The sequence below is a fragment of the Streptomyces sp. NPDC021225 genome (genome assembly GCF_044332865.1).
Classification (GTDB): Bacteria; Actinomycetota; Actinomycetes; order Streptomycetales; family Streptomycetaceae; genus Streptomyces.
This window is the reverse complement of sequence record NZ_JBIRPV010000008.1, coordinates 286,074-399,430: the sequence shown is the minus strand read 5'-3', so window position 1 is coordinate 399,430 and position 113,357 is coordinate 286,074. Positions and strand designations below refer to the sequence as shown.

The following is a 113,357-nucleotide window of genomic DNA, read 5'->3' as shown; positions in this document are numbered from 1 at the left end:
GGTAGCCGGCGGAGACGGGCAGCATCTTCCAGCCGTCTCCGCGGTGGATCTCGACGGCGCCGTCGAAGCCGTTCGGGTCGGGCAGGGACAGCGAGGCTTCGGTGCCGTGGACCTCGATGCGCGGCAGCCGCGCTGCGTGGATGTCGAAGCTCATCACGAGCGTGGACAGGGCTCCACCCGCGTGCTCCAGGACGCCGGTGATGTGGGTGTCCACCTCCACCGGGAAGGTGTGTCCGGCGCGCGGGCCGCTGCCGATCGTGCGCTGTGCGCGCGGTCGGGAGGAGGCGCCGGTCACCCTGACCACCGGGCCGAGCAGGTGGACCAGGGCCGACAGGTAGTAGGGCCCCATGTCGAGCAGTGGGCCGCCACCCGGCTGGTAGTAGAACTCCGGGTCCGGATGCCACTTCTCATGGCCCGCGGTGGTCATGAACGCGGTGGCCGCGACCGGCGCGCCGATCAGGCCGTCGTCCACCGCCTTGCGCGCCGTCTGGGTTCCGGTGCCGAGGACCGTGTCGGGCGCGCAGCCGACCCGCAGGCCTGACATGCGCGCCGCCTCCAGCACGGCGTCGGCCTCCTTGCGGTTGGCCGCCAGGGGCTTCTCGCCGTACACATGCTTGCCCGCGCCGAGCGCCGCGAGGGCGACCTCGGCGTGCGCGGCCGGGATCGTCAGGTTGAGCACGGCGTCCACGTCGTCCCGGGCCACCAGGTCGGCCACGGACTCCGCGACGGCCGGTTCTCCCCCGCCCGTGCCCTGCTCCGCAACGGCCCGGGCGCGGCCGCGGTCGAGGTCGGTGACGGCGGTCAGCCGCAGCGAGGTCAGCCGCTCCAGCGTCGCGAGGTAGGCGCCGCTGATCTTTCCCGCGCCCACGATGCCGATGTTCAAAGGCTTCAGCGGCTCGCCCACAGCAGTCCCCTTTCGGTCAGCGTGCGCACCTCGGGCACGTCGAAGTCGTCGGGCTTGTGCCCGATGGTCGAGACGAAGACCCGGCCCGCGCCCCAGGTCCTGGTCCACACGGCGGGCATCACCGCGGGCCGGTCCCGCAGTTCGTCGGCCGCGAAGGTGGTGGTGGCGAGGACGTCGATATGCGGGTCGGTGAGCACCCAGTACTGCTCGGTGTGCACGGTGAAGTCGTCGAGGCCTTCGATGACGGGATGGTCGGCTCGCTCGGGCAGCAGGCGCACGGTGTGGTCGTGGAAGCCCGGCGGGTGCATCACGAACTTGCCGCCGGTCAGCAGGTGGTAGCCGTGGTCGTGGAAGCAGTCGACAATGCCGCCGTGCCAGCCGGCGAGGCCGGTGCCCGCGCGCACCGCCACGGCGAGGTTTTCGCTCTGCTCGCGGGTGATGGTCCCCATCGTCCAGCACTGCACGATCAGGTCGGTCGCGGCCAAGCGCTCCCCGTCCTCGTACACGGCGAGGTCCTCGGAGGTTTCCACAGTGAATCCGCGGTCCTTGAGAAACGGTACGAAGCTGTCGCTGATCGTCACGGGCTGATGCCCGTCCCAGCCGCCACGGACGACGAGCGCCCGCCGGATGTCGCTGGTCAAGGTAATGACACGCTCCCATCGGCGCCGCAGGGTGGAGTGCGGCGGTCGGAGTCGGATGAAGTCGCTCAACGGGTCGTCGCGGCCCAGCGGAAGTTGATGCTGAGCGAGAAGCTACGAACCGCCGTCGCATTTTGTCAATACGTTGGAGGAAGCATGGGAGGGCCCGCGCACCCCGAGTCGACGAAGGTCTTGTTCACGCCTACCGGCTCAGGTGTCAGGCCACTTATTTTCCACTCTCCACTCAATTTACTACCGGCAACAAGAATTCTCCTTGACCAGTTTCCGATTCGCGGGAGAAATGCCCACGCCGGCCATTGACGCCGGGCGACGCCATGGTTTTGCTGGCACGCGGAGAAATACCCCCACTCCCCCAACCCCACTGGAGGAACTCCATGGCCCTCACCAGGCGCAGAATGATCGGCGGCGCGATCGCCGCGACCGCGGGCCTGGGCACCGTGGCCGGACTGACGCGGGCCGACGCGGCCGAGAGCACCGGCGCTCAGCCCGCCGCCAGCGGGCCAGGTGATGTCGTCGGCAAGATATCTGTCGGCTATCAGGGCTGGTTCGCCTGCACAGGCGACGGCTCCCCCATCAACAGCTGGTGGCACTGGAGCAGGGACCGGTTCCAATCTCCGTCACTGTCCAACACAACCATCAAATCATGGCCGGACATGGCCGATTACCAGCGCGGGTTCACCACCGCGTACCCGAACCTCAACAGCGGCGGGCCCGCTCAGCTCTTCTCGTCGTGGGACCAGCAGACCGTCGACACGCACTTTCGCTGGATGCGCGAGAACAACATCGACACGGCCGCTCTTCAGCGCTTCAACCCCTTCGGCGACGAGGGTCCGACGCGTGACGGCATGGCACAGAAGGTGCGTCAGTCGGCCGAGGCGAACGGGCGCAAGTTCTACATCATGTACGACGTCACCAGCTGGACGTCCATGCAGTCCCAGATCAAGCAGGACTGGACGGAAAAGATGAAGGCGCACACCGCGTCCAGCGCTTATGCGCGACAGAACGGCAAGCCGGTGGTGTGTATTTGGGGGTTCGGCTTCAATGACTCGGGGAGACCATTCGAGCCAGGGCCATGCAAGGACGTCGTGGACTGGTTCAAGGCACAGGGCTGTTATGTGATCGGCGGTGTGCCCACACACTGGCGTACCGGTACCGAGGATTCACGGCCCGGATTCTCCGCCGTGTACCACTCGTTCAACATGATCTCCCCATGGATGGTCGGGCGCATCTCCAGCCCTTCCCAGTCCGACGACTTCTTCACCGACATCAATTCGCCGGACAAAGCGGATTGTGATGCGAACGGCATCGACTATCAGCCGTGCGTCATGCCGGGCGATCTCCAGGAACGCCACCGCAGGCACGGTGATTTCATGTGGCGGCAGTTCTACAACATGGTGCGGCTGGGTGTGGGCGGCATCTACATCTCCATGTTCGATGAGTTCAACGAGGGCAATCAGATCGCCAAGACAGCGGCGAGGGCGGCCGATGTGCCGTCGGGTTCGGGGATCTGGGCGCTCGACGAGGACGGTACGGCGTGCTCGTCCGACTACTACCTGCGGCTGACCGGTGACGGCGGCCGGATGCTCAAGGGGCAGATCGCTCTCACCCCCAACCGGCCGACACCGACCACGTGAGGGCGGCCGGGGCCGAGGCGGGGCGCTCCCCCTGCCTCAGCCCCGCTCGCGTCCCTTCAGGCGCGGGGTGAAGGTGGCGTGGAACAGCGTCGACGCGGCGCCCACCGCGGCGGCTTCCGCGCTCAGCACCGAGCGCTCCACGTGGACGCGCCGCAGCCGGCGGGCGGTGGGGAACTCGTTGACGGCGCGGCCGATCTCCTCCAAGTAGCAGTCGGCGACGTCGTCGGTGAAGAACGGGCCGCCCAGGACGATCAGGTCGATGTCGAGAAGGTCGACGAGTCCCAGGGCTCCTCGTCCGACGGCACGTGCCACTTCGCGCAGGGCGGCGGTGGCGGCCGGGTGTCCGGCCGCGGCCGCGCGCCCGACGGCGCGGTATGCCTCGGTGCTGCTGTGCTCCGTGCCGACGGTGCGCAGGCCGAGCCGCTCGGCGAACTGCGGCACGGACACGGGCGGGTTGCACTCGGGCAGGATCTCGGGCCGTCCGTCCGCGGCGACACGGTCGAGGGCGAGCGCGCACAGCTGCCCGAACTCCCCCGCGTTCGCGCTGACTCCACGGTAGAGGTCGCCGTTGAGGTAGAGGCCGGAGCCGACGCCGGTGCCGAGATAGAGGTAGGCGAAGTCCCGGGCCCTGCGGTCGCGCCCGATCCAGCGCTCGCCCGCGGCGGCGGCGAGCGAGTCCTTCTCGATGAGGACCGGGCAGGGGAAGTGCTCCTTCAGCAGGTACAGGAGGGGCAGGTCCTGCCAGGCCCGCATCAGGGGCGGCCCGAGGACGGTGCCGGAGGCGATGTCGACCGGCCCCGGCACGGCCACGCCGACGCCGAGGAAGCCGTTGGGCTGAACGGCGCCACGCGCCTTGCCGAGCGCTTCATGGCCCACCTCGACGGCTTGCGCGACGAACTCCGCGGGGTCGATGTCGGCACTGATGGTGCGTGTGCACGTACACACGAGGGCTCCGTCGAGGTCGATCACGACGGCGGTGAGCACCTCCGGGTCGATGTGCAGGCCGAGCGCGTGCGCGGCGGAGCCGCACAGCCGCACCGGTGTGCGCGGCTTGCCGGAAGTGGCACGGCGCTGGGCGTCCTCCACGAGAAAGCCACGGTCCAGCAGCGACCGGGCGATACGGGACACGGACTGCTGGGTGAGGCCGGTCCGGTGGGCGATCTCGCCGCGGGTGACGGTGCCGACGAGGCGTACGGTCTCGATGACCACGCACTCGTTGAAGGATCCGAGGTCGAGCTGGTTGACTCCGCTGAACGACGGTGCGTCCGGGGCGTGCCAACCGCCATCCGGACGGCTCTGGTGCTCGGCGACGCGCTCGCGCAGCCAGCGGACCGAGCGCCCGGCCGACTGTGCGGGGCGCTCGAGCGCGGCCACCAGGTCGAGGAAGACCCGGCGTGACGACTCCGGGTGGCTCGTGCTGTCCAGGGCGATCAGGGCATTGAGGAAGCCGCGCCAGCTCGCGCGCACCGGCAGGTCGTGGTGGCTGACGAGCGATCCGGCGGGCCACCGCTCATCGGTCGACCACAGCGTGACGGCGTGCAGGGTGATGTCCGCGTGCAGGGCCGCCGCGTCGGCGAGGAAGGCGCTGAACTCCTGGTCCTCCGAGGCGGGTTCGAGGCGCAGCGTGTCCAGGGCCCGGTCGAGTCCGGCCAGCACCTCGGCGTCGATCACGGTGACCGCGGCCGCGGGCCTCGGGGCCTCCGTGCGGGTGCCGACGAGCAGGACGCCGCGGTCGGCGTCGGCGTACAGGCCCATCACCCATGCATCGGCGCCGGGCAGTGGCGGACGGGTCGGGATGCGGGGGACGATCGGCTGGTCCGGCATGATGTTCCAGCGGCGGCGGATCGCCGCGACCGTGGCGTGGGAGACGCCGAGTTCGCGGGCGACGGCACGGCTCGCGCCGCTGCCGCCGGGCGCGAGCAGGGTCCGGGTGACGACGTCCGCCTCGTCGACCGTGACGGGCCGTCCGGTGCGCCTGCGCTGTTCGAGCGCGGCGAGTCCGCCGCTGTACCAGCGGTGCCGCCAGGCGCCCACGGTCTGCCGGGACACGCCGAGGCGCCGTGCGATCTCCGCGTCGCGCCGGCCCTCGGCGGCCAGCAGCACGATCCGAGCGCGCAGCGCGAGGGGCCCGTCGGCCGCGGCCCAGTCGCGCAGCGTGGCCCGGGCCTGGGACGTCAGCGTGTCGGCGTGGAGGGGATCAGGCACCGAGCGGCTCCTCGTCGGCCTCGGCCCGGCTGATCCTCAGGGTGCGGATCTCGAACGGGCGAAGTTGCAGGTGGATGTGGGGTCCGTCGTGGGCGTGCGGGACGGCGTTCTCCTCGAGCAGGTCGGTCGTACACACTTCGGCGACGTTGAAGTCTGCGGTGAGCGTGGTCAGCGCAGCGTTGCCGCCGGCTTCGTACAGACGTATGACGACGTCTCCGCTGCGGTCCTCGGCGAGCTTCACCGTCTCCACGACGACGTCCGGGTGGTCGACGCGCACCAGCGGACGCAACGACGACGCCCCGTCCGACAGGCGCAGAGGCATGTCCAGGCGGTAGCCGTCCACGACAGCGTCGCCGACGGTGGCGCCGGGGCGCACGGTGTGCCGGAAACGGTGCACTCCCCGGTCGGCGTACGGGTCAGGGCTGTGCGGGGCGCGGAGCAGGGTGTGCCGCAGCGTCGTGTCCGTGCCGCCGTCGCACCGTTCGCGACGGACGACGTCGTGGCCGTGGGTGACGTCGCCGGCGAAGCCGACCGTCCACGTGGGGGCGCCGACATGGATCCAGCGCTGCGCCACCCGTTCGTCTCCGTCGCCCGGTGCGTGCACGGTGTGGCCGAAGGCGATGCCGCAACGTACCTGGGATGCTTGCCCGCTGAGCGGCCAGGCCTGTTTGAGGGTGGTGTCGCGCTCGCGCCAGTCGACCTCGGTGTCGACGGTCAGCGAGGGGCCGCCAGCGGTCAGCGTCAGATCCTGTGTGAAGACGGAACGGCCGTTTCCGCGGCGTACCCGCACCGTGGCCACCAGCGGCCCGCTCGCGAGAAGTTCGACGTCCTGCGCGTGGATCAGGTCCCGGCGCGTCCGGTCGCTGCCGAGCGCGAGTGTGCGGGCAGGATCGGCGACCGGCTCGTCACGGTGGAGTTCCAGCAGGTTTCCGCGCCCGCCGGGGGCGATGACATCGTGACCCGTGGCCGGGTCGACGAGGGAACGCACGAGACCGTCGCCGTCGATGGTGACGCGCACCAGGCCGTTGTCGAGGACGCGGTGCCCCTCGCGGGTGCGGCGGGCCATGACCGGTGCCGTACCGTCCAGTGCGATGCCCACCGGGCCGCTGCCGTGGGCGGGCGCTTGGGCGAGCATCGCGCACCGCCCGTCGGGCAGCCCCTGGGCGACGGCGGCGCCCTCGACCACGCCGTCCAGCACGACGACCTCGCGGCGGGCGAACGGTGCCGCGTTGTGCGCGGCGACGTCCCCGCCCGGCCCGAGGGCGCGGTGGACGATCCGGGTGAGCCGGCGCGCGGCCTGGTGGTGCGCATCCTCGGCGTCCTGGCGGGCCCGGGCAACCGCGGCGCCGGCGAGGACGTCGTGGCTCTGCTGGGTGAGCACCGACTGCCAGATGCGGTTCAGTGCGTCGTACGGATAGGGAATGCCGCGCCGCACCGCCGCCGTAGCCGACCACAGCTCCGCCTCATGGAGCAGCACTTCGCACATCCGGTTGCCTCGCTTGGTGCGCGCCTGGCTGGTGTACGCGCCCGCGTGCGGGGCGAGGTCGAGGGCGCCACGCATGGTGGCGCCGACGTCCGTGTCGTGTGCGGGGTGCAGGGTGTGTGACCGCGGACCGTCCAGGTCCGCAAGGCGGCGGGCCCGCTCCAGCGTGGCGCGGTCGGGGTTGCGCAGGGTGTGGCAGGACCGGGCAGAGGCGTCATCGTTCCCGGGGCCGGCCGCACGGCCCGCGAGGCGGGTGAACATGGTGGTGCCGTCGATGCCCTCCCAGGCGACGGTTGGCCCCGACCGCGACTCGTCCAGTCGGGAGACCAGCAGCCAGTGCGCGCCCACGGCCCTGGCGATCTGAGGCAGGGCCGGCGAGACACCGTCCGCGTCGGTCAGCCAGACACCGTCGCTGTCGGCGCCGAATTCGCCACGGAGAAACCGACGCCCGTGTACGAACTGCCGTACCAGCGACTCCGCTCCGGCCAGTTCGGTGTCGGCCTGCGCCCACAGGCCGCCGACCGGCAACCAGGCGCCGTCGGCGACCATCTTGCGCAGCCGCTCGAAGACATGCGGCTCATGCTGTTTCATCCAGGCGTAGTGCTGCACCGCGGGCGTGGCGGAGACGAATCCGGGGTACTCGTCGGCGAGCGCGGCGAGCGTGCTGAAGTCACGGGCGCAGGCACGGATCGCCTCGTGCAGGGGCACCGCGCCGAGCGAGGCGGGTGCGCTCTCTCCCACCACAAGGGCGGGACGGCTCGACGGCGCGACGGCGCGGGCGAGTTCGGGCGCGAGCACGGCGCATGCGGCGGAGGCGGTGCGGCCGACGGCGCGCGGGTCGACGGCGTCCATCGCGCGCTCCAGGGCGTCGCGGATGCGGGCCCCGCGCGGTACGTCGTCGGACAGCGAGCGCTGGAGTCGGTGCAGCGCCCGGATGTCGTGCGACAGCCGCCACACCGCCTCGTCGCGCACGGCGAGGTCGGCACGGCCCACCCGCAGCGGCAGGGCATCGGCTGCGGCCGCGGGGACGGAGGCCTCGACGAAGAGTCGTACGTCGTCGCCTCCATGAGCGCGCCCGGCGACGAGGACCGGGTCCGGATGCCCGGCGCCCAGTCCTTGCAGCGGCGCTCCGTACGCGTCGCGGACGAGCGCCTGCGGCCTGGCGCCTTCCCCACCGCCCAGGTCGAGGACCGCCTCGACGCGGCGGCCCGCCCAGCGCTTCGGTACGGTCGCCCGGAGCGTGAACCAGGAGGTTGACCACGGCCGCCCCCATGTGTCACCCACGGAGAACGGTTCATAGTCGGCGCGCAGGGCGACATGTGCCGGCACGGGCTCGCCCGGCAGATGCCAGGCGCCGACATCGAGAGGGATGCGGAGCGGGTACAGCGCCGGTCGCAGCCTTTGGGCGAGGAATGCGGCTATGCGCTCTTCGAGCATGGGCGGTCCCCTTCGCGTCCAGCCAGTAACCGCTATGTAAAACCATGTGTGTTATCAAGTCAACGCTTCGCACCGGCGCCCTTGAATTGCAGATGAGAGCCGGGGAGATTTCTTTTGTCAGGGGACTTAGATTCCAAATCCGAGATCGCTTGTAAAGAAAAGGATTGACGTTTCGGGTATGCGAGCGCGACGAGAGCACACCCAGCGGGTGTGCTCTCGTCGCGCTCGGTGCCTTAAGTCAAATCGATGGACTTACACGGGGCGCCGTAGAGCTCCCCTGTGTGCGCGACGGACTCAGGGCCGCTGCACACTGCCGTCGGTGTTCCGCAGCAGCGCCCACCGGTCGTGGCCGAGAGGCTCGGGCACGGGGTAGCGCCGGGCCGCGGCCTCGTCGAAGTCAACGCCGTGGCCTGGCGCTCCGGAGGGCACAAGCAGCCCGCCGTGTGCCACCACGGTGCCGGGGAACACCTCGTGCACCGGCTCCTTGAAGACGGCTGCCTCCTGAACGCCGAAGGCCTGGCTGCTGACGTCGAGCGCGAGGGTCGCGGCCTGGGCGACGGGGCTGACGTCCGCCGGTCCGTGCGGGGCGAGGCGAACCCCGTGCAGTTCGCACAGGGCTGCCAGCTTCCGGACAGGGGTCAGGCCACCGAGGGTGGGGATGCGCACGCGCGCGAAATCGATGTCCGGCCCCCTCAGGAGCGCCACGAACTGCTGTGGGTCGCTGAAGAGCTCTCCCACGGCGAGGGGAACCGGCGAGACGGCGTGCAGCCGCGCGAAGTGCGCGGCGTCCTCGGGGGCGAGCAGGTCCTCGACGAAGTACAGGCCGATGTCCTCGACACGGCGCAGAAAGTCCGCGGCCTGACGAGGATCGAGCCGTTCGTGCACATCGTGCAGCAATTCGACGTCCTCGCCCTCGAGTTCGCGCACCCGTGCCAGCACCCGGGGGACGGTTCGCAGATACGCCGCGGAGTCCCATGGCACCCGGCGCTCGCGCACCGCCTGCGGATCGGCACCACCACCTGCCCCGTAGGTGTCCGATCCCGGCACCGCGGCCTGGATTCGCACATGCCGGTAGCCGCGCTGCCGGGCCGCGCCTACCTTGTCGGCGATCTCCTCGGCGTCGACTCCGTCGACATGCGTGTACGCTTCGGCGCCGGTGCGCACGCGGCCGCCGAACAGGGAGTACAGCGGCACGCCCAGGCGCTTCGCCTTGAGGTCCCACAGGGCCACGTCGACGCCACCGAGGGCGTTGCCGGTCACTGAGCCGCCCCGCCAGTAGGCGCTGTTGAGGATCAGCCGGTGCAGGTCTTCGATGTCGTCCGGGTCGCGTCCGGTGAGCAGCGGGGCGAGGTAGTCGTCGAGGACCGAGCGGACGGCAAGGGTGCGCTGCGGATCGCTGGCGCAGCCCAGGCCGTACAGCCCCGGCTCGTTGGTCTCGACGCGGACGATGAGATGGGGGCAGCCGTGCGGGGCGGTCAGGAAGGTGCGGACGGCCGTGATGCGGATCTTGGACCCGCGCTCATCGACCCAGGGGGCCGGAGCGAGCAGGCGGGCGAGGGCGATGACATCAGGCTCCGTCATGCGGACTCCAGCATTCGAGTAGCAGAATGACGTACTGCTATCCGAACGTATGAAGCGGGAATCCTTTTTGTCAACGGCCATGCAGATATGGCGCTTGAGGGCCGGGGGCTCGAGCTCCCGGCCCTCAAGCGCGCATGGCGCCTCGCGTATGCGCTCAGTGCTGACCGAGGCGCTTGAGGAGCATGCTCAGGGAGTGCGCCGCCTCGGTCACCGCCTGGGCCACTTCTTCGATCCGGTCGTCGCCCATCCTGCTGCGCGGCGCCGAGCAGCTCACCGCGTCACCGCCGTCCGGGGACACACCCAGCGGCACGGCGACGGACCGGATGTCCACCGCGTTCTCCCCGTCGTCCATGGCCCAGCCGCGCAGCCGCGCCTCCGCGAGTTCGGCCAGGAAGGCGTCCGGGTCGACGACGGTGTCCGGCGTGAGCTTCTCCAGCGGCCAGGTGAGCCGGCGCTGCACCTCCGCCTGGTCCAGCTGGGAGAGCACGGCCTTGCCCAAAGCCGTGGCGTGCGCCGGCAGCCGATACCCCACCGCGGAGTACGTCCGCAGCGCATGCCGTGACTCGCGCTTGGCGAGGTGGACGACGTGCGTGCCGTCGAGCCTGCCGAGATGCACCGCCTCTCCGGTCTCCTCAGCCAGGGCGTCGAGCACCGGCCCGGCCAGGCTCGCGACGTCGTCACCGGCCAGATACGCGGTGCCGGTGAGCAGGGCCTTCAAGCCCAGGCTGTAGCGCGTGCCGGACGGGTCGACGTCCACCCAACGCCTGGCCTGCATGGTCCGCAGGATCGCGTGCAGGCTGCTCTTGGGCACGGCCATCGCGCTCGCCATTTCCGCGAGCGAGAGGCGGGCACCGTCCCGCCCGAGGAGTTCGAGCACCTCCAGGACCCGAGCCGCGGACTTGACCTCTTCGACCTTGCGGACCCCCGCGGCGTCCGTCACCGATTCCACTGCCCCTCCGCTTCCCGCCCAGATCCCGACTGGACCGTCACCCACGCTCAATCCCGCCCTGCGTCTTGACGCTATATCACGACGAGCCTAAGTTCAGTCACTCCAACGCCATTCGGCCTTCTGAACGGTCGACCCTAGGTAGGGGTTCATGCGTATCTCAACTTCCCGCAAGGCCAAGTACGTCGCCACCGCCGTGGCCACCACGCTGACACTCAGTGCTCTGACGGCTTGCGGCGGCAGCGGCTCCGGTGGCTCGGACGCCAAGAGTCTCAAGATGTGGACCTTCAAGCAGTCCCATGTCAAGGCTCTGCGCAACGCAGCCAAGGAGTTCAAGAAGGAGACCGGCATCTCCGTCGGCATCGAGGTCTTCACCCCTGAAGAGGCCTATATGACCAAGGTGCAGAGCGCCGCCAAGACCGGCGATCTGCCCGACGTCCTCGAGGTGCACTCCGACGGCGAGGACCGCGTCCTCGGCGCGGCCGGCATCGCCGTAGACCTGCGCGACGACTACAAGGGCGACTGGCTCAACGAGATCCAGGACTCCGTGCACGAATCCGGCCTCATCACGCCCGAACGCTTCAAGAAGTCCCAGAACACGAAGTCCTCGGACAACGGCATCAAAGAGGGCGCGCGCTACAGCGTCCCGCTGACCATCGGCACGTTCGGCATCGTCTACGCGAACAAGCAGAAGCTGGTCGACGCCGGGATCAAGCAGCCCCCGGAGACCTGGGAGGACCTGATCTCCGCCCTCAGGGCGACGACGAAGAAGGACCCGAAGAACGGCGGCCTCACCACAGGTCTCAAGGCCAAAGGCCCCGGCCTCAACTGGATACTTCAGCCGCTCGCCTTCGCCCAGTTGGGCAAGAAGGGCTACGAGGACCTGTGGGGCAAGGACAAGAGCGCCGACTTCGGCTCCCCGAACGGCGTCAAGGTGCTCTCCCAGTACAACCAGCTCACCCCGTACTGGACACCCGGCACTCAGTCGCTCGACGTCGACCAGGCGGACCAGACCTTCGCCCAGGGCAAGGCTGCGTTCGACGTCGGCGGCACGTTCACCCTCGCCTTCCTCCAGCAGAACGGCATGAACCCGGACGACGTCTACGCCTTCGGCCTGCCCGCCCCCAAGAGCGGCGCGGTCCCCGACCGGGCGCTGGCCCCGATGGCGCTCACCGGCATCACCCTCAGCTCGGCGAGCAGGCAGCCGGACAACGCCAAGAAGTGGATGCGGTTCCTGGCCGGCAAGAAGGTCGCCGCCCAGTTCGCGCAGGACGCCACCGACCTGCCGGCCACGGACCTCGGCGCCGACGCCGCCAAGGCGCTCGGCCCGACGCTCAACTCCATGGTCCAGAGCTTCAAGGGCACGCCCGAGACGACGTACGACGCCAACCTCAACCAGAACTTCCAGTCCCCCGGCTACGAGCAGAACGACGTCGGCGACATCCTCGCCGACATGTCCCCGCTCAAGCGCGCCTCCGTCGAATCCACCGCGCGCAAGATCAGCAACCTGAACCAGTCGTACTGGAAGGCAGCCGGCCAGTGACGCTCCAGCCCACGCTCCCCGCGAGGGTGGAGAAGGGCCGCACCGCGGTGCCCGGGGGCGGGCCCTCACGACGCAAGGACCGCCGGTACGAGGCGCTCACGGGCTATCTGTTCATCGCGCCGGCCGTCGTGCTGTTCCTGGTGATGGGCCTGTACACGGTCGGCTACGGATTCACTCTGTCCTTCGCCAAGTGGAACGGTTTCGCCCCGAACTGGGAGTGGGTCGGCCTCGACAACTACAAAGACCTGTTGTGGCGCGACCCCGTGTACGCGCCCCGCGTCCGGCATGCCGCCGCCAACACGATCTGGGTGATGGTCGCTGCCCCCGCACTGACCGTTGTCGTCTCGTTTCCGCTCGCGGTGCTCCTCAACCAGGTCAAGCGGTTCCAGGGCGTCCTGCGCTCGGTCTACTTCCTGCCATATGTCACCAGCGGCGTCGCGGTGTTCTTCGCCTGGCAGTACATCCTCCAGCCGGACGGGGCCATCAACTCCCTGCTCAGCGGCCTGGGTCTGGGCTCGCTCCAGCAACCCCAGGGCTGGCTCGGCAATCCCTCCACGGCCATGCCCACCATGATCTTGATCACCGTGTGGGGCCATGTCCCCGTGGCGATGCTGCTGTACCTGACGGGGCTACAGGGCATCGACCGCAGCATCCTCGAAGCCTCCGAACTGGACGGCGCGGGCTGGTGGCGCACCAACATGTCCGTCGTGTGGCCGCTGGTCAGACCGATCACCGCGATCGTCCTGCTGCTGAATCTGCGCGAGGCGCTCCAAGGGTTCCAGACGTTCCTCGTGATGACCAACGGGGGCCCCGGAGACCACACCAATGTCCTCGGCCTGGAGGCCTACCGGCTGGCCTTCCTCAAAAACCTCTCCCCCACCCTCGGCCTGGCAAGTGCCCTGGGCTGGCTCCTGTTCGCGGCCGCCCTCGTCCTCGCCCTGATCAACCTGCGAGCGCTGCGGAGCAAGACATGACAACGATATCAACGGCCCGGCCCCAGCCGGTCCGCCCCGCCCGACGAGCGCCGTCCGGCCGCTCGTCGGCCCGGATCGTCATGGGCGTGCTGCTCACCCTGTACGCGCTGGTCAGCGTCTACCCGTTCCTGTGGATGGTGTCGGCGGCGTTCAAGGACCAGGTCGAGGTGGTGCGCGGCGGTCATCTGATCCCGGACCACCCCACGCTCCAGACCCTGGTCGACACCTGGAACGAGCTGCACTTCTTCGACTTCTTCGTCAACAGCGTCCTGGTGACGCTGTACACGGTCGTACTGACCGTGGTGTTCTACGCGGCGGCCGGCTACGCGTTCGCGGTGCTGCGCTTCCCAGGACGCGGTGCGCTACAGAAGCTGTTCGTCGCGCTGCTGTTCGTGCCGGGTGTGACGGTGATGCTGCCGATCGTGCTCCTGGAGAACAGGATGGGCATCCTCGGCACACACTGGGGGCTGGTGCTCCCGTTCGTGAACGGCGGAGCGCCCCTGTCGATCCTGCTGATGACCGGGGCGTTCTCCGCGGTCCCCACGGAGCTGCGCGACTCCGCGCGGGTCGACGGCGCCGGGGAACTGCGCATCTTCACACAGGTCTATCTGCCACTCGCCCGGCCCGCGTTGATCACCGTCGCCCTGCTCACGGCGATCCCCACCTGGAACGAGTACCTGCTGACCCGTGTGTCGCTCAACGATCCGTCCCAGTACACCCTGCCCCTCGGTCTCCAGGTGCTCTCCTCCGAGAACGTGCCGCACTACAACAACCTGATGGCCGGCGCCCTCATCGTGGTGGTCCCCGTGATCCTCCTCTTCCTGTGCCTCCAGAAGTACTTCGTCAACGGCCTGGTCGGGGCGGTGAAGGGCTGATGCGTGTCCTGATCACCGGCGCCGCGGGACACATCGGCGTCCATGCCACCCGCGCACTGGCCTCCGCAGGACACGAGTTAACGCTCATGGACCGGGTGCCGTTCGACGCCCCTGCCCGTACCCGTGTCCTGATCGGCGATCTGCGGGACGCCGACCTCGTCCGCAAGGCGGTGGACGGTGCGGAGGCCGTCGTCCACCTCGGGGCGATCCCCCACCCGAACGCGGAGGACGGCAGCGCCCTGTTCGCCGCCAACTGCCTCACGGCCCACCGCGTCCTCGACGAGGCCGGACGGGCGGGCGCGCACCGCATCGTCGCGGCGTCCAGCCTGGCAGCCGTCGGTCTCGCCTGGTCACCGATCCCCGTCTCACCCCGCTACGTCCCCCTGGACGAGGACCACCCGACGCTCGTACGCGACCCGTACGGCCTGTCCAAACTCGTCCTGGAGGAGACGGCCCGCAGCACACACCGACGCTGGGGCACGGACATCGTCTGTCTGCGCTTCCCCTTCACCGGGACCGGTCAGCGACTCACGGACCAACTGGCCCACGTCGCGGCCGATCCCGGCGCCCACCGGCACGACCTGTGGGCCTGGCTCGACACCCGGGACGCGGCCGCCGTGATCAGCCGTGCCCTGGCTGCCACCGTGACCGGCTGCCACGTCCTCAACGTCGCGGCAGCCGACACATCATCACCGCTGAACACCGGCGAACTGCTGCACCAACACCACCCGGGCGTACCGGCCTTCGAACCGCTGCCCGACCGCATTTCACTGATCGACACCAAGGCATGCGCGGACCTGCTCGGCTTCACCCCGCGCCATTCCCGTCCATCCGTCCAAGGAGAGTGCCCCGGATGACCGCACACCCCAGATCTCTGTCCCGTCGAGGATTCCTCGCCGCCGGCGCCGCTGCGACCACCGCCGTCGCGGCGGGTACCGGCAGCGCCACAGCAGCCCCGACACACAAGCCATCCGCACGCGCCCACATCTTCTACTACCCCTGGTACGGGAACCCTGAGGTGTACGGCGAGTGGCGGCACTGGCAGCAGGGCGAGCTGACCCCGCCCGAGGCGCTCAGCTCCAACTACTACCCCGTGCTCGGCCCCTACGACTCCGGTGACCGGCGCGGCGCCGTCGACCGGCACATGCGCTGGCTACGGCAGGCCGGCACCGGCGTGCTGGTCAGCAGCTGGTGGGGGCAGGGCAGTTACGAGGACCGGATGGCACCGGTTGTCCTCGACGCCGCGGCCGCCGCCGGCCTCCAGGTGGCCTGGCACATCGAGCCGTACGGGGGCCGCGACGCCACCTCGGTGGTCGCCGACATCCGCTATCTCACCGAACACTACGGCGACCACCCGGCCTTCCACCGCGACGCGGAGCGCGGCGGGCGGTGCGCCTATTACGTCTTCAACAGCCTTCTGACGGTGGACTGGTCGCCGCTTCACGAGGTCGACGACCGGGCGATCGTGATGGCCCAGACCTGGGACCTGTCCCGGATCGGCGACTTCGGCGGCGTGTACACCTACGACGCGATCGCCACAGCCAACAAGCCGGACTGGTCCCAGGTCGCCGCCTTCTGCGCGGAGCGCGGCATGGTGTGGGCGCCGTCGCTCGGCCCCGGTTACATCGACGACCGGGCCGTCCCCGGCAACACGACACCGACCCTGGACCGGTCGCGGGGACGGACGTACGACCTGGAGTGGGAGTACGCCCTGTCCACCGGGAACTCGGGCGGCGTCCCGGACTGGGTGAGCATCACCTCGTTCAACGAATGGCACGAGGGCACCCAGATCGAACCGGCCACCGCCGACACTCCAGGCCCTCTCGACTACCTCTCGTACGAGGGAGCCTACGGCCGTAAGGGCGACCGCGCGCAGACGGCCTACCTGGACCGCACGGCGTATTGGGTCGCCCGCTTCGAAGCCGCCCACGCTCGGCAGCGGGACTGACGCGGCGTTGCCGGTGCCCGGGGCGCCGCGCCCCGGGCACCGGGGGGCTCACCTCTTCTGCTCGACCCGGACCCAGTCGATCTCCGCCTGCACTCCCCCGGCGGCGATCTTGTCGACGCTGGACTGCGGCAGACCCCAGTAGGGGGTGGTGACCTGGTTCCAGCCGGCCGGGTAGGCGCCGCCGAGGGCGAGGTTCAGGATGACGTGCTGATTGCGGTCGAAGACCCACTGGCCCCGCGTGGACTCCAACTTGTTGCGGGTCGTCTCCTGCACCAACTGGTCGTCGACGTAGAACCGCATGGTCGTCGGCGTCCACTCCACGGCATAGGTGTGCCACTGGTCGGCGCGGCCGCCGCTCGGGTAGATCTTGGCGCGCGCCGATGTTGCCGTCGGCGGAGTAGCCGGGTCCGTGCAGTGCGGTGCTGGTCCAGTCGGCGTAGCCGATGTTCTCCATGATGTCGGTCTCACCGGAGGAGGGCCACGACACGGCCGGGTCGTCGACATTGCTGCCGAGCAGCCAGAACGCGGGCCAGAAACCGTCCCCGACGGGCAGTTTCATACGGGCGCTGACCCGGCCGTAGGTGAAGTCGAACTTGCGGAGGAGACCTCGATCTGCTGCGGGATGTCCTGCTCCGTCCGCACCCGGCAGCGGTGCGGACGGATCTGGCCCGTACGGCAGCCGGTATCACCGGGCCGCGGGCGGAAGAACGTGCGGAGTGCGGACGCACCCGCCCCCGCTGGACCGTCGTGGGCCCGGGGCCCGCAGTTGCGCCCGGCTGGGGTGACGGCCCGGTTCGGCCGCGTCAGGGAGCGGTGTCGGGGCCGATGCCCTGCGCACGGGCGAGGCGAACAGATCGGCTGGTCCCCCGGCACGCCGACGGCGTCGAAGGAAATCAGGGGCGACAGCCAGACGGACAACGCACGGCGTCCACTTCGCCAGCCAGGTGACATTCACAGTGGTGTCCTCGGCCGACGGCGCACGGAGCCTACTCGCTTCCGGTGAACATGTTGATCAGGCCGTGGGGTGCGTCGTATCCGTAGAACAACTCGTGGACGTAGGCGCCTTCGGTGGCGGCCGCGGAGATCCCGACCGCCGAGCCGAACTGGGTGCACGTGTACAACAGCCCGCCCTCCAGGCCCTGATCGTCCTTGGCCACGCCGTCGGTCGCTGCGATGGTGAGCGGACCGTAAGCGAGGGCGAAGGCGTGGCCCGCGATGATCAGGCTCAGAACACCGGGGCGAAGAACACGCGCTGCGCCCCCTCCGCAACCCAGGCCGCCCCCTTTATCTGTACCCGGAGGTTCGCGTGAGTGCCCAGCGCAGAGGTTAAAGATCAAGCTAAGCTAAGTTCCCGTTCCACATCCCGAACCCGTTCAGACCAGCAGTGCATGACCGGCCATCATGAATTCCGACCCGTAATGTCGATAGTAGCCACACTGGCGCCATAATGGCACATCGAGCTTGTAATGAATTTAGGTGATTAACATGTCCGAGGTCAGGGTGGCGTTTACCCGGGGCGTTGAGTTTGATGAATTGGTCGAGCATGCTCGCGATCAAGGCTGGAGAGCGGAGACGCCTTCAGGTTATCCGGTTCCCGCTACCGACCCCCTTGAAGCAGATGCCTACGTTTTCCTCTGGCGGTTCGGTGTCGATGGAATCGCTCGATTCGTGGACGACGAGGTGACTGAGGTCCAGTTCATTCAACTAGACGGAGAGGGTGCTCATACTACCGCCACCATCTTGGCGGAAAAGTTTTCAACTGTAAGTTATGCCGACTGCCTCAATCTCCTTAATGGCCAGATTTCCACCGACGAGAGCGTCTTCCGGGGAGCCGAAGGGCAAGCCGCTGGACAGTACGCTGTCCGCATAGCCGCCACTGGCGAGATAGAGGGCGAGGCCCCAGGTGTGCAGGATGCCGGTGAACGGTAGTCGGCACAGCGGAAGCGGATCGCTGTCGGGCAACTCGCCTGCTGCATAGGCAATCCGCTGAGGTAGGTCACACCTGTCAGCTGCGGCCAGTTTTGGCGGGCGTGGTCGTTCAGCCGTTGGCACAGGTGGTGCTGCATGGACTCGGGCGGTGTGCGGCGGTGGCCGTGGTCGTCGACGAACAGACTCGCAGGGCATTGCTGCGGATCGCCTCCGCGGCAAAATAGCAGGTCAGGCAGGTGCTGCGAACCCGGATCGTGCTGGCGGCACCGGACGGGGTGGGCAGACGAATGGACTATGACCGTCTGCTGCAACGCAACGCCACGCGTTGCGCAGGCGTCGTTCGGCGCGCTTGACACCTACCAGTGCGGAGCGGTCCGAATCGCGTCGGCTGCGGCACGCAGAAGGCAACAACTCTCAGGATGACACTCCGTAGCAGGTGGCAATCGCGGCGGCGCGGTCGCGCAAGGAGGAGCGCAACCACTGCGGGGCCAGGGCTTCCGCGTTCGTGGCGAGCTGCCACAGCGCCCATTCGGCGTGTCGTGAATCCTGGAAGGTCACCTCCAGCCGCAACCAGCCGTCAGGGTCGGTTTCTTCGGCGATGACGGCCAGCGCTGTGCCCACCAGGTCCTCGCGCCGCGCCGGGTTCACCCGTACCAGCACCGCGACTTGGTCGCCGCCGGTCCGGAACCGTGTGCTGCGTTCCTGCCAGGCCCGGTCCAGATCGACCCGGTCTGGTCGCTGTGCGGGTTCGTCGAGTTCCTTGGCGGCCAACACCCGGGCCAGCCGGTAGGTGCGGTCCGCGCCAGACCTCGTGGCCAGCAAGTAGCCCTGGCCGCGTACGGTGACCAGGCCGATCGGGTCCACGGTGCGCCACTTCGGGGCCTGGTCCACAGCCGCGTAGTGGATGCGCAGCTTGTGTCCGGCGAACACCGCGCGCCGGACCTCGGCCACTACGGTGTCGGGCACCTCCTCAGCGACCACGCGGCGCGAGAGGAGGTCGGTCTCCGGGTCGATGAGCAATCGCTGCGCCGCGCCGGCCGCGGTGTCCCGATGGCCTTCGGGCAGCGCGTCAACCACCTTGAGCATGGCCGAAGCGAGCGCCGAGCCGAGGCCGAACACCTGCGCGCCACGCCGTGATCCGGCGACCAGCAGGGCGAGCGCCTCGTCGTGGTTCAGTCCGGTGAGCTCTGTCTGGAAACCGGGCAGCAATGCGAAACCGCCGTGCCGACCGCGTTCGGCGTAGACCGGGACGCCGGCTGCGGACAACGCCTCGATGTCACGCAGCACGGTCCGGGTGGACACGTCCAGCTCGCGGGCCAGCGTGGCCGCGGACAGTCGACCGCGCTGGCGCAGCAGCAGCACCAGTGAGACCAATCGGTCGGCGCGCATACGAAAAATTCTACCGGAATACACGACACAGGATGTCGTGGTTCGTTGAGAGGCTTTCAACACGACGTCAGCGATTGGCCGGCTACCGAGCCGATGGACGTACGTACGCCTAATGAATCGAATGGAGCCGATGTGGCATTGGAACGAACGGCAGTCAACCCGGTGACGTGGTCGATGGAGATGGGATTCAACCAGGGTGAGATCGTCTCCGGGCACACCCGCACCCTGTACTGCTCCGGGCAGACCGCGATGAGCAGCGACGGCAAGCCCCAGCACGACGGTGACATGGCGGCCCAATTGGCGCTGAGCCTCGACAACCTGGAGGCCGTGCTCGGCGAGGCCGGCATGTCCCTCACGAACCTCGTCCGGCTCAACGTCTACACCACCGACGTCGATCTGCTTTTCCAGCACTACGGCGTGCTGGCGTCGCGGTTGGGCGCTGCCAGGGTGGCGCCGACCACCACGATGCTCGGGGTGACACGGCTGGCGATCCCCACACTGATGGTCGAGCTCGAGGGGACCGCCGTCGCGTGATGCGACCTCGCCACCTCCGCTGCTCGTGCCGGTTGAACCGGCACGAGCAGCAGGCAGGTGGGTGATTTCCGGTGCTCAGAATGGTGACGATCGGAGACGGAGCGATCGTTGGGGGCTGCGACGCTACCGCGGGTAATCACTGGCCTCGGCTCCCAGGACGTTCAGCAGGGCCAGGGCCTCGGCGTCGGGGGATTCTGGCGGCGCGCTGTAGAGCACGAGGTGCTGGTCGCGGTCCGTGAGTGCGAGTGTGTCGCAGTCGAGGGTGATCTCGCCGACGGCCGGGGGACGGAAGGTCTTCGTGAGCATCGGCGCGGCCTGTACGTCGTGCCGTTCCCAGAGCCGGTGGAAGTCGGGGCCGGCGTTGTGGAGTTCGTCGATGAGGCCGGTCACCGCGGGATCGGTGGGGCAGCGGGCGAGGGTGGCGCGGAGCTGCATCACGACGTTCAGCCGGAACTCGGCGGCGATCCCGTAGAGCGTCACGTCGGCGCGCTGTGGCCCGGGGAAGGCCCGGCGCGCGAGGTTGCGGTCCTCGGGGGCGAGTGGGGCGAAGTCCTCCATGAGGGCGGCCGCGAGGTCGTTCCAGGCGAGGACCTCGAACGCTGCGGACATCACGAAGCCGACCGTCTGCGGCAGCCGCTCGAGGAGTGCGAGGATGCTCGGGCGGACGTCGCGCCGGTGCAGCCGGGCACGGGTCGGCGCGGTGCCCGCGAGGACGTGGAGGTGGTCGGTCTCGGCGTCGGTGAGCCGCAGCGCGCCTGCGATCGCGGCCAGGACATCGCCCGAGGGGCGTGGCGCCCTGCCCTGCTCGAGCCGGATGTAGTACTCCGTGGAGATGTGCGCGAGGACCGCCACTTCCTCGCGGCGAAGACCCGGTGTCCGGCGTCGCGGGCCGGAGGGAAGGCCGGCGTCCTGCGGCCGGAGCCGCTCGCGGCGGCTGCGGAGGAACACCCCGAGTTCCTGCTTGTCCATACGCCCAGTGTGCGCGGCGCGGCGGCGGATCCTGGTACCGCTTGTGCCTGTATCGGGCCGGCAGCGGGCCGGACGCTGTTGCCATGACGAACAACACGAACAACATCGACAGCGCACCCATCGGCCTGCTCACCGGCAAGGTCCTGTTCATCACCGGCGCCAGCCGCGGCATCGGGGCCGCCGCGGCCCGGCTCTTCGCCTCCGAGTGCGCCGGTGTCGTGCTCGCCGCCCGCAGCACCGACGCCCTCGACCGCATCGTGAAGGAGATCCGCGCCGACGGCGGTGTCGCCGACGCCGTCACCCTGGACCTCGGCGACCCCTCAAGCATCCGCGCCGCCATCGACCGCGTCGAGGAACTGCACGGACGGCTCGACGGCGCCCTCAACAACGGCGCGGTGATCCAGCAACCCGGCCCACTCGACACCACCAGCGACCAGGACATCAACACGCAGTTCGCCGTCAACTTCCGCGCGCACTGGACCGCCATGACCGCCGAGGCCGCAATCATGCGCCGCAACGGCGGCGGGGCGATCGTCAACACCTCCAGCATCGGCAGCCGCCGCGCGAACCCCGCCCTGCCCGCGTACGCCGCCATGAAGCGCGCGCTCAACAGCCTCACCGAGACCGCCGCCGTGACCTGGGCCGGTGACAGTATCCGAGTGAACGGCATCACCCCCGGCGGCACCGCCACGGAGATGATCGACGAGTGGGAGGCAGCGACTCCCGGCATCGTCAAGCAGATGACCGCGACGATCCCGCTCGGCCAGATGGCCGAGCCCCGGCAGATCGCCGAGGCGACCGCGTGGCTGCTCAGCGACCGGGCCTCTTACGTGACCGGCGCGATCCTGCCGGTCGACGGCGGCGCCGGCGCCTGAAAGGGAGAGCCTGGGCAAGCCGTGGCGGCACCACGCCGTACCTCATCAGCAGCAGCAGCCCAGGGCCTCGGCCAAAGCCCGGAGCCGGGCTGTAGCCGCCATCAGCCTGCGCAGTGGTGCCCCCTACGATCCAAGGTCAGCCGTACATCGCCACGCGGTACAGAGTCGCAAGCGCGTCGTCGATGGGATGGGGCTGCGGCTTGCCGAAGGAGTCGAGCCTGTTCCACCTCTGCATGTTCACCGCGACTGCCATCTGCCGCGTGCCGTCGGCACGGGTCATGGCCAGGGCTCCACCGCCCCAGACCGTGCCGCCATGGCCCCAGAAGGTGCCCTGACCGGGACCCTCCATTAGGTGCAGGCCGAGGCCATAATCGATCGTCTTCCCCTCTTGGGAGACGACCGGGACAGTGCGCTGCATCTGCGCCAGCGATGACGGACTGACGATCTTCCCGGCCAGCAGCATGCCGTAGAAGCGGTTGAGGTCCGAGACGGTTGATATCAGCGAGGCCGACGGCCCCACCCACGACATGTCGTAAACGCTGTAGTCGCGCGGCGGGTCGATCATGCCGAACCAGGCCTCATAGAGCTGCGAGTGCGGCCCGTTGACGTGCGGTCCGGCGGGGAGTTCGGTGTCCCGGAGTCCGGCGCGCTCGATGACGTTCCGGGTGATGTACCGCTCCGCCGTGATGCCGGTCGCCTGTTCCAGCAGTTGGACGAGAAGCAGGTAGTTGGTGTTGGAGTACACCCCCGGAGTGCCGCCCGGGGCGCCGACGGCAGGTGCGGTGACCCCCATCTCGATCAGTTCAGTGGGGTCGAACCGCGTGAGCCGGTGGTCGTCCAGGCTCTGGGGTCCAGTGTCCGCGAGGACGGGGTACGCCTTGAGTGAGGGGTAGGCGTACGGGAGGTACTCGGCGAGGCCGCTGGTGTGGTTCATCAGCATCCGGACCGTGATCGCGTCACCGCGTTCTCCGGGAACCAGCTTCGGGAGGTATCGGCCGATCGGTGTGTCGAGCCCGATGTGGCCGCTCTCGACCTGCTGTAGGACCGCGGCGGCGGTGAAGGTCTTGGTGATGCTGCCGACGCGGTGCCGCATGTCGGCGGTGACGGGGCGGCCGGTGGCCACATCGGCGACCCCGGCGGCGCCGCGCCAGACCTGGTTGCCGTCTCGCACCTCGGCGAACAGGCCCGGCATCCTGGCGCGGTGGACGATTTCGATGGCCGCGTCCAGCGCCGCGGAATCCAGTGGGTTCTTCACGTCATGCGTCCTTTCGTAATCCCCGGGGTGAGCTACGCATCGGCCGCCTGACCCCCGGATAACAGGGCACGAGTGGCATGCCGGCCCACCTCCTGCCGGACTGTCCGGCATACTCATGCCTTCATGCCCTCATTATGCACGCGGTGCGTGCAACGCCAAGCGCATAGGTCAGGCTGAGAACCGTCGAAAGGAGCGAGATGGCAGGCCGAAGGTGCTGGTCGACCGAGGAGATCCTGGATGCGGCAGCGGAAGCTCGCCGTGATCGGGGGGCGTTACGCGTCAAGCGGCACCGGTTCCCGGCTGGTCAACGAAGAGGTGCTTCAGGCGCTGCGGGCGTCGGGCCTGCCCGACGAGGTCCGCCCCCTCGGGGCGGACCGCCGCGCCGCATTCGCAGAGATCCTCGCGGCCCGCACCTGGCCAGGTGCACGAGAAGGCGTCCCGCCACGGAACTGGTACTGAGAAGCCGCGAAACTCAGATCATGCGGCGTAGCGCGGTCTCCACGGCATCGATCAGCGGATCACCTTCGGATCGTGGGTGCCGTGCGAGACCGAGTTCGATGTCCGGCAGGGTGGGCAGGGCGTCCGCGTCGTGGCAGACCATGGCCGGTTCGAGGTTCGTCGGCAGGAGCGCCGCGACGCCGAGTCCGGCCCGTATCGCGGCGAGCACACCGACCAGGCTGTTGCTTTCGAATGCCACCCGCCAGGGCCGATCGGCACGTTCCAGCGTTTCCAGCACCGACGTACGCCAGGAGCACGTGTTCGAGAACAGCACCACCGGCAGCGGATCGGCAGCCACGTCCACACCCTGGCCGATCGCCCAGACCAGCGGGCGGCGTACCGTCCAGCGCGGCGGTCCGGGAACGGCCGGCACCTCGTTGAGCACCAGTTGGACGCGGCCCTCGTCGTAGGCCTCCCGCATCGCGGCGCTGGACATGCTGAGCACCTCCAGCGTCGCGCTGGGGTGCAGCCGGGCGAGGTCGGCGAGGGCCTGCGGAAGCTGGGACGCGGCGAGGTCTTCGAGCAACCCGACGCCGCAGCGGCCGCTGAGCGTGCGCCCGGTTTCGCTGAGTGCCTGTGCGGAGAGCGAGAGAATGCGTTCGGCGTACGGCAGGAGTTCCTCCCCCGCCCTGGTCAGCGAGACACCGGACGGTGATCGGTGAAGCAGCGGACGGCCGATGGCCCTCTCCAGCTTGCGCACTTGCTGGCTGAGCGCGGGCTGGGTATGTCCAAGCGTGGTCGCGGCGCGGCTGATGCTGCCCGCCTGCACGATGGTGACGAAGGACCGCAGCAATGCGGTTTCAAGATCCCTGGCCATAAACGTTCATTATGTCGGCTCCAGCAAATGAACCACTACCTATGGCATGACGGAGGATCTAGCGTCACGCAGGTGACCGGATACCGACAGATACTCGCCATGCCAGGGATGGCATCGCTGTTGGGCGTTTCCTTCCTCGCCCGTACCGCGATCACGGCTGTCGTGATGGCGCTGACGATGTATGTCGTGCTGGGCCTGAACATGAGCTACGCGGCAGCCGGCGGTGTCGCGGCAGCTCTGACCACCGGGCTGGCGCTGGGCGGGCCGCTGCTTGGCCGCATGATCGATCGGCGGGGCCTGCGCACGGTGCTGCTGGTCACTGTCGCAGTGCAGTTCGTGTGCTGGCTGAGCGTGCCGATCCTGCCGTACAAGGCCCTGCTGGGTGCCGCTTTTGCGGCGGGTCTGCTGATGGTGCCGACCCAGTCGGTGACCAGGCAGGCGATCGCCGCGATGACGACGGCGGGACAGCGCCGGGCGGCGTTCGCGCTGGAATCGGTGCAGGGCGAGCTGTCGTACATGGTGGGCCCGGCAGTCGTGATCCTGTGCGCCGCGACGGTGTCCCCCGGTGTGGTGGTGTGGGGGCTCGGCGCCGCGATCGTGGCCGGCGGAACCGGGGTCGCCTTGCTCAACCCGCCGCTGCGCGCCGAGGACGAGGCGGATGCCGGCACGGCCGGACGGCCCCCGCGACGGGAGTGGCTGGGCATCGACATGATTGCCGTACTGGCGATGGCGTTCGGTACCACGACGCTGCTCAGCGGCGTCGACCTCGCCATCGTCGCCACGCTCGAAGAAGCAGGTCAGGTGTCCTGGGCCGCTGTGGTCGTGGCCGTGCTCGGCGTGACCTCTGTCGTCGGCGGGCTGATCTACGGCGCGCTGTCCCGGTCGCTGCCCATGTGGTTGCTGCTCGGCTTGCTCGGGCTCGTGACGATTCCCGCCGGGCTTGCCCACGACTGGCCCTGGTTGTGTGTGGCCGTTGTCGGCACTGGGCTTTTCACCGCGCCGACCCTTTCCGCGGTGGCCGACGCGGTGAGCCGGCTGACGCCAGCCGGCGTGCGGGGTGAGGCGACAGGTCTGCAATCCTCAGCGCAGAGCGCGGGTTTCGCGCTCGGATCCCCGATCGTCGGGGTGGCGATCGACGCCTCCGTGCCGGCGGGCGGCTTCGCGGCAGCCGGGCTGGCCGGCCTCGCCGCCGCGCTGACTGGATGCCTGCTGTCCCGCCGCCGTCCCTCGCCCCGGCCGCCCACTCCGGCTCGTGGCGAGTCGGTGAGAAGAACAGAGGCGACTCACGTGCAGTGATCGGCCAAACGCCTCCTGCCGGGGCCCGGGGGCCGGATGGTCTTGGCAGCAGCGGCAATGCCGACAGCAGCCGTGAAGCGGGCCGCGAATCGCCACCTGGACGGTACGCGGGGCATTAAGTTCAAGAGTTCGTCTCTCCCCCTCGTGTGGGGCCTTGAGGGGTCGCGGGCGGCGCGTGAGGCCTCCGTGACGTGTACGCGCTGCCCGAACACCGTAGCCCCCACGAGCCCCAAGCACACCTGCCAGCCGCGCCCACTCGACCTCGTTCGCCTCCTCGTCCAGGTCGACGCCGGCATTGTCCGGCATCCAGCCCTTGAAGTCCAGGGAGGCGATCAGCTTCGAGATGAGCTGTCTTCTCCTCCATTCAGGTGCGCCGGTTCATCCGATGTATTGATGATCGGCGCGCTCCGGCCGTGCCCGACGGCGAATCCGGCCGTTCCCGCGCCAAGCTCCCCCTCGGAAGGAGCACGTACATGAGCCCTGAGTGCAGGTCAGCGTCCCGGCTGGGACCGCCGCCCCGTCGCCGCGCGTGGACGACCAGCGGGGCGCGAGCCTCGCTCGCGCTGGTTCTGGCGGCCGGGGTGGTCAGTCCGGCCATGGCGGCGGGGCAGGCCGTGGGCCACCACGCGAGGGCGGTGAGCCGCGTGGGTGACGAGGGCAAGCGGGGCCCGGTCGGCGCCACGGAGGCGACCAGGGCAATCGGGACCTTCGCCAATGTCGGCGCGAGCATCTTCGCCGATACCAGCCAGACGATCCCGACCAACATCCCCACCAAGATCAATTTCACCGGTGCGGACTTCGACACGGACATGATGTTCGATCCGATGAACTCGACCCTGGTGGTCCACACCGCCGGGCGGTATCTCCTCAAGGGAAGGATTCTCTGGGCCAACCTCATCCCGATCCCGACTGAGGGAGCGAATCGGGAACTCCTCATCAACCTCAATGGCAACGCCATCGCCGGAGACGCACAGAACACCGTGGACCCCGGCGGCTTCGAACTGTCGCAGGACGTGTCCACGATCGTTCAGCTGAACGTTGATGACGTGATCTCCCTCAGCGCCTTCCAGACCACCGGACACGACGCCACCTCGTTGCACTCCGGCGGAGGGATGTCGGGGAAAACACTGGCCCCGCAGCTCGTGGCGGAATGGCTCGCCCCATAGTCAGCGTCCCCTGAACCGAAGGCGAGCACCGGCCAAACGGCCAACGCCCCCTTCCATCACGTGCCATCAAGCCGCCTTCAGGGTGCACGGGACACGGCGAGGGCCGCCTTCGCCTCGATGCGCAGGACGCCGTCGCCGTGTGCAACCCGGGTCTGCTCCGCAGCCTTCACGTCGCGGTCCTACGAGGCGTCTTCGGACAGGATCTCGACCGTGGTGTCGGCCCGGTCGGCGGGGATGTCGAGGACAGCCGAGTTAACCCGGTGACATCCACACGACGGATGAAAAGAATACCGACACAGGATGTCGGGTTTCGGGTCGACCATGGCTTCACCGGTCGGCGCCGAGGGTGGACGCGGTCCGGGCCCCACAGACAGACAAGGACCTCCATGCGCGAAACGCCAGAAGATCTCAAAGAGCTCCAGGCCCTCCTTGACGCCTCCCTCTCCCGCTCCACTTCGCACCTCCGCTCGATCATCAACACCGCGAGCACACTGACCGCGGATCAACTCACCCGCGTCCTCACCGGCATGTGCACCCTCGCCCTGTCCACCGTGACAGCGAAGGGTGAACCGCGGATCAGCGGCGTGGACGGACACTTCCTGCATGGAAAGTGGCACTTCGGCACGGCGCGCGGCGCTGCCAAGGCCCGCCACCTCGCCGCGCGGCCCGCCGTCAGCGCCGCGCACATGCGCGGTGAGGACCTGGGCGTGTTCACGCACGGCACGGTGGAGATCCTCAACCCCCAGGGCGGTGAGCCAGCCGCGGACTGGCCGGACCTGCTCGCGTACTTCAAGGACTTCTACGGCGACGACCTCTTCGACTGGGACAACGACGTGGTCTACTACCGGCTGCATCCGCACTGGATGGCCGTCTACGCCCCCGACATCGCCAGGCTCACGCCTGCGTCTTCCTCCTGATCCACGGCACGGCCCGCACCGCGACCGGCCACGTGATGAGAGACCGGTGAAGCGGCCGCTGGGCGCCATTGATGACGAGCGGCCGCGGCACCGAGAGGGCGGACGAAGGTTGGCCGTAATCGTCCGGGGCCGACCGGGCGAGGGCATCCACGCGAAGTCGCTGGCAGGGATGAACTTCATGTTCGCCGAGACCGAGCGGTACGTGCGGGAGAAGCAGACCGCCGAGGAGCCGGGAAACGGGCTGGTCGATGAGCTGCTGGCGGCACACGAGCGCGGCGAGCTCACGTGGCGTGAGGTCCTGGAGACCACGGTGCTGCTGTACATGTCGGGCGGCCCGAATCCCGCCTACCTCATCGGTGCCGGGTTCAAGCTGTTCGCCGAGCGACCGGACCTGATGAAGCAGTTCAGGGAGAGGCCGGAGATCCGGGACGCGTTCACCAACGAACTGGCGCGCCTGAACCCGGTGGAACTCATCATCACGCGGTTCCCGAACCAGGACATCGAGATCCAGGGCGTGCACATCCCCGCAGGATCGTGCATCAAGTACCCGATCGGCGCCGCGAACCGGGACCCCGCGGTGTTCGAGAACCCGGACGCGTTCGACTACAACCGTCCGCCGGACGCGAGCCGCAACCTGACCTTTGGGCTCGGTACCCACGCGTGTGCCGGGCAGCTGCTGGCGCGGGCCGAGACGAACGTGATTCTCGGCCTCGTCGCCGAGCGGTACTCCTCGGTCGAGCTCGCCGGCGAGCCGCTCGAGGTCCGCACCGACCGCCTGGTCGCGTTCGACAAACTGCCGGTCCGGCTCTCCTGAGCCGGGCCGCCGGCCCTCCTTGCGCCGACCACTCCCCCACACGTGGCAGGAGTGCCTGCTTTCGTTAGAATACCGCCATGACCGTCCATCGAGTGGCTGTGCTGGCGCTGGACGGGATGGCCCCGCTCGACCTGGCCATCCCTTTGCAGATCTTCGGCCCGCGCACGGAGACCCCCTACGAGGTCTCCGTGTGCGGACCGAGCAGTCCCGCCTCCACCACCAGCGGCTTCCCGCTGGCCGTCACCAGCGGACTGGACGTCCTGAGCGGAGCCGACACGCTGATCGTGCCGGGGTTCGGTCCGGGGTTCCGGTCACACCCCGGGCCATTGCCGCCGGCGGTGCTCGACGCGCTGGCCACGGCCCGCGACCGGGGCCGGCGGGTGGTGTCCATTTGTACCGGCGCGTTCGCGCTGGCCGCGGCCGGCCTGCTCGACGGGCTGCACGCCACCACACACTGGCAGCACACGGACGAACTCGAACGGGACTACCCCTCCGTGCGCGTGGATCGTGACGTGCTCTACGTGGACGAGGGCAACGTCCTCACTTCGGCCGGGGTGTGCTGCGGCATCGACCTGTGCCTGCACATCGTGCGCCGCGACCTGGGTGCCGTCGTGGCCAACCGGATCGCCCGGGGCATAGTCGCCGCTCCCCACCGCGAGGGCGGCCAGGCCCAGTACGTACCCGCACCCGTCGCGGTCACCGGCGACACCGCGCTGGCCGACACCCGGGCCTGGGCTCTGGAACGCCTCGGGCAGTCGCTCACCGTGACCCAACTCGCCCGCCACGCCGGCATGTCCGAGCGCTCCTTCATGCGCCGTTTCGTCGAGGAGACGGGCACGACGCCGCTGCAATGGCTGGTGGGCGCCCGGCTCGGCCTGGCACGCGAACTCCTGGAGACCACCGACCGCTCCATCGACCTGGTGGCGCGCGACTCCGGCCTGGGCTCGGCCGCCAACCTGCGCCTGTATTTCCGGCGCGCGCTCAACACCACTCCGACCGCTTACCGGCGCGCTTTCACCCGCCACGTCCCGCACCCACCCACATGACGTCCGATCGAGCAGGCGAAGTGAGTCACGTGCCCCGGAACACCACCGTGGCCGGCACTGTCGGTGAGGACGAGCGGACCGGCCCATGCCCTCGTCCCCCGTTTCCCGTACCGTCCTCCCGCCTGCGTCGAGTCGCCGTCCTTGTGCTCGAGGGTGCGAAACCGCTCGACGTCGGCATTCCCGCGCAGGTGTTCACGACCCGGGCGAGTATGCCGTACGAGGTGCGGGTGTGCGGTGCGGCACCGGGGCTCGTGGCCGGCGGCGACGGCCTGGCGCACCACGTCGCCCACGGCCTCGACGCGCTCGCGTGGGCCGACATTGTCTTCGTCCCCGGCTATCGGTTCCCGGACCGCGACGACCCGCCCCAGGCCGTGGTCGATGCGCTGATCGCCGCACACGACCGGGGCGCACGGCTTGCCGCCATCTCGACGGGCGCCTTCGCGCTCGCCGCCACGGGCCTGCTCGACGGCAAGCGCGCCACGACGCACTGGCACTACACGCGGGCGCTCACGGCGAAGCATCCGCTCATCCGGGTCAACGAGAACGTTCTGTTCGTCGACGAGGGCAGCGTGCTGACGTCGGCCGGCGCCGCCTCGGGCATCGACCTGTGCCTGCACATTCTGCGCGGCGACCTCGGGGTGGCCGCGGCGAACCACGCGGCCCGGCGCCTGGTCGCGGCCCCCTACCGCAGCGGCGGCCAGGCGCAGTACGTGCCGCGCAGCGTGCCCGAGCCGCTCGGCGAACGGTTCGCCGCCACCCGCGAATGGGCCCTGCACCGGCTCGACGAACCCCTCAGCCTCGAGGCCCTCGCCCGGCACGCGGCGGTCTCGCCGCGCACGTTCTCGCGGCGCTTCGTCGAGGACACCGGGTATACGCCGATGCAGTGGGTCATGCGCGCCCGCATCGACCTGGCCCGTGAGCTGCTCGAGCGTTCGGAGCGCAGCATCGAGCAGATCGCGAACAACGTCGGCCTCGGCACCGGCGCGAATTTGCGCACGCACTTCCAGCGCATCCTGGGGACCACACCGAGCGAGTACCGGCGGACCTTCACCCGGGGAGAGTAGCCCGCCGCCCGGCCTGGCGCGATCCTTTCGAACCATGGCGCTCACGCCACAGCCGCGGCCGGATCGCGCACGCGAGGCTGGTGCCGAACCGAAGGGACACCACTCATGACTCGCATCGCCATCAACGGATTCGGCCGCATCGGGCGCAACGTGCTGCGCGCCCTGCTCGAGCGCGACAGCGACCTCGAGATCGTCGCCGTCAACGACCTCACCGAGCCGGCCACCCTCGCCCGGCTTCTCGCCTACGACACCACGGCCGGACGGCTCGGGCGTCCGGTGACCGTCGACGGCGACACCCTCGTCGTCGACGGCCGCCGCATCAAGGTGCTCGCCGAGCGCGAGCCGGCGCAGCTGCCGTGGGCCGAGCTCGGCGTCGACATCGTGCTGGAGGCGACAGGCCGCTTCACGTCGGCCAAGGCCGCCCGCGCCCACCTGGACGCGGGCGCGAAGAAGGTGCTGGTCAGTGCGCCGTCGGATGGCGCCGACGTCACGCTCGCGTACGGGGTCAACACGGAGACGTACGACCCGGCCGTGCACACGATCGTCTCGAACGCCTCCTGCACGACCAACGCGCTCGCGCCGCTGGCCGCGGTGCTCGACGAGCTCGCCGGCATCGAGCACGGCTTCATGACCACGGTGCACGCCTACACGCAGGAGCAGAACCTCCAGGACGGCCCGCACCGCGACGCCCGCCGCGCCCGCGCCGCCGCCGTCAACATCGTGCCGACCACGACGGGCGCCGCCAAGGCCATCGGCCTCGTGCTGCCCAACCTCGACGGCAAGCTGTCGGGCGACTCGATCCGCGTGCCGGTGCCGGTCGGCTCGATCGTCGAACTCAACACCACCGTCGCCCGCGACGTGACCCGCGACGACGTGCTGGCCGCGTACCGCGCCGCCGCGCAGGGCCCGCTCGCCGGCGTCCTCGAGTACTCCGACGACCCGCTCGTTTCGTCCGACATCGTCGGCAACCCCGCCTCGTCGATCTTCGACGCGGCCCTCACCCGCGTCGAGGGCCGCCACGTCAAGGTGGTCGCCTGGTACGACAACGAGTGGGGCTTCTCCAACCGCGTCATCGACACGCTGGAACTCCTCGCCGCACGCTGACCGGGCCCCGAGCCTGCCGGGGCGCGCCTACGGCGCAGGCGGTCTTGTGGGCTTCGTAGCCCACAAGACTGCCGTGATCCCGGCCCGGGTTTTCAGCCGCGCGCCGTGGTGGCGGGTTGAGGGAAGGTGACGCCGGTCAGTTCCTCGGAGACGGTCCACAGGCGACGGGCGGTGACGGGGGCGCTGGCAGCGGGCGAGCGGCCGACCAGGGTCGGGGCGCCACGCATTTCGAGCCTGCCGTCGGGGCCGACGTAGCTCCCACCGGGCAGATCCTGGACCGCGGCGTACAGCGTGGGCAGCGCACCGGCCTGGCTGTCCTGGGCGATGAGCCGGTTGCCCAGACGCATGAAGAGGCCGCGCAGGAGGCTGGCGTCGTGGCCCTGGAGGTTGGTGGCGGCCCAGCCGGGGTGCGCGGCCAGGGCGCGTACGGGCGAGCCCGCCTCGGTGAGCCGTCGCTGGAGCTCCAGTGTGAAGAGCAGGTTGGCGAGCTTGGACTGGCTGTAGGCGGCCATCGGGCTGTACTCGCCGGTCAGGTCGAGATTGTCGAAGTGGATGCGAGGGCTTCCCGGGGTTTTGTGCGCTGCGGAGGACAGCGTCACCACGCGGTCGGTGATGCGCGGCAGCAGCAGGTTGGTCAGGGCGAAGTGGCCCAGGTGGTTGGTGCCGAACTGCATCTCGAAGCCGTCCTTGGTGCGGCCCTCCGGGATGTTCATGACGCCGGCGTTGTTGATGAGCAGGTCCAGGTCGCCGTCCCAATCGGCGGCGAACTCGCGCACGGACGAGAGGTCGGCCAGGTCGAGGCGGCGTACCTCCACGCTGCCGTTCATGCTCGCGGCGGCGTCCTCGCCGCGCTTCGGGTCCCGTATGGCGAGCACCACGTGGGCACCAGCGCCGGCCAGTGCCTTGGCGGTGGCGAGGCCGAGCCCGCTGTTGGCGCCGGTCACGACGGCCGTACGGCCACTCTGGTCGGGAATGTCACTGATGGTCCAGGGCTGTGTATTCGCGTTCTTTGCCATGCCCTCAATGTATGCGGTGCCCACAATGTTTGCAACGACTACAATGTGGGCGTTGCTCACACCGGGCTAGGCTGAGGGCATGAAGAACCGCCGTTACCACCATGGAGACCTCCCTGCCGCCCTGCTCGCCCGCGCCGAACAGACCCTGCGCGAGCGGGGAGCGGGCGCGCTGTCCCTGCGGGAACTGGCCCGTGACATCGGGGTGAGCCCCGCCGCGCCCAGCCGCCATTTCAAGGCGAAGCAGGACCTCCTGGACGCCCTGGCGCGGACCGGCTTCGAGCGGCTCGCCGAGGCCATCGCGGACTCCCAGGAGGGTGCCGGCGAGTCGTTCCCCGAGAGGCTGGATGCCGCTGCTCGCGCCTACGTGGGCTTCGCAGTGGACAACGCCGCGCTGCTTGATCTGATGTTCTCCGTCAAGCACTGCCCGGAGGCATCAGAGGCGCTGGGGGCGACAGCCCACCGCTGGTCGGAGCGGCTCCTCGAACTGATCAGCTACGGGCAGCGCAGGGGCGAGGTGCGCGAGGGGCCCCTGGAGCGGGTCGCTCTGCCTCTCTTCGCGGGGCTGCACGGCTACGCCGGCCTGAGCGTGAGCGGCATGCTGCCACCACAGGTGGCCGAGCACGGACTGGACGACGTGATCGCCTCCCTCCTGCGCGGCTGCGAGCCGGATTAGAACCGTGCGGGACGAGCGGGTCGGCCCTGGTCAAGGTCGGCCCTGGTCAAGGTCGGCCTTGGCTGCGAAGGCCACGGCGGCGGAAAAGGGCGGCTGCGCTGATGGTCGCTCCAGGAATCGCCGATGGGGCGGCCGGAATCGCACAGTGGAAGGGGGCGGTTCCAGGCACGTCGGCTCGCGGAGGAGTTGACGGGCAAGCGGGTGCGGCACCGCCGCACCCGGCCCTCACCTCTCCGATACGGAGGACGACCTCATGGGTTCTCTTGATCTGACCGGACGCGTGGCCCTGGTCACCGGAGCGACCAGCGGCATCGGCGCCGCCACTGCGGCGCTGCTGGCCCGGCGGGGCGCGCATGTGCTGGTCGCCGGCCGGGACGCCTCCCGCGGCGAGTCCGTGGTCGCCGCCATACGCGACCGCGGCGGCAGGGCCGACTTCATCGCCGCCGAGCTGGGCCAGGCGCAGTCGGTACGGCAGCTGGCGCGCCGGGCCATGGAGCTCGGCGGCGGCCGGGTGGACATCCTGATCAACAACGCGGGCATCTACCCCTTCGGGCCCACCGAGCAGGCGACCGAGAGTGAGATCGACACCGTCTACGCGCTGAATGTGAAGGCGCCGTTCCACCTGGTGGCGGAACTCGCGCCCGCCATGGCCGAGCGCAACACAGGCGCTATCGTCAACGTGAGCACCCAGGTGGCCGCCTACGGGGCGCCGGGCATGGCCCTGTACGGGTCGAGCAAGGCGGCCGTGGAACTTCTGACCAAGGCGTGGGCCGCGGAGTACGGCCCGCGCGGGGTCCGTGTCAACGCCGTCCGGTCCGGGCCCGCCCGGACGGAAGGCACGGCGGGCATGGGCGAGGACCTCGGCGCGCTGGCCGCCCAAGCCCCGGCGGGCCGCCCGGCCGAGCCGGAGGAGATCGCCGAGGCGATCGCCTACCTGGCCGGCGACGCGGCAAGCTTCGTCCACGGCGCCGTACTGCCCGTCGACGGCGGCCGCACCGCCGTCTGACCTCCCGCCAGGACACCGCACGGCGGTCGGCTGGTCGAACCGGACCGGGCTGCCCGAGCGCGGGAACTGCGGGAACCCGTCTGGTCAGCCGGTTACGTTGGCGAAGGGGCGGCCATCGCCGAACGCGAGCCGCGCGAAGTTCTCGCCGATGCGGCGGTGTCCTGCGGGATCGGGGTGGACCTCGTCGGGCAGCGGGAATTCGGCATAGTCCCCCTCGCCGTACAGGTCGCGGCCGTCGAGGTAGTACAGGTTCGGGTCGTCGGCCGCACGCTGGTGGACGACCCGGGCGAGTTCGTCGCGGATGACGTTGAGCGTCAGGCGCCCGGCGGCGCGTTCGGCCGGATCGCCCGTCGCCCTGAACCGCAGAGTGCCCCCGTCGAAGTCGGGCGCGAGGGGGCCGGGGGTGTCCTCCTGGACCGGGCACAGGATGGCGGACACGAGCAGCAGCGGCGTGGCCGGATGTCCCTCGCGGAGGGTGTCGAGGAAGCCGTGGACCGCGGGGGCGAAGGCGCGCAGGCGCATGACGTCGGAGTTGACGATATTGATGCCGACCTTGACGCTGATCAGGTCCGCGGGGGTGTCCCGCATCGCGCGGGCGGTGAACGGGTCCAGCAACGCGCCGCCGCCGAACCCCATGTTGACCAGCTCCACTCCGCCCAAGGCGGCTGCCAGGGCCGGCCAGGTGGCGGTCGGATGCGTGGCGTTCGAGCCGTGGCTGATGGAACTGCCGTGGTGCAGCCACACCCTGCGCCCGCTGTCCGGCGCCCGCTCGACTGGGGCGTCGGTGCGCAGGGCGATCAGCTCGGTGATCTCCGTGTGCGGGAGCCAGATCTCGACATCCTTGTCACCCGCCGGCAGCCCGGTGAACCGGGCGGTGCGGGCCGGCCCCTCCGACAACTCGGAGGACTGGGTGACCATGTCGGTGATCATGCGCACATTACCGCCGGCCACCGTGGCCTGAGCAGCGAGACGGCCGTCGACCAGCAGGTCGTACACGCCGTCCGCCGGGGCCGGGAAACCTCGGTAGATCCGCTTGGTGGGCAGCGTGTCCAGTTCGATCGTGGTGGCCCGGGTACGGAAAACCAGCCGCACGCCGGAGGGCTGGGCCTCGGCCACGGCCAGTTGGTCGTCAGGGATCTGCCGACGCGCCCGGGCGGGCAGCCGATGCGGGAGCAGACCGTGCGCGGTCGCTTCCACGTCGAGATGACCGCGCAGGATGTCGGCGGTGACGGGTGTGGTGATCGTGTCGTGCTCGGTCTTCATCGCTTCAGCCTGTTGATCAAGATTTCCGGATTGTGCATGTGCGCCGCCGCGCGGCGCGGCGAACCTCCTCCGGCGGCCCTCCGGCCGGCTCCAGGCCGACGTAGCCGTGGAAGACGCTGCCCAAACAGCCGGACGGCGTGTGTCCCGTCAGACGGTCCGGGGTCGGCTCGGCTCTAACCATAACCCTCCCCCTATGCGGCGACAACCATAATGCAATCGCCTAATAGCTTTAGGCAAGGTTTACTCATCGCCGAGTTCACCGCCGCCGGAACGCTGGGAGTGGTGCGGGAGGCGGCGGTGGTGGCCGCGGGAGGCGGCGGTGGTGGCCGCGGGAGGGACGGATGAGGCGCGGTCCGTCCCTCCGGCGGCGAAAATCGTTGTTCACATCGCCTGTTGTCGGCGCTGGGGAGTCGGCGGGCAGTTCGCGTTCCCCGTATCCACGATGTCAGTGATCGTGGGCGGATTTCCGCTTTCCGGCCACCGGGCGCAGCGCGGTCGGGGTCCGGGTGTCCGGGGGCATCTGTACGGCCAGGCCGTCGGCGTTGTCGGCGAGGGCGAGTTGGGAGATGGCGTTGACCAAGGTGAGTGTTCCGTCTGTGGCGGTCAGCTGCCAGCGCTGTGTGCGGGTGTTGTCCGAGCAGGTCTGCTGGGTGATGGTGGCGCCTGCTTCCAGGGGCGCTCCGAGGTAGCGCCGGCCGGTGGCCATGTCCAGGCACTTGCCGGTGGTGGTGCCGCCGCGGACCGCGCGGATGCGGTAGTAGCCGTCGGGGGTCGCCGACAGGGCCCAAGCCGCGTCGGGGTCGGCCGCCAGCCTGGCCGGGGCACCTTCCGTGGTGCCCGCCGTGGTCAGGCGCTTGGCCGTGCCGGGGAGGGTGAGGGCGTAGGTGCCGTCCTTCAGCGGGAGGCGTGTCACGTTGTTCCAGCCGGGGGCGTGGCCGAGCCGGTCGGCGAGTTCGGCGAAACCGGTGTAGGTGGGGGCGGGTTTGGGGCTGCCCCAGGTGGTCTGGGCGACGAAGCGCAGCGGCATGAACGCGTCGGTCTCGACTTCGTTTTCGGTCTGTTCGGATGCGAAGTCGGGCCACATCGTGATCTTGGCGCCGGTGACCCGGGGCTGGGGGCCGGTGAGTGTCTCTCCTTCGAAGCGCAGGGGTGTCCAGTCGCTGTCGTACAGGGCCTGGGTTCTCATTTTCGAGCCGCCGCGGATCAGGTAGAGGGAGTAGGCGGAGTTCATGACCTGGTGGCCCTGGGCGAGAAGCGCGGAGGGCGGCTGCTTTGCCTCGGGGGTCCAGTGCTCGACGTCGATGTTCGAGTCGAGAGGGATGGTGTTGTCGCCGGTCAGTCCGTCGTTCCAGATCCGCAGGGTTCTCCCGCCGGCCCGCACGTGGGTGTTCACGCGGTTGACGAAGTCGATGAACGCGTCCTGAGGAGTGGCCGATGCTCCGTATTTGGCCTTCGCGTAGGCGGCGATCTGGGGGTAGGCGGCGTAGTCGGAGCCGAGCATGTACTCGTCGGCGCCCATGTGCCAGTAGGGGGTGTCCCAGACCGTGAGGGCCTCGTCGAGGAGCCGGGTGTAGAAGGTGTAGGCCTCGGGCCGGGTGATGTCCAGCCGCGAGGGCGAGGGGGTGCCGGAGGAGTCGGTGAGCTGGAGTTCGGGGTGGTTCTGGAGGTAGGGGTCGATGTGTCCCGGGGAGTTGATCTCGGGAATGAGGGTGATGTGGTATTTCTTCGCCATGGCCGAGAGCTGTCGTATCTCGTCCTTGGTGTAGTAGCCCCAGAACTTGGTCTTCGGATAGTCGTCGCTGGCGACTTTCGCCTCGATCCACAGCTGGTTGAGCTTGAGATAGGACATCTCCCGCATCAGCCGCTCGAACCAGGGCATCGAGATGTGGATATAGCAGGCGCACACTCCCACGCCGCGCTCTGCGTACCGGGGGACGTCGACGGTCCGGCCGCGCGGCAGCACGGTCTGGGTCTGGCCGTTGAGCATCTGTAGCACGGTGCGGGTGCCGAGGAAGACTCCGTCGGCGGTGGCTCCGGTGACCCGTACGGTGTCGGAGACGAGAAGTTCGTATCCCTGCGTGCCGAGGTCTCCGGCGCCGGGGTCCAGGCGCAGGACCACGTCGCCGGAGCGGGGCTCCTGTCCGGTGACCACGGGCAGTCTCAGTCCGGTCGCGCCGGCCAGGTCGTCGGCGAACGTGGCCGCATCGGCCTGGGCCTGCCCGGTCGCGGGCGCGAGGATGCGGGAGCCCTGGTGCAGTTGGAGGGTGCCGGTGCCGGCGGTCCACCCGGCAAGGGCCGGTATCACCTGGGGCGTGGCGGGGGTGCGGGCGGCAGCGGACGCGGGGGTGAGTGCCGACGCGGGCAGGGCCGGTGGCACGAACAAGGCCAGGGCCAGGGTGGCCAGGAGGCAGACGGCCCAGCGGGGGCGTCCGCGCGTGGAGCGCAGTCGTTGGATCACTGTGTCCATGGGCATGAGGGTTGTTACCCACTTCCCAGCCGTGGACACGGTTACTAGGCTCGTCGGCCGTGACCGGTGTCCAGGCATCGAGAGGCGAACACATCCGATGAATCTGTTCCCGTACTCGAGAAAAAGTTCCCTGCGCAGCGCTCTGACCGCCGCCGCGATCACGGCGTTGACCGGGTTAGCGGCCCTACCGCCCGCAGCCTCAGCAACCACCACGACCACCGCGACCACCGCGGCCACCGCGGCCACCGCGACCGAAACGGCGGCGGGCGGCGCCGCGGGGTGCCAGGAGCCGGTGACGCCGGCGCCGGTCATGGCCGTGGAGGAGTGCGACAGCCCCGCGCGCATCATTGAGAAGGCCGCGAACATCGTGCCGCGCCCCTCCCAGGTGGCCTGGCAGCAGCGCGGCATCATCGGCTTCACCCACTTCGGGATGAACACCTTCACCGACCGCGAGTGGGGCTCGGGCATGGAGAAGGAATCACGCTTCGCCCCGCCGGACGTCGACGTGGCCCAGTGGATGCGCGCGTACCGGGGGATGGGCGCCAAACAGGTCATCTTCACCGCCAAACACCACGACGGCTTCGTGCTCTACCCCACCCGCTACAGCGGCCATTCCGTGATCGCCAGCCCCTGGTGGGTCAGCACCACGGGCTGCGAACGGGCCGAGGAGGCCACCGCCGCCCGGACCGCGGCCGAACGCGAACGTGACACCGACCCCGCCGCGTACTGGCGGGCGCGGAAAGCGGGCTGCGAGCGGCAGGGCGGGGACATCCTCGGCACATACGTGAGCGCGGCCCGCGCCGCGGGACTGCGGGTCGGCGTCTACCTGTCCCCCTCCGACGGAGCCGAACTGCCTCCCGCATGGCACCGTGACACCTATATCCCGGCCATCGAGGCCAAACCGGCCGGCTCACGCTCGACCGCCGAGAAAGCCACGCTGGAAGACGCGCCCGCAAGCCCGGCCGGCCACGGCCGGTACGGCGACTCCAGCAAACCCACGGCACGCACGATCCCCACCCTGGTCCCCGGGGACGACCGCACCCGCGCCGTGGCACAGGGCACCCTGCCGGTCTTCGACGTCACCGCGGACGACTACAACGCCTACTACCTGAACCAGCTCTACGAACTGTTCACCCAGTACGGGCCGATCGACGAGTTGTGGCTGGACGGCGCCAACCCATGGGCGGGCTCAGGGATCAGCGAAACATACGACTTCACCACCTGGTTCAAGATGATCAAGGCGCTGTCGCCGGACACCGTGGTCTTCGCCGGCCCGCAGGGCACCCGGTGGGTGGGCAACGAGGCGGGGGTGGCGCGGACCAGCGAGTGGAGCGTCACACCGGCCACCGGTGACCCGGACACGGCACACAACGAAGGGCTGATCCCCGGCGGCGCATGGGCCCAGGACATCGGCTCCCGCACGGTCCTCGCCCGGCCCGATGTGCGCTATCTCCAGTGGTTCCCCGCCGAGGCGGACTCCTCGATCAGGCCCGGCTGGTTCTACCACCCCGGCGAACAGCCCCAGTCCGCGGCCGAGCTCGTCGGCAAATACCAGCAATCCGTCGGACGCAACGCCGTGATGCTGCTCAACGCGCCGCCCGGCACGAACGGGCGGATCGCCGACAGCGACCTCGCCCATCTCACTTCCTTCGGCACAGCCATCCGCGACACCTACCGCACCAACCTGCTCGCCCCCCAGCAGGATGCGACAGGCGCCGCGCTGACCGACGAGGACCTGTCCACCGGCTGGTCCCCCGCCGGCCAGGCCACCACCGGCAGCGTCACCCTGAATATCCCCCAGGCGCAGACCTTCGACCAGATCCTCCTCCGCGAGAACATCACCCGCGGCCAGCGCATCGAAGAATTCGCCATCGACACCTGGAACGGCACCACCTGGACCCAGGCAGCCAGCGGCACCACCATCGGGTACAGCCGCATCCTGCGACTGGACGCGTCCGTCCGCACCGACCGCATCCGCGTCCGTGTCCAGGCCGCACGCGCCACGCCACAGCTGGCAACCGTGGGCCTGTATCGCACGGTCACACCCACCACCCCAAAAAAATCGGGCGGCGATGTCGAGAATCCGTAGCCGGCTTCGTCCCCGGGGTGAAGGTGACCACAATGGGTGGCACCAGCACCAAGGAGTAACACGATGGCCAAGTACTTGCTGCTCAAGCACTACCGCGGCGCCCCGGCGCCGGTCAACGATGTGCCGATGGAGCGGTGGACGCCGGAGGAGGTCTCGGCGCATGTGCGGTACATGCGCAACTTCGCGGACCGGCTCGAGGAGACCGGTGAGTTCGTCGACAGCCAGGCGCTCGCCCCTGAGGGGACGTTCGTCCGGTATGACGGTGAAGGGCGCCCGCCGGTCACCGACGGCCCGTTCGCGGAGACGAAGGATCTCATCGCCGGCTGGATGGTGATCGACGTCGCCAGCTACGAACGCGCCGTCGAGCTGGCCGGGGAGCTGTCGGCGGCTCCCGGGGCGGGCGGGGAGCCGATCCACGAATGGCTGGAGGTTCGCCCGTTCCTGGCCGAGCCGCCCACCATCACGGAATGACCTCACCGATGGACGATGCCCTGCTGAGGAGCCTGACGCCGGGCGTGCTCGGAATCCTCGTCCGCCGCGGAGCAGACTTCGCGGCGGCCGAGGACGCCGTGCAGGACGCGCTCATCGAGGCGGTCCGCGTCTGGCCCACCGACCCCCCGCGCGATCCGAAGGGCTGGCTGGTCACCGTGGCCTGGCGCCGGTTCCTCGACACCGCCCGGGCGGACGCCGCCCGCCGCCGACGCGAGGACCGTATCGACGAGGAACCGGCGCCCGGGCCCGCGCCCACGGTGGACGACACACTCCAGCTCTACTTCCTGTGCGCCCACCCGTCGCTGACACCCGCGTCCGCGGTCGCGCTCACCCTGCGCGCCGTCGGCGGGCTGACCACCCGCCAGATCGCCCAGGCCTACCTGGTGCCAGAGGCGACCATGGCGCAGCGCATCAGCCGGGCCAAGCGCACCGTCGCCGGTGTGCGGTTCGACCGGCCCGGAGACGTCGCCACCGTGCTGCGCGTCCTCTACCTGGTCTTCAACGAGGGCTACTCGGGTGACGTCGACCTCGCCGCCGAGGCCATCCGGCTCACCCGTCAGCTCGCGGCCGCGATCGACCACCCCGAAGCCGCGGGGCTGCTCGCCCTCATGCTGCTCCACCACGCCCGGCGCGCCGCCCGGACCGCGCCCGACGGCAGCCTGGTGCCGCTCGCCGGGCAGGACCGCGGCCGGTGGGACACCGCCGCGATCGCCGAGGGGATCGAGATCCTCCAGGCGGCCCTGGCCCGCGACCGGCTGGGCGAGTTCCAGGCCCAGGCCGCCATCGCGGCACTCCACGCGGACGCGCCCACCGCCGAGGAGACCGACTGGGTACAGATCGTCGAGTGGTACGACGAGCTCACACGCCTGACCGACAGCCCGGTCGTCCGGCTCAACCGCGCAGTCGCCGTCGGCGAGGCCGACGGACCGCGCGCCGGCCTGGCGGCCCTCGCCACCCTGGACGCCTCGCTGCCCCGCCACACCGCGGCGGCGGCCTACCTCCACGAGCGCGACGGCGACCCGGCCACGGCGGCACGTCTCTACGCCGAGGCGGCCCACAAGGCACCCAACCTCGCCGAGCGCGACCACCTGACACGCCAAGCCGCCCGACTCAACACCCACCTGCGCCGCTGACTGATCTCCAAGGAGCCCGTCCGGAACCAGGTCCTGGACGGGCTGCGGACCCTGGCCGACGGGGGCGGACAGACCTGGTGAGAAGTCTCGGTCGACTCCACGATCACACGGGCGCACTCGGCATGCCGCCGGCGCCCGACGGGACAGCGCCGGGCAGAAGGAGCCGCCAGGGGTCGAGCCCGCCCTGTATGGGAGCAGGGGCAGAAGCTCATGGGGATGGTCGTCACCGCAGGGCAGCGGGCGCAGGCCGGGAAGCTGGGCGTTTCCCGTTCGGTCGGTTTGACCATCTGTTAGCGTGCGCGGATGGAGGATCTGGGACTCGTGGCTTGGCCGCCTGAGCCGATCAGGACCGAGCGGCTCGTGCTGCGTGAGCCCGAGGCGCGGGACCGTGCGGCGTTCATCGAGCTGCTCGCCTCGCCAGAGGTGAACACCTACGTCGGCGGTCCCCGCCCGCGTGACGAGCTTGAGCGCGAGACGCCTGAGGTGCCCGAGCGGTGGCCCGGGAGTTTCGTCGTTGATCTCGAAGGGGCGATGATCGGCCAGATCCTGCTCAGGAGAGCAACCGGGCACCGTCGCCCGGCTGCCGTGGGGAAGGCCGATCTCGGCTACCTGTTCCTGCCTCGGGCGTGGGGATTCGGGTACGCCGCCGAGGCGTGCGCGGCGGCACTCGGCTGGTTCGACGGCGTCCTTCCCGGCGAGCCGGTGGTGCTCACCACCCAGACCGCCAACGTCGGCTCGATGCGCCTCGCCGCGAAGCTAGGGTTCACCGAGGTAGAGCGGTTCGAGGCATGGGGCGCCGAGCAGTGGCTCGGCATGTGGTCCCCGGTCACGCCGTCCAGTTGAGTTCGTGACGGAACCCCCGGGGAGTACCCGCCCGTACGCGCCCAGGCTGCGGCCCTCTCATGTGCTGGGCGACAAGGGCTACAGCTCCCGCGCGATACGCACCTGGCTGCGGCGGCGCGGCATCGCCCACACCGTTCCCGAGCGGGCCGACCAGAAGCGCAACCGGGCCCGCCGCGGCAGCCGAGGCGGACGCCCGCCCCGCTTCGACAGGCAGCTCTACAGACGGCGCAACGTCGTGGAACCGTGCTCCAACCGCCTCAAGCAGTGGCGTGGTATCGCGACCCGCTACGACAAGACCTCCGAGTCCTACCAAGCGGCCGTCACCTTCGCCTCGCTCCTGAGGTTCGCTTCGGTACGGCCGTGCCCGGTGGGGGCGCCGGGATCAGCGGCGCAATTCGCCGCGCCCGCTTGGCGCCGTAACCCGAAAAAGCAGTGGCCGTACGGGCTCGGTGCCACATACGTTCGCCTCCATGGTTGACGCAATGTTCGGGCATCCGCGCCTCGCCGCCATCTACGACCCACTCGATCCGGACCGCAACGATCTCGACGCGTATCTCGCGATGGCGGAAGAGTTCGGCGCGCGGTCCGTGCTGGACATCGGGTGCGGTACGGGCGTGTTCGCGCTGCTGCTCGCCGAGCGCGGCATTACGGTCACCGGGATCGATCCCGCGCGAGCGTCCGTCGACGTCGCGCGTGGCAAGCCGGGCGCCGAGCGGGTGCGCTGGCTCGACGGCGACGCGGGGGACCTGCCGCCCATGCAAATCGACCTGGTGACGATGACCGGGAACGTCGCCCAGGCGATCGCCGATCCGCAGGCGTGGCGTACGACGCTGCGCGGCGCGTACGAGGCGCTGCGGCCCGGCGGGCGGCTTGTCTTCGAGACGCGCGATCCGGCGCAGCGCGTGTGGGAGGAATGGGCGGAGTGGACGCGCGAGACCACGTACCGCATGACGGACATCCCGGGCGTCGGTCACGTCGAGGCCTGGGCCGAGCTGACGGACGTGAGCCTGCCGCTGGTGAGCTTCCGGGGTACGCACGTGTTCGCTGCGGACGGGGACGTACTGACCTCGGAATCGACACTTCGCTTCCGCGAACGTACGGAGGTCGAGCGGGACTTGCACGAGCACGGCTTCGTCGTCGAAGACGTACGCGACGCACCCGACCGGCCGGGCAGCGAGTTCGTGTTCGTGGCGCGGCGCGGTACCGCGGAGCCCGTCCCTCCCGGAATGCCCTAGGGAGCGTGCGCACCACACAGCGCCGGGCAGACGGGACTTTGAAGACGCTCCCTTGGCCGAACTGCCGCACCCGCCTGGCCTTGCGACGCGCGCGACTCCCCAGTTCTCGAACGCGTGCCGAAACAACAAGTACTTTGCCTCAGTGTTCACGCCCGTGCCCTGGGCCGAGGCTGCGAGCCAGGTGAAAGCAACCTCGATCGCGCACAGGCCGTCTCCTGTAGGCCACAGTCGCGGATCCCAGTAGGCCGTGGCCCCGACCACCCGTCCCGACGCCTGTTCCACCTGCGCGTACGGGCCCAGTTTCCCAGCAGCGGCACGGGCGGTAGACGTGCTCCAGTGCCGCCGGCACGGCGAGTTTCATGGCGCGTCTGAGGGTGCTCCCCGCCGACCCGCAGGCAGGGCGGCGGGGAGCCCTGGTCCATGCCTTGGTTGAGTGAGCATGCGGATGGATTCAAGCTGTTCACACGGCATCGGCCAGCCTCGCGTTCGGCCAGCAGGACCTTGCCGTCTTCGCCCTGTCGCCCGAGGCCACCCCTCTCAGCCTCGCCCAGGACGAGGTGCGCTCCTTGCACCAACGCCTGTTCACCCGACACACAGCTCCGGTCGAGGCGCGCGGATGCACAGTTCCGATATGCGGTGAATACTGGAGGCGAGCGCTTTGGTTCCTCGAGTTCGTCACTCTGCAAGTGGCGTACGCACCAGAACCGGGCCCGGGCCCGGGCCGGGGCCGGGGCAGCACAACGTCCCTCACCACCATTACAGCAGGCCGATAGCGCGATGCTCACGCGACGGTTCAGCTTGTTGTTGTCTTCTTCCTCGCGGTGGTGCTGACGAACCTGACCCGTGGCTCGAGGAACGAGAAAGGACAGCGCCATGGGCTATGACAACTCGTGGTCCTTCAATGTGTGGGGCTGGGGCAATGCCGATCACACCACAGTCTTCAATGTACCTGACCAGCCGAGGCCGATTTTCACCTACGGGAATCTGAGTGGACTGATCGGCAGCGCGAAGGCAGGAATCGCGAATTTCACCAGCGATGGACATGTTCTACGGAACGACGGGAGCGAGGGGCATCCAGTCGGTCAAGTGCTGCGTCGTGTACCACCCGGCGACCGGGGTCATCGTTCATGTGCACCGCGTCGTTGACTCGGCAGGTAACCCGGTGACCCCCGACCACAAAGTCAGGGAGCAGGCACTCGATCTCGCCGCCCGAAACGGCCGCGACATAAGCCAGTTCGAGGCCGTTGTAGTACCCGCAAACGACATTGCGCCGGGCTACATCTACCAGGTAGACCCGAATACCAAGCATCTGCGACGAGGCGAGGCCGCCCCCGGCTTGCGCCCCCCTGCGGGTCCTTATGGCTAGTTCTCTGACCGGGGAGGTTTACCGGGTCGGCGGTTCCAGAGGTTGGGTGTCCGGTGACGTTCAATCGACTGAGTTGGCGAGCTCTATGTCTGCCCGGCATCTCCGGAGCATCCGCACACCGACCTGATCCAGTGAGTTGTCGCTGAGCCTTCTTTCGCGAGGCCGCACACACCGCAACAGCCCTGGGCGGGGCCCGGGTCCGGCCGACCGTGCGGCGGTCGGGGATTCAGACACTTCCCGAGTATCAAACCGGCCGGACTGGCCGCCCGACCACAGTCACTGGCGAAGTCCTTGGCCGTCGTGGAGCGCTGTGGCCAGCCGTTCGGCGTGGGCGTCGCGCAGCGGCTTGAGCGCTTGGTAGGTGGGGTGATCGTCGGGCGTCTTGATCGGTCCCATTCGCCACGTCATCCGGCTCTGCCGATGACAACTATTGAGCTTCGGCTCATCGCTGGAGGTGTGGTGGCTGAGCCTGTCCGTGTGCGCAGGTTGACCGACCAGGAAGGTCAGAAGCTGCAGCAGATCGTGCGCCGGGGAAGCACGAGTTCGGTGCGGTACCGGCGCGCGATGATGCTGCTGGCTTCGGCCGGCGGGAACCGGGTTCCGGTGATCGCCAAGTTGGTCCAGGCCGACGAGGACACCGTCCGGGACGTGATCCACCGGTTCAGCGAGATCGGCCTGGCCTGCCTGGACCCTCGGTGGGCAGGAGGCCGTCCCCGCCTGCTCAGTCCTGACGACGAGGGCTTCGTCGTCCAGACGGCCACCGCCCGACCGACCAAACTCGGCCAGCCCTTCACCTGCTGGTCCATCCGCAAGCTCGCCGCATACCTGCGCCGCCTCCACAGACACGTGATCCGGATCAACCGCGAGGCATTATGGTGCCTGCTCGCCCGCCGCGGCATCACCTTCCAGCGCACCAAGACCTGGAAAGAGTCACCCGACCCGGAGCGCGACACCAAGCTCGACCGCACCGAGGAGTCCCGGACCGCTTCCCGGACCGCGTGTTCGCCTTCGACGAGTTCGGCCCGCTCGGCATCCGCTGGGGCTGCCGGCCGCTGACCAGCGCCGCGTGAGCGGTGAGCCCGACCACGAGCAGTACCGTGCCCGCATGGCAGGCAAGCGGCAACCGCACTGGCCAACCCTTGGGACACCGACGGCCCCCGTCCCGTCCCGACCCACGGACAGATGGCGGTACGCCGTCTACTTCACCGAACCGGACGGCGTCGCCGACGGCGCACTCGGCGATCCCGCATCCACTGGCGGCCGGAAACAGCCCTGGCGTACTGCGGCGCGCCGGTCGACCCACGCAGTCAGCGGACCGGCTACGACTCCTCTTCAAGCTGTGCCCAAGTGTGGGTGTCCAGGCCGTCGTAAGGGCCGATGCGGGAGAGTTCGGAGCCGTCATGCCCGAGAGCCACAATGACGGGACGGGCTCCGCGGTCGGCGTGAGGAGACATCCAGGCGGCGATGAGCTTGCGCTGCTCGGGAGCCTTGATCCGGCGGTTGCCGATGAGGACGTGGCCGACGTCCTGCCCGAGGTGGACTTCGACACAGCTGATCCATGGGGCCGTCGCGATGGAGTGTGGTGGATCGTGGCGGCGAGTGAGGCTGCGCACGCCCCCGCCGCTGTGGATTTCGATGACGTCGACGTCGGCGGTGTCATTCACCGGGCCACTTCCGCCGCCCACGTACTGCCACTGATCGTCGTACCACTCCAGGAGTACGGTGTGCTCACGGGCCCGCGCGGACTTCGGACGCCACACGAACCAGACCGCCCCGACGCCGCCGGCGGCGTCGATATCGGCCGACACCACCGTCAGCGCGCGCCGCGGCACCCATCGCGGCTGCGGCTCTGCGCCCTCCAGCACGCGCCGTACCACCCGCCGCAGAAGAGTCTCCTCCCAGCGCCCCGCCCACAGAGCCTGTCCCCATGCCCGCATACGCTTGCGGTACCCGGTGCGCCAGGACATCAAGCCGCAGAGACGCTCGTTCAATAGCCCCCGGCGCCACCTTCACCGCAGACGGCGGCAGCCTGGTCCGTGCCGCGTTCCGCCCGATCGAAGGGGGCGAGCGGATCGCGCACAACATCGTCGTTGTCGCCGGCAGGACAGCCGACGGCGTGACGATTCCGGAGCATACGGTCAACGGCCGGCCCGGTCTGATGGTCCAGCGAGCCGGCGGCACCCAGGCGGCGTACGCGTTCGACGTCGCAGACGGCCGGATCAAGCACATCTGGGCCGTCCGCAACCCCGCCAAGCTCCGGCCGCGGGCGGCGGGCTGACCGCGACGTCGGGGTGATAGCCCCGGCCCATAAGCGCGTCATCCGCGGTTCTCTCGTGGTTCGGCGGTGCTCCAGTTCCAACCGGTGATCGTGGTGCGCATCAGGCGGGCGGCGGTCGACAGGTGGCTGTCGGCGCCCCAGTACAGGGTGATGGTGCGACGGCAGTCGGGACTGTCGACGGCGATCCAGGCGAGCGGGGCACGGGTGGCCGTACGCCGGGCGAAGGCGGGGACGAGACCGATGCCGAGCCCCGCGCCGATCAGGTCGGCGATGGCGCTGGGCTCGTCGCCTTCGCAGACGATCTTCGGCGTGAGGCCTCGTGCGGCGAAGAGCCGATCGAGCAGGCGCCGTTGCCAGTGCCCCTTGCGGGCGGTGATGAACGGCTGGTCGGCGAGTTCGTCGATGCTCACCGACGCACGGCCCGCCAGCGGGTGATCAAGTGGCGTGGCCACCCCGACGGCATCGTCGAGCAGTTGCACCCGCTCCAGGCCCCCGGCATCGATCGGCTGGGAGGCGACGCACAGATCGACGTCCTGGGCTCGTAGGCGGCGGGCCATGTCCTCAGCCGGCGACCAGTGGAGTTCGATCTCGATGGAGGGATGCGCGCGCTTGTAAGCCGCCAGCGGCCCGGTGAGGGTGAGGAAGGTCTCCGACGCCAGCCTCACGGTGCGCACACCCTCGCTGGTGGCTTCCGCGACGGCTCGCCTGCCCGCCTCGAGCTCTCCGAGGGAGCGTTCGATTGCGTCCGGCGTGGCCGTTCCTCGCCACGCTGGCCCTGGTGGCGGCCGAGACGGTGCAGTACTTCGCCGGGCTGGACGGGGCGCTGTGGCTGCACCTTCCGCTGGGCGTGCTGACCATCGTCGGGCTCGTCGTGCTGTTCATCGCCGTTTGGCGGCAGCCCGTCTCCCGTGAGGAGGCCAACGGTGCGTGAGCCAACCGTGGACAGGCGCCAGGTGCTGGGCCTCGGCGGGGCGCTCGGGCTGATGTCGGCCACCGGGCTGTCGGCCGCGGCCGTGCTGTCGCGCCGACCGCCGGCCACCGGTGCCGAGTTGCGCAGCGCGGTACCGCTGCCGCTCGCGTTCCGGGTGCCGTTGCCGCTTCCGTCCGTGCTGAAGCCGGTGAGCACCTCGGGCGGCGTCGATCGATACGAGATCACCCAGCGCGAGGCGGCCCTGGAGATCCTGCCCGGAGTCAGGACACCGATGTGGACGTACAACGGCACCTTCCCGGGCCCGACGATCGAGGCGCGCCGCGGCCGGCCGATCACCGTGACGCACCGCAACGAGCTGCCCGTACCGACCGTCGTGCACCTGCACGGTGGACGGAACACGCCGAGCTCCGACGGATACCCGACCGACCTCGTCCTGCCCAATGGCTGGCCGGACCCCGCCCACACGATGCACGGCATGCGCGGGATGCACGATCCGCGGGCGGTGGTGACCAGGCTGACGCGGGACTACACGTTTCCGATGGACCAACGGCCGACACTTCTCTGGTACCACGACCACCGGATGGACTTCACCGCCCCCGCGATCTGGCGGGGACTCGCCGGGCTTCAGTTCGTGCGCGACGACGCCGAGGAATCACTCGGCCTGCCCGCGGGGCGGCGCGAGCTGCCGCTCGTGATCGCGGACCGTGCCTTCGACGACCACGGCCACCTCCACTACCCCGCCCTCGACCCCACCCTGCGGAAGCAGCCGGGCGTCCGCGAGGCCAACGTCGCCGGAGTGCTCGGCGACGTGATCCTCGTCAACGGCGCCCCGTGGCCCATGCACGAGGTCGACGCGGCCCGATACCGGCTGCGCATCCTGAACGCCTCCAACGCCCGGCACTACGAACTCGAAGCGGTCACCGACGACGGCCGCCGGCTCGATCTCGTCCAGGTCGGCGCCGACCAGGGACTGCTCGCGGCGCCGGCCACCCACCGGTCCCTGCCGATCGCGCCGGCCGAACGCTACGACGTGGTCATCGACTTCTCCAGCGTCCCTGTCGGCAACCGTGTCAGGATCGTCAACCGGCTCGGCTCCGGCCGTACCCGCGACGTGATGGCCTTCCGGGTCGCGCGCAAGGCCGCCGACGGCAGCCGCATCCCGCGCGTCCTGTCGAACGATGTGCCGGCCTGGCGCCGGTCGGACGCCGCGCGGGTACGCGACTTCTCCTTCCGCGCGGGGCGGATGCACGGCGGTCACGGATGGCTGATCGGCGGGCGGCCGTTCGACCCCGCCCGCACCGATGTCACCGTCCCTCTCGGCGATGTCGAAGTGTGGCGGCTGATCGCCGACGTCCACCACCCCGTCCACCTGCACCTGGTCGGCTTCCGGGTGCTCTCGCGCAGCGGGAAGCAGCCACTCCCCCACGACGCGGGCCTCAAGGACACCGTCTCGCTGCGGCCGGGCGAATCGGCAGAGATCATCACCCGCTTCGACGGCTACCGCGGCCGCTACCTCTTCCACTGCCACAACGCCGAACACGAGGACATGGGAATGATGGCCAACCTCGAGATCATCTGAGGCGCTCCGCTTGCCCACATCATGGACACGAGCAGCACCCCACCCAGCCTGCCCTACGAGCGCCCCTCGCTCTCCAAGGACTACCTCCTGGGCACCACCGAGGCCGATGCGCTCGACGTCTGAAGCCGCGGATCCGTGCCGACCACGACATCACGCTCGCCTCGGCTCCCCCGCCGCCACCCGCGACCTCGACGTGCCCGGCGCCGACCTCACGGCGTCAGGGTCGGTCCGAAAGCAAGCAGGATCGCGCGGCGAGTCGTCGGCTTATGAGGTCGGTCAGGACTACGGCCTGGCGCCGGGGGCGCAGGAGGCAGAATTCGTTGCTTTCCGGGTCGGCGAGGACGTGCCAGCTCACGGTGCCGGTCTGGCCGACGTCGGTGGGCCTGGCGCCGAGAGCGAGCAGCCGCGCCGGCTCGGCGTCCTGGTCGCGGTCGGCCGCGTTGACATCGATGTGCAGTGGGAGCTTCCCGGTCCGTGGGTCGCTGCTGGGGCTGAGTTCGAACCCGGCCTGCCGGTCGAACGCCGCAGCCCCTCGCTCCGTGCACAATCACCCCACCGGCCTGCGGCGATATCCAGTGGCAGGCCCCTGCCCCGGGCAGTGAAGATCGAGGCATGCATACCTTCCTGGAAACCGAACGGCTCGTGCTGCGCCCGTTCACCGACGCCGACGCCGACGCCGACCACCTCTTCGCACTGGACGACGACCCCGAGGTCATGCGCTTCATCAACGGTGGCAAGCCGGCCAGCCGCGAGACGATCCAGCGGCAGACCCTGCCCCGGCTCCTCCACGACTACCCCTGCTGGGGCACCCGCGGCTACTGGGCCACTGAGGAAAAAGCCACCGGAGTGTTCCTCGGCTGGTTCGAGTTCTGCCCCCTGGACGAACACAGCGGCGCCGTGGTCGAACTCGGCTACCGACTGAACAAGACCGCCTGGGGCAAGGGGTATGCCACCGAGGGATCCCGGGCGCTGACCAGCAAGGGATTCACCGACCTGGGGGTCGAGCGGATCACCGCGAACACCATGGCGGTCAACACCCGATCCCGGCGGGTGATGGAGAAGTCGGGCCTGTCGTTCCTGCGGCACTTCACCGGGGACTGGCCCGAGGCGATCGAAGGCTCCGAGCACGGCGAAGTCGAGTACGGCCTCACCCGGACCGACTGGGAGCGGCCCCGGTAGCCGCCCCCTGCCCAGCCGACCGGCCCGTTCCCGCGACTCCGGGACCAACCGCACGTCCTGACCGTTGCTCCCGGAAGTCCCGGCGGGAGGGAGCGGCCCAGCGATGAGTTCCGGGGGGCGTACTGCGTCTACAGAGTGCAAGGACCGCTAAGGACCGCCGTAGAAGGGACCGGCCAAGTCCATCGCAGAGCCCCCGCACAACGCCGACACCACGACGGACCTGACCGCTCACGGCTACAGGGTGGAGGACGTCCGCGACGCGCCTGACCGGCCGGGCGCAGAGTTCGTCTTCCTTGCGCGACGTCCATAGGCCAGCCGTCCAGATGTGTGCCATGCAGCGCTTACATCAGGACATGATCGACAGCACTGCCGCAACCGAACATAGGGTTTGCGGAATGAGTTGTTCCCCGTGCGTCGGCCCTCTGGCGCCTACGGCAAACAGAACGAGGCGTCCGCTCCTCGGCCCCAGTTGGTTCGCGGCCGTGATGGGCACTGGCATCGTCGCCAACGCGGCGGTCACCCTGCCAAGGAGCTTCCACGGGCTGCGGACTGCCGCCATGGTGGTCTGGCTGGGCGCCGCGCTCCTGCTGCTCCTGCTGGCTGTCGCTTACCTCCGGCAGCGGGCGCTGCGGTTGCACTCCGGTGATCCGGTGACAGCCCAGTTCTTCGGCGCGCCGCCGATGGCGCTGCTCACGGTGGGCTCCGGGGCGCTGCTGCTCGGCCACCGGCTGATCGGGCTCGAGGCGGCGCTGGACGTGGGCTGGGTGCTGTGGTCGCTCGGTACCGTGCTCGGTCTTGTCACGGCCTGCACGGTGCCTTATCTGATGGTCACCCGGCACCGCTTCGCGCCGGACGCGGCGTTCGGGGGCTGGCTGATGCCGGTGGTGCCACCGATGGTCTCGGCCGCGACGGGCGCGCTGCTCGTCCCTCATGCGCCGGCTGGACAGGTACGGCTTGCCCTGCTGCTGGGCTGCTACGCGATGCTCGGGCTCGGCCTGGTCTCGGCGCTGCTGGTGCTGGCCATGATTTACGGCCGCCTGGTGCACCATGAGGCCCCCACGGGAACGGTGGTGCCTACGGTGTGGATCGGGGCGGGGGCGTTGGGCCAGTCGGTGACGGCGCTCGGAGCGCTGGCCGCGGTAGCTCCGAGCGCGCTGCCCGCGCCCTACGCGGGGGGCGCCGCGGTGTTCGCGCTGCTGGGCGGGATTGTGGTGTGGGGCTTCGCCATGCTGTGGCTGGTGCTGGCCACGGGGCTGACTGTACGGGCGATCCGGGCCGGGCTCCCTTTCGCGCCCACCTGGTGGTCGTTCATCTTCCCGGTCGGCGCCTGCGTGACGGCCACCGGCGCCCTTGCGGCGCGGACCGGTTCGGAAGTGTTCGTCTGGATGGCCGTGGTGTTCTACGGGCTGCTCGTCATCGCCTGGGTGGTGGTGGCCGGCCACTCCCTGCGCCATGCCGCCCGGCACGTGTGGCGCCGGCCCGTCGGCGGACACGCGCACCGGGGGACCGTCGAGCCGGAGGGACGGTGACGCGACCACTACACCACCGTCGCCGCGGGGTACCCGAGCAGTCGTCGATCGGCTGGGCCAACTGCGGACGGAAGTGGTCGCAGGCGCGCAGCGTCGCCTCGACGATCCCCAGCCCGGGTGAATCGCGGGACGGTTGTTCGCCGGTCCGGCTCCGCCGGGCGGCCTCGCCCAGTACTGAAAGCCGGGCCACTTGCCGGCCCATAGGGTCGCGACCGTCGCCTGCAACCACCATCCGGACAGCAGTGACCTCGGGCCGCGGGGACTCCACGGCGTCGGATCAAGACGCGCGGCGCCATGCCAGCATTCCACGCAAAGACCGCCGCCTTGATGCCATGTCCTCATCTGCCGCCGTTATGGCACATTCACATGTCTCTCTCATCTCCCACACTGTCATACCGTCGATGGCGTGACGGTCGGATGGGTTCGCTTCGTCAGCGGATACCAGGCGGAAGCAGCACCCTGGGCGGATGGGGATAATCAGCCAGACTGGCCGTGTCCGCCATTGGTCGCATGGAATGAGGAAAGAAGGCGATCCACATCGTGGCGTCGCAATCCCGCGCCGGACAGCCGGCGCTGTATGGGCTGGAATTCGGCCTCAATGAATGGCTTGTGTTCGTGGGGCCACACGTGCAGCGGCTGGCGAACCGTCCTGTCGGATGCGTCAGCCGACCCCCGGCGCCGACGCCGGCCGTGGGCTCTGCCCGGCGGCATGCCGGCGAGCAGAAGGATCTCGTGGCATCCGCTTTCCGCTGACCACGCCGCCTGCCGCAGTGCGGAAGGCGGGTTCCCGCGCCACAGCGCGATCCGCTGTTGCGGACCCCTCTCGGCCACACCCGAGGGGGTCCGCTCGTTCGGGACCACCACCACGTCTGTGACCTGGTCCACGGCCATGACCGCGAGGTCTACAGCGAGACGGATTCGGACTCCGAATCCTTCGTGCCCACGCCGGTCATGCGGAAACTGACCCGGTAGGCACCGGGCGTCACACCCAGGTGCTGTACAAATGCTCTGCGCATCGACTCAGGCGAGCCGAAGCCTGTACGCCGCGCCACCACCGGCAGGGAGTCATCACCCGTCTCCAGCAGCACTCGGGCAGCTTCCAACCGGACCTGCTCCACATACCGGGCCGGGGTGGTTCCCACCTCGTCGTAGAAGAGCCGGGTCACGTGACGGACGCTGATGCCTGCCCTGCGTGCCATGGCCGACACGGTGTGGTTGGCCCCGGGGTTCTGAGCGACCTCGTCCAGCATCCGGCGGAGCGTCTCCCGGCGGGAGTGCGGGACCTGGGAGCGGACACTGAATTGGGACTGGCCTCCCGGTCGCTGCATGAAGACGACCATGTCCTTGGCCACCGCTCGCGCAACCTCTGCACCGTAGTGATCTTCGACGAGCGCCAAGGCCAGGTCGATGCCGGCACTCACACCTGCCGAGGTCATCATTCGCCCGTCCCTCACGAAGATGGCGTCTGGTTCGACTCGCACGGACGGGAAACGCAGGGCCAGTTGCCGTGAGTGCCGCCAGTGCGTCGCTGCGCGACGCCCATCCAACAGTCCGGTCGCTGCCAGCAGAAACGCCCCCGTACACACCGATGCCGTGCAGCGGGCGTTGGCATGCAGCCGCCGAACGGCATCCAAGAGCGCGTCATCCTTGATCAGCGTTTCCCATTCCGGACCGCCCGGGATCACCAAAACGTCGGACGGCTCATGTACGTCGTCGACACGCAGGTCAGCGCTGAGGCGGGTCCCGGCGGAGGTGATCACCTCCGCCCCGCCCTCGGACGCAATCTGCACTCGATAGCGCCCGCCGAACTCGTTCGCCGAAGCGAATACCTCGATGGGGCCGGTCACATCGAGCAGCCGAACCCCCGGGAAGACGAACACTGTCACGGTGAGCGGCCCCGTTCCAGGGCGCTTGTGGTTCCCAGGGCGCTTGTGGTTCATCGGATGCCTCCGGGCCGATGCGCGGTGCGGAGACCAGCGACCCGTTGCGTGCTGGTCGGCGAGTGTTCCAAGGCGGATCAGGAAGCCGATCACAGCCGGGCCGGACCCCCGTTCGCCGGATTTCCCTGCGCCCATTCTGCGCCTTCGGCCAGAACCGAGACCATGACCGGCTTGCTCCCTGCTGGGAGGCAAATCCTCCGAGTCCGCTCTTCATACGCGTACATGCCGCGCACGACCTTTTCCTCGGCGCCGGACAAGATCACAGCATTTGGTCACGCCACATGCCCGGAAAGGGTGCCTTGGCAGCGCGGGAATGTGGAGCCACCCTGGGAACCATGGCGGCGGCCGAGGTGATGGGCGCGGCTCAGTGCGCGCCAGGGCGAGGCGGGGCCATGCCGCACCAGTACGTGGAGCAGCGTTCGGACGCGATGGTCTACCGGCGGCTCGCCGAGTTGCTCCGGGACGGGCACCGACGGGGACCGGTGGGCATACCGACAGCCAGCGGTGATGAGCAGGAGGTGGGCCCGTGAATGGGGTAACCGGCAGGGTGGCATTGGTGACGGGGGCCAGCAGCGGAATCGGGGCGACCACCGCGGGCCTGCTGGCCGAGCGGGGGATGCGCGTGGTGGTCGACTACCTGCGCAGCAGCAGCGCAGCCGAGAAGGTCGTGGCCGACATCAAGGCCGCAGGAGGCCGGGCCATGGCCGTGCAGGCCGATGTGCGCGAGGCAGCGGCGGTCGAGAGCATGGTCGAGCAGGTCAAGGCGGCATGGGGCGGCATTGACGTGCTGGTACACAACGCGCTCATCCCGTACGCGATCAAGTCGTTCCAGGACATGACATGGGAAGAACTGGGCGGCAAGCTCAACGACGAGATGCGTGCGGCGTTCACGGTCACCAAAGCCGTCCTGCCCGCCATGACCGAACAGGGCTGGGGGCGCATCGTCTACATCGGTACCGGCCTCAGCCGCCGGCCCCGGGAGTACATGATCGCGCTGGGCACGTCCAAGGCCGCCCTGGAGCAGTTTGCCCGGTACCTCGCCCAGGAACTGGGCCCGCAGGGCATCACGGTCAACATCGTCGCGCCGGGCCCGGTGGAGGACACCCGCATCGCGGATGTGCTCGACGATGCGCACAGGCAGCGCCAGCTGGCCGCCACCCCCCTGGGCCGCCTGGCACACCCTGCCGACGTCGCCCAAGCGGTCGCCTTCTACGTCGGCGAGGACAACACCTTCATGACCGGCACCACGGCCGCGGTCAACGGCGGGATGTCCATGTACTGACGTCCCGCTGTCCCGCGCACGGGGCACGCGCGGCCGCATGGCGGTGACACGACCAAGGGAAGCGATCATGTACACGATCGATCTCGCCTACGTCGGGCGGGGCCTGCACGAGGAACTGGTCGCCTACATCGCCGACCAGGAGGGCTACTACGCCGACGAGGGCGTCCACGTCGCACTGCGCGACGGCTGCTCCTGGGACGAGGAGCAGCTGCGCCACGGCGCCACCATCGGGCTGGGTCGGGCACTGCTGTCCCGACTGACCGATGGCATCCCCTGGGTCGCACTCAACGTGAACACCTACAGCCCGCTGTTCTGGTTCCTCGCTGCCCGCCCCGGCCTGACCTCCCTGGCCGACCTGGCCGGCCGGCGGCTGGCGGTGCACGCCCCGCACACCGCGCCCGGGTGCTTCGCCCGGATCGTGCTGCGCCAGGCCGGCCTCGACCCGGACCGCGACGTCCAGGCCATCGTCCGCCGCCCCGGCGACTACGGCATGGACCTGCGCCGACTACAGGACGGCAGCATCGATGCCGCCCTGGTCGGCAGCACCATGGCACCGGAGGCGGTAGCCGCCGAGCACGGCTGGCAGATGCTGGCCTGGGTCGGCGGCCACTTCAAGATCCCCACCGTAGGCGTGGCCGTCGACCCCACCCGCACCGACCCGGACGACCCCGCGGTCCAGGCCGTCGTACGAGCCCACCGGCGCGCCCTCCAGGTGATCCACAACGACCCCGACACCACGGTGCGGCACATGCAGACGTTCCTCGGCCGACATACCGAGGACGAAGTCCGAGCCCACTACGAGGCGTTCATCGCGCCGTCTTACACCACCGACGGCCGAGTCGACCTCGCGGTCGGCGCCACCGCGATCACCGCGGTCGCCGCCGAACTCGGGGTCCCCGCCACCGTCACCGCGGCCGAGTTCTACCGCACGGCAACCACCACACCGTAGGGGTGTCCGGCGGATCTTTCCCCACCCCTTCCCTCAGTGTTGATGTGCGGCTCCGCCGCGTGGCAGGGACCGCCGGGTGCGACACCGGAACCTTGCTGTCTCACTTGAAGTTGTCGGCAGAGCGGGAGTGGCAGTCTCCCCTTCACGCGAGGTTTGTGTTGGACTGTCGGGACATAATCCGTACACGACAATGGGGTGAATGCGATGCCTCTTGAGGGCGAGTACGAGCCGAGTCCGGCGCAGTGGGTGCGCGAACAGGTCGAGCTGTATGAGAGTTCGGGTGGCACACAGGGCACAACACTCTGGGACACGGGCCTGCCGGTCGTCATTGTCACGATGCGCGGCGCGAAGAGCGGCAGGATCCGCAAGATTCCACTGATGCGCGTGGAGCACGAGGGGCGGTACGCGGCGGTGGCCTCGAAGGGCGGCTTCCCGCGCCACCCGGTCTGGTACTTCAACCTCAAGGCCGACCCGCAGGTGGATCTCCAGGACGGCCCCGAACGCCAGGGCATGATGGCCCGTGAGCTCACCGGGGACGAGAAGGTCCAGTGGTGGCAGCGAGCGGTCGCCGTGTATCCGCCGTACGCCGAATACCAGGAGAAGACCGACCGCGTGATCCCAATCTTCGTACTCGAACCCGAGCACCTGGCCGGGCCGGCGAAGGCCCCGGCGCCGACGAGGAACTGAGCTTCGGACCCCACTCGCTCGGCCCGGCAAGGCGCCGCGCGGCTGGGGATAGGAGCCCGGCGCCGGCCTGGACGGACTCACCTACCTTGTTCCCGGAATGCGAACTGAACAAGGTTCGGTGAGACAGAGGCGAGGCCTCGTGAGACGGGACAACACCCCTGCCTCCGCCGTCTGCCGACGTCCGCCAGGGCGGGCGCGCCTCCTCCCCTACCGTGCCGGTGGGGCGGCGGGGCGCGGCATCAGTCGCCGGTGTGCAGGGACTCGGCTGCCGCGGCGGCAATCGTCTCCGCCACGAGTGCGAGTGCCGGCACATCCAGCTTCCACTGCTGCCAGTAGAGCGGCACATCGACCCGCCGCCCCGGCGCCAGTTCCGTAAGAGCGCCCGACCGCAGCAGCGGTTCCGTTTGCGGCTCCGGGACCAGGCCCCAGCCGAGACCGGCGGCCACCGCGTCGCAGAAGCCTTCCGACGTGGGTACGTAGTGCCGGATCCGACTGGCGCCCGACCCGTCAGGTGTGAGGGACCGAACGAACCGGTCCTGGAGTTCGTCACGCCGATCGAAAACAATCACCGGGGCGTCGGGCAGACAGCGCTCCAGCGGCCCGGTCGACAGATGGCGCTCCGCAAACCGCGGGCTCGCCACCGCCAGGTACCGCGCCCGGCCCAGCGGGCGCACCATGCAGCCCGCCACCGGCTCCGCCGACGATGTCACGGCCGCCATCACCTGCCCCTCGCGCAGCAGCGCCGCGGTGTGTGCCTCGTCCTCGCGGTGCAGGTCGAAGCAGACCGGCGGGCTCTGCGGCACCCGCGTCAGGGCTGGCAGGAACCAGGTGGCCAGGGTGTCCGCGTTCACCGCGATGGGCAACCGGGCCGGACCGGCTCCGGCCGCGATCCCCAGCTCCGTCTGCGCCTCCCGTTCCAGGGCGGCCAGCTGGCGCGCAAACCGCACCACCACCTGCCCGGACTCCGTCGGCCGGACCGGTTTCGTACGCATCAGCAGCACCCGCCCGGTGCGCTGCTCCAGCGTCTTGATCCGCTGGCTGACCGCGGAAGGTGTCACGTGCAAAGCGGCGGCCGCGGCGTCGAAGGTGCCCTCGTCGACGACGGCCAGCAGCGTACGCACCTGATCGATGGGCAGCTCAGTCATCATAGCAACTAATGGTAGTTAAGAAACTTTAGCTGTACTAATGCCGTGGTGATCCATAACGTCGGAGGCCATGAACAGCGGCATTCTCTCGGCGGGCATCGCCGGATTCGGTACAGGCCTGTCCCTCATCGTCGCCATCGGCGCACAGAACGCGTTCGTCCTGCGCCAGGGCGCGCGCGGGCAGGCTGTACTCGCGGTGGTCGGCATCTGCGCCGCGTCCGACGCAGTCCTCATCGCCCTCGGCGTGGCCGGGCTCGGCGCCGTGGTCACCGCGTGGCCCGCCGCACTGACCGCGGTCGGCCTGGCCGGTGGCGCCTTCTTGATCTGTTACGGCATTCTGGCCGCCCGTCGCGCGCTGCGGCCCGCCACCGGGCAAGCGCTCACGACGCAGGGCGCCTCGGCGGGCTCCGTGCGCACCGCAGTGCTCACCTGCCTGGCCATGACCTGGCTCAACCCGCACGTGTACCTGGACACCGTGCTGCTGCTCGGCTCGGTCGCCGCCGACCGCGGCTCGCTGCGCTGGGTCTTCGGCCTCGGGGCGATGCTGGCAAGCCTGGTCTGGTTCGCCGGCCTCGGCTACGGCGCCCGACTCCTCAGCGGCGTCCTGTCCCGCCCCACCGCCTGGCGGGCGCTGGACACCCTCGTCGCGGCCACCATGCTCGTGATGGGCGCCATGCTCCTGGTCCGCACCCTCTGACCGCGCTTCCAGCGGATCTGCCGTGTTCTACGGGGTGCCGTGGCCGTCGAGGAAACGAAGCAGGGCGCTCACCGCGGTCTTGTCGCGGGCGCGCATCGCTTCCGGGAGGGCTTGACGTCGTCCCTTCCCTGGGCAAGACGGGCAAGATCCGTTTGAAGACGGCCCCTAGATCACGCGGAAGAGGTCGGCGGCGGCGTGGACGTCGGTGAGGTCCTCAATGGAGCGGAGGTTGTCGCACAGGGCCTCCAGGACCGAGTCGGTTTCGGCGGCGCGCGGGGCGCCGATGGCCACGCCGAAGACACGGAAGCCCAACAGGCGCTTGGCGTCATTCCAGCCGCGCATCCATTCCTCGGTGACACCACATTCGTCGTCGGTGATCATCACGATGTCGCCGCGTGTGCGGGCGGCGTCGTTGAACTCCTTCTCCAGCAGTTCACCGGCCGCTGTCAGCGGCGTCTGGTAGCTGGTTCCGCCGCCGAGGAAGGTCTCCGCGAAGTCGAGGATCCGGTCGATGCCGGCGGGCCGGCCGGCCGGGAAGCGGAAGACCTGGATCTTACCGGCGGCGGAGAACAGGATGCCGACGAAGTCACGCCCCGCGTGGCGGGCCTGGTCCAGCAGCGCCAGGGCGCACGCCTTGGCCCATGCCTCCCGGGTGACTCCGCCTGGCCCTGCCTCGTACATGGAGTGCGAGGTGTCCACGCACGCGATGATGGCGCCCTGGCCGGTGGCCTGCTCTCCCTGGCTGTCGTAGAGCATCAGCTCCCCGGCGGCGTAACGCACGGCGAACACCGCGCGCAGCTCGGGCAGGCCGAGGTTGGCCAGCTCGGAGGGGATGACGCGGGAGAGGTCGTTGCCGAGCGTGACGCCGACCAGTTCCCCGGCCGCGTTCTCCACCTTGCGGGCGCGCTCACCCCTGGCCATCGGCCGGAAGCGGCCAATCAGCTCGGCCCACTGCGCGAGGCGGCCGGTGCGCAGTCGCTCGGCGAGCCGTGCGCGCTGGTCGAACGGCATCCGCTCCAGCTCGCCGGGAGCAACACCCCACGCCTGCATCAGCGCGGCCTCCTGCCGCACGGCCTCGGCTGCCTGCGCCGCCGCGTTCCGCGCGGCGGCGCGAATGCCGGCGGCTGCCGCCGTCAGGGCCTGTGCGGCGTCCTGGGCGGCCTGCCGCGCCGCGGCCGCGGCGTCTGCGGCGGCCTCGATCGCCTGTTGTACGGCATCGGCGGCCGGGGCCGGCACGGTGCCGTCCCCATCGGCCTCGCCGGCCGCGTCGGCGGCCTGCTGGAGTGCCTCGCCCACGGCGGTCGCCGCGTCTTCGGCGTCCCGCTGTGTCTTCTTCGCCTGCTCGCCCTGTTCCTGGGCCTGACGGGAGTACTCCAGCATCCGGCGCAGCGCGGCGGCCTGGGCGAGCACGGCCATGGCGGCGGCGTAAGGGTCGCCGGCCGTCTCCCGGCGCAGCTCGGCGAACTCCAGTGACTCCATCAGTGAGGTGATGACCTGGTGGTTGACCAGCCGGGAAGGGGCCATCTCCGTGCGCTCGCGCAACCGCGGGCCGGCCTTGTAGGCAGCCAGGAACGCGTCGGTCAGGAGGTCGGCGGCGTAGTCGTAGCGCTCGTTCAACTCCTCGGCCAGATCGCGCAGTCCGGCCGACTGTTCATAGGTGTCGCGCCATGCGATCCGGTCGAACCGGTCCGCGACCACGGCCGCGGTGTGCTGCTCGGGAACGGCGGCGGACACGCCCAGCCGCTTCCGGGATCGGCTCGCCGACTCGTCGGGCTCGCTCGGTGTCCTGTCCATGGTCCCGTCCGTGGCCCTGTCCGTGGTCCTGTCCGTGGTCCTGTCCCGCCGGTGTTCAGAGGTGGGCCTGCACCATGCTCGCGTCCACGCCGAGGGCCTCGGTGAGAACGCGGGCGCGGACGGCGCGCTGGCGGCCGGTGACCCGATCGATGGCGGCGGTGGAGCGCCCGGCGCTCGCCGCCTCCTCACGCAGCTTCTCCAATTCGGGCATGACCCAGATACGCCAGAAACCCGCCACCGGGTGATCTTGAGGTCCTGTGGGTGGCGTGCTCCTTGACGAGGCGGGTCCAGCCAGCCCCGCAGGACTTGCCGCATGCAGTTGTAACAGATATAGTTACGATTAGAATCGAGGGGCACGGGAGGTGGAGTCCGACATGAGTGCCAACAGCAGGCTGACCATCGCGGCGCACGCCCTGACATGGATCGGGTTGTATCAGCGGCGTGGCCACGAGGTCGCCACCTCCGAGCAGATCGCGACGAGCGTCAACACCAACCCCGTGGTGATCCGCCGCCTGCTGGGTGAGCTGCGCAAGGCCGGCCTGGCCGATTCACGGCGAGGTGCGGGGGCGGGCTGGATGCTCGCGCGGGACCTGTCGGCGATCACTCTGCTCGACGTCTATCAGGCGATCGAACCGGGGCCGGTCTTCGCCCTGCATCGCGCGACACCGGACCCCGAGTGCGTCGTGGGCCACGGCATCGGGCCGGCAATGACCGCCGTGTACGACGACGTGGAGGCCGCCCTGTGCAGGGAGCTGGCCAAGACCACGCTGGAGGACGTACTGCGGGACGTCTTGAAAGCCCCCTGACCTCGGACCGCGCACTTCCCCTGACCGAGGGGAGTCGCATTCCACAGCCACCGATGTAACCAAAACGATTACGTCGACGAAGAGATAGAAGACAAGGACAAGGACGATGACAACAGACACTCAGACATCGCGGACCGTGGCCGAGAAGTTCCTGGAGCGCCTCGGCAGGCAGGACCCCGACGGCATCCAGGAACTGTTCTCCGAGGAGATCGACTGGCACGTCCCCGGCAGTGACGCGCTGCCCTGGACCGGGCGCCGTACCCGCCGGGAGGAGGTCGCGCCGTACTTCACCACGATGTGGCCGCACTTCGCGCACGGCCAGAGCAAGGTCGTGCTGGAGCGCTTCATCGTCGACGGTGGTGACGTGGTGCTGCTGGCGGTCTTCACGCACACCGCCGTGGCCAGCGGCAAGGAGTTCACCACACCGGTGGCCATACACCTGGCGGTCGAGGGCGGCCGGATCGCTCGCATGCGCCTGTACGAGGACACGCTGACCGTCGCCGAGGCGTTCAAGGCCGGCTGAGCGGAGGGCACTCAGGGGCCCCTGCGGCCCGGGGCAGCCGGGCATGTGCGCAGAGGGTCAGCCGAGACACGGCCGCAGCTGTCGGCGGATCTCTCTCCCCGGTCGCGTACAGGCGTCCCAGTCGTCAGATCAGGTGGTGCCAAGCCGCGCACTCCTCGGCGGGCCGACGCGACTCCTAAAACGAATCAGGTTGAAACGGTGCTCCTTGGAAACCACGAGCATCGGCAACACGGAAAGCGGAACGAACCATGAACGAAAACGACCTCCACGCGCAGCGCGAAGCAACAGCCATCCAGTACTTCCGCCTGGTCGATGCCGCCGATCCGGCACTCCTCGAACTCTTCACGGACGACGCGCAGATGTTCTTCCCGAAGTTCGGAACCGCCAAGGGCCTGGCGCAGATCGGGGCCTTCGCCCAAGGCTTCGCCCGGGGCATCGCTGACATCGAGCACGACATCGCGCACTTCAACGTCCTCACGTCCGGCGACTACGTCGTCGTCGAAGGGGCCGTCAAGGGAGAGACGACATCCGGTGTGAAGTTCCCCGACGGATCCTCATCCTTCGGACTCTTCTGCAACGTGTTCGAGTTCCAGGGCGAAAAGATCAAAAGGCTCCACATCTACGAAGACCCCGACTTCGCAGGCACCCACACCGACGGAGCGTCCTGGGGTCAGTCCGTACGCGACAGCATGTAGCCGGCACGACCTGTTCGTAACTGCACCAAGGGGACCGATGGGCTCCGCTCTCCCCCCGCGCATCAGCGGCCAGCCAGATTCCCCCGCTCGGGCCACTTAAGTACCGCTCAATGGCAATCGATCACGGTTCACCTGCCGTTCCCGCGCATCAGGTGATGCTGGTGGGGAGGCTCCGGACGGGACTGCGCTGGGTGTTGTTGTCGGTGCGCCGGTCCAGCTCGGTGCGGAGTTCGTGGATGACCTGGGCATAGACGGCAACGCGCTCGCGAAGCCGGCCGTTGTCCTCCCGCAGGGCCTGGGCGGCGGCTTCGGCGTCGATGGCGCGGGCGTGCAGATGCTGGAACGCGGGTGGGATGCCGTTCGCTTTGGACTTTCGGCGGGCGAATTCTTCTTTGAGGTCAACGTGCTTGTGCGTGAGGACCCAGCGCTTGACGCCTGCCTCGGCGGCGAGTTGCAGCGTGGTGAGCGCCCCGGTGGACCGGGTTGGACAGCCGTCGAGGAGCCGTTGGATCGCTGCGGTGATGGCGGCGCGTTCGTCGTCGTGGTCAGTGGCCATCGTGGGGTTCTCCGGTCGAGCCGTGGGCGGTGACGATTCGTTCCAGGCGGTCGAGTTCGTGCTGTTCGCGGGCGTGCCGGAAGGCGGGAGCCAGCGGGTCGTCGACGAGCGGTCGTAGCCGCTCGATCTGGACGAGGACGTGTTCGATGTCGCGATCTGTCCGCGCGATGTTGATGCAGTTCGGGCGGCAGTCGTCGAGGTCGGGGGTGCGACGGGTGCTGTCCTCCTCGCTGCGCAGGCGGCAGGCTGCCCGCTTGGGGTCCAGGACGCAGGTCATGCCCTTGCCGGGGAAGATCTGCAGGTCGGGGTTGGCGAGCATGGTGTTGGCGTGCCGCTTGGTGCGCAGGACCCGGCCGGCGAAGCGAGTGGCGGCCTGGACGCGGTGCCGGTAGGTCTCGGCTGCTGGGCCGCTGACCTGCTCGCCTTCACGTAGGCGCTGGTGTGCGTCGGCGAGGGTGTCCAGCCGGGCCAGCCAGTCTTCGAAGGCGAGGTCGTCGGGGAAGCCCGAGGCGTAGTTTCCGGCGTAGCCGAGGGTCATCTGGACGCGGAGGTGTCCGTATTGGATGGCGGCGGCAACCAGGCCCCGTGGCCGGCGGACGATGAACCAGGCCAGGGTGCGGCGCAAGCGAGCGGAATAGATGACCGGGTGGACCGGGTCGGGCGGGATGTGATCGCCGCGGCCGTGCTCGGTGCAGTAGGTCTCGACCCAAGCCAGGAATTCGGCGATGTCGTGGTTGATTCGGATCTCCGACCGGGAGCCGCCGACGCGGCTGCGCAGGATGGTCGCGCCGTCGCGGCCGTCGGTGAACAACGTCGCCGGGAACAGCCAGGTGCTCGTGTGCAGCCGTTCCAGGACGGCGACGGCGGTGGCGACGGCCTCGGTGACGACCCACGGATCGGCCCGGATCTCGCCCTCGGGCATCTTGTCGCCGGCAGCGTCGCGGACACCCTTCCAGTGTCTGCCGCGCAGGAGGACCAGGTGGTGGGCGTGGTCTCGTTCGACGCAGCCACGTTCAAGGCTGAGGACTTCGCCTGCCCGCATCCCCGACAGGTAGCTGATCACGATGAAGCAGGCCGTGCTCAGGTGCCGGGCCAGAAAGCCGGCATCGCTGTAGTCGATGGCCCCGTCGTGCCGGGGCTGGCCGTCCAACCGCCCGTTGACCGGCGCGTCCAGCGGCGCGCCTCCCAGTACGCCGCCCCCTCGACTCTGCCCGTGAGCTCCCGGGCCATCTCGGACTTCGCCGTTCCGGGCGGGCCGAGTACTAACGAGTGCTGCCCGACCAGCAGCGTCACCACCAGCGTCCGCACCACGTCGGCCCGCTCGTAGAAACGGTCCGACAGCTCGCCGCTGATCGCCCGCAGCCTCTTGGAGGTGTCCTGCGCGTCCTGTGAGCTCACACTCAAGTCCTTGCCTGTAACGCCCTGTCGGGCTGACGAGACGGCCCTGGTCCCCGAAGCCACGACGAAGTGACAAGCAGCTGAGGGTGATAGAGGCTACCGGGGCTGTGCTCGAAAACGATCCTCCATCCGAGCAAGGTCACAGAGAGCCGCGCGGGTAGCGCGGATCTCCAGCGGCGATACCGGCCGGGCCGCGCCGGAACGGACGGCGGGAACGACCCCATCAAGCGGCTCCAGCTACCCCGCCCCGGCGACTACCGGCTGCGCGTCCATGGGCACAACCGTGACGACGGCGACCCGTGCGAGGCCCACGACCCGTAGAGCAATACCCGCTCCAGGTGGCCCGCCCCGCCGGACAAGCCCACCGCCCCCTGTGTTTCACAGCAGCAGTTCGCCATCGACAGGAAAGCCGATCCCGGCGGCGGCAGCTGCCACGGCCGACAGCGACACCGTGCTGTTCAGAGCGCGAACCGTCTGCCGGTTGAGCGGACGGAGTTCATACACGTGGCGCACCGCGTCGATATCCACCGCGGTCTCGTAGTAATCCTCGGCGAACCTCTGGAACGCTTCCGGCGTCGGGTCGGTCAGCAACTGAAACAGCCAGTCGGCACCGTCGGGGTCCGCGTACCCCTCGGGGAAGTGGATCTCTCCTGTCTGCCACCGGTCGCTCGCGGCCTCACGCCACATGCAGGCAGTCACGCAGGGCACGCCATCGTCGCCGAAGGCCGGCTCCAAGACGTGCCCACGAAACACATCGGGGACCGAGTCCACAACCCCGGGCCACAGCCCATCGTCGACGTAAGGACTCATTGGCGACTCGTGATCGAAGCCCCGGACATACGTGCCCGCCGGGGAGAACACGACATCGAACTCGTCACCGGAGCCGTTGCGCATCGAGGCGATCTCCTCCGTCGGTGACCACGTCGCGCTGAACGAGTAGTACCGCTCACCATCCGGGCTCAACACCGCCTCCGCCATGGCCATCGACCGGCACAGATCCCGAAGGGCGGGAATGTCAGGAAGAGCTCGCGCAACATCATGAACCGTCATGCGGACATCCAAGCCGACACCACTGACACTCCAGAGCCCTCGTCTCCGCCCAGGCATACGAGGTGGACGACGCACATATCAAAGGTCGCCGACCAGGCCGAACGCCAGGCCCGCCGCCAGCCTGTCCGAAAACACCGCCCACCGCGAGATCCCGTCGGGGCCGCGGTGAACAGTTCGCCACCGAGGGGCCGGTGGATCGTTAGCGCTGGCGGAGGCTGCCGACCCTGGCGGCCCGGGAGGGGAGGTCCGGAAGTGGTGTGGAGCGAGGGGGCGTTCGGCGACTCGCCGGAGCTGCGCGAGGCGTACGAGGCGTGCGAGACCGAGGTGCGGCAGTCCCTGGCCGCGCTGTGGACGGCAACCGACACGCTGCCCGCAGCGGTCAGGCCGTTCGTCCACGCGATTCACGGATGGACTGTGCAAACGGACCGGATCGCCGACGAGGGCTCGCCGGAGGGCCGCCAGGAGCGTTTCGCCCGCTGGCAGGCCGACACCCTGGCCGAGCTGCGATCCGGGCGCAGCACGCATCCGGTGCGGCGGGCGTTCGTGGACACGGTGCACAGGTGGGATCTCGACCAGGCGCTGATCGAGGAGTATCTCGACACCGTGCGGGCCGACTGCGCGGCTGTGCCGGTGTTCGAGACCTTCGCGGACCTCCGGCGCGACTACCTGCGCGGAATCGCGGGTGCCGTGGCCGAGCTGTGGGTCGCCCTGCTGGAGCCGCGCGGCCCCGAGGCCCTGCGGCTGGTGTCGGCGCTGTTCGAAGCGTGCCAGGTGGCGGACATTTTCGAGGACCTGCCGGCCGACCTCGCGGCGGGCCGCTGCTACCTGCCGAGGGAGGACCTGCGCCGGCTCGGGCTGGAGGTCGGTGACCTGCGAAGCGGCGTACACCGGCAGGCGTTGGACGCGTTCGTGGACGTCCAACTCGCCCACTGGCGCGAACTGTTGGATGAGGCCGCACCGGTCACCGGGATGGTAGGGGTGCAGTACCAGCCGTTCCTGCACACCCTCCTGCTCGGCGCGCAGCTGCCCTACGACGAGGCGACGCTGCTGCGCTCCCAGGTGCTGGCGGACGGAGTGGATCCGATGAGCCTGGACGGCAGTGCGCGCCGCCGCCCGGCGCGGCCGGATCAGGGACCGGTGCCCGGCCATGTCGCAGTGATCATGGACGGAAACCGGCGCTGGGCCGAGGCCCGCGGCCTGCCGGTGCCGCAGGGCCACCGCGCGGGTGAGCGAGCGGCCCTGCGGCTGGTCAACGCGGCTTTGCGGCTGGGCATCCGGCATCTGAGCGTCTACACGTTCTCCACGGAGAACTGGGGCCGCTCGCCGGAGGAGCTGGCAGCCCTGTTCGACACCCTCGCCGACGGGATCACCCAGGGTGCGCAGTGGCTGCACAGGCTCGGCGTGCAGGTGCGCTGGTGCGGGCGGCGCGACAGGATCGACACCTCGCTGGCGTCCGCGCTCACGCTGATGGAGAGCATGACCTGCCACAACGACGTGCTCACGTTCACTGTCTGCGTGGACTACGGCGGGCGGGAGGAACTCACCGCCGCCGCACGTGCGCTGGCCGCCGAAGCGGTGGCGGGCACGATCCGCCCCGAGGACATCGGCCCCGCCGACCTCACCCGGCATCTGTATGTGCCGGAACTCCCCGACGTCGATCTGCTGGTCCGCACCTCCGGTGAGCAGCGGATCAGCAACTTCCTGCCCTGGCACCTCTCCTATGCGGAGCTGGTCTTCGACCCCACCCTGTGGCCCGACTACGACCTGGCCCGGCTACGCGACGCCGTCACCGCCTACGCGGCGCGCGAGCGCCGCTTTGGCAGTCGTAGTGGCCTGCCCGCTCAGGCCGGCCGTGAAGAGCCGGCCCGGACCGGCTGAGCAGTCCGGGCCGACGATCCCTCACGCCTTCGGCGGCGGCGTGTACACGCCCTCGGCGGTCACGTGCGCCAGCACTGTGTCGGTGGTGAAGCCGGCGTCGCCGAAGGTGTTGCTGAACGTTTCCACCAGCTCGGGCGTGGGCCGCAGCGGCACATCGGTCATCCGGACTTTCATCGGCTTGCCCAGCGGCACGCTCTCCGTCTTCAGCACTCCCTTGTCCAGGCCCGGCCGGACCACCGCCTGGTGTCCGAGATCGACTCCGTTGACCACACACTTCCCGGACGCGAGCCCGTCCTGAAGAGCACCTTCCAGGCCGGTCACCCGCACGTTGCCATCCGGTGTGCGGATGTCGACTCCGCCGTCGAGCCGACCGTCGCCGTGAGCCCTCGGCGGGTCGGCCGCGGACGGGTCGCCCTGCCCGGACCGCACCGGGAAGCGGATCGCCCCACCCTGGGCGTCCCGCACCAGCTGAGCCGGGGCCACCGCCTCCACCACCGCCTGGAAACGGTCCAGAAGCACCTGGGCCTGCTCGGTCCAGCGGACCTCGACCCAGCCCTCGGAGACCGTGCCCAGCGTGCCCGGCTCGGCGGTGGCGGCGGATGCCGCCCCTGTGAACTGGGCCAGTAACGGCCCGGCCATGGCCGCGCCCAACACCGAACGTCGCGTTGCGCTCATCGATGTGCCTCCATCCCTTCTCGGGCCGCAGGCCACGGCCCGGGGGTTGGGATCATCGGGCCACGCGGGCACCCCCGGGATCGCAACGAAGAACAAACCACTCGAAAGCGCGACAGCCAAGGCCAACACGCTTCACCCCCGCCACGGCGACCTCAGCCGGCCCCCTTGCGTCGCGCCTCGCCCGGCGCCTTCGCCAAACGGCACGGTCGCAGCGGTTCCCAAGCCAGGGGTCTCATGGAGGGGATACGGAAGTGCTCACAGCTTTTCGAAGGGGTCGTGCTCGGCGAGCAGCTTCTCCATCCGCGCCTGGTCGACCCGGCTGACGATCTGCCCGGCCTCCTGCCGGTCCCGAATCACCTTGGCCAGGGTGAAAGCGGAAGTCACCAGGTAGAGCACGGCGATGGCCAGAAAGCCGCGCACCCAGGCGTCGGCGTTCAGCCGGAAGATGCCGATGGCGGTGGCCGCCATGGCGACAGCGAACGAGGCGACCGCCTGGCCGTAGAACGCGGCCGTACTCTGCTGCTTGACCGGTGTCTCACTCATGCGGGCAAGAATCGCTGAACGTGGCCGACTCCGCATCCGACCAGATACTCAGGAGGTACTCAGAAGACGGGCGCCCTCCGCAGAACCTCGTGGTGCACCGCGCAAGAACCAGGTACCGCCGCCGCGGTCTCCGCGATCCGCTCCGGCCACGCCCGGCTTGCTCACTGAGAAGGCGTGGTTCACTCCTGACTCCGCTCTCCCAGCTCAGCCAACATGGGGCCGAGCCTTGTGGCGAGTTGGGAGTCGGCACGCTCGAGTTCGTCTGTCAGCACCGTAACCGCTGCCTTCAAGGCCCGTCGTAGCTCCGGTTCTGTGACCGAGCGGACGAGCGTTGCTTCAAGTGGCACAGTCATTGTCATCGGGAGCAGGTGGGCGCCTTTCGCGTGGACGGCTGTATGGCCGAGGCGTAGGCACGCCAGTGCCACAACATGATCACGTAAGGCGCTGATCCAGTATTCAGCCTGCCATGCCCGGCCTCGCTGGACGGAGATGTGGGCATGCAAAGCGTGGTGCCAGGCGAGGCCGATCAGGGCGTCACGGTCGGGCCGCGGGAAGGGGGCCAGGGATCGTTCCTCACCGAAGATGGTCCGCCACTGCGGGCCTCGTGGGCCGAACTCCTCTTCGGGACAGAAGCTGATGTCGACTTCCAGCCAGCCGGGCAAGAGGAACACGCGGATGATCCTGCGATCGGCCGGCAGGTCCCAGTGATGCAGGGCGCCGAACTCGTCGTGGAGCCACTGTGTCCAGCGGCTCGAGGACACAGCGAGTTCGTCGCGGATCGCGAGAACCAGGTCGGTGTCCGACCATTCGTCGCTGTGCCCGTTGGCTTGTGACCCGGTGAGAGCCGCTCCAGTGACCGCCTCGTCAGCTTCGGCAAACTGGATGAGACGTTCTCGGAGGCGGTCCCGATCTTCGACAGAGAACATGGCACGGATCCCTTCCGCTGCTGCCACGGCGGCTCTCGCCTGCCGGTTGATCGTGGCATACGCCCAAGGAGCGCTACGGGTACGGCTACCACAGCCAGGCCCACACCCGAGCCACGGACCTGTACCGGTCAATCCCAGCCCAGCACCGCCGGGAGCCCGCCGTACGTGACCCGCGAAGCGCGGGACGGATCTTCAGACGGCGGCCAACCCGGTGTTCGCGCGTTCCGTGATCAGTGGAGAGCCCTGTGTGGTCGGCGAGCGCTCGACTGGACGGTCGGGCATCGCCGCGTCGACGGAAAAGATCTCTCTTCTATATATGACGCTAGATGTCATAAATGCAGCTTTACGGTGGGAGTGTTCCCATCGAGTGATGACCCCGAGGAGAAGCGCGATGACTGACAACCGTTCGCCCGAGACGTCGACGCGCTGGAGAACCTGCCGGCCGGTGAGGTGACCGGCAAGTAAGGCTACCGGGAGTTCTGGAAGGACTTCGCCCCGATGGTCGCCGCCCGGTGGCCGAATCATCGGAGACAACAAGGAGGTGGGCTGTGCGTTCGGAGCGGCTACTGGCCCTCCTGCTCCTGCTGCAAACGCACGGGCAGACGTCCGCCAGGGAACTGGCCGAGCGCCTTGAGGTGTCCGTGCGGACGGTGATGCGTGACATCGAGGCCCTGTCAGCGGCCGGCGTCCCCGTCTACACGGAGCGCGGGCCGCACGGCGGCATCGCGCTGGTACCCGGTTACCGTACGGACGTCAGCGGCCTCACGGCGGACGAGACACGGGCGCTGTTCGTGCTCCTGTCCGACAGTGCCCACGCCGATCTCGGGCTGGGCCAGGCCATGGGGTCCGCCCTCCGCAAGATCATGGCAGTGCTCCCCGAGGTCCACCGCCCGGAAGCCGACCTGGCCAGCCGCCGAGTGCTCATCGAGCCCGACCGGTGGCACACCGGCGCCACTCCCGCTCCGGTCCCGGGGCTGGCCTGCCTACAGGACGCGGTGTTCGGCGACCAGCGGCTGCGCGTCCGTTACCGCCACGGCCGTGACGGAAGCGAACGCTCCTACACGTTGGATGCCTACGGGCTCGTGAACAAGGCCGGCGTCTGGTACCTGGTAGCCGACCACCAGACGCGGCCGAAGCTCTTCCGCGCCGATCGGGTCGTGACCGCGAGCGTCCTGTCCGAGCAAGCCCGTCTCCGCCCTGGCGTGGAGCTACAACACGTGTGGCGGGACCTGCGACGCGAGGTGGAGAACGTGGAGCGACCGGTAAAAGTCACGGTCCGCGTGGCCCCTGACACCCTCGCCCGGTTCCTGCGGGTCCACCACACCGAACTCGCAGCCCCCGCAGGCACACACAGCCGCCCGGACACCGAGGCGACCGAACTGACGTTGCAGTTCCGTTCCCTCGGCCACGCCACCACCCTGCTGTCCTTCGGTCCGAAGGTCGAGGTCGTCGATCCACCCGAGCTCCAGGACGCACTCCGGGCGACGGCCCAGGCAACGGCGGCCCTCTACCCCCCAACCGCCCCGGCCACCCTCGCTCGTCCACCGGACGGTTCCTGAATGGTCTGCGCACAGGCATCCGCACCGCTGCTCACAGCCCGTCGCCGGGCACCTGTTGCCGCAGGTCAGGGGCCGATCCCGACACCGGAGGCCGCGTTCTCGGACATGCCGGTGAACCACGCCGGCGCTGCCCGTGGAGTCAGGACACAGGAAAGGAGAAGAAGACCGCCATGCCCGCCGAGGACATCCATGTGACCGACGGCATGATCCACTTCGCCGCGCCACTACAGCCCGCGACGATCATCCGCCGCCCCAACCGGTTCATCATCGAGGCCGACATCACGGGCACATCCGTGGCCTGCCACTGCCCCACCACCGGCCGGATTGGCAACTTCGTCCTCGACGGCCTGCCGTGCCTGCTGTCCCGCAGCGACAACCCTGCCCGCAAAACCACCCACACCGTCGAGGCCATCTCCCTCGACCCACCCGACGCCCCCGAGCCCACCTGGATCGGCATCAACCAGAACGCCGCCAACCGCTCTATCGAGACCGCCCTGCGCCACAACCTCCTGACCGACATGATTACCGCCCGGACCGTGCTGTGCGAGCAGGCCCTGGGCCACTCCCGCCTCGACTTCCTCGTCAACGACGACACCTATATCGAGGTCAAGACGCCGCTCCAGCACGTCCAGGCCCCGCTGGGCAGACACATCAGGACACGCAGGCAGGCTCCCTTCGATTCCACCGACCGCATGATCCGGCACATCGGCGAACTCGGCGACAGCCTCGGCGGCCACCAGCGCGCGATCCTTATCGTCTGCTTCCTCTACGACAACCCTGGCTTCCAGGTCGGACCCAACCCCAGCACCCGACAGGCCGCCGTCCGGACGAAGGTCGCCGCGGCCGTCGACCAGGGCGTCGAGATCTGGCAGGTGAACTTCCTCCTCGACGCCAACGGCGTCCGCGTCGGCCGTCAGACCGAACTCACCGCCCAGTTCACCCAACGACCCGCGAGGCCCGCCGACCGACACTGATCCCTCACAAAGCCGGAGGCGACGGGGAAGAAGTGGTCTCCGCCTTCGGGGCACGGCGATGCCGCGGCGAGAAGCATCGGCCGGAATAACGCGGCAGTTCAACAATTCCGCTTACGGCACCGCACCCCGGCCAAACTCCCCACCTGAAGACTTTCATTTCTCCTCAATTTACAGGCCATCCGATATCCGAGTCGGGTGGCCATTTGGCGTGCATTATTCCCCGGGGCGATCCGGTAGATTTTCAGTGCCCACACAGCAACTCACCTTGTCAAGCCGGACTTTCGTCATATCCGTCTCGGTCCGAACCAAGCAGCGGACGATGCTAGGGTCTTTCTCATTCGCATCCGCGATGCCGCTTTCCGCCGCTGCCGCAGACTTCCACAACGAAGCGTTTGCGCGGCAGTGCCAATTCACTCTCCTCTGGAGCCCTCTTTCATGTCTACCGGCATGTCCACCGACCGCGCGGCCGCAGCCGTCGCACCGGCCGATACGCCCACCGCGCCGCCGGGGCGGGGCCGTCACCTCGGGCTGGCCCTGATCGTCATCGCGGCCGCCCAGCTGATGGTGGTCCTCGACGCCACCATCACCAACATCGCGCTGCCCGCCATCCAGACCGACCTGAACGTCACCGACGCGAACCTCGCCTGGATCGTCAACTCCTACGCGCTGGCCTTCGGCGGACTGCTGCTGCTCGGTGGACGGGCCGGTGACCTCTTCGGACGACGGCGCATGTTCCGGGCCGGCATCGCCGTCTTCACCCTGGCCTCGCTGCTTGGCGGCCTGGCCCCGGGCGAGGGCCTGCTGATCGCCGCCCGCGTCCTACAGGGCGTCGGCGCCGCGCTCGCCGCACCCAGCGCCCTGGCTCTGATCACCACCACGTTCCCCCAGGGCAAGTCGCGCAACACCGCGATGGGCGTGTACGCGGCGATGGGCGGCGTCGGCGCCACGGTCGGCCTGCTGCTCGGCGGCACGCTCACCGATCTCCTGGACTGGCGCTGGGTGTTCTTCGTCAACATCCCCATCGGCCTGGCCGTGCTCGTCGGCACGAACACCCTCGTCGAGGCGGAGCGCCACCCCGGCCGCCTGGACATACCCGGCGCCGTCACCGGCACCGGCGGTCTGATCGCCCTGGTCTACGGCATCACCCGGGGTGGCGAGCACGGCTGGACCAACGCACTGACCCTGACCTCCTTCGTCGGAGCGGCCGTACTGCTCAGCGCGTTCCTGCTGCTCCAGGCCCGCACCGCAGACCCGATGATGCCGCTGCGCCTGCTCAAGGACCGCAGCCGCTCCGGCAGCTACGCCACGATGCTGTTTATCGGCGCGGGCATGTTCGCCACGTTCTACTTCCTGACGCTGTACATGCAGTTGATCCTCGGCTACAGCCCGGTGAGGACCGGCTTCGCCTACCTCCCCTTCAGCTTCGGGATGGCCACAGCAGCCGGCATCAGCTCCAAGCTGGTCACGCACTTCGCACCCCGGCTGATCGCCGGCCCGGGGTTGCTGGTCGGGGCCGCCGGCATGTTCTGGTTCGCCACTCTGGAGCCCGGCTCCTCCTATGCCGCGCACCTCATGCCCGCGATGTTCGTCACCGCCCTCGGCCTGGGCATGAGCTTCGTACCGATGACCCTCGGCGCGGTCAGCGACGTCGCCCACCACGACACGGGCATCGCGTCGGCGCTGCTGAACACCGCCCAGCAGATCGGCGGCGCTCTCGGCCTCGCCGTGCTGTCGACGATCGCCACCTCGGCCGCCAACGACAAGCTCCCCGACGCGGCGACCACTCTCTACCGAGCGCTCGCCACCAAGGACGTCGGCCTGGCGAGCCGCGCCGGCGAGGCTCTGACCCACGGCTACACCATGGCTTTCGCCGCCGCGGGCGCCATGTTCCTCGCGGGGCTTGCCATCACCGTGCTGGCCATCAACGCCGAACGGCAGCACACCGAGGACGGAGCCCCCGCCGTTCACATGGGCTGACCCCTCGGGCTGAGCACTCCCGAAACCGCGCGCGGTGCGCCGACTCCCCCTCGCAAGACCCCGAGGACCTCAGCGGGACCTGCCTGCCCGCGCACCGCGCGCCCCTCCAAGAGCAGGGACTGGCCGCCGAACATCGTGTTGCGTCGTGTTGCGGGCTGACCCCACACTCCTGTCACCATCAAGCCGGGCCTCACATCGGCTCGATGACGTTCTTGCGCAGGTGCCCGTAGACCACCGAGGTGCGTACGTCCGCGAGCTCCTTTCGCTCGGTCAGCTTGTCCAGGACCACCGAGTGCAGATGGTCGGCGTCGCGAACCGCCACATGGATGAGGAAGTCGTCGGTGCCCGTCAGCACGAAGACCGCGATCACCTCGGGCATCCGAGCCACGAAGGCCTGGAACTGCTCGATGACCGCACGCGTCGGCGGCCGTACCCGCACGGCGATGATCGCCTGCAACCCCCGGCCGATCGAAGGGAGGTCCGCCTCGGCGTGGAATCCGAGCAGTACGCCGCGCTCACGGAGGGAGCGCACCCGCTCCAGACAGGTGGAGGGGGCGATTCCCAACTCCTGTGCCAGATCCCGGTTGGTGCGCCGACCATCTTGCTGAAGAAGCCGCAGCAGCGCCGAATCTAGTTCGTCCATATTCCGCCAAGCCCCCAGAACGCCGAATTATGTTCGGCCAGCGTGCCATATCCACGGACCGATTGCTAGCATCCCCGCGATGTTTCCGTCTATGATTCGCATCTACGCCATGCGGTCGGGCGGAATCGGAGAGTTCGGACGGGAAGGGGCATCAGGGGTGGACGAGCGGAAGACCAGGATCTTGGCGATCGGTTCCGTCGTGGCGGCCGCGCTGTTCTGGAGCAGCTCGTACGCGGTGACCAAGGAGGTGCTGGCGGACGTCGGGCCGCTGACCATCGGGGCCATCCGCTTCACGATCGCCGCCGCGCTGCTCGCGATCATGGTGCGTATGCGCCGCAACCCGGTAGCCCGGCCGGATGCCCGCCAGCGACGGCTGATCTACCTGAGCGGCCTGCTCGGCATTCTGGTCTACTTCGTGCTGGAGAACATCGGCGTCGAGCTGTCGACCGCCTCCGACGCCTCCCTGATCGTGGCCTCGTATCCGCTGATGACCATGCTCCTGGAACTGGTGGTCTTCCGGACCAGGATGCCGCTGCTCCGGGTCAGCGGTGTGCTGCTCGCCACGGCGGGAGCCTTCCTGGTCGTACGCAACGGGGCGGAAGTCGGAGGCACCGCACGCTGGTTCGGCGATGTCCTGCTGCTGCTCGGCGGGCTGGTGTGGGCCGGGTACAACGTGCTGGGCAAGTACGCGGGTCGCGGGCAGGACGCGGTGAACCTCACCTACTACCAGACCGTGGCGGGCGCCGCCGGCTTCCTGCTCGCCTCGCTCCTGGAGATCGGGGACTGGCGGGTGCCGGATGCCACGGCCTCTGCGCTGCTCGCCTATCTGGCCGTGGCGTGTTCCGTCGGCGGCTTCCTCCTCTACAACTACGGTCTGCGCCGGATGACCTCGAGCGTCGCGGTCAACATCCTCAACTTGGTGCCGGTGTTCGGTGTGCTCGGTGCCGTGGTGATCAACGGAGAGACGGTCCGGCTCGCGCAGGTCTTCGGCGGCGTGATCATCGTCGCGGGAGTGGCGCTCGGGTTGGTCGAGCGCCGAACGGCCATCGTGGAACCCGAAGCTCCCGAACCGACTCTGGTCGGCGAGCGCACCTGAAGGAGTCCCTCCACCGGGCGCCCCCGGTCGGGGAAGACAACCGCGCCCCCGGCTTTATCCTGCCTGTGGATGAAGCTCGGCCCGCTTGCGTCAAAGGGGTTTCCGAACCGGACAAACACCGCTACGGTCCTTGAGATGTACCGGTCACATAGGGGGTCCCCTCTCCCCGGACCGGTCACCCCGGCGCGACGGCGCGCGCCTGTGCCAGCCACAGTGGCCTGACGGCCCGCCCGTACACCCCCTCTTTCCACGGAGGATCAGCGTGCACAGGAAAAGGCTTCGACTGCGCGGGCCCCTCGCGCTCGTCACGAGCGGACTGCTCGTCGGCGCGGGGCTCGCGTTCAGCGCTCCGCCGGCGGTCGCGGACCAACCAGCCCCGGCCGCCGAGGAGTTCCAGCAGGTCACCCTCGCCAAGGGGGCCGAGGAGACCGGTGAGCCGATGTCGCTCGCCGTACTGCCGGACCGCTCGGTGCTGCACACCTCGCGCGACGGCACCCTGCGGCTGACCGACGCGGCGGGCGACACCATGGTGTCCGGCAAGCTCCCGGTCTACTCCCATGACGAGGAGGGGCTCCAGGGCGTCGGCATCGACCCGCAGTTCAGCGAGAACCGCACCATCTACCTCTACTACGCGCCGCCGCTCGACACCCCCTCGGGCGACGCCCCCAACGAGGGCACGGACGCCGACTTCGCCAGGTTCGACGGGGTCAACCGGCTCTCCCGCTTCACCTTGAAGACCGATGGCGTCCTGGACCTGAGCAGTGAGAAGAAGGTCCTCGACGTGCCCGCCTCACGCGGTATCTGCTGCCATGTCGGCGGCGACATCGACTTCGACACCGACGGCAATCTATACCTCTCCACCGGAGACGACACCAATCCGTTCGCCTCCGACGGCTTCACCCCCATCGACGAGCGGGAGGGCCGCAACCCCGCCTATGACGCCCGGCGCTCCGCGGGCAACACCAACGACCTGCGCGGCAAGATCCTGCGGATCAAGGTGGCCGACGACGGTACGTACACCGTCCCGGACGGCAACCTCTTCGCGCCCGGCGCCGAGAAGACCCGGCCCGAGATCTACGCGATGGGCTTCCGCAACCCCTTCCGGATGAGTGTCGACAAACCGACCGGCACGGTCTACGTCGGCGACTACGGCCCGGACGCGGGCGCCGCCGACCCCAAGCGGGGACCGGGCGGCGCGGTCGAGTTCGCCCGGATCACCAAGCCCGGCAACTACGGCTGGCCGTACTGCATCGCCGACAACAAGCCGTACCTGGACTACGACTTCGCCACCGGCACCTCCGGTGCGACCTTCGACTGCGCCGCGCCCAGGAACACCTCGCGCTACAACACCGGGCTCACCGAACTGCCTCCCGCCCAGCCCGCCTGGATTCCGTACGACAACGACTCCGTACCCGAGTTCGGCTCCGGCTCCGAGTCGCCGATGGCCGGGCCGGTCTACCGCTACGACGCCTCGCTCGACTCCCCGGTCAAGTTCCCCGAGTCCTACGACGGGGACTTCTTCGCGGGCGAATTCGGCCGCCAGTGGATCAAGCGGATCGAGCAGGGTGACGACGGCACAGTGCAGAAGATCAACGACTTCCCGTGGCGCGGCACCCAGGTCATGGACTCGGCCTTCGGCCCGGACGGCGCGCTGTACGTCCTCGACTACGGCCTCGGCTACTTCAACGGGGACGAGCACTCCGCGCTCTACCGGATCGAGAACGCCACGGGCGGCCACTCACCGATCGCCGAGGCGAGCGCCGACCGCACCTCCGGCAGGGCGCCCATGAGGGTCGCCTTCTCCTCGGCGGGCACCTCCGACGCCGACGGCGACGCCCTCGCCTACAGCTGGGACTTCGGCGACGGCACCACATCGAGCGCCGCCAACCCCACGCACACCTACCGGAAGAACGGCACCTACACCGCTACCGTCACCGTCAAGGACCCCTCCGGGCGCACCGGCAGCGCCAGCGTCCACCTGACGGTCGGCAACACCGCGCCCAAGGTGACGCTGCGGCTGCCCGCCGACGGTCAGCTGTTCACCTTCGGCGACGAGGTCCCGTTCGAGGTCAAGGTGACCGACCCCGAGGACCGGACCATCGACTGCGCCAAGGTCAAGGTCACCTACATCCTCGGCCACGACAGCCACGGCCACCCCGTCACCACGGCGAACGGCTGCTCCGGCACCATCAGGACCAACGCCGACGGGGAGCACGACCCCAACGCCAACATCTTCGGGGTCTTCGACGCCGAGTACACCGACGGGGGCGGGGGCGGCCAGCCGCCGCTGACCACCCATGACCAGAGCAGGGTCCAGCCCAAGCACCGGCAGGCCGAGCACTACGGCGACAGCCAGGGCGTCTCGGTGATCTCCCACGCGCCGGCCAACGGCGGCAAGACGGTCGGCGACATCCACAACGGCGACTGGATCTCCTTCACCCCGTATGTGCTCGGCAACGCCAAGGACTTCACCGCCCGGGTCTCCTCGGCGGGCGCCGGCGGCACGCTGGAGATCCGCACCGGATCCCCGACCGGACCGCTGCTCGGCACCGTCACCGTGCCGGTGACCGGCGGCTGGGAGACCTTCCAGGACGTCAAGACCACACTGCGGAACCCCCCGACCGGTAGCACCACTCTCTGTCTCGTCTTCAAGGGCGGCGAGGGAGCGCTCTTCGACGTGGACGACTTCACGATCGGCACCGGCTGACGAACAGGGCCGGGGGCGGTCCGCGCGGCCGCCCCCGGCCCGGAGGAAGGAACACAACGGACATGCACCCGCACTCTTCTCCGCATCCCGGGCCTCGTTCCAGACGCCACACCGGATCCCCGCGCTCGGCGCGCCTCGCCGCCGTCGGGGCGGCCACCTTGCTGCTCGCCCTGACGGCGCTGCCCGCCGCCGCGTCCGGGCCCGCCCCGTCCAGGGCCGCCGCGTCATCGGCCGCGGCGGGTTCGTCGGACCCATCGGACCGCGTACTGGTCTTCTCCAAGACGGCCGGCTTCCGCCATGACTCGATCCCCGACGGCATCGCCGCCATCGAGGAACTCGGCGCGCAGGGCGGTTTCGCCGTCGACGCCACCGAGGACGCCGCCGCCTTCACCCCCGACAACCTCGCCCGCTACGCCGCCGTCGTCTTCCTCTCCACGACCGGCGACGTCCTCGACCCCGCCCAGCAGTCCGCCTTCGAGCGCTATGTGCGGGCGGGCGGCGGCTATGTCGGCGTCCACGCCGCAGCCGACACCGAATACGACTGGCCCTTCTACGAAGGCCTGGTCGGGGCGTACTTCCAGTCCCACCCGGCGATCCAGCAGGCCACGGTGGACGTCGAGGATCGGGCCCATCCCGCGACGGCGCATCTGGGACCGCAGTGGGAGCGGACGGACGAGTGGTACAACTATCGCGCCAATCCCCGGGACCGGGTGAAGGTCCTCGCCTCGCTCGACGAAGCCTCCTATGAGGGCGGGGCGATGGGGCAGGACCACCCCATCTCCTGGTGCCAGGACTACCGCGGCGGCCGTGCCTTCTACACCGGCTTCGGCCACACCAAGGAGTCCTACGCCGACCCCGCCTTCCGGCAGCACCTGCTCGGCGGCATCCGCTACGCCACCGACGCCGCCCAAGCCGACTGCCGCCCCGAACAGGGCTACCGCCCGCTGTTCGACGGCACCTCGACGGACGGCTGGAAACAGGCGGGCCCGGGGAGCTTCACTCTCGACACCGCGTCGGGAACCCTCACCTCGACGGGCGGCATGGGCCTGCTCTGGTACCAGGCGCGCGAACTGCGCTCGTACTCGCTCAAGCTCGACTGGAAGGTGTCGGGCGACGACAACTCCGGTGTCTTCATCGGCTTCCCGGCCTCCGACGACCCCTGGTCGGCGGTCGACAACGGCTACGAGGTGCAGATCGACGCCACGGACGCCCCCGATCGCACCACCGGGTCCGTCTACGGCTTCCAGTCCGCCGACCTCGCCAAGCGGGACGCGGCGCTGAACCCGCCGGGAGAGTGGAACACCTACGAGATCCGGGTGCAGGGCGAGCGGCTGCGGATCTGGCTCAACGGCGTGAAGATCAACGACTTCACCAACCAGGACCCGGCGCGCAGCCTGCGGCAGGGATACGTCGGCGTCCAGAACCACGGGGAGGGGGACGAGGTCTCCTTCCGCAACATCCGCGTCAAGGACCTGCCGGCGAAGAGCGGCGGCCACCACCACCGCTAGCCGCCCGGTCCGCCGTCCCTACGGCCCGAGGGGAGTCGTAGGGACGGCCGGCGGCGGGAAGGAGTACGCTGCCTCCTCCCCGCCGCCACCTCATCCACCCATTCGGAAGCGGGCCCTGGTCCCCGAGGTCGGGACGCAGCTGCTCGGCCCCCTCACCGCGCCCATCTGCGTGACCTCTTACTCTGGGCCGAATGCTGCGGCTACGGCTCCACCTGGACGACCTCGCCTCGGTCTGGTTCGCGTGTTCGCCCCTCCAGGAGACTGTTCTGAGCCTGTGGGCGTGGCAGAACCCGGTCCGGCACGCCGAACATCGGCACTCTCTGCGCCGATGCACCCCGCTGCTACGGCAACTCGACTGGCCGTTGCTGCAATCGCTGGTCGGCCCGCATCGGCGCATCCCCGACTTCCTGACCCCGCACCCGATCGGCCCGTCCCCCGATATCGACGACGAGTTCACCGCTGCGCGGGCAACGCCGGCCGAGCGCGTGAAGACGGAGCTGATCCAGGCCACCAGCGGTGCGGCAGTGCGGCGGGGGCCGCGGCGGGCCCCCGGGGCGCGGGCGGGGGGGGGCGGGCGGGGGGGGGGGGGCGGGGGGCGGGCCGCCACGCCCCGCCCCCCACAAACCACCCCTCTTACACCGCGGGGCGGGCACCGCCGCCCGTGGGCGTTATTCCGGGGGGGGGCCCCCCCCCCGGGGGGGGGGGGGGGCCCCCCCCCCCCCCCCCCCCGGCCTCCAGCAGGCGTACGAAGACCCCGTCGGCCTGCTCACCCGCGTCGCCGACGCCGTGCACACGTACTGGTCCCTCGTGATCGCACCGCACTGGCCGCGCATGCAGGCCGTACTTCGCGCCGACATCCTGCACCGGGCCCAGCGGCTGGCGGCCGGCGGGGCCGCGGCGCCGTTCCCCGGCATCGACCCGGGCCTGCGCTGGCGGGCCGGCACCTTCACCGTGGACGCCCTCATGTGGTGTGGGCCGAATTCCGCACCTCCGCCCCAGCGTGAACGGCCCGGCGGGCAGCAGCACGGCGGCGGACGGCCCCCGTTCCCTGGGAGCGTCGGGGTGTGCCCCCGCCTGAACGGCAACAACAAACCGTAAAGACTGCCTGATTCCGGCAATGATCTCCAGCGCGTTCAGAGCGACCATTTTCGCACCGGCGGATGGGGCACCAAGGCTCAGGGCGGGCCATGTGCCGCCGCTTCCTGAGGACGTGTGCCATCCCTCGGTTCTGCGTGAAGTCCCCTGCTCGACGTTCGCAAGGAAGGTTCACACGTGAGACTGACCCGCGCTGCCCTGACCCTCGCGGCCACCGCTCTGACACCGGCGCTGCTCCTCGCCGCCACTCCTGCCTTCGCCACTGACGCGACCGGCGCCTCGACCACCAGCGTGGCGGCGACGTCGGACGCGGAGGACTCGACCACGCCCGTGGACGAGATGTCCGACGACGACGTCCGGGTCGCGATCATGCGCATCATCGCCGCCCCCGGCACCGGCAAGGCCGTCTACGCCGCCGCGCAGGCGGCCATGGACGGCACCATCGAGGACCAGCGGTACTTCCTGAAGACGGGCCGCTGGGCAGCCCAGTTCGAGGACGACCGCGTCGCGGTCTTCCGCATCCTCGCCCTCGCTCAACAGAACAACGACAAGGCGGTTGTCAGAGAGGCCAACAAGGCCCTCGACGAGGGCACTCCAGAAACCCTGCGCGCCTTCCTGGAGACCGGCTACCGCCTCGCCCAGGCCGAGGACGACCGCGTCGCGATCTTCCGCATCCTCGCCAGTCCGACCACCAGTGATGCGCTCCGCGCGGCGGCGGAGCGGGCCCTTGACATCGGCACGCCGGAGGCATTGCGGTATTTCCTGGAGCACGGCCAGTACGAGGTGGATGCCTAGCAGATCTGCACCTCCGCCCTCCTGCCCGTCGCCCACCAGCTGATCGCCGCGCTGCTCGAGGACGGACGAGCCTCCTCCACCGACCTCGCCCACCGCGCCGACACCTCCCTCCTCACCGCCCGCCGCCGGCTGGAGGCGCTGGTGGGCGGCCAGGTCCTCAGACTCGCGGCCGAAGTCGACCTCGCCCGCCCGGGCAGCCGCTGAGCCGACCACACCCGGCGACGGGGCCTGCCGCCTGGCCCGGCCGGCACGGTGCGCCGCCGCAGGACCCTGCCGGAGGGCCTTTCGACGTACGTTCCTGGCCACGGTCGCACTCTCCCGCAGACCTGTAGCTTGCTGGAAAGCCGGGTGAGATGTCATCGACCGGCTCCGCCGCTCGTTATCCCCCATGTCCAGGTACGCAGTCATCGAGCAGGAGAGCACATTGGCCACCGCAGCCCCGCAAGGCGTCCCCTCTCCGTCCCCCCGGCCCGGCTCCGTTCCCCTGCCTCCGGAGCTCGACGCGGCGGCCGTCGAGCGGTGGCGGGCTTCCTCGGGGGCGGTGGTCGATTTGCTGGCCCAGGCGCGCGAGCTCGGCGGGGTCAGCGCGGTGCGCCTCGGCCCGCGCCCCACGGTGCTGGTCACCGATCCGCAGGCGGTGCAGCACGTCCTCGCCCTTCATCCCGACCGCTACGTCAAGCGCTCCCACCGGGCCCGCGTGCTGGTAGGGGACGGGGTGCTCTCTGCCGTCGGGGAGCCGTGGAAGCGTCAGCGCCGCCTGCTCCAAGCCCAGTTCACCGGAGCGGGGATCCGCCGCTACGAGCAGCGGATCGCCGGCGCCGCGCGCCGCGCCGCCGACCACTGGGCGCAGTGCGTCCGTACCGGCACGCCGACCGATGTCGGCGAGGACATGCGCTTCTTCGCTCTGGACACCGTCTGGCGCTCTCTCACCGGCCACCCCCTCGACGAGATCACGAACCGCGAACTCGCCGCAGTAGAGGCGGTGGGGGCCGCCCTGCCGACCACCCCCTCCGGGTCGGCCGGCGCAGCCGAGTTGCGCGCCGCCGTGGCCGCGGACCTCGCGAGGATCGACGCCGTCGCCGAACACGCGATCGCGGCCGCCCGCCGAGGAGAGGCGGGCCCGGAAGGCCCCGGCTTGCTGCGCGTCCTGGTGGACGCCGGGGCGACCCACCCCGAATACACCGACCAGTTGATCCGCGACGAGCTGGTCACCCTGCTCGCCGCCGGTTACGAGACCACTGCCAAGACCCTGTCGTGGCTCTATCTGCTGCTCGACCGCCACCCCGAGGCCCGCCGTTGGGCGCTGAGCACGGGACCCGCGGGCTCACCCGAACGCGAAAGTGCCATCCGGGCGCTCGCCTCGGAGACCCTGCGGCTCTATCCGGCGGTATGGCTGATGCCCCGCCACGCCACGGAGGACGACACCCTCGCCGGCTACCGCATCGCGGCCGGCACCGACATCTTCGTGTGCCCGTACCTCACCCACCGCGACCCGGCGCTGTGGCCCGAGCCCGAGCGATTCGACCCCGAGCGGTTCACCGCCGCGGACGAGAGCCGTCCCTCCTCCCGGCACGGCGCGTACTACCCCTTCGGCATCGGCGCACGAGCCTGTCTGGGCGCACAGTTCGCGATGCGCGAGATGACCGTGCTCCTGGAACACCTGCTGCCCGCCTTCACCCCCTCCTTCCACACCACCCCGACCTCGGCCGTCTTCGGGCTCACCGTCCGCCCCGACGGCCCGGCGCCCGCCACCATCACACCCACTCCGGACGGCTCATAGGACGCCAGGTCACCTGCGGGCTCTCAAGGGTGCGCCGGAGCCGGGGGCGCTGATGGCGGGGCGAAGACCGTCGCGGCCTGCCCGACTGCCTCAAGTCTCCCTACGTTTTTGGGACTGCGTCGGAACGCACGACCACGCGATGGCGGCGGCGGCCAGGTAGGCGAACGCGCCGATGACCATGCTGGTGCGCAGCCCGGTGGAGTAGTCGGTGGCCATGGCGAGCAGGCTGCCGCCGAGTGCTACGCCGGTGGCGCTGCCGATCTGGCGGGTGGTGTTGAACAGGGCGGAGGCCGCCCCTGAGTACGCCTGGGGTGCGGCGCCCATCACGGTGGCGGTCGAACCGGTGAGGGCGAAGGAGGTGCCGAACCCCGCGGCCATCATCGGGGCCACCAGCAGCGGGTAGTCGGGGTCGGCCCCCGCCGCGGCCCAGCCGGCGAGCCCCAGGGCAGCCAGGAGCATGCCGGAGATGACCAGCGGACGGTCGCCGGTGCGACGGGTCAGCCTCCCGGACAGGGCGGAGGCGAACATGGTCATCGCCACGGCCGGGAACAGCGCCAGCCCGGTGCCGAGGGCGCTGAAGCCGCGCTGATGCTGGAATTCGAGGCTGGCGGTGAACACCATGCCGTAGAAGCCGAAGTTGAACAGCAGCCCGATGACGGCTCCGCCGCTCATCGCGCGAGAGCGCAGCAGGTTCAGCGGCAGGGCAGGAGACCGGGCCAGCCGCTCGCGCACCGCGAACGCCGCGCCGGCCAGCACGGCCAGGCCCACCGCGGCGAGTACAGCCGGATCGGACCAGCCCCGCCGTCCGGCCTCGTTGAGCGCCGCGGTGAGCAGCGCCACCGCCGCCACGACCGCGCACTGCGCCGGCCAGTCCAGGGCCCGGGCAGCGCGCCGGGGCGAGCGTGCCACATGCCGCAGCGTCAGCACCAGACAGGCCGCACCGACGGGCAGGTTGATGAGGAACACCCAGCGCCAGCCCACCACGGTGACGAGCAACCCGCCCAGCAGCGGCCCGGCGGAGGCTGCGATGCCCGCCATCGAACCCCACAGCCCGAAGGCCCGCGAGCGTGCCGTCGGTGCCGGGTAGGCCTGCTGGAGCAGGGCGAGGGAACCGGGCACGATCAGCGCCGCGCCGAGCCCCTCCACCAGCCGGGCCGCGACCAGGAAGGGGGCGCTGGGCGCCAGTGCGCACGCGGCTGAGGACACGGTGAACACCGCCACGCCCGAGCAGAAGACCCGGCGGTTGCCCAGCCGGTCGCCCAGCGCGCCACCGGTCAGCAGGAACCCGGCGAAGACCAGGGTGTATCCATCGGTGATCCACTGGATACCGGTGAGCGAGGCCGACAGTTCCCGGCCGATCACCGGCACGGCGACATTGATGATCGTCACATCCAGGATCACCATGAAGTAGCCGGCGCACACCGCCAGCAGCGGTGCCCAGGACTCTCGCTCGGGCTCCGGTGCCGCCTCGGGAGAGGGCATGGGCTCGCCGCCACCGGCCGATTCCGCGAACGCCACGGCCCCAACTCCATCCCGTCCACGGAGGCCCTACACCAAAAGTCACAGTAAGGCACACTTTGACGGTTCAAGTGGCGGCTCGTGAGGCACGCCGAGGGTCAGCCGAGATACGGCCGAAAGAGATAGCGGGGCCTCTTGAGCCGTTCGTAAGGGGATCCCCAGATCCTGCTCGGCCTCGGCGTCCCGAAGGAGGGATGACCAGGCGCTGGCTGCCGTGCGCGCCGGCGACACCCTCGTGGTGCCCAAGCGCCTCGCTCCTGGCCACAGTGTTGTTCGCTGGACGGCACCACCTCGTCGAACCCGCCGACTGGCCCGACACTCTGCCCGACACCGGACTCGGCACGATCCGTCAGGCCTCCGCCATCAACAACGACCTCACCATGCACAGCTTTCGCGACACCGGCGAACCCCGTTGAATGTCGCGCGTACAGGGTGATTCAGCTTCAAGATCGCCCTGCTATCCCTTCCGGCCGTATCTCGGCTGCCCCCACGCCGCTCTTGCCACCGACCTGGGCGCTCCGGGCCGGTGGCTTGCTACCTCGCCGGAAGTTCCCACCTGATCTCGCCTTCGTGCCACTGACCGGTGGGAGCCAGGCCGGCAGCAGTGGCAACGGCAGCGGACGCATGATGATCCGGATGAATGTGGGCACAGATCGCCTGCATGTCCTGTTCCTGTAGCCAGGCAACCAGCCCTCGCGCCGCCTCGGTGGCGATCCCGCGCCCTTGCCACGGAGCCCCGACCACCCAGGCGACCTCGGCCGCACACCCGTGCTCGCCGGCGCTGATCGTCGCCTGCACCGTCCCGGTCAGGCTTTTCTCCTCGCGCAGCCGGATCACCCAGTTCCACCAGGTCACGGAGGGATCAGGTGAACCGGCGACCAGGCGTTCATACCGTGAACGCAAAGCCTGTGGAGAGTGCGGGACACCGCCGATGAAGGCATGCAGAGCAGGGTCGGAGAGCACCTCGGCCATCTCGTCCGCGTGCTCGACAGCGAGCGGTACGAGGCTCAGTCCGCTCGTCTCGATGGCCCCGATCTTCATGACGCCCACGCTGGCTCCTGCCCGACCGCTCCCGCTGCTGATGACCATCCGACACTACGAGAAGATTCGCCGTCGGATCAGTCCTCAGGGCACGAGGACGACCTTTCCCCGATTGGCCCGGCCCTCGATCGTCGCGTGTGCTCGTGCCGCGTCCGCGAGGGCGAACTCCGCGTGGACCGTGGGCCGCAGCGCGCCCTCGCCGAACAGCCTCCACAGCTCCTCGATCCACCCCGCATACCGCTCAGGCCGGGTCCTGGCCACGATCGCCACCTGGAACCCGATGGCCGACTTGCCACCGGCGAGGAGGTCGTACGCCTCGATGGTGCCGCCGCCCGAGCTGTACGCGACCAGCCGTCCGCCGGGCGCGAGCGCTTTGACGGCGGGGGTGAGCAGTTCGCCGCCGACCGCGTCGAGCACGATATCGACCGGCTCGCCCCAGCCATCTTGTTCGTATGTCACCACGGCATCGGCGCCGACGGAGCGCACGAAGTCCGCCTTGGCGGGATCGCTCACGGCGGCGACGACGCGTGAGGCACCCCTCAGCCGGGCTAGCTGTAGGGCGAGATGGCCGACCCCGCTCGCCGCCGCGGTGACCAGGACCGACTCGCCCTTCTCCGGGCGCGCGGCCTCCAGTGCGCCGAGCGCCACCACACCGCTGCGGACCAGCGCCACGGCGTCCTTGGCGGTGGCGCCCGCCGGGACGGGTGAGGCCATCGCGGTGTGCAGCAGCGCGTACTCCGCGTACCCGTACCCGAAGCAGAGGCCGGTGACCCGGTCGCCCGGCGCGTATCCGCTCACGCCTTGGCCGACGCGTACCACTTCACCGGCCAGCTCGCCGCCGAGCGGGATGGGCTGCGTACCCTCGCGCACTTTGCGTACGACGGGGAGCGTGACGCCGATCGCCTCGGTCCTGACGAGCAGTTCACCGGCTCCGGGGTCCGGGACGGGGACTTCTTCCTGGAACAGAGTTTCGGGTCCGCCGATGTTTTCATACCGAATACGCCGCATGCGCGATCGCCTCCGACATCCTTGAGATTCATTGGAGTTCCCAACAGTATCCGGAGATCATTGGGAACTCCAACGTTTTCTCGGTACGCTGCCGCGCATGGCAGAGAACCCCTCGGCGCCCAGCCGAATCAGCGCCCTCCCGAGCTGGCTCCTCGGCCGGGCGGCGGCCCGTGGGCGCGGCCTGGTCGCTGAGGCGCTCGCGCGACACGACATGAAGATGTGGCATCACGTGGTCCTTGCCGCGGTCGCGGATCTCGGCCCGGTCGCCCAGGCCGAACTGGGCAGGACGGTCTCGCTCGACCCGAAGGACATGGTCGGCATCCTCAACGATCTTCAGGCGGCAGGCCTCGTCGTGCGCGCCCCCGACCCGGCCGACCGCCGCAAGAACGCGGTGAGTCTCACCGCCGAGGGCGAGCGCCGCCTGGAGGAGTGCACGCGGGCGGGGAAGTGGGCCAACGACGAACTCCTGGCTCCGCTCTCGGCAGCCGAACGGGAGCAGTTCCTGGAGATGCTGCGGAGGATCAGCGGCGTACGGTGATCCGGCGGGCGGCGGCCCCCGCCCTGAGGCGGTGAAGCGGGTTGGTTCATCGGCTGCTCGCGGTCGCGGCGATGGCCGGCAGGATCGCGAGGGCGAGGACGCCACCGGTGAGGGCGAGGATGGGGTAGCTGGTGGTGGCGACGACGATGCCGGAGGTCAGTCCACCGGTGGCGCCGGCGATGGCAATGGAGACGTCGACCATTCCCTGGGTCTTGGCGCGGGTGGCCAGCGGCACGGCGTCGGTGATGATCGCCGTACCGGAGACGAGGCCGAAGTTCCAGCCGAGTCCCAGCAGGGCCAGGGCGAGCGCGAGGAGGGCGACGGAGTCGTCGGGAGCGATGGCCGCGAGAATGCCCGCAGCCAGGAGGGTGAGCCCGGACGCGGCGGCGACCTTCAGCCGGCCGTAGCGGTCGACGAGCCAGCCCGTGACCGGTGAGGGCAGGTACATGGCGCCGATGTGGATGGCGATGACGAGACCTGAGGCGGCGGTGCCGTGACCGTGGTCGTGCATGTGGACCGGGGTCATCGTCATGATCGCGACCATGACGAGCTGAGTGAGGATCATGACGAGCGCGCCGAGGACCACGCTTCCGCGGCCTTCGTGTGCGTGGTCGGCGGCCGGGGACGCGTCGGTGGCGGAGCTGCCGCTCTGTTCGGCGGCGAGGGTACGGGCCATGAGCAGCGGGTCGGGTCGCAGCCGGACGGCGAGGACGAGCGCGGCCAGGGCGTAGGCGGCGCCGGACAGCAGGAACGGGCCGGCCAGGCCGGGGACACCGAGGGTTTCCGCGAGGTCGCCGGTGGGTGCGGCGAGGTTGGGGCCGGCGACGCCGCCGAGGGTGGTGGCGACCAGGACGGTGGACACGGCGCGGGCGCGGTGGTTGGGGTGGGCGAGGTCGGCTCCGGCATAGCGGGCCTGGAGGTTGGTGGCGCTGCCGGCGCCGTAGACGAACAGGGCGATGAACAGCAGGGCGGGGTTGTCCAGGGCGGCGGCGGTGATGACACCGGCGCTGCCGATGGCTCCGGTGAAGTAGCCGGCGGCCAGGCCGGGACGGCGGCCGCGGGCTTGGGAGATGCGACCGACGGCGACGGCGGCGAGTGCGGATCCGGCGGTGAACAGGCCGCTGGGCAGTCCGGCGAGGCTGGTGGTGCCGAGCATGTCCTGGGCGAGCAGGGCGCCGACGGTGACGCCGGCGGCGAGTCCGGCCCCGCTGAGGGTCTGGGAGGCGACCAGGACACGCAGGATGCGGCGCTGTGCCTGGGCGGCGTCGAATATGTCGGATGCGGCGCCCGTGGTGCCGGCGCCTGGTGCGGATCTGGTCATGTCTCTTCCGGTGGCGGTAGGTGGGGCGGTGGTGTTATCCGAGGTGAGGCCTGTGCAGGGGGAGGTGGGGGTCAGCGCTCGGTGGCCGACTTGATGGCTGCGTCCGCCGTCGTCTCGATGTCGTCCGCCGTGGACCAGCGGCCCAGCGACAGCCGCAGTGCCCCGAGCGAGCGGGCCAGATCGAAAGGAGTGTGGTTGCCGCGGTGGCAGGCCGAGCCTGTCGAGGCCGCGATCCCGTGGGCGGCGGCGCGGAGTTCATGGCCGAGTGCGTCGTCGATGCTGACGTTCAGGGTGTTCGGCAGGCGCTTCCGTTCTGGGCGGTTGAGGCGGACGCAGCCGGGCGGCGCCGCCGCCAGGCGCTGGTGGAGTTCGTCACGCAGAGCCGCGATCCGGGCGGGAGCGCCGTCGGCCAGGTCGTCCGCGGCCAGCCCGGCGGCGCCGAGGGCCACGGCCAGGGCGACGTTCTCCGTCCCGGCCCTCACCCCGTGCTCCTGGCCGCCGCCGTGGACGACCGGCTCCAGCCGCAGCCCGTCGCGCACGTACAGCGCGGCCGCACCCTTCGGGGCGCACATCTTGTGCCGTACGACGGTGAGCAGGTCCACGCCCAACTCCTCGACGTCGAGGGGATCTTCCCCACCGCCTGGGCGGCGTCGCAGTGGAAGAGCGCCCCGCATCCGTGTGCGAGGGCCGTGCCGCACAGGGCGAGCAGATCGGCCTCGGAGCCGGAGGCGGTGAACACGGCCTCGTCGGCGCGGGCCCCGACCAGGGCGGCGACCTGCGCCCGGGCCTCGGCCGGCGCCCACCGGGGCTCGGCGCTGTAGTGGTGGCTGCTGGAGGGGTTGCCGAAGAAGTCCGTCAGGTGCGGCCACATCGCCTCGGCCACGCGGGGGTCAACGGGGGTGGTGGCGTTGTAGTCCAGGTAGACCGGTGCGCCGGTCAGCCCCGGAGGAAGGGCCGGGTGGCCACCGTTCACGCCAGGTCCCCGGCGTCGACGGGCAGTTCGGCCAGCCGCCACTCCAGCATGCCGTCGTTGAGGCGGATGGCCCGCCGGCCGAGGTCGGTCAGCAGCCGCACCGCGTCGTAGGCGAGCACGCAGTACTCGCCCCGGCAGTAGACGACGATCTCCGCCTCCTCGGGCAACTCGCCGATCCGCTCGGCCAGTTCCCCGACCGGAATGGACACCGCACCCGGAATGTGCCCGGCCCGGTATTCCTCCGCCGGCCGTACGTCCAGCACCACCACGTCCCCGGCCGCCACGCGGGCGCGCAGTTCCTCGTGGGTCACCTCCGCCGCGCCGTCCTCACCGAGGTAGGCGTCCCGCGCCGCGGGCACGGCGGCCTGGTGGGCTTCGGCGACCTTGCACAGCAGGGCGAACAACTGGGCCACGTCGTCGCCGGCGAGCCGGTAGTGGATGCGTACGCCCTCGCGGCGGGTGGCGACGAACCCGGCCTGCTTGAGGGTCTGAAGATGCGCCGAGGCCGTCGTCAGGTTCAGCCCCGCCGCCTTGGCCAGGGCATCGACCGTGCGCTCGCCCTGAGCGAGCAGATCGAGCAGTTCCAGACGCTTTCCGCTGGCCAGCGCCTTGCCGCTGGCCGCGAAGGCATCATATAGCTGCGCCTTCGGACCGGCCGTGGTGTTTCCCGCCATAGGCTTCCTCCATAAATCCATGGAATATCGTAGATGATGCTGGAGGCGATGACCACGCGCGGTGGCGAAGGCCGAATCGCCAAAGGCGTTGACGCTCCCCGTGAGGCGCCTATCATCCAAGTCACCCGACGGACCGGCCGACGTTCGACGCTCCGAACGAAGGCTTGGCCGCAGCGGCCCGTACGCTCCGCCCGAACCGAGCACAGCAGCAGCCGCACCGGCACAGCGATCCCCGCCCTGGCACCTCTTCGTCCCGTCACACAAGGAGGCGATCAATATGTCATGGCTCCATCAAGAACACACGCGCCGGAACGTACTGACGGCGGCCACCGGCCTGACCGCAGGAGCCGCCCTGCCGGGCACCGCGGCCGCACAGGCGGTGACGCCCACGCCCTCGGCCGCCGCCGCCGCACAGTACGGGAATCCCGTGCTCTGGCAGGACTTCGCGGACATCGACATCATCCGCGTCGGTGACACCTACTACTACTCGGCCTCCACGATGCACTACTCCCCGGGGGCGCCGATCCTGCGCTCGTACGACCTGGTCAACTGGGAGTTCGCCGGCCACTCGGTACCGGTCCTGGACTTCGGCACCAAGTACGACCTCAACGGCGCACGCGGCTACGTCCGGGGCATCTGGGCCTCGTCACTGGCCTACCGTCCGAGCAACAGGACGTATCTCTGGCTCGGCCAGATCGACTTCGCCAAGACCTACATCTACACTGCCGCCGCCGTCGAAGGGCCCTGGTCCAGACTCACCACGATCGACAACGCCTACTACGACGCGGGCCTGCTCGTCGACAGCGACGACACCCTGTACGTGGCGTACGGGAACACCACCATCAGCGTCGCCCAGCTCTCCCCGGACGGACGCACCCAGGTCCGCACTCAGCAGGTGTTCAACACGCCCTCCAGCATCGGCACCCTGGAGGGCTCCCGCTTCTACAAGATCAACGGGAACTACTACATCTTCCTCACCCGCCCGGCCAACGGCCAGTACATCCTGAAGTCGACGAGCGGCCCCTTCGGGCCCTACACGCTGCGCCAGGTCCTGCTCGACCTGCGCGGCCCGGTCTCCGGCGGCGGGGTGCCGCACCAGGGCGGACTCGTGCAGACGCAGAACGGGGCCTGGCACTACATGGCGTTCGTGGACGCGTACCCCGGCGGGCGGATCCCCGTACTGGCCCCGGTCACCTGGACCTCGGACGGCTGGCCCCTCATCCAGCTCGTGAACGGCGCCTGGGGCGCCTCGTACCCCAGCCCCGCCGTCCCGGCCCCACCCCGCCAGGTCGCCCCGATGACCGGTGTCGACACCTTCGACGGCACCACCCTCAAGCCGAAGTGGGAGTGGAACCACAACCCCGACAACAGCAAGTGGTCCGTGAACAACGGACTGACGCTCCAGACCGCGACGGTCACCGGCGATCTGTACTGGGCCCGCAACACCCTCACCCACCGGATCCAGGGGCCCACGTCCACCGCCACCATCCAGCTCGACTACTCCGCGATGCGCGACGGCGACCGGGCCGGGCTCGCCCTGCTGCGCGACTCCTCCGCCTGGATCGGTCTCAAACGGGACGGCGGCACCACCAGGGCGGTGATGGTGAACGGCCTCACCATGGACAGCAACTGGAACACCACCGGAACCGGCACCGAGGCCGCGAGCGCCGGCGTCTCCGGCGGCCGCATATGGCTGCGCGCCACCGCCGACATCCACCCCGGCGCCGCCCGGCCCGGCACCTTCTCCTACAGCACCGACGGCACCAACTTCACCCGCCTCGGCCCCACGTTCACCATGGGCAACGACTGGCGGTTCTTCATGGGCTACCGCTACGCCATCTTCAACCACGCCACCCAGGCACTCGGCGGATCGGTCAAGGTCGCACGGTTCGAGCTGTCCACGCCCTGACGGGCAACCGCCCTTCAGGTAGACGTGACCGCGTTCGAATGTCCATTTTGGGAGCGCTCCTATACCGAAGCCCTGATCCCGCGAGGAGAGAGATGAACCTTCGGCCCCGCCGACCAGATCGTCAACCACGCCACCTCGCGCGGCCAGCGGGTACGGGGCCACACCCTGGTCTGGCACTCCCAGCTGCCAAGCTGGGTCAGCTCCATCGGCGACGCGAACACCCTGCGCAGCGTGATGAACAACCACATCAACGGCGTGATGGGCCACTACAAGGGCAAGGTCTACGCCTGGGACGTGGTCAATGAGGCGTTCGCCGACGGCGGCAGCGGAGCGCACCGCCCCTCGGTGTTCCAGAACCTGCTGGGCGACGGCTTCATCGAGGAGGCGTTCCGCACCGCGCGGGCGGCCGACGCGTCGGCCAAGCTCTGCTACAACGACTACAACATCGAGAACTGGACCGACGCCAAGACCCAGGGCGTCTACCGCATGGTGCGCGACTTCAAGGCGCGTGGCGTGCCCATCGACTTTGTCGGTTTCCAGGCCCACTTCGGCACCGGCGGCCCGCCGGCCAGTTTCCAGACCACCCTGTCCAACTTCGCCGCCCTCGGTGTGGACGTGCAGATCACCGAACTCGACATCGCGCAGGCGCCGACGACCGCGTACACGAACACGGTCAAGGCCTGCATGAACGTCGCGCGGTGCAACGGCATCACGGTGTGGGGCATCCGGGACACCGACTCCTGGCGCGCCGGGGAGAACCCCCTGCTCTTCGACGGCCCTCCCCTGGCGGCTCGGCCTCCTCACCCAGACCAACTCCACCTGCTGACCGCGCCGGGAGACCGCGGTGCCGGGACACGCGTCCCGGCACCACCCGCGTCCGCCCTCACCTCATGACCGAGTCACCCATCCGGCCCTCTCTGACGTGCGCTGCGCCATGGCGTCCGTTTATGTGATGGTTGGCAACTTTCTGTGACCGTCGTGAGACCGCCGGATGGCGCACGACGCTTGAGGAGGCATGACCTGATGAGGCTTCTTTCCGCTTCGCGTCTCGCGGCGGCGGCTGTGACCGCGGCGACGGCGATCCTGACGGTGGGCCAGACGGTATCCGCCGCGCCGATGACTGGGGACGGGAGACCGTTCCTCGGGCCGCTGCGCACCGTCTCGACCGTCGCGTCGACGGTTCCGGACAACGGCGACGTGAACCCGTACGGCACCGCCCTGGTCAAGAAGAGTGTTGGTGACCTGCGGCGCGGCAACGTATTGGTCAGCAACTTCAACAATGCCGCGAACGAGCAGGGCACGGGGACCACGCTCGTGCAGGTCAGCCCGAAAGGCACGACCAGACTGTTCGCCGAGATCGACCCGCGGAACCTGCCGGGACCGTGCCCGGGAGGTGTGGGTCTGACCACCGCGCTGTCCATCCTGCCGGGCGGCTGGGTGGTGGTAGGCAGTCTGCCCACGGCCGATGGCACATCCGCCACGGCGCAGGCCGGGTGCCTGCTCGTGCTGGACAACCGCGGAGAGGTCCGGGAGACCATCAGCGGCCACGGGATCAACGGTCCCTGGGACATGACCGCGAAGAGCCACGGCGACGAGACCGATCTGTTCGTCACCAACGTGCTCAACGGCACGGTCGCCGGCGGCGGCGACATCGTGCGGCGGGGCACCGTGCTGCGGATCACCCTGCGCACCCACGGCCACCGGCCGCCGACCCGGATCGCCACGACCAAGATCGGTTCGGGCTTCGCCCAGAAGACCGACCCGGCGGCCCTCGTGATCGGGCCGACGGGTGTCGGTCTGCGGGACGGGACGCTCTACGTGGCGGACACCGTCGACAACCGCATCACCGCGATCCCGGACGCGCTGACCAGGGACGACAGCGCCGGCACCGGCCGAGTGGTCACCTGCGACCAGCACCTCAACGGCCCGCTCGGGATGGCGATCACCCCGAAGGGCAACATCCTCACCGTCAACGGCGGCGACGGCAACATTGTGGAGACCACCCCGGGCGGCGATCAGGTGGCCGTGCGCACGCTCGACAGCAGCGGCTCCCCGCCGGGAGCGGGCGTCCTGTTCGGGATCGCGATCGCCGAAAACCCCGACCGGGTCTACTTCGTGAACAACGCGACCAACACTCTGAACCTGCTGAGCCGACGCTGATCCGCTTGCGCGGGGCTGATCCGGCCCTGCGCGAGCCCAGGCGCGCGGGGCGCCCGACCGGCTGAACGAAACGGCTGGTCGCGCGCTTCCGCTGACGGCGCAACGCAGTACGGCCCATGGCCCCGGCGCACCCCGGAACACCCCGGGGGCGCCGGGGCCCCGGTGTCGGAGGGCGGATCTCGACGCCCCGTGTGGGGGGATCAGGTGGTCAGCGTCGTGAGCCGTTCTTCCAGGGCGGCCAGGAACTCCTCGCCGTTGGGCAGCATGCCGGCGATCACTCGTACCGTCATGCCGGTCGGGGCGCCGGAGCCGCTCCCGATGTACTCGGCGGCCTCCGGGACGTAGGAGATGAGCAGCTCCTTGAAGACGCGGGCGGCGTCCTCCCGGTCCAGCAGCTCGTCCACCGTCATGTCCACGGACAGCGGCGCCCGCTCGGCGGGCTCCGCGCCGAAAGGCACCGTCCAGGTGTGCCGTCCGGATCCGACCTCGACCACATCGCCGCCGTCCGGCGGGACGACCTCCGCCGTGGTGTTCGGCGGGACCAGCGCCCTGACCGTGAGTTCGCCGTCGGACAGCGTCCAGGACACCTCGGCGGTTCCGTACGGCGTGCGCAGGCGGGCCTCGGCGTGGGTGAGGCCGCCGCCCGGTCGCGGTGCGACGCGCAGGCGGCGGTAGCCGGGCTCGGCGGGGGCGAGGCCGGCGACCGTGCGGTGCAGCCAGTCGGCGACGGCACCCAGCGCGTAGTGGTTGAAGGACGTCATACCGCTGGGGTTGACCGTGCCGTCGGGCAGCAGGCTGTCCCAGCGCTCCCAGATGGTGGTCGCGCCCATGGTGACCGGGTAGAGCCAGGACGGGCACTCCCGCTGGAGCAGCAGGCGGTACGCCGTGTCGGCGTGACCGGTGCGGGTCAGTGCGTCGCAGATCAGCGGGGTGCCGACGAAACCGGTGGCGATCTTGTAGCCGTTGCCGCGGACCAGCTGGGCGAGGCGGTCGCCGGCCCTGCCACGCTGGGCGCCCGCGTCCAGCAGGCCGAAGCAGAGGGCGAGGGCGTACGCGGTCGGCGCGTCGGACATCATGCGGCCCGCGCCGGTGACGTACTCCGCCCGGAAGGCGGCGCGGATCTCATCGGCGAGGGCCCGGTAACGCTCGGCGTCCTCGGTCCGGCCCACGACCTCGGCGGTGCGGGCGACGATGTCGGCGGAACGGAAGAAGTAGGCGGTGGCGACCAGTTCACCGGCGGTCGCGGCGGCGTCCGGGCGGCCGGCTGGGGCCGTCGGGTCGAGCCAGTCGCCGAACTGGAAGCCGCTGTCCCAGAGCCGGTCCTCCCCCGCGAGCGAGGCCACGTGATCCACCCACCCGCGCATCGAGTCGTACTGCGTGGCGAGGATCCCGGTGTCGCCGTAGCGCTCGTACAGCACCCACGGCACGACCGTGGCCGCGTCCCCCCAGGCGGCGGTGGGGGTGTCGGCGCCGGGCACGACCTTCGGCACGACGAAGGGAACGACGCCGTTCTCGCCCTGCTCGGCGGCGAGGTCCGCCAGCCAGGAGCCGACGAAGCCCGCGCTGTCGTAGAGGAAGGAGGCGGTGGGCGAGAAGACCTGGATGTCACCGGTCCAGCCCAGGCGCTCATCACGCTGGGGGCAGTCGGTGGGGACGTCGAGGAAGTTACCGCGCATGCCCCACACGACGTTCTCGTGGAGTCGGTTGACGAGCTCGTCCGAGCAGGAGAAATGCCCCGTGCGCATCAGGTCGGAGTGGAGGACCACGGCCCGTACGGCGGCGGCCGGGTCGAAGTCGTCCGGAGCACCCGTGACCTCGGCGTAGCGGAAGCCGTGGAAGGTGAAGCGGGGTTCGTAGACCTCGGTGCCCTGCCCGCGCAGGGTGTAGGTGTCGGTCGCGGCGGCGGTGCGCAGCGGCCGGGTGCAGAGTTCGCCGTCCTCCAGGATCTCCGCGTGCCGCAGCGTGACGCGCCGGCCGGCCTCGCCGGACACGGTCAGGCGCAGCCGGCCGACCAGGTTCTGCCCGAAGTCGAGAATCGTCTTCCCCGACGGGGAGGTGGCCACCGCGACCGGGGCGATCTCCTCGACGCGCCGCACCGGTGGTCCGTCGGGCGCCACCAGGGTGGCCAGGTCCCGCTCCAGCACGCGCACGCCGCGCCAACCGGAGGCGTCGTGGCCGGGCTCGGACCAGCCGGTGCGCTCCAGCCGGGCGTCGTACGCCTCGCCGTCGTAGAGACCGGAGGAGACGACCGGGCCGGTGGCGGCCCGCCAGGATCCGTCGGTCACCACCCGCTGTGTCGTGCCGTCCTCGTACTCCACCTCCAGCTGGGCCAGGAAGGCGAGCCGGTCGCCGTAGATCGCGCGGGTCCTGCCGTCGAAGCCGATACGGCCGCGGAACCAGCCGTCGCCGAGCACCGCGCCGAAGGCGTTGCGGCCGGGGCGCAGCAGGGTGGTGACGTCGTGGGTCTGGTAGCGCAGGCGTTTGTCGTACGCCGTCCAGCCGGGCGCGAGTACGTGGTCGCCGATCCGGCTGCCGTTGAGCTCGGCCTCGTAGACGCCGAGGGCGGTGGCGTACAGACGGGCAGAGCGGACGGGGCCGCGCAGCTCGAACTCGTGGCGCAGCAGCGGGGAGGGCTGGTCGGACTGGGCGTCCTCGTCCCAGTCGGGGGTGACGAAGACGGCCGACCAGTCCTCGGTCGAGAGCAGGCCCGTCTCGACCGCCGCTGGTTCGCTCCAACGCGAGACCGTGCCGTCGCATCCCGTCACACGCACCCGGACGGTGGCCCGGCCGCGGGCCGTAAGGGGCTCGAACGGCCACGGCACGAGGACGGATTCGGCCGAGTCGACCGTGACGACGGTGGTGTCGGTCGCGGTCAGCTCGATCTCGTACGCCGTCTGGTGCCAGTCCTCGGCGTTGGTCAGCGTCGTCCACGACAGGCGCGGGCGACCCGTGCCGATCCCCAGCGCGTCGCGCACATGCTCGAACCTGACATCCGTCACGATGCCTGGCTGGTTACGGGTTTCCTGCCTCACAAAGCGTCCTCACTTCTCGCGCCGGGCGGGTGTGCTCACGTCCGTCACGGGCTGCCACTCGCGCGATGAATCGATTCAAGCAAGAGGGTCGAGACACGACTCGATCCAGGGCGAGATGACGACCAGCCCGAGCGGCGACTCAGAACCATTGACCGAAACCCTAGCCACGAATCCCGAATGACGCTAGGTTTTCATCCTGTGAACTACTGGTTCACCCTTGATCACGACTGCTCAGACACCTGAACGCGAGGATCACTCCTCCGTCCGCCCTTCTCACCCGCACGGCGAAATCGGCCGCGGGCAAGGGGGTTGACACTCAGGAGCGCGGTTCCCACTATGGCCGCCACGGAATTGAAAGGTTCCAATCCCCCGAGGTGGGTGCCCGAAGGGCCGCCCGCCTGACCGGGGCCGCTCACATCACCACCGCACGTCGTTCCGGGTCTCCCCACGCCCGTCGACGTCCTCGCAGGGCCGCCGAGCCGCGCGGCCCTCCCCCTGCGACGAGAGGTCACATCGCTGTGTCTTCTTCCACCACCCCGTCCACGACCGCACCCGCACCCGCACCCGCACCGGTCGACGCATCCGGGAGGTCGGGACTCGGAACCCGCCTGGCGCTGATCGCGCTCGCCCTGATGTGGCCGACACAGTTGCTCTCCCTGGCCGGCATGCTCGGCGGAAACGCCCAGGCCTCTGTCGCCCAGCACTTCCACACGACGGAGATCGGCTGGTTCATCCTGGTCAACGCCCTGGTCGCGACGGTGATCACACCGTTCGTCGTGAAGTTCGCCGACTTCTACGGCAAGCGGAACGTCATGATCGTCATCACCGTGCTGGGCCTGGTCGGCGACATCGTCGCGGCGCTGGCCACCAGCTACGGCATGCTGCTGGTCGGCCGTGGCATCGCGGGCTTCTACGGCCCCATCGCGGCGCTCGCCTACGCGTCCGTCCGTGAGCTGTTCCCGCCCCGACACGTCGGCGCGGCCAGCGGCATGATCGGCAGTGGCATAGCCTTCGTGGCCCTCGGCGGCCCCTTCCTCACGGGCCGGCTGCTGGACTCCTACGGCTTCCGCGGGGTGCTGTGGGCGCTGGCCGCCGCCACCGCCATCGGGCTGCTGCTCCTGCTCACCGTCGTCCCGAAGACCCCGCAGCGGGTGGCGCGAACGAAGGTGAACTGGCTCGGCGGCGCCCTGCTGGGCGGCGGCGCGGCGGCCCTCACCTATGGCATCGGCAAGGGCGGCGAGTGGGGCTGGACCGATACCGACACCCTCGGCTTCATCGTCGGCGGCATCCTCGCCGTGCTGCTGTATGTGGTGACCGACACGCGGAGTGCGCACCCGCTGTTCCACCTCGGCATGATGTCCCGTCGCTCCGTCTGGACCGTCATGCTGGCCGCCTCGCTGGTCGCCGCCACCGTGTACGGCACCGGCGTCATCGCCCAGCTCCTGGTGCTCTTCCCCAAGATCCCGCAGGTCTCCGAAGGCCTGGGCATGTCCGCCACGCACTTCGCGGTCATCGGCATCCCGTCCAGCGTTCTCATCCTGCTCGTCGGCTTCGGCACCGGCGTCGCCCTGCGCAAGGTGGACGCCCGGATCCCGCTGGGCCTCGGCGCCCTGCTCGCCGCCGTCGGCTTTCTGCTCCAGCGGCAGTGGCACTACACCGACACCCATCTGATGCTGCTCGGCACCGTATCGGCCCTGGCCATGGGCATGATCGTGTCGTCCGCCCCGGTACTGATCATCGAGGCCGTGACCCCCGAGGAGCAGGCCACCGCCAACGGCCTTCAGACCATGATCCAGGGCGTGCTGACCACCGTCATCACTCAGTTGGTGTACGTGGTCCTGGCCCAGGACAGCCGGATCGTCCAGGGCACCCGCTTCTACCTCGACGCCGGCTACAAGAACGGCATGCTCCTGGCCGCCGGCCTCGCCGTGCTCGGAGTGCTCGCCGTACTCCTGATCCCCCGGCTCCGACCGGCGCGCGACGTCGAGGCGGGATCGGCCGTCACCACGGCCTGACCGCGGACACCACACCCCCGGGACCGCCGTCCGACCTCCGCCCCGCCATGGCGGTCCCGGAAACCGCCCCCTCTCTGAAAGGCACCAGCCCATGACCCGTCGGAACCCGGTCGACGAAGCGGACCTCACTCGGCGCCTCGACGCCATGTCCCTCAAAGAGAAGGTGACCCTGCTCACCGGCGGCGACGCCTGGACCCTGACACCGGTCGCCGCCGCCGGGCTCGCTTCCGTCGCCCTGTCCGACGGGCCCGTGGGCCCCCGCGGCACGTCATTCGGCGGCGACACCCCGCCCGCCCTCCTCTTCCCCAGCCCCAGCTCGCTGTCCGCGGCCTGGGACGAGGGCACCGCCTACGAGACGGGCCGGCTGATGGGCCTGAAGGCCCGGGAGATGGGCATCCACGTCCTGCTGGCCCCCACGGTCAACCTCCACCGCTCCCCGCTGGGCGGCCGTCACTTCGAGTGCTACTCCGAGGACCCGCACCTCACCACCCGCGTCACGGTCGGCTTCATCAAGGGCGTGCAGTCGGCGGGCGTCGCCGCCACCGTCAAGCACTTCGCGGGAAACGACTCCGAGACCGAGCGCATGACGTACGACGCCCGGATCGATGAGAAGACCCTCCGCGAGGTCTACTTGCCGCCCTTCGAGGCAGCCGTGCGCGAGGCCGGCGTCTGGGCCCTGATGGCCGCGTACAACGCGGTCAACGGCCCATCCATGACCGAGAACGGCCGACTGCTGACCGAGGTACTCAAGGAGGAGTGGGGCTTCGACGGCGTCGTCGTCTCCGACTGGCAGGCCACCAGGTCGACCGAGGCCTCGGCGCTGGCGGGGCTCGACCTGGTGATGCCGGGGCCGGACGGGCCCTGGGGCGACGCGCTGATCGCCGCCGTCGAACAGGGCAGGGTGCCCCTGTCCGTGATCGACGACAAAGTACGGCGTGTGCTGCGGCTGGCCGCCAGGGTCGGTGCCCTGGACGAGACGGCCGCCCCTGAGGACAGCGCGCTTCCCCCGGACGTCCATCGCCGCATGCGGGACCTCGCGGTCAAGGGGTCCGTCCTGCTGCGCAACGACGGACTGTTGCCCCTCGAGCCCGGCACCCTGCGCAAGGTGGCCCTGATCGGCCCCAACGCGGTCCGCTTCGCCATCCAGGGCGGCGGCAGCGCCCATGTCACCCCCGAACACGTCGTCAGCCCGCTCGAAGGACTGCGCCGGGCGCTGGGCGAGGACGTCGAGATCACGGTCCACCCGGGCGTCTTCCCGCACGCCAAGCTCCTGCCGCTCGACGGCGAGACGGCCACCGACCCGGTGAACGGCGAGCCCGGCGTACGCCTGGAGTACCGGGGCACCGACGACAGTCCGATCTCCGACGAGCACAAGGACCCGGCGGACCGGTGGTTCCCGATCATCCTCCAGGACGGAGTCGAGGAACTGGTCGTCCGCACCCGGCTCGCGCTTCGGGCCTCCGGCATCCACCGGCTCTCGGCCATCGGCACCGGCCACTTCACCCTGCACGTCCCAGGGCACGAACCGCAGGCCCACGAGCAACTGCAGGAGGACGACGACATCGCCGCGCTGCTGCTCAACCCGCCGTCGCACACCTTCGCCTTCCGGGCCGCACAGGGCGAGACCGAGGTCGTGCTGCGCATCCGCCCGCAGCGCAACCTCCCCCACCCCATCACCCTGCTCGGCCTCGGCTACGACGTCCCCCGAGGCACCGACGAAGAGGAACTGGACGCGGCCGTCGCCGCCGCGGCGAACGCGGACGCCGTCGTCCTGGTGGTCGGCAGCGACTCCGACACCGAAGCCGAGAACGTGGACCGCACCACACTCGCCCTGCGGGGCCGCCAGGACGAACTCGTCGACCGGGTCTGCGCCGCCAACCCGCGTACAGCCGTCGTCGTCAACGCCGGCGCCCCGTTCGTCCTCCCCTGGGCCGAGCGGCCCGCCGCGCTGCTGTGGTCGTGGTTCCCCGGACAGGAGGGCGGCGACGCCATCGCCGACATCCTCACCGGGACCGAACCGGGCGGACGGCTGCCGACCACCTTCCCCGCCACCGAGGCCGACGCACCCGTCCTGTCCACCCAACCCGTCGACGGAGTGCTCGACTACGCGGAAGGCCACCGCATCGGCTACCGGGCCTACGCCGCCTGCCGCACCACCCCGCTCTTCCCGTTCGGCCACGGACTGTCGTACACCACCTGGGACTACCAGGACATCACCGTCACCGGTGACATGGCCCGCGGACTCAGCCTCGAGGTCATCGTCCGCAACTCGGGCGACCGGCCGGGACGCGAGGTCGTCCAGGCCTACCTGGAGCCGGCCGACGGCGGTGAGCCCCAGCGCCTGGTCGGCTTCGCCACCGTCGAGGCGGGGCCCGGCGAGGCCGTCGTCGCCACCGTCACCGTGCCGGCGCGGACGCTCGCGACCTGGACCGACGGAGGCTGGGCCGCGCGTTCCGGAGGCCATCGGCTGCGGGTGGGGCGCTCGTCGGCGGACGTACGGCTCACAGCCGCCGTTCCCGGATTCCGGTGATCATCGGTGGCTGCCCGGCAGTCGGCGAAAGCCACGGGTGAAGTACGGTCGGAGCGTGACGACACCACGCAAGCCCCGGGGCCCCTACCGCAAGGGCCTCGAGCGTCGGCAGCAGATCCTGCGCGCGGCGCTGGAGGTCTTCAGCGAGCACGGCGAGCGGGGCTCGTCCCTCAAGGAGATCGCCGATCGCGTGGGCATGTCGCAGGCCGGGGTGTTGCACTACTTCGACTCCCGCGAGGAACTGCTGCTGGCTGTGCTGGCCGAGCGGGACGCCCTGGACGTCGAGGCGACGGCCGACGTGACCTCGCCCGGCGAGGCGGTCGCCCGCACCGCGGCACACAACGCACGGCAGCGGGGCCTGGTGGATCTGTTCGTCACCCTGTCCGCCGCCGCCTCGGATCCGGAGCACCCGGCCAACGCGTTCTTCGTCCGACGGTACGAGGCTCTGACGGAGTCCATCGAGGACGGGCTGCGCAAGGCCCAGGAACGGGACACGGTCCGCACGGACATCCGGCCCGACCACATGGCACGGATGCTGCTCGCTCTCTCGGACGGGCTCCAGTTGCAGTGGCTGCTGAACCCGGGCATCGACATGTCGGAAACCATCCAGGCGTTCAACCTCATGTGCCTCGGCCCGTCGGGCGAGCGCGACGACGCCACCCCGGAGACGGGTTCGGGCGACGGCGCCTGAGCATCGGGCTCGCGTCGTGCGGCCCCCGGCCTCACGACATCCACAGCCTCAAAAACCTGTCCTTGTTTGACTTTTGGCCTTAGAGTCATCCGCCGTGCGCGCGCCACGCGGCGCACAGAGCCGTTTGCTCGTTCTCCGCGACACCCGCACACGGGCGGCTCCCTTGCCTGCGCCCACGGCACCGGAACCCACTCCCCCGAGAAGAACGACGAGAGGTAACCCCTATGAAACGCCTGGACAATCGACGCATATTCATCACCGGGGCCGCCTCCGGCATCGGCCGTGCGACGACCTTGCGGCTGCTCGCCGAAGGTGCGCATGTCGTCGCCACCGATGTCGCCGAGGAAGGGCTTGCGGAGACCGCCGCCCTCGCCACCAAGGCCGGAACCGGCGACGACCGGTTGAACACCGCCGTCCTGGACGTCTCCGACGAGAACGCCGTGAACACGGTCGTGGCGGACGCCGTCACCCGACTCGGCGGACTCGACGCCCTGGTCAACGTGGCCGGCATGCTGCGCGGCGCGCACACGCACGAATGCTCGCTCGACCTGTGGAACCGCGTGATCGCCGTGAACCTCACCGGCACGTTCCTCGTCACCCGGGCCGCGCTGCCCGCCCTTCTGGAGACGGGCCAGGGCGTGGTGGTCAACTTCAGCTCCACCTCGGCGCAGTTCGCCCACCCGTTCATGGCCGCGTACTCCGCGAGCAAGGGAGGCATCCTGTCCTTCACCCACAGCATCGCCCAGGAATACGCCAAGCACGGTCTGCGCGCGGTGAACATCAACCCGGGCAGCATCTCCAGCGGCATCACCGAGAACATCTTCTCGCTCGTGCCCGAGGACACCGACTGGAACCTCTTCACCAAGCTCACTCCGGCCATCGGCGAAGGCTTCGGCTCACCCGACACCGTCGCCGGCGTGGTCGCCATGCTCGTGTCCGACGACGGCGCCTTCATCACCGGGACCGAGATCCGCATCGACGGCGGCACCCACCAGTAGCCGTCCCCACCGGGTCTCCGGCTCGGATCACCGGGTGGAGATCTTGTGGACGGTGGTGTCGTCGGGGTTCAGCCGTCGCCCGTCCTCAGACAGCACTTCCAGTGCGCGGAGGCGATGTCCCTGTCTGCGGTCGACCAACTGTGAGTGTGGTTCGCCGGGGGCGAAGAAGTGCTGTTCGCCCCACTGCCGCAGTGCCACGATGACGGGGAAGAGCGCCTGGCCCTTCGGAGTCAGTACGTACTCGCGGTAGGCGCTGCCGTCCGAGGCGGGGACGGATTCGAGGACACCGCCGGCGACCAGGGTGCGCAGACGCGCGGTGAGGATGTTCTTCGCCACGCCGAGGCTGCGCTGGAACTCGCCGAAGCGCCGGCTTCCGTCGAAGGCGTCCCGCACGATCAGCAGGGACCACCAGTCGCCGATCGCGTCCACCGACCGGGCGACGGGACAGTCGCTCTCGTCGAAGCGCGTCCTGGTCACCATGGCGTCCCTCACTCTCACAACGGTTGCAACATGCTACCAAAAAGCCTACGGTCGCCATTGGTAGCAAGATGAAACCAGATGTGCGGAGGAGTGCTGATGCCCGGCAGCGGTGAGGCCGTGACACAACGGACCGAGGCCCGAAGCGAGGAGGGTTCCGCGTTCGCCCTGCCCCGTGGCGTCGTCATACTGTTCGCCGTCGCCTGCGGGGCAGCGGTGGCCAACGTCTACTTCTCCCAGCCGCTCCTGGTGACCATGGGCCACGATCTCGCCATGAGCCCGGCACTTGTCGGCAGCGTGGTCACCCTGACGCATGTCGGATACGGGCTGGGACTCTTCTTCCTCGTCCCGCTGGGCGACGTGGCCGACCGCAGACGGCTCATCGTGGCCCAGTTGCTGCTCCTGGTGGTGGTGCTGGCCGTGGTCGCCACCGCCCACTCGGCGGCGATCCTGCTCGCGGGCATGGCCGCGATGGGACTTCTCGCGGTCGTCACGCAGACGCTGGTGGCCTTCGCGGCATCACTGGCCCCTCCCGCCGGGCGCGGACGGGTCGTCGGTCTGGTCACCAGCGGCGTGGTCATCGGAGTCCTGCTCGCCCGCACCGCGTCCGGCCTCATGGCCGATCTCGCGGGCTGGCGCTCCGTCTACGTCGCCTCGGCGTCGCTCACCGCGCTGCTCGCCCTGGTCCTGTACCGAGTGCTGCCGCGCCACCGTGACGCTCCGCCGACACCCCTGCGCTACGGACAGCTCCTGCGCTCCACGATCACCCTGTTCGCACGCGAACGACTGCTGCGGCTCCGGGCCCTGTTCGGTCTGCTGATCTTCGCCGCCTTCAGCACCCTGTGGAGCAGCGTCGCGCTGCCGCTCAGCGAGGCCCCGTACTTCCTGCCCCACAGCGCGATCGGGGCGCTGGGGCTGATCGGTGTCACCGGCGCCCTGGCCGCGACCGTGGCGGGCCGACTGAACGACCGCGGACTCTCCCGGCGGACCACCGGCATCGCCCTGGCACTGCTCACCGTCTCGTGGTTGCCCTTGGCCTTCACCCACAGTTCGCTCTGGGCCCTGGTCGTCGGGGTGATCCTGCTCGACCTCGCCGTGCAGGCGGTCCATGTCACCAACCAGACCCTGATCTACGCGCTGCACCCGGACGCGGGCAGCCGGCTGATCGGCGGATACATGGTCTTCTACTCGATCGGCAGCGCCACCGGCGCCATCGCCGCGACCTCCCTCTACACGGTGGCCGGCTGGGGCGCCGTATGCGTACTGGGCGCCTCGTTCAGCTCGCTCGGGCTCCTGCTGTGGGCGTCTTCCGGCCGCCGCTGAAATCGGGCTCATTCCCGTCCGTCTCAGTATCCCTGACCCCGTTTCCCTCCCAACGTTTTGTCTCATCCGAAAGCGCGCATAGAGGCCGCTTCTCCTGATCCGCAGTCAAAATCAACCCGATTTGCGGGCTTTTAAAAAGCTCTCAAGACTTCGACACCGGTGTCCCAATGATGACCCGTTTGCGAGGCTTTCCGGAGCGCCGTATCCCTCAGTGTTCCGCTACCGGAAATTTCCAAAATGGCAACAGAGTCGAACCTTTATCGAGCGCTTGTTGTAACCTCTTATTTCTCGTCCGACCGCCCTGTCTCTAAGAGGAGCATGTGTGGGTTTATTCCCCGGAGCCGATCCCCCGCCCATCCGCGTGGCAGGGAAGGCACGTGCCGTCCTCTACATCGTCCACAACCGGGTTTCCCTGCGGACGCTGCGCCGGGTGCACCGGCTCCTGGCAGACGACAGCCGCCTTTCCTTCGCTGCGACGCTCGCCCCGGACCACTTCGGGCGGGGCTGCGAGGCGGAGGTCGGCCGCTGGGGCCTGCCCCTGGTGCCGTTCGAGGCGGCAACCGCCGAGCCGTGGGACCTGGCGATCTTCGCCAACCACGGCGGAGCCCACCTGTTCACCCGGGCCGGGGCCCGGGTGTTCGTCCCGCACGGGGTGGGCGCGGGCAAGCAGGTGCTGGGCCAGGACTTCACCTACGGCCCGGACTTCGTCCTTCGCTCGGAGGAACCGATCTACACCGCCATGTTCGAAGCGAGCGAGGAGGGGCGGGCGCGGGCCGAGGGCCTCACCCCTCAGCTCACCGGGCGAATACGGGTCGTCGGTGACCTGGAGACCGACGAGTTCCTCGCCGTCCTCGCGCGCCGCGCCACCGCCCGTGCCCTGCTGGGCGCCGGCCCCGAAGATCTCCTCGTTCTGCTCTCGGCCACGTGGGGCGATGCCGGAATGCTCGCTTGGCACGGCCCAGCCCTGCTGAAGAGCGCCCGTCTGTTGCCCGGGCACGTCCGGGTCGTCCTCAAGCCACACCCCCACAACTGGGACCAGCGCGGACGCCCCCGTCCCCACCTCGCCCGCGCTCTTGCCGCGGCCCCGGAGACGGTGTGCCTCGTCCCGCCGTGGCAGTCCTGGATGGGCGCGTACGCCGCCGCCGACCTCGCGGTGTACGACTTCGGCTCGCTCGCCCTGCGCTTCGCCCTGCGGCCCAGGCCGATGGTCGCCGTCCCCGCCGAACCGGGTGCCGTCACCCCCGGGTCCCCGGTGGACTCGCTGCGCGCCATGACGCCCCAACTGGCCGCGCCCTCGCTGCCGCAGGCGCTCGAACTCGCCCTGGAGACGGGGGTGCCGCCGGGGCTCGCCGACCTCGCGCCCCGGTTCGTCAGCCACCCCGGTCAGGCCGCGCCCCGCACCCGCGGCGCGCTGTACGAGCTCCTGGACCTGGCCGTACCCGGCCCGCAGGACAGGGAGGAGGAGACAAAGGAAAGGGAGCTGGAGGCGAGCGGATGAGGGCCGTCGTCGCAGGCATCGCCAACCAGCAGACGCGGCTGCCGGTGCAGGGCTTCCCCCACCCTTACAGCCCCGCGCGTCACCTGCCCGGCCGGATCGAGGACATGGTCGGCGGGGTGGGCTTCAACGTCGCCGCGGCCCTCGCACAACTGGGGGCCGCCGTCGAGCTGATCGCGCCGTTGGCCGACGACGCCCCCGGGCAGGCCGTGCTGGCCGCGGCACACCGTCTGGGCGTTGGCACCGGCCGGTGCACCAGGTCCCTGGAGCGCACCCCGCGGTCCGTCATCCTCGTGGACACCGCGGGCCGTCGCCAGGTCAACACCGACCTCGGCGGGGCCCTGGCCGCCTCCTTCGACGCTGCCGCGTTCCGCGCCACCGCCGCCGGGGCGGACGTGTGCGTGCTGGGCAACCTCGACTTCTCCCGCCCGCTGCTGCCCGCCGCCCGAGGACTGGGGGTGCCGGTGGTGGTGGACCTTCAGGACGTGCGCGGCCCTGACAACCCCTACGATCGGGACTTCCTCGCCGCCGACACCCTCGTCATGAGCCACGAGCGCCTCTCCGGCCAGGACCTGCCCGGCTTCCTGCTCGCGCTGCGCTCCCGCTCTCGCGCCTTACTGCTCGTCCTCACCCTCGGCGCCGACGGCAGCCTCGCCCTTGCGCCCGACGACGCCGACTGCTGGCACACCCCGGCTGTGGACGTCGGCCCGGTTCCCGACACCACCGGGGCGGGCGACGCCTTCACCGCCGCCCTCGCGCATGCGCTCCACGGTCTGCGCCTGCCCGCCCGGAGGGCCGTCCGCGCCGCCACCGCCTACGCGGCCTCCCACCTCTCCGCCGGCGAGCTGCGGCGATGACGGGGCTGCGCATACTGATGGCGGCCCAGGCGGTGTCGCTGGCCGGCTCGGGGATCAACGCGGCAGCCGTGGCCTACCTGGTGACGGTCCGCTCGGGTGTCCCCGCCCTCGGCCTGGTGCAGGGGATCCCGCTGGTGGCCACCGTCGTGTGCGCGCCCTGGATCGGCGTCCTGGTGGACCGTCACGACGCCCGCCGTGGCCTGGTCGTCTCCTCGACGGTGCTGGCGGTCCTCACCGCCCTGATGCTCCACTACGGGGCCTGGTGGTACGCCCTGGTCCTGGCCGTCCGCACCCCGTGGGAGGTCGCCCTCTCCGGGTCCCTGACCCGTCTCCTGCCGGCCGCCGCCGCCCGCGCCGCCGTGCCCGTGGCCAAGGCGAGCGGGACGATGTCGCTCACCGGCCGGCTGGCCACCGCCGCCGGGGTCGCCGTCGGTCCCTTCCTCGCCGGGACGCTGGGACCGGCCGTCTTCCTGGCCGACGCGGTCACGTTCGCCGTCACCGCCTTCGCCTTCCACGGCCTGCGCCTGCCCGCCCCGGCCACCGCCACACGCACCGGATCCAGCGTGGCCCGCCAGTTCCACGAGGGGCTGCGCTACCTGCACGGGCGGCCGCTGGCCCTGTACACGGCCGTGCTGTACACCGTCGCGGGCGTCGCCTGGGGGGCCAAGGACACTCTCTACGTCGCCTACGTCGACGAACGCCTGGGCCTGTCGGCGCACGTGTGGGCCGGTCCCTACGGGGCCGCGGCGCTCGCAGGGGAGACCGCCGCCGCGGCCCTCATCGCCTCCGGCCGCCTGGGCCGACCCGAGCGGATTCCCGCCGTGGCCACAGGAGCGGTGATGCTGCTGGGTGGCTGCCTGCTGACGGCCGCCGCGACGACCTCTCCGCCGGTGGCCTTCGCCGCCAAGGTGCTGGAGGGAGCGGCCACGAACGTGGTCGGGGTGCTTGCCGTGACCTTCGTGTCACTGCTGGCGGCCGAGCACATGCGCGGCCGGATGAAGACCCTGCTGACCACGGCCAACCGCGTCTCCCTCGGCGGGGCGAAGGGGGCTCTGCCGCCCCTGGCCGGGGTGCTGGGCGTCCACAGCGCCTACGCCGCGGCAGGCGCGGTGGTCCTGGCCGGGCCCGCGCTGGCCGCGCTCCTTGTGCGCCGCCGGCTGCGGAGCCTGTGAGGGCCGGAAACCGCGTCGCCTTATGCGACGTGCTTTCCCTTGCTTGAGCAAGCAGATACAGTCCCTGTGTGATGGCTCCGAGGCAGAGATCGCACGAGACGCCGCCGCGCGCCGCCGACGACGCGCAGGACGACCGCTGGTGCATGGCCGTACGGCTGTTGGGCCGCGTGGAGAAGCAGTTGGACCAGGCCCTACAGCAACGCCACGGCCTGCCGCTGTCGGAGTACCGCGCCCTGTGTGCGCTGACCCGCTCCGACGGGGAATCCGCCCTGCGTATGGGCGAGTTGGCCGACCGGATCGGATTGAAGGACAGCACGGTGACGCGCCTGGTCGGCCGGCTGGAAGCCCGAGGGCTGGCGGAGCGGGCCGCCTCGGCCGGTGACGGCCGGGCGGTCGCCGCGAGCATCACACCGGCGGGCCGGCAGTGCTACGCGGAGGTGACACCCACCTATCGGGCGGCCCTCGGGGACACCCTGGGGGCCTCGCTGACCAACGTGTACCTCGCCGATCTCGCCGCCTGGGTGCTTACGGGCGAGTCCGCGGTGAACAGCGCTCCCGCCCTCGACCCGCCTGCCGGGGCGTAGGCGCCGCCAGCTGATCGGCCTTGGTGCCGTACCGGCCCCGTGTCGACGGACTTCACGAATGGAACACGTATGACCACTGCTGCCGAACACTACGACGACCTGCTCGCCGAGCACTACACATGGATGCTCGGCGGTGACATCGAGACGGCGGCGGCCGCCCAGGCCGAACTCCTCGGCGAACTGGGGCTGTTCGCCCATCCGGGCGAGGAAGACGCCGCCGTCGATCTCGGCTGCGGTCCGGGCCCGCAGACTCTGGCCCTCGCCCACCTCGGTTTCGCGTCGGTGACCGCCGTCGACACCAGTGCCGCGCTCCTCGACGAACTCCTGGAGCACGCCAGGCGCTCCGGAACCGCGCAGGCCGTCCGCCCCGTCCACGGAGACATCCGCGAGGCCCTGCCCCGCCTTGCCCCGGGTTCGGTCGCCGCCGTTGTATGCATGGGCGACACCCTGCCGCATCTGCCCGACCGGACGGACGTGCAGGAACTGATCACAAGCGTCGCCAAGGCGCTGCGCCCGGGCGGAAGTTTCGTCGCCACCTACCGCGATCTGACACACGAACTCCTCGGCCCGGACCGCTTCATCCCCGTCCGCAGCACCGAGGACCAGATCCTCACCTGCTTCCTCGACTACCTCGACGAGGACACGGTCCAGGTCCACGACCTGCTGCACACCCGCCGTAACGACACCTGGCACCTGAAGACCGGCAGCTACCCCAAACTCCGGCTGAATTCCGAGTGGTTGACCACGCAGTGCGATGCGGCCGGCCTCCACGTCCGCCGCAACGAGGCGGGCCCCCGCGGCTTGTATGTCCTGCATGCCGTCAAACCCTGACCATCAACGAGTACAGATACGAGGCGCGTGGCGCATCGATGACTTTCCAAGCAGCACAAGATAAGATCCACGCAATTACGGCCATGCATGAGAGATGAATAATGACGTCAATGGATGACATCCTGAAGGAAATCGCCGATCTCCGGAAGGTTGTGGGGAACAGTTCCAGGCAGGTTGAGGCCCTGACGGATCTCTACGAAATCATTCCCGTCAAGCATGCAATGCCCAAGACCACAAAATGGACGGCCTGGCCAGACCTCCTCCTGTTCCTGGTTTCACAGATCCAGGAGCGACGTCCGGTTTCCATCCTGGACGTGGGGAGCGGCGCCACAACGGTCTGGATGGCAAACGCGCTTCGCCATTTCGAAATCCCCGGAACGATTGTCTCGATCGACCATGACAAGGACTTCGGTGATGCAACCGCCGCCACCTTGAAGCACCAAGGGCTGGACACATACGCGCAAGTGCGTATCGCCCCACTGGTTGAGGTGGACATCAAAGGAGAGCGGTGGCGCTGGTACGACCCGACACAGATAGAAGATGTAGAGAACTGCGACATGGCGGTGATCGATGGGCCTCCAGGATTCTTGCAACCACTCTCAAGGTACCCGGCACTCCCGATGCTTGAGTCGAAAGTAAACGGCGATGCGCGGATATTCATGGACGATGCGAGCCGCCCCGACGAGCTGGAGATAGTCGAGCGCTGGCGCCGCGAGTATCCGGATTGGTCCTCTGATTTCATTGAGCACGAAAAGGGGACGGCTGTTCTGAGGCGTTCCCGCTGACCGGTTGACCCGAAGTATGCGGGCGGACCGGCTGCGGAATATCTCGTCAGTGTTCGGCCGTTTCGGACGAGTCGAGGCTGGTCCGCAGCGTCACCGGCTTCAGCAGGACCGCCGCGACGATGCCGAGGGCCGCTACCGCGGCGCCGATGAGGAAGACGAGTCCGGTCGCGTCGCCGTAGGCGACGCGGGCGGTTTCCCGGCCCTGCGCAGTCCGTTCGGCGACGTGGCGAGCCAGGACTGCGCCCAGGACGGTGACGCCGAACGTGCCGCCCAGGGAGCGGAAGAAGGTGACCGTGGTGCTGGCCGTGCCGATGTCCTTCAGCGGGACGGAGTTCTGCACGGCGAGGACGAAGTTCTGCATGGTCATGCCGACGCCGAGGCCGATGCACAGCATCGCCGCGCTCATGAAGACCAGGGACGTCCTGTGGTCAATGGTGCCGAGTCCGGCGAACCCGGCCGTGAGCAGGACGGAACCGACGATGACAAAGGGCTTGAGTTTCCCGGTCCTGCTGAGCAGCCGCCCCGCGAGGATGGAGGAGACCAGGATGCCGCCCATCATCGGAATGGCCAGCAGCCCCGCCTCGGTGGCCGTGTAACCGCGGCTGACCTGGAAATACTGGCTGAGGTAGACCGAGGCCGCGAACATGGCCGTGCCGGCGGCGAGGCTTCCGAGGATCGCCAGCACGGTGGTGCGCTGCTTGATGATGTGGAGCGGCACGATGGGCTCGGCGGCGCGCGCTTCCACCCACAGCGCGACGGACAGCAGGACCACTGCCGCACCGACCATGGCGGCGGTCTGCCAGGAC

The 113,357-nt window shown here is 69.7% G+C and carries 99 protein-coding genes and 9 pseudogenes (2 of these 108 cut by a window edge); 67 read left to right on the top strand and 41 right to left on the bottom strand.

Going from position 1 to position 113,357, the window contains the following annotated elements:
* Both ACH4S9_RS32555 and ACH4S9_RS32550 read right to left on the bottom strand, forming a co-directional pair.
* On the bottom strand, nt 1–904 hold the 5' portion of the coding sequence (locus ACH4S9_RS32555; RefSeq protein ID WP_398375118.1) for a Gfo/Idh/MocA family protein. It extends 194 nt beyond the left edge of the window; only the first 904 of its 1,098 coding nucleotides appear in the window; its start codon is at nt 902–904; the stop codon falls past the left edge of the window.
* Nucleotides 889–1,545: a ThuA domain-containing protein gene (locus tag ACH4S9_RS32550; protein ID WP_311724118.1), complete on the bottom strand. Its 657-nt coding sequence runs from the start codon at nt 1,543–1,545 to the stop codon at nt 889–891. The genes ACH4S9_RS32555 and ACH4S9_RS32550 overlap by 16 nt, the downstream gene beginning before the upstream one ends.
* Nucleotides 1,546–1,937: 392 nt before the next feature.
* Between ACH4S9_RS32550 and ACH4S9_RS32545 the strand changes: the two genes are divergently transcribed.
* Entirely contained in the window at nt 1,938–3,197 is a 1,260-nt protein-coding gene (locus tag ACH4S9_RS32545; RefSeq protein WP_398375117.1) for a glycoside hydrolase family 71/99-like protein, read from the top strand.
* Nucleotides 3,198–3,233: 36 nt separating this feature from the next.
* Here the strand turns inward: ACH4S9_RS32545 and ACH4S9_RS32540 are convergent, their stop codons facing one another.
* From ACH4S9_RS32540 to ACH4S9_RS32525, 4 genes are all read right to left on the bottom strand, one after another.
* Nucleotides 3,234–5,402, bottom strand: a complete 2,169-nt coding sequence (locus tag ACH4S9_RS32540) for an ROK family protein (protein ID WP_398375115.1) — start codon at nt 5,400–5,402, stop codon at nt 3,234–3,236.
* Nucleotides 5,395–8,322, bottom strand: coding sequence for an alpha-mannosidase (locus tag ACH4S9_RS32535; protein ID WP_398375113.1), 2,928 nt, complete (start codon nt 8,320–8,322; stop codon nt 5,395–5,397). Before ACH4S9_RS32535 ends, ACH4S9_RS32540 begins: the two co-directional genes overlap by 8 nt.
* 294 nt (nt 8,323–8,616) lie before the next feature.
* Nucleotides 8,617–9,903, bottom strand: coding sequence for an enolase C-terminal domain-like protein (locus ACH4S9_RS32530; protein WP_398375111.1), 1,287 nt, complete (start codon nt 9,901–9,903; stop codon nt 8,617–8,619).
* 154 nt (nt 9,904–10,057) lie between these two features.
* Complete coding sequence (locus ACH4S9_RS32525) at nt 10,058–10,852, bottom strand: IclR family transcriptional regulator (protein ID WP_014181960.1); 795 nt, start codon at nt 10,850–10,852, stop codon at nt 10,058–10,060.
* 148 nt (nt 10,853–11,000) lie between these two features.
* Between ACH4S9_RS32525 and ACH4S9_RS32520 the strand changes: the two genes are divergently transcribed.
* The 5 genes from ACH4S9_RS32520 to ACH4S9_RS32500 are packed head-to-tail and all read left to right on the top strand — an operon-like array spanning nt 11,001 to nt 16,189.
* A complete protein-coding gene (locus ACH4S9_RS32520; protein WP_398375110.1) occupies nt 11,001–12,392 on the top strand; it encodes an ABC transporter substrate-binding protein in 1,392 nt (463 codons plus the stop codon).
* Complete coding sequence (locus tag ACH4S9_RS32515; protein WP_385338141.1) at nt 12,389–13,366, top strand: carbohydrate ABC transporter permease; 978 nt, start codon at nt 12,389–12,391, stop codon at nt 13,364–13,366. Before ACH4S9_RS32520 ends, ACH4S9_RS32515 begins: the two co-directional genes overlap by 4 nt.
* The gene (locus ACH4S9_RS32510; RefSeq protein WP_311724111.1) at nt 13,363–14,241 is read left to right on the top strand and encodes a carbohydrate ABC transporter permease; all 879 of its coding nucleotides are present in this window, start codon (nt 13,363–13,365) and stop codon (nt 14,239–14,241) included. The genes ACH4S9_RS32515 and ACH4S9_RS32510 overlap by 4 nt, the downstream gene beginning before the upstream one ends.
* On the top strand, nt 14,241–15,098 hold the full coding sequence (locus ACH4S9_RS32505) for an NAD-dependent epimerase/dehydratase family protein (RefSeq protein WP_398375109.1): 858 nt from the start codon (nt 14,241–14,243) through the stop codon (nt 15,096–15,098). The genes ACH4S9_RS32510 and ACH4S9_RS32505 overlap by 1 nt, the downstream gene beginning before the upstream one ends.
* A complete protein-coding gene (locus tag ACH4S9_RS32500; RefSeq protein ID WP_311724109.1) occupies nt 15,095–16,189 on the top strand; it encodes a glycoside hydrolase family 99 protein in 1,095 nt (364 codons plus the stop codon). Before ACH4S9_RS32505 ends, ACH4S9_RS32500 begins: the two co-directional genes overlap by 4 nt.
* 48 nt (nt 16,190–16,237) lie before the next feature.
* Here the strand turns inward: ACH4S9_RS32500 and ACH4S9_RS32495 are convergent.
* Nucleotides 16,238–16,784 (bottom strand): annotated as a pseudogene (locus ACH4S9_RS32495) (glycoside hydrolase family 16 protein); the annotation flags it as partial.
* 391 nt (nt 16,785–17,175) lie between these two features.
* Complete coding sequence (locus tag ACH4S9_RS32490; protein ID WP_358842772.1) at nt 17,176–17,346, bottom strand: hypothetical protein; 171 nt, start codon at nt 17,344–17,346, stop codon at nt 17,176–17,178.
* 328 nt (nt 17,347–17,674) lie between these two features.
* Between ACH4S9_RS32490 and ACH4S9_RS32485 the strand changes: the two genes are divergently transcribed.
* Nucleotides 17,675–18,118 (top strand): hypothetical protein, encoded by a 444-nt coding sequence (locus ACH4S9_RS32485; RefSeq protein WP_398375107.1) that lies wholly within the window; start codon nt 17,675–17,677, stop codon nt 18,116–18,118.
* A gap of 414 nt (nt 18,119–18,532) precedes the next feature.
* Here ACH4S9_RS32485 and ACH4S9_RS32480 read toward each other — a convergent pair whose 3' ends face one another.
* A complete protein-coding gene (locus ACH4S9_RS32480) occupies nt 18,533–19,507 on the bottom strand; it encodes a WYL domain-containing protein (protein WP_311724100.1) in 975 nt (324 codons plus the stop codon).
* Nucleotides 19,508–19,645: 138 nt separating this feature from the next.
* Here ACH4S9_RS32480 and ACH4S9_RS32475 point away from each other — a divergent pair, with 138 nt between their 5' ends.
* Complete coding sequence (locus ACH4S9_RS32475) at nt 19,646–20,041, top strand: RidA family protein (RefSeq protein ID WP_385338443.1); 396 nt, start codon at nt 19,646–19,648, stop codon at nt 20,039–20,041.
* Nucleotides 20,042–20,164: 123 nt separating this feature from the next.
* On the opposite strand, the gene ACH4S9_RS32470 is transcribed toward ACH4S9_RS32475, so the two are convergent.
* Nucleotides 20,165–21,010 carry a helix-turn-helix transcriptional regulator gene (locus tag ACH4S9_RS32470; RefSeq protein WP_398375104.1) on the bottom strand — a complete coding sequence of 282 codons (846 nt, stop codon included), beginning with the start codon at nt 21,008–21,010 and terminating at the stop codon, nt 20,165–20,167.
* An 83-nt stretch (nt 21,011–21,093) separates the two neighbouring features.
* On the opposite strand from ACH4S9_RS32470, the gene ACH4S9_RS32465 reads away from it, so the two are divergent.
* Nucleotides 21,094–21,885, top strand: a complete 792-nt coding sequence (locus ACH4S9_RS32465; RefSeq protein WP_398375102.1) for an SDR family NAD(P)-dependent oxidoreductase — start codon at nt 21,094–21,096, stop codon at nt 21,883–21,885.
* 136 nt (nt 21,886–22,021) lie between these two features.
* Here ACH4S9_RS32465 and ACH4S9_RS32460 read toward each other — a convergent pair whose 3' ends face one another.
* On the bottom strand, nt 22,022–23,140 hold the full coding sequence (locus ACH4S9_RS32460; RefSeq protein WP_398375100.1) for a serine hydrolase domain-containing protein: 1,119 nt from the start codon (nt 23,138–23,140) through the stop codon (nt 22,022–22,024).
* Nucleotides 23,141–23,377: 237 nt separating this feature from the next.
* Between ACH4S9_RS32460 and ACH4S9_RS32455 the strand changes: the two genes are divergently transcribed.
* Complete coding sequence (locus ACH4S9_RS32455) at nt 23,378–23,599, top strand: hypothetical protein (RefSeq protein ID WP_398375098.1); 222 nt, start codon at nt 23,378–23,380, stop codon at nt 23,597–23,599.
* Nucleotides 23,600–23,612: 13 nt separating this feature from the next.
* Here the strand turns inward: ACH4S9_RS32455 and ACH4S9_RS32450 are convergent, their stop codons facing one another.
* Nucleotides 23,613–24,455 (bottom strand): LysR family transcriptional regulator, encoded by an 843-nt coding sequence (locus tag ACH4S9_RS32450; protein WP_385338178.1) that lies wholly within the window; start codon nt 24,453–24,455, stop codon nt 23,613–23,615.
* 72 nt (nt 24,456–24,527) lie between these two features.
* Here ACH4S9_RS32450 and ACH4S9_RS32445 point away from each other — a divergent pair, with 72 nt between their 5' ends.
* The 7 genes from ACH4S9_RS32445 (at nt 24,528) to gap (ending at nt 31,862) form a co-directional block, all read left to right on the top strand.
* The gene (locus ACH4S9_RS32445) at nt 24,528–25,751 is read left to right on the top strand and encodes an MFS transporter (protein ID WP_385338181.1); all 1,224 of its coding nucleotides are present in this window, start codon (nt 24,528–24,530) and stop codon (nt 25,749–25,751) included.
* Nucleotides 25,752–26,347: 596 nt separating this feature from the next.
* Nucleotides 26,348–26,917, top strand: coding sequence for a hypothetical protein (locus ACH4S9_RS32440; RefSeq protein ID WP_385338184.1), 570 nt, complete (start codon nt 26,348–26,350; stop codon nt 26,915–26,917).
* Nucleotides 26,918–27,303: 386 nt separating this feature from the next.
* On the top strand, nt 27,304–27,834 hold the full coding sequence (locus tag ACH4S9_RS32435) for a pyridoxamine 5'-phosphate oxidase family protein (RefSeq protein ID WP_385338187.1): 531 nt from the start codon (nt 27,304–27,306) through the stop codon (nt 27,832–27,834).
* Between the two features lie 109 nt (nt 27,835–27,943).
* The gene (locus tag ACH4S9_RS32430) at nt 27,944–28,648 is read left to right on the top strand and encodes a cytochrome P450 (protein WP_398375096.1); all 705 of its coding nucleotides are present in this window, start codon (nt 27,944–27,946) and stop codon (nt 28,646–28,648) included.
* A 77-nt stretch (nt 28,649–28,725) separates the two neighbouring features.
* Nucleotides 28,726–29,694, top strand: a complete 969-nt coding sequence (locus ACH4S9_RS32425) for a GlxA family transcriptional regulator (RefSeq protein ID WP_398375095.1) — start codon at nt 28,726–28,728, stop codon at nt 29,692–29,694.
* Between the two features lie 143 nt (nt 29,695–29,837).
* The gene (locus ACH4S9_RS32420; RefSeq protein ID WP_398375093.1) at nt 29,838–30,758 is read left to right on the top strand and encodes a GlxA family transcriptional regulator; all 921 of its coding nucleotides are present in this window, start codon (nt 29,838–29,840) and stop codon (nt 30,756–30,758) included.
* Nucleotides 30,759–30,863: 105 nt separating this feature from the next.
* Complete coding sequence (gap, locus tag ACH4S9_RS32415) at nt 30,864–31,862, top strand: type I glyceraldehyde-3-phosphate dehydrogenase (RefSeq protein WP_311724092.1); 999 nt, start codon at nt 30,864–30,866, stop codon at nt 31,860–31,862.
* Between the two features lie 92 nt (nt 31,863–31,954).
* On the opposite strand, the gene ACH4S9_RS32410 is transcribed toward gap, so the two are convergent.
* Nucleotides 31,955–32,878, bottom strand: coding sequence for an oxidoreductase (locus ACH4S9_RS32410; RefSeq protein ID WP_311724091.1), 924 nt, complete (start codon nt 32,876–32,878; stop codon nt 31,955–31,957).
* 79 nt (nt 32,879–32,957) lie between these two features.
* On the opposite strand from ACH4S9_RS32410, the gene ACH4S9_RS32405 reads away from it, so the two are divergent.
* Complete coding sequence (locus ACH4S9_RS32405; protein WP_311724090.1) at nt 32,958–33,551, top strand: TetR/AcrR family transcriptional regulator; 594 nt, start codon at nt 32,958–32,960, stop codon at nt 33,549–33,551.
* 253 nt (nt 33,552–33,804) lie between these two features.
* The gene (locus tag ACH4S9_RS32400; RefSeq protein WP_311724089.1) at nt 33,805–34,557 is read left to right on the top strand and encodes an SDR family NAD(P)-dependent oxidoreductase; all 753 of its coding nucleotides are present in this window, start codon (nt 33,805–33,807) and stop codon (nt 34,555–34,557) included.
* A gap of 84 nt (nt 34,558–34,641) precedes the next feature.
* On the opposite strand, the gene ACH4S9_RS32395 is transcribed toward ACH4S9_RS32400, so the two are convergent.
* Nucleotides 34,642–35,820, bottom strand: a complete 1,179-nt coding sequence (locus tag ACH4S9_RS32395) for a GDSL-type esterase/lipase family protein (protein WP_385338201.1) — start codon at nt 35,818–35,820, stop codon at nt 34,642–34,644.
* 445 nt (nt 35,821–36,265) lie between these two features.
* Nucleotides 36,266–38,287 carry a family 20 glycosylhydrolase gene (locus ACH4S9_RS32390; RefSeq protein WP_398375090.1) on the bottom strand — a complete coding sequence of 674 codons (2,022 nt, stop codon included), beginning with the start codon at nt 38,285–38,287 and terminating at the stop codon, nt 36,266–36,268.
* A 97-nt stretch (nt 38,288–38,384) separates the two neighbouring features.
* On the opposite strand from ACH4S9_RS32390, the gene ACH4S9_RS32385 reads away from it, so the two are divergent.
* The 6 genes and pseudogenes from ACH4S9_RS32385 to ACH4S9_RS32360 all read left to right on the top strand — a co-directional run bounded on the left by ACH4S9_RS32385 (nt 38,385) and on the right by ACH4S9_RS32360 (nt 44,079).
* Nucleotides 38,385–40,376: an alpha-L-fucosidase gene (locus ACH4S9_RS32385; RefSeq protein ID WP_398375089.1), complete on the top strand. Its 1,992-nt coding sequence runs from the start codon at nt 38,385–38,387 to the stop codon at nt 40,374–40,376.
* Nucleotides 40,377–40,439: 63 nt separating this feature from the next.
* Nucleotides 40,440–40,847, top strand: a complete 408-nt coding sequence (locus ACH4S9_RS32380; protein WP_311724086.1) for a YciI family protein — start codon at nt 40,440–40,442, stop codon at nt 40,845–40,847.
* A gap of 8 nt (nt 40,848–40,855) precedes the next feature.
* The gene (locus tag ACH4S9_RS32375; RefSeq protein WP_361190443.1) at nt 40,856–42,001 is read left to right on the top strand and encodes a DUF6596 domain-containing protein; all 1,146 of its coding nucleotides are present in this window, start codon (nt 40,856–40,858) and stop codon (nt 41,999–42,001) included.
* A 303-nt stretch (nt 42,002–42,304) separates the two neighbouring features.
* Nucleotides 42,305–42,844: a GNAT family N-acetyltransferase gene (locus ACH4S9_RS32370; RefSeq protein ID WP_311724085.1), complete on the top strand. Its 540-nt coding sequence runs from the start codon at nt 42,305–42,307 to the stop codon at nt 42,842–42,844.
* Between the two features lie 40 nt (nt 42,845–42,884).
* A pseudogene (locus tag ACH4S9_RS32365) lies at nt 42,885–43,184 on the top strand (transposase); the annotation flags it as partial.
* 130 nt (nt 43,185–43,314) lie between these two features.
* Complete coding sequence (locus ACH4S9_RS32360) at nt 43,315–44,079, top strand: class I SAM-dependent methyltransferase (protein WP_398375088.1); 765 nt, start codon at nt 43,315–43,317, stop codon at nt 44,077–44,079.
* 84 nt (nt 44,080–44,163) lie between these two features.
* On the opposite strand, the pseudogene ACH4S9_RS32355 reads toward ACH4S9_RS32360, so the two are convergent.
* Nucleotides 44,164–44,400 (bottom strand): annotated as a pseudogene (locus tag ACH4S9_RS32355) (GNAT family N-acetyltransferase); the annotation flags it as partial.
* 1,504 nt (nt 44,401–45,904) lie between these two features.
* On the opposite strand from ACH4S9_RS32355, the pseudogene ACH4S9_RS32350 reads away from it, so the two are divergent.
* A pseudogene (locus ACH4S9_RS32350) lies at nt 45,905–46,482 on the top strand (transposase); the annotation flags it as partial.
* A gap of 282 nt (nt 46,483–46,764) precedes the next feature.
* Here ACH4S9_RS32350 and ACH4S9_RS32345 read toward each other — a convergent pair.
* Nucleotides 46,765–47,382 carry a hypothetical protein gene (locus tag ACH4S9_RS32345; RefSeq protein ID WP_398375086.1) on the bottom strand — a complete coding sequence of 206 codons (618 nt, stop codon included), beginning with the start codon at nt 47,380–47,382 and terminating at the stop codon, nt 46,765–46,767.
* Between ACH4S9_RS32345 and ACH4S9_RS32340 the strand changes: the two genes are divergently transcribed.
* Nucleotides 47,373–47,723: a hypothetical protein gene (locus ACH4S9_RS32340; protein ID WP_398375084.1), complete on the top strand. Its 351-nt coding sequence runs from the start codon at nt 47,373–47,375 to the stop codon at nt 47,721–47,723. The genes ACH4S9_RS32345 and ACH4S9_RS32340 overlap by 10 nt on opposite strands.
* Nucleotides 47,724–47,761: 38 nt before the next feature.
* On the opposite strand, the gene ACH4S9_RS32335 is transcribed toward ACH4S9_RS32340, so the two are convergent.
* A complete protein-coding gene (locus ACH4S9_RS32335; protein WP_398375083.1) occupies nt 47,762–48,388 on the bottom strand; it encodes a LysR substrate-binding domain-containing protein in 627 nt (208 codons plus the stop codon).
* 74 nt (nt 48,389–48,462) lie between these two features.
* Between ACH4S9_RS32335 and ACH4S9_RS32330 the strand changes: the two genes are divergently transcribed.
* Nucleotides 48,463–48,654, top strand: coding sequence for a hypothetical protein (locus tag ACH4S9_RS32330; RefSeq protein WP_398375081.1), 192 nt, complete (start codon nt 48,463–48,465; stop codon nt 48,652–48,654).
* The gene (locus ACH4S9_RS32325; RefSeq protein WP_398375080.1) at nt 48,647–50,233 is read left to right on the top strand and encodes a multicopper oxidase family protein; all 1,587 of its coding nucleotides are present in this window, start codon (nt 48,647–48,649) and stop codon (nt 50,231–50,233) included. The genes ACH4S9_RS32330 and ACH4S9_RS32325 overlap by 8 nt, the downstream gene beginning before the upstream one ends.
* Before the next feature lie 289 nt (nt 50,234–50,522).
* Here the strand turns inward: ACH4S9_RS32325 and ACH4S9_RS32320 are convergent.
* A pseudogene (locus tag ACH4S9_RS32320) lies at nt 50,523–50,729 on the bottom strand (VOC family protein); the annotation flags it as partial.
* 116 nt (nt 50,730–50,845) lie between these two features.
* On the opposite strand from ACH4S9_RS32320, the gene ACH4S9_RS32315 reads away from it, so the two are divergent.
* From ACH4S9_RS32315 to ACH4S9_RS32305, 3 genes and pseudogenes are all read left to right on the top strand, one after another.
* Nucleotides 50,846–51,412: a GNAT family N-acetyltransferase gene (locus tag ACH4S9_RS32315; RefSeq protein WP_311724076.1), complete on the top strand. Its 567-nt coding sequence runs from the start codon at nt 50,846–50,848 to the stop codon at nt 51,410–51,412.
* 217 nt (nt 51,413–51,629) lie between these two features.
* Nucleotides 51,630–51,722 (top strand): annotated as a pseudogene (locus ACH4S9_RS32310) (SAM-dependent methyltransferase); the annotation flags it as partial.
* Nucleotides 51,723–51,735: 13 nt separating this feature from the next.
* A complete protein-coding gene (locus ACH4S9_RS32305; protein WP_398375077.1) occupies nt 51,736–52,941 on the top strand; it encodes a TDT family transporter in 1,206 nt (401 codons plus the stop codon).
* Between the two features lie 902 nt (nt 52,942–53,843).
* Here the strand turns inward: ACH4S9_RS32305 and ACH4S9_RS32300 are convergent.
* On the bottom strand, nt 53,844–54,881 hold the full coding sequence (locus ACH4S9_RS32300; RefSeq protein WP_398375075.1) for a GlxA family transcriptional regulator: 1,038 nt from the start codon (nt 54,879–54,881) through the stop codon (nt 53,844–53,846).
* Nucleotides 54,882–55,273: 392 nt separating this feature from the next.
* Here ACH4S9_RS32300 and ACH4S9_RS32295 point away from each other — a divergent pair, with 392 nt between their 5' ends.
* From ACH4S9_RS32295 to ACH4S9_RS32280, 4 genes are all read left to right on the top strand, one after another.
* Nucleotides 55,274–55,411 (top strand): hypothetical protein, encoded by a 138-nt coding sequence (locus ACH4S9_RS32295; protein WP_398375074.1) that lies wholly within the window; start codon nt 55,274–55,276, stop codon nt 55,409–55,411.
* A gap of 26 nt (nt 55,412–55,437) precedes the next feature.
* Nucleotides 55,438–56,163: an SDR family NAD(P)-dependent oxidoreductase gene (locus ACH4S9_RS32290; protein WP_385338240.1), complete on the top strand. Its 726-nt coding sequence runs from the start codon at nt 55,438–55,440 to the stop codon at nt 56,161–56,163.
* A 67-nt stretch (nt 56,164–56,230) separates the two neighbouring features.
* Nucleotides 56,231–57,112, top strand: coding sequence for an ABC transporter substrate-binding protein (locus ACH4S9_RS32285; RefSeq protein ID WP_398375072.1), 882 nt, complete (start codon nt 56,231–56,233; stop codon nt 57,110–57,112).
* 204 nt (nt 57,113–57,316) lie between these two features.
* Entirely contained in the window at nt 57,317–57,799 is a 483-nt protein-coding gene (locus ACH4S9_RS32280; protein WP_398375070.1) for a nitroreductase family deazaflavin-dependent oxidoreductase, read from the top strand.
* Between the two features lie 239 nt (nt 57,800–58,038).
* Here the strand turns inward: ACH4S9_RS32280 and ACH4S9_RS32275 are convergent, their stop codons facing one another.
* Nucleotides 58,039–58,944 (bottom strand): LysR family transcriptional regulator ArgP, encoded by a 906-nt coding sequence (locus ACH4S9_RS32275; RefSeq protein WP_398375221.1) that lies wholly within the window; start codon nt 58,942–58,944, stop codon nt 58,039–58,041.
* 70 nt (nt 58,945–59,014) lie between these two features.
* Here ACH4S9_RS32275 and ACH4S9_RS32270 point away from each other — a divergent pair, with 70 nt between their 5' ends.
* Nucleotides 59,015–59,641, top strand: a complete 627-nt coding sequence (locus ACH4S9_RS32270) for a LysE/ArgO family amino acid transporter (protein ID WP_311724070.1) — start codon at nt 59,015–59,017, stop codon at nt 59,639–59,641.
* A gap of 165 nt (nt 59,642–59,806) precedes the next feature.
* On the opposite strand, the gene ACH4S9_RS32265 is transcribed toward ACH4S9_RS32270, so the two are convergent.
* Both ACH4S9_RS32265 and ACH4S9_RS32260 read right to left on the bottom strand, forming a co-directional pair.
* Complete coding sequence (locus ACH4S9_RS32265) at nt 59,807–61,435, bottom strand: VWA domain-containing protein (RefSeq protein ID WP_398375068.1); 1,629 nt, start codon at nt 61,433–61,435, stop codon at nt 59,807–59,809.
* 55 nt (nt 61,436–61,490) lie between these two features.
* Nucleotides 61,491–61,637, bottom strand: a pseudogene (locus tag ACH4S9_RS32260) (ATPase); the annotation flags it as partial.
* Between the two features lie 172 nt (nt 61,638–61,809).
* On the opposite strand from ACH4S9_RS32260, the gene ACH4S9_RS32255 reads away from it, so the two are divergent.
* From ACH4S9_RS32255 to ACH4S9_RS32245, 3 genes are all read left to right on the top strand, one after another.
* Nucleotides 61,810–62,241 (top strand): Rrf2 family transcriptional regulator, encoded by a 432-nt coding sequence (locus tag ACH4S9_RS32255; protein ID WP_398375067.1) that lies wholly within the window; start codon nt 61,810–61,812, stop codon nt 62,239–62,241.
* Nucleotides 62,242–62,347: 106 nt separating this feature from the next.
* A complete protein-coding gene (locus tag ACH4S9_RS32250) occupies nt 62,348–62,764 on the top strand; it encodes a nuclear transport factor 2 family protein (RefSeq protein ID WP_385338249.1) in 417 nt (138 codons plus the stop codon).
* Nucleotides 62,765–63,012: 248 nt separating this feature from the next.
* Nucleotides 63,013–63,459 carry a nuclear transport factor 2 family protein gene (locus ACH4S9_RS32245; protein WP_311724067.1) on the top strand — a complete coding sequence of 149 codons (447 nt, stop codon included), beginning with the start codon at nt 63,013–63,015 and terminating at the stop codon, nt 63,457–63,459.
* Between the two features lie 148 nt (nt 63,460–63,607).
* Here the strand turns inward: ACH4S9_RS32245 and ACH4S9_RS32240 are convergent, their stop codons facing one another.
* The 4 genes and pseudogenes from ACH4S9_RS32240 to ACH4S9_RS32225 all read right to left on the bottom strand — a co-directional run bounded on the left by ACH4S9_RS32240 (nt 63,608) and on the right by ACH4S9_RS32225 (nt 66,463).
* Nucleotides 63,608–64,015, bottom strand: a complete 408-nt coding sequence (locus ACH4S9_RS32240) for a hypothetical protein (RefSeq protein ID WP_311724066.1) — start codon at nt 64,013–64,015, stop codon at nt 63,608–63,610.
* Nucleotides 64,005–65,165 carry a hypothetical protein gene (locus ACH4S9_RS32235; protein WP_398375064.1) on the bottom strand — a complete coding sequence of 387 codons (1,161 nt, stop codon included), beginning with the start codon at nt 65,163–65,165 and terminating at the stop codon, nt 64,005–64,007. Before ACH4S9_RS32235 ends, ACH4S9_RS32240 begins: the two co-directional genes overlap by 11 nt.
* A gap of 32 nt (nt 65,166–65,197) precedes the next feature.
* A pseudogene (locus ACH4S9_RS32230) lies at nt 65,198–65,413 on the bottom strand (ATPase); the annotation flags it as partial.
* Between the two features lie 378 nt (nt 65,414–65,791).
* The gene (locus tag ACH4S9_RS32225) at nt 65,792–66,463 is read right to left on the bottom strand and encodes a hypothetical protein (protein ID WP_385338255.1); all 672 of its coding nucleotides are present in this window, start codon (nt 66,461–66,463) and stop codon (nt 65,792–65,794) included.
* A gap of 252 nt (nt 66,464–66,715) precedes the next feature.
* Here ACH4S9_RS32225 and uppS point away from each other — a divergent pair, with 252 nt between their 5' ends.
* The gene (uppS, locus tag ACH4S9_RS32220; protein ID WP_398375062.1) at nt 66,716–68,341 is read left to right on the top strand and encodes a polyprenyl diphosphate synthase; all 1,626 of its coding nucleotides are present in this window, start codon (nt 66,716–66,718) and stop codon (nt 68,339–68,341) included.
* A 21-nt stretch (nt 68,342–68,362) separates the two neighbouring features.
* Here uppS and ACH4S9_RS32215 read toward each other — a convergent pair whose 3' ends face one another.
* The 3 genes from ACH4S9_RS32215 to ACH4S9_RS32205 form a co-directional block, all read right to left on the bottom strand.
* Complete coding sequence (locus ACH4S9_RS32215; RefSeq protein ID WP_311724059.1) at nt 68,363–69,016, bottom strand: hypothetical protein; 654 nt, start codon at nt 69,014–69,016, stop codon at nt 68,363–68,365.
* Between the two features lie 255 nt (nt 69,017–69,271).
* On the bottom strand, nt 69,272–69,559 hold the full coding sequence (locus ACH4S9_RS32210) for a YiaA/YiaB family inner membrane protein (RefSeq protein ID WP_311724058.1): 288 nt from the start codon (nt 69,557–69,559) through the stop codon (nt 69,272–69,274).
* 179 nt (nt 69,560–69,738) lie between these two features.
* On the bottom strand, nt 69,739–70,485 hold the full coding sequence (locus ACH4S9_RS32205) for a hypothetical protein (protein ID WP_311724057.1): 747 nt from the start codon (nt 70,483–70,485) through the stop codon (nt 69,739–69,741).
* 548 nt (nt 70,486–71,033) lie between these two features.
* Between ACH4S9_RS32205 and ACH4S9_RS32200 the strand changes: the two genes are divergently transcribed.
* The 3 genes from ACH4S9_RS32200 to ACH4S9_RS32190 all read left to right on the top strand — a co-directional run bounded on the left by ACH4S9_RS32200 (nt 71,034) and on the right by ACH4S9_RS32190 (nt 74,995).
* Nucleotides 71,034–72,044 (top strand): helix-turn-helix transcriptional regulator, encoded by a 1,011-nt coding sequence (locus tag ACH4S9_RS32200; RefSeq protein WP_398375059.1) that lies wholly within the window; start codon nt 71,034–71,036, stop codon nt 72,042–72,044.
* Between the two features lie 170 nt (nt 72,045–72,214).
* Nucleotides 72,215–73,018: a DNA/RNA nuclease SfsA gene (locus ACH4S9_RS32195; protein ID WP_398375057.1), complete on the top strand. Its 804-nt coding sequence runs from the start codon at nt 72,215–72,217 to the stop codon at nt 73,016–73,018.
* Between the two features lie 435 nt (nt 73,019–73,453).
* Nucleotides 73,454–74,995: an MFS transporter gene (locus tag ACH4S9_RS32190; RefSeq protein ID WP_358842734.1), complete on the top strand. Its 1,542-nt coding sequence runs from the start codon at nt 73,454–73,456 to the stop codon at nt 74,993–74,995.
* A 190-nt stretch (nt 74,996–75,185) separates the two neighbouring features.
* Here the strand turns inward: ACH4S9_RS32190 and ACH4S9_RS32185 are convergent, their stop codons facing one another.
* Complete coding sequence (locus ACH4S9_RS32185; RefSeq protein WP_311724051.1) at nt 75,186–75,638, bottom strand: Lrp/AsnC family transcriptional regulator; 453 nt, start codon at nt 75,636–75,638, stop codon at nt 75,186–75,188.
* A 157-nt stretch (nt 75,639–75,795) separates the two neighbouring features.
* On the opposite strand from ACH4S9_RS32185, the gene ACH4S9_RS32180 reads away from it, so the two are divergent.
* The 7 genes from ACH4S9_RS32180 (at nt 75,796) to ACH4S9_RS32150 (ending at nt 84,619) form a co-directional block, all read left to right on the top strand.
* Entirely contained in the window at nt 75,796–76,734 is a 939-nt protein-coding gene (locus ACH4S9_RS32180; RefSeq protein ID WP_311724049.1) for a DMT family transporter, read from the top strand.
* A gap of 262 nt (nt 76,735–76,996) precedes the next feature.
* Nucleotides 76,997–79,441: a PQQ-dependent sugar dehydrogenase gene (locus ACH4S9_RS32175; RefSeq protein WP_398375055.1), complete on the top strand. Its 2,445-nt coding sequence runs from the start codon at nt 76,997–76,999 to the stop codon at nt 79,439–79,441.
* 62 nt (nt 79,442–79,503) lie between these two features.
* Nucleotides 79,504–80,949: a ThuA domain-containing protein gene (locus ACH4S9_RS32170; protein ID WP_385338278.1), complete on the top strand. Its 1,446-nt coding sequence runs from the start codon at nt 79,504–79,506 to the stop codon at nt 80,947–80,949.
* Between the two features lie 807 nt (nt 80,950–81,756).
* Nucleotides 81,757–82,047, top strand: coding sequence for a hypothetical protein (locus tag ACH4S9_RS32165; RefSeq protein ID WP_398375053.1), 291 nt, complete (start codon nt 81,757–81,759; stop codon nt 82,045–82,047).
* Nucleotides 82,048–82,221: 174 nt separating this feature from the next.
* Entirely contained in the window at nt 82,222–82,839 is a 618-nt protein-coding gene (locus tag ACH4S9_RS32160) for an ALF repeat-containing protein (protein ID WP_385338283.1), read from the top strand.
* Between the two features lie 3 nt (nt 82,840–82,842).
* On the top strand, nt 82,843–83,043 hold the full coding sequence (locus tag ACH4S9_RS32155) for a winged helix-turn-helix transcriptional regulator (protein WP_394816747.1): 201 nt from the start codon (nt 82,843–82,845) through the stop codon (nt 83,041–83,043).
* A gap of 184 nt (nt 83,044–83,227) precedes the next feature.
* Nucleotides 83,228–84,619 carry a cytochrome P450 gene (locus ACH4S9_RS32150; RefSeq protein ID WP_398375052.1) on the top strand — a complete coding sequence of 464 codons (1,392 nt, stop codon included), beginning with the start codon at nt 83,228–83,230 and terminating at the stop codon, nt 84,617–84,619.
* A gap of 90 nt (nt 84,620–84,709) precedes the next feature.
* On the opposite strand, the gene ACH4S9_RS32145 is transcribed toward ACH4S9_RS32150, so the two are convergent.
* Nucleotides 84,710–86,137 carry an MFS transporter gene (locus ACH4S9_RS32145; protein ID WP_398375051.1) on the bottom strand — a complete coding sequence of 476 codons (1,428 nt, stop codon included), beginning with the start codon at nt 86,135–86,137 and terminating at the stop codon, nt 84,710–84,712.
* 266 nt (nt 86,138–86,403) lie between these two features.
* On the opposite strand from ACH4S9_RS32145, the gene ACH4S9_RS32140 reads away from it, so the two are divergent.
* Nucleotides 86,404–86,553: a hypothetical protein gene (locus tag ACH4S9_RS32140; protein ID WP_398375050.1), complete on the top strand. Its 150-nt coding sequence runs from the start codon at nt 86,404–86,406 to the stop codon at nt 86,551–86,553.
* A 118-nt stretch (nt 86,554–86,671) separates the two neighbouring features.
* On the opposite strand, the gene ACH4S9_RS32135 is transcribed toward ACH4S9_RS32140, so the two are convergent.
* Both ACH4S9_RS32135 and ACH4S9_RS32130 read right to left on the bottom strand, forming a co-directional pair.
* Nucleotides 86,672–87,178, bottom strand: coding sequence for a GNAT family N-acetyltransferase (locus ACH4S9_RS32135; RefSeq protein WP_398375220.1), 507 nt, complete (start codon nt 87,176–87,178; stop codon nt 86,672–86,674).
* Nucleotides 87,179–87,262: 84 nt separating this feature from the next.
* A complete protein-coding gene (locus ACH4S9_RS32130) occupies nt 87,263–88,186 on the bottom strand; it encodes a zinc-binding alcohol dehydrogenase family protein (protein WP_398375048.1) in 924 nt (307 codons plus the stop codon).
* 97 nt (nt 88,187–88,283) lie between these two features.
* On the opposite strand from ACH4S9_RS32130, the gene ACH4S9_RS32125 reads away from it, so the two are divergent.
* The gene (locus ACH4S9_RS32125; RefSeq protein ID WP_358842722.1) at nt 88,284–88,724 is read left to right on the top strand and encodes a MarR family winged helix-turn-helix transcriptional regulator; all 441 of its coding nucleotides are present in this window, start codon (nt 88,284–88,286) and stop codon (nt 88,722–88,724) included.
* A gap of 46 nt (nt 88,725–88,770) precedes the next feature.
* Here the strand turns inward: ACH4S9_RS32125 and ACH4S9_RS32120 are convergent, their stop codons facing one another.
* From ACH4S9_RS32120 to ACH4S9_RS32105, 4 genes are all read right to left on the bottom strand, one after another.
* Nucleotides 88,771–90,045, bottom strand: a complete 1,275-nt coding sequence (locus ACH4S9_RS32120) for an MFS transporter (protein ID WP_385338298.1) — start codon at nt 90,043–90,045, stop codon at nt 88,771–88,773.
* 71 nt (nt 90,046–90,116) lie between these two features.
* On the bottom strand, nt 90,117–90,641 hold the full coding sequence (locus ACH4S9_RS32115) for an aminotransferase class V-fold PLP-dependent enzyme (protein ID WP_398375218.1): 525 nt from the start codon (nt 90,639–90,641) through the stop codon (nt 90,117–90,119).
* On the bottom strand, nt 90,524–90,916 hold the full coding sequence (locus tag ACH4S9_RS32110) for a hypothetical protein (protein WP_398375216.1): 393 nt from the start codon (nt 90,914–90,916) through the stop codon (nt 90,524–90,526). Before ACH4S9_RS32110 ends, ACH4S9_RS32115 begins: the two co-directional genes overlap by 118 nt.
* A 98-nt stretch (nt 90,917–91,014) precedes the next feature.
* Complete coding sequence (locus ACH4S9_RS32105; RefSeq protein WP_311724039.1) at nt 91,015–91,692, bottom strand: metalloregulator ArsR/SmtB family transcription factor; 678 nt, start codon at nt 91,690–91,692, stop codon at nt 91,015–91,017.
* A gap of 277 nt (nt 91,693–91,969) precedes the next feature.
* Here ACH4S9_RS32105 and ACH4S9_RS32100 point away from each other — a divergent pair, with 277 nt between their 5' ends.
* The 3 genes and pseudogenes from ACH4S9_RS32100 to ACH4S9_RS32090 all read left to right on the top strand — a co-directional run bounded on the left by ACH4S9_RS32100 (nt 91,970) and on the right by ACH4S9_RS32090 (nt 95,761).
* On the top strand, nt 91,970–93,601 hold the full coding sequence (locus ACH4S9_RS32100) for a glycoside hydrolase 43 family protein (protein ID WP_398375045.1): 1,632 nt from the start codon (nt 91,970–91,972) through the stop codon (nt 93,599–93,601).
* Nucleotides 93,602–93,700: 99 nt separating this feature from the next.
* Nucleotides 93,701–94,375, top strand: a pseudogene (locus ACH4S9_RS32095) (endo-1,4-beta-xylanase); the annotation flags it as partial.
* A 249-nt stretch (nt 94,376–94,624) separates the two neighbouring features.
* A complete protein-coding gene (locus tag ACH4S9_RS32090; RefSeq protein ID WP_311724037.1) occupies nt 94,625–95,761 on the top strand; it encodes a hypothetical protein in 1,137 nt (378 codons plus the stop codon).
* A 200-nt stretch (nt 95,762–95,961) separates the two neighbouring features.
* Here the strand turns inward: ACH4S9_RS32090 and ACH4S9_RS32085 are convergent, their stop codons facing one another.
* Nucleotides 95,962–98,760 (bottom strand): glycoside hydrolase family 78 protein, encoded by a 2,799-nt coding sequence (locus ACH4S9_RS32085; RefSeq protein WP_398375043.1) that lies wholly within the window; start codon nt 98,758–98,760, stop codon nt 95,962–95,964.
* Nucleotides 98,761–99,311: 551 nt separating this feature from the next.
* On the opposite strand from ACH4S9_RS32085, the gene ACH4S9_RS32080 reads away from it, so the two are divergent.
* The 4 genes from ACH4S9_RS32080 (at nt 99,312) to ACH4S9_RS32065 (ending at nt 105,027) form a co-directional block, all read left to right on the top strand.
* Complete coding sequence (locus tag ACH4S9_RS32080; protein ID WP_398375042.1) at nt 99,312–100,808, top strand: MFS transporter; 1,497 nt, start codon at nt 99,312–99,314, stop codon at nt 100,806–100,808.
* A gap of 91 nt (nt 100,809–100,899) precedes the next feature.
* Nucleotides 100,900–103,338, top strand: coding sequence for a beta-glucosidase (locus ACH4S9_RS32075; protein WP_398375040.1), 2,439 nt, complete (start codon nt 100,900–100,902; stop codon nt 103,336–103,338).
* 55 nt (nt 103,339–103,393) lie between these two features.
* Nucleotides 103,394–104,029, top strand: a complete 636-nt coding sequence (locus ACH4S9_RS32070) for a TetR/AcrR family transcriptional regulator (RefSeq protein WP_311724033.1) — start codon at nt 103,394–103,396, stop codon at nt 104,027–104,029.
* A 224-nt stretch (nt 104,030–104,253) separates the two neighbouring features.
* Entirely contained in the window at nt 104,254–105,027 is a 774-nt protein-coding gene (locus ACH4S9_RS32065) for an SDR family NAD(P)-dependent oxidoreductase (protein WP_311724032.1), read from the top strand.
* Between the two features lie 27 nt (nt 105,028–105,054).
* On the opposite strand, the gene ACH4S9_RS32060 is transcribed toward ACH4S9_RS32065, so the two are convergent.
* Nucleotides 105,055–105,507 (bottom strand): helix-turn-helix domain-containing protein, encoded by a 453-nt coding sequence (locus ACH4S9_RS32060; protein ID WP_358847193.1) that lies wholly within the window; start codon nt 105,505–105,507, stop codon nt 105,055–105,057.
* Nucleotides 105,508–105,603: 96 nt separating this feature from the next.
* Here ACH4S9_RS32060 and ACH4S9_RS32055 point away from each other — a divergent pair, with 96 nt between their 5' ends.
* From ACH4S9_RS32055 to ACH4S9_RS32025, 7 genes are all read left to right on the top strand, one after another.
* Nucleotides 105,604–106,827 (top strand): MFS transporter, encoded by a 1,224-nt coding sequence (locus ACH4S9_RS32055; RefSeq protein WP_398375037.1) that lies wholly within the window; start codon nt 105,604–105,606, stop codon nt 106,825–106,827.
* 322 nt (nt 106,828–107,149) lie between these two features.
* Nucleotides 107,150–108,325: a hypothetical protein gene (locus ACH4S9_RS32050; RefSeq protein ID WP_398375035.1), complete on the top strand. Its 1,176-nt coding sequence runs from the start codon at nt 107,150–107,152 to the stop codon at nt 108,323–108,325.
* On the top strand, nt 108,322–109,179 hold the full coding sequence (locus ACH4S9_RS32045) for a carbohydrate kinase family protein (protein WP_361187348.1): 858 nt from the start codon (nt 108,322–108,324) through the stop codon (nt 109,177–109,179). The genes ACH4S9_RS32050 and ACH4S9_RS32045 overlap by 4 nt, the downstream gene beginning before the upstream one ends.
* A complete protein-coding gene (locus ACH4S9_RS32040; protein WP_398375033.1) occupies nt 109,176–110,351 on the top strand; it encodes an MFS transporter in 1,176 nt (391 codons plus the stop codon). The genes ACH4S9_RS32045 and ACH4S9_RS32040 overlap by 4 nt, the downstream gene beginning before the upstream one ends.
* Before the next feature lie 71 nt (nt 110,352–110,422).
* A complete protein-coding gene (locus tag ACH4S9_RS32035) occupies nt 110,423–110,935 on the top strand; it encodes a MarR family winged helix-turn-helix transcriptional regulator (protein WP_398375031.1) in 513 nt (170 codons plus the stop codon).
* Between the two features lie 69 nt (nt 110,936–111,004).
* A complete protein-coding gene (locus tag ACH4S9_RS32030; protein ID WP_398375030.1) occupies nt 111,005–111,766 on the top strand; it encodes a class I SAM-dependent methyltransferase in 762 nt (253 codons plus the stop codon).
* Nucleotides 111,767–111,876: 110 nt separating this feature from the next.
* Nucleotides 111,877–112,551, top strand: coding sequence for a hypothetical protein (locus ACH4S9_RS32025; protein WP_358847188.1), 675 nt, complete (start codon nt 111,877–111,879; stop codon nt 112,549–112,551).
* 46 nt (nt 112,552–112,597) lie between these two features.
* On the opposite strand, the gene ACH4S9_RS32020 is transcribed toward ACH4S9_RS32025, so the two are convergent.
* Nucleotides 112,598–113,357, bottom strand: partial view of an MDR family MFS transporter gene (locus tag ACH4S9_RS32020; protein WP_398375028.1) — the 3' portion only. The gene runs 731 nt beyond the window's last position; the window shows 760 of its 1,491 coding nt (coding positions 732–1,491); its start codon lies off the right edge, out of view; the stop codon is at nt 112,598–112,600.

Excerpts from the sequence above, each read along its gene's own strand:
- ACH4S9_RS32545 (WP_398375117.1), top strand. The coding sequence starts at position 1,938 with ATGGCCCTCACCAGGCGCAGAATGATCGGCGGCGCGATCGCCGCGACC.
- ACH4S9_RS32535 (WP_398375113.1), bottom strand. The coding sequence starts at position 8,322 with ATGCTCGAAGAGCGCATAGCCGCATTCCTCGCCCAAAGGCTGCGACCG.
- ACH4S9_RS32530 (WP_398375111.1), bottom strand. The coding sequence starts at position 9,903 with ATGACGGAGCCTGATGTCATCGCCCTCGCCCGCCTGCTCGCTCCGGCC.
- ACH4S9_RS32520 (WP_398375110.1), top strand. The coding sequence starts at position 11,001 with ATGCGTATCTCAACTTCCCGCAAGGCCAAGTACGTCGCCACCGCCGTG.
- ACH4S9_RS32510 (WP_311724111.1), top strand. The coding sequence starts at position 13,363 with ATGACAACGATATCAACGGCCCGGCCCCAGCCGGTCCGCCCCGCCCGA.
- ACH4S9_RS32505 (WP_398375109.1), top strand. The coding sequence starts at position 14,241 with ATGCGTGTCCTGATCACCGGCGCCGCGGGACACATCGGCGTCCATGCC.
- ACH4S9_RS32500 (WP_311724109.1), top strand. The coding sequence starts at position 15,095 with ATGACCGCACACCCCAGATCTCTGTCCCGTCGAGGATTCCTCGCCGCC.
- ACH4S9_RS32485 (WP_398375107.1), top strand. The coding sequence starts at position 17,675 with ATGTCCGAGGTCAGGGTGGCGTTTACCCGGGGCGTTGAGTTTGATGAA.
- ACH4S9_RS32480 (WP_311724100.1), bottom strand. The coding sequence starts at position 19,507 with ATGCGCGCCGACCGATTGGTCTCACTGGTGCTGCTGCTGCGCCAGCGC.
- ACH4S9_RS32470 (WP_398375104.1), bottom strand. The coding sequence starts at position 21,010 with ATGGACAAGCAGGAACTCGGGGTGTTCCTCCGCAGCCGCCGCGAGCGG.
- ACH4S9_RS32465 (WP_398375102.1), top strand. The coding sequence starts at position 21,094 with ATGACGAACAACACGAACAACATCGACAGCGCACCCATCGGCCTGCTC.
- ACH4S9_RS32455 (WP_398375098.1), top strand. The coding sequence starts at position 23,378 with ATGCGGCAGCGGAAGCTCGCCGTGATCGGGGGGCGTTACGCGTCAAGC.
- ACH4S9_RS32450 (WP_385338178.1), bottom strand. The coding sequence starts at position 24,455 with ATGGCCAGGGATCTTGAAACCGCATTGCTGCGGTCCTTCGTCACCATC.
- ACH4S9_RS32440 (WP_385338184.1), top strand. The coding sequence starts at position 26,348 with ATGGCGGCGGGGCAGGCCGTGGGCCACCACGCGAGGGCGGTGAGCCGC.
- ACH4S9_RS32435 (WP_385338187.1), top strand. The coding sequence starts at position 27,304 with ATGCGCGAAACGCCAGAAGATCTCAAAGAGCTCCAGGCCCTCCTTGAC.
- ACH4S9_RS32425 (WP_398375095.1), top strand. The coding sequence starts at position 28,726 with ATGACCGTCCATCGAGTGGCTGTGCTGGCGCTGGACGGGATGGCCCCG.
- gap (WP_311724092.1), top strand. The coding sequence starts at position 30,864 with ATGACTCGCATCGCCATCAACGGATTCGGCCGCATCGGGCGCAACGTG.
- ACH4S9_RS32410 (WP_311724091.1), bottom strand. The coding sequence starts at position 32,878 with ATGGCAAAGAACGCGAATACACAGCCCTGGACCATCAGTGACATTCCC.
- ACH4S9_RS32405 (WP_311724090.1), top strand. The coding sequence starts at position 32,958 with ATGAAGAACCGCCGTTACCACCATGGAGACCTCCCTGCCGCCCTGCTC.
- ACH4S9_RS32400 (WP_311724089.1), top strand. The coding sequence starts at position 33,805 with ATGGGTTCTCTTGATCTGACCGGACGCGTGGCCCTGGTCACCGGAGCG.
- ACH4S9_RS32395 (WP_385338201.1), bottom strand. The coding sequence starts at position 35,820 with ATGAAGACCGAGCACGACACGATCACCACACCCGTCACCGCCGACATC.
- ACH4S9_RS32390 (WP_398375090.1), bottom strand. The coding sequence starts at position 38,287 with ATGGACACAGTGATCCAACGACTGCGCTCCACGCGCGGACGCCCCCGC.
- ACH4S9_RS32385 (WP_398375089.1), top strand. The coding sequence starts at position 38,385 with ATGAATCTGTTCCCGTACTCGAGAAAAAGTTCCCTGCGCAGCGCTCTG.
- ACH4S9_RS32380 (WP_311724086.1), top strand. The coding sequence starts at position 40,440 with ATGGCCAAGTACTTGCTGCTCAAGCACTACCGCGGCGCCCCGGCGCCG.
- ACH4S9_RS32375 (WP_361190443.1), top strand. The coding sequence starts at position 40,856 with ATGGACGATGCCCTGCTGAGGAGCCTGACGCCGGGCGTGCTCGGAATC.
- ACH4S9_RS32370 (WP_311724085.1), top strand. The coding sequence starts at position 42,305 with ATGGAGGATCTGGGACTCGTGGCTTGGCCGCCTGAGCCGATCAGGACC.
- ACH4S9_RS32360 (WP_398375088.1), top strand. The coding sequence starts at position 43,315 with ATGGTTGACGCAATGTTCGGGCATCCGCGCCTCGCCGCCATCTACGAC.
- ACH4S9_RS32340 (WP_398375084.1), top strand. The coding sequence starts at position 47,373 with ATGCCCGCATACGCTTGCGGTACCCGGTGCGCCAGGACATCAAGCCGC.
- ACH4S9_RS32345 (WP_398375086.1), bottom strand. The coding sequence starts at position 47,382 with ATGCGGGCATGGGGACAGGCTCTGTGGGCGGGGCGCTGGGAGGAGACT.
- ACH4S9_RS32315 (WP_311724076.1), top strand. The coding sequence starts at position 50,846 with ATGCATACCTTCCTGGAAACCGAACGGCTCGTGCTGCGCCCGTTCACC.
- ACH4S9_RS32305 (WP_398375077.1), top strand. The coding sequence starts at position 51,736 with ATGTGTGCCATGCAGCGCTTACATCAGGACATGATCGACAGCACTGCC.
- ACH4S9_RS32300 (WP_398375075.1), bottom strand. The coding sequence starts at position 54,881 with ATGAACCACAAGCGCCCTGGGAACCACAAGCGCCCTGGAACGGGGCCG.
- ACH4S9_RS32295 (WP_398375074.1), top strand. The coding sequence starts at position 55,274 with ATGCCGCACCAGTACGTGGAGCAGCGTTCGGACGCGATGGTCTACCGG.
- ACH4S9_RS32285 (WP_398375072.1), top strand. The coding sequence starts at position 56,231 with ATGTACACGATCGATCTCGCCTACGTCGGGCGGGGCCTGCACGAGGAA.
- ACH4S9_RS32280 (WP_398375070.1), top strand. The coding sequence starts at position 57,317 with ATGCCTCTTGAGGGCGAGTACGAGCCGAGTCCGGCGCAGTGGGTGCGC.
- ACH4S9_RS32275 (WP_398375221.1), bottom strand. The coding sequence starts at position 58,944 with ATGACTGAGCTGCCCATCGATCAGGTGCGTACGCTGCTGGCCGTCGTC.
- ACH4S9_RS32270 (WP_311724070.1), top strand. The coding sequence starts at position 59,015 with ATGAACAGCGGCATTCTCTCGGCGGGCATCGCCGGATTCGGTACAGGC.
- ACH4S9_RS32265 (WP_398375068.1), bottom strand. The coding sequence starts at position 61,435 with ATGGACAGGACACCGAGCGAGCCCGACGAGTCGGCGAGCCGATCCCGG.
- ACH4S9_RS32255 (WP_398375067.1), top strand. The coding sequence starts at position 61,810 with ATGAGTGCCAACAGCAGGCTGACCATCGCGGCGCACGCCCTGACATGG.
- ACH4S9_RS32250 (WP_385338249.1), top strand. The coding sequence starts at position 62,348 with ATGACAACAGACACTCAGACATCGCGGACCGTGGCCGAGAAGTTCCTG.
- ACH4S9_RS32245 (WP_311724067.1), top strand. The coding sequence starts at position 63,013 with ATGAACGAAAACGACCTCCACGCGCAGCGCGAAGCAACAGCCATCCAG.
- ACH4S9_RS32240 (WP_311724066.1), bottom strand. The coding sequence starts at position 64,015 with ATGGCCACTGACCACGACGACGAACGCGCCGCCATCACCGCAGCGATC.
- ACH4S9_RS32225 (WP_385338255.1), bottom strand. The coding sequence starts at position 66,463 with ATGACGGTTCATGATGTTGCGCGAGCTCTTCCTGACATTCCCGCCCTT.
- ACH4S9_RS32215 (WP_311724059.1), bottom strand. The coding sequence starts at position 69,016 with ATGAGCGCAACGCGACGTTCGGTGTTGGGCGCGGCCATGGCCGGGCCG.
- ACH4S9_RS32210 (WP_311724058.1), bottom strand. The coding sequence starts at position 69,559 with ATGAGTGAGACACCGGTCAAGCAGCAGAGTACGGCCGCGTTCTACGGC.
- ACH4S9_RS32205 (WP_311724057.1), bottom strand. The coding sequence starts at position 70,485 with ATGTTCTCTGTCGAAGATCGGGACCGCCTCCGAGAACGTCTCATCCAG.
- ACH4S9_RS32195 (WP_398375057.1), top strand. The coding sequence starts at position 72,215 with ATGCCCGCCGAGGACATCCATGTGACCGACGGCATGATCCACTTCGCC.
- ACH4S9_RS32190 (WP_358842734.1), top strand. The coding sequence starts at position 73,454 with ATGTCTACCGGCATGTCCACCGACCGCGCGGCCGCAGCCGTCGCACCG.
- ACH4S9_RS32185 (WP_311724051.1), bottom strand. The coding sequence starts at position 75,638 with ATGGACGAACTAGATTCGGCGCTGCTGCGGCTTCTTCAGCAAGATGGT.
- ACH4S9_RS32170 (WP_385338278.1), top strand. The coding sequence starts at position 79,504 with ATGCACCCGCACTCTTCTCCGCATCCCGGGCCTCGTTCCAGACGCCAC.
- ACH4S9_RS32150 (WP_398375052.1), top strand. The coding sequence starts at position 83,228 with ATGTCCAGGTACGCAGTCATCGAGCAGGAGAGCACATTGGCCACCGCA.
- ACH4S9_RS32135 (WP_398375220.1), bottom strand. The coding sequence starts at position 87,178 with ATGAAGATCGGGGCCATCGAGACGAGCGGACTGAGCCTCGTACCGCTC.
- ACH4S9_RS32130 (WP_398375048.1), bottom strand. The coding sequence starts at position 88,186 with ATGCGGCGTATTCGGTATGAAAACATCGGCGGACCCGAAACTCTGTTC.
- ACH4S9_RS32125 (WP_358842722.1), top strand. The coding sequence starts at position 88,284 with ATGGCAGAGAACCCCTCGGCGCCCAGCCGAATCAGCGCCCTCCCGAGC.
- ACH4S9_RS32120 (WP_385338298.1), bottom strand. The coding sequence starts at position 90,045 with ATGACCAGATCCGCACCAGGCGCCGGCACCACGGGCGCCGCATCCGAC.
- ACH4S9_RS32110 (WP_398375216.1), bottom strand. The coding sequence starts at position 90,916 with ATGTGGCCGCACCTGACGGACTTCTTCGGCAACCCCTCCAGCAGCCAC.
- ACH4S9_RS32105 (WP_311724039.1), bottom strand. The coding sequence starts at position 91,692 with ATGGCGGGAAACACCACGGCCGGTCCGAAGGCGCAGCTATATGATGCC.
- ACH4S9_RS32100 (WP_398375045.1), top strand. The coding sequence starts at position 91,970 with ATGTCATGGCTCCATCAAGAACACACGCGCCGGAACGTACTGACGGCG.
- ACH4S9_RS32090 (WP_311724037.1), top strand. The coding sequence starts at position 94,625 with ATGAGGCTTCTTTCCGCTTCGCGTCTCGCGGCGGCGGCTGTGACCGCG.
- ACH4S9_RS32075 (WP_398375040.1), top strand. The coding sequence starts at position 100,900 with ATGACCCGTCGGAACCCGGTCGACGAAGCGGACCTCACTCGGCGCCTC.
- ACH4S9_RS32065 (WP_311724032.1), top strand. The coding sequence starts at position 104,254 with ATGAAACGCCTGGACAATCGACGCATATTCATCACCGGGGCCGCCTCC.
- ACH4S9_RS32060 (WP_358847193.1), bottom strand. The coding sequence starts at position 105,507 with ATGGTGACCAGGACGCGCTTCGACGAGAGCGACTGTCCCGTCGCCCGG.
- ACH4S9_RS32055 (WP_398375037.1), top strand. The coding sequence starts at position 105,604 with ATGCCCGGCAGCGGTGAGGCCGTGACACAACGGACCGAGGCCCGAAGC.
- ACH4S9_RS32045 (WP_361187348.1), top strand. The coding sequence starts at position 108,322 with ATGAGGGCCGTCGTCGCAGGCATCGCCAACCAGCAGACGCGGCTGCCG.
- ACH4S9_RS32040 (WP_398375033.1), top strand. The coding sequence starts at position 109,176 with ATGACGGGGCTGCGCATACTGATGGCGGCCCAGGCGGTGTCGCTGGCC.
- ACH4S9_RS32035 (WP_398375031.1), top strand. The coding sequence starts at position 110,423 with ATGGCTCCGAGGCAGAGATCGCACGAGACGCCGCCGCGCGCCGCCGAC.
- ACH4S9_RS32030 (WP_398375030.1), top strand. The coding sequence starts at position 111,005 with ATGACCACTGCTGCCGAACACTACGACGACCTGCTCGCCGAGCACTAC.
- ACH4S9_RS32025 (WP_358847188.1), top strand. The coding sequence starts at position 111,877 with ATGGATGACATCCTGAAGGAAATCGCCGATCTCCGGAAGGTTGTGGGG.